A 111,513-nucleotide genomic window follows, 5' to 3' on the forward strand; every position below is an offset into this window, starting at 1 on the left:
CCTGGCTGCCCGACATCTACTCGCTGAAGAAGATCGGTGCCTTCGGCCTGACCGAGCCCTTGGGCGGCTCCGATGTCGCCGGCGGCACGCGCACCACGGCCCGGCGTGAGGGCGACGGCTGGGTCCTCAACGGCGCCAAGCGTTGGATCGGCAACGCCACTTTCTCCGACTGGGTTGTCATCTACGCCCGGGACCTTGCCGACAACCAGGTCAAGGGCTTCCTCGTGGACACCAAGACCGAGGGCTACACCGCGACCAAGATCGAGAACAAGATCTCGCTGCGCACCGTGCAGAACGCCGACATCACCCTTGAGAACGTCGTGGTGCCGGACTTCTTCAAGCTGGCCAACGCCAACAGCTTCCGGGATACCAACAAGGTCCTCAAGGTCACCCGCCTGGCCGTCGCCTGGCAGGCCGTCGGCCAGCAACTGGCCGCGTTCGACGTCGCCCGCCGCTATGCGGTCGAGCGCAGCCAGTTCGGCCGCCCGATCGCCTCCTTCCAGCTGGTCCAGCACCAGCTCGTGCAGATTCTCGGCAACGCCGTCAGCTCGATGGGCATGATGGTCCGCCTGTCCCAGCTCGAGGATGCCGGCGAGGCCAAGGACGAGCAGTCGGCCCTGGCCAAGGCATTCACCACGGCGCGGATGCGCGAAAGCGTCGCCATCGGCCGCAGCCTGCTGGGCGGCAACGGCATCGTCACGGACTACGAGATGGCCAAGGTCTTCTCCGACGCCGAGGCGATCTACTCCTACGAAGGCACCCACGAGATCAACACCCTCGTGACCGGCCGGGCCATCACCGGGATCTCGGCCATCGTCTAGCCGCTCCGCGGCGGGCCCTGCACACAGGGCCTGCCCGCGCAGCACCCTTGCGGCCCTTCATCCGGAGCCGCCCTGTCCCGAACCGGGATTCACGGGCGGAAGCAGGATGGAGGGCCGCAGGTCCATCACGAAGGCCAGCGGATTGAGGTACTCGTCGCCGCGCCGCACGCCCCAGTGGATGCACGGCGTTCCGCCGCAGTGGCCGGGCAGCGCCCGTCCCAGCACCGACCCCTCGCCGACGGCATCACCGGTCCGCAGGGTGCTCTGGACAGGCTCGAAACTGCTCCGCAGGCCGTTGCCGTGATCGATGGTGACGACCGGGCGGCCCACCACAAAGCCCACGAAACTGACCTTGCCAGCAGCCGGCGCCGTGACCGGCGCGCCGTCGTACGCAGCGCGGAGGTCCACGCCGCGGTGGCCGCTGAGCCAGGGCCGGTCCGGCGGGTCGAAAACACGCAGCACGGACGGCCTGGGGGAGAGCGGCCAGCTCCAGCTGCCGGCCGCCGCCGGAGCAGCCGCCGGCGCCGCCGAAAGCGGGACCAGGGTGATCAGTAGTGCCATCAACTGTGCGGCCGGCGCATCGGAAACCTTCATGCCACCAGCTTTGGCTGGCCGGCCTGACCGGGGAAGTCCCCGGGGCGGCTATGTGGATATCCGCCCCGGATTCCAGGCGGGGTTCCAGCCCGGCTTTCCGCCCGGGTTCCCCTCGGATTACGGTCAGGATGCCTGCCCGGGACAGGTCCATTCCTGCGGGTCCGCTGTAGTACACTTGGTGGAGCAGTTTGCTGTGCCCTCATGCCTCCTTTTATTGATTTGGAGAGGCAGCACGTCTCATTCAGGAGTGCGGGAGCAGTGGCTGACTACGCGTATCCAGCCCTCCCTATCCGAAGCCCGGCTTCCGGGTGCGGAGGACTGCGCCTCTTACGGTCCGGCCCCAGGGTCCGGATGAGGGGTGCGGTGGATGCCAGGAGGAACACCCGCCTGGGTGTTGCTAAATAACCGTCAACTATTGGCAGGGTAAGAGAGCCCAGGGCTCTCTCATGAATGACCTGCCGGAAGGAGCGTCGGCATGCCCGTCGTAACTATGCGCCAGCTGCTTGACAGCGGCGTCCACTTTGGACACCAGACCCGTCGTTGGAACCCGAAGATGAAGCGTTTCATCTTCACGGAGCGCAACGGCATCTACATCATCGACCTGCAGCAGTCGCTGTCCTACATCGACCGTGCCTACGAGTTCGTGAAGGCCACCGTTGCACACGGCGGCACCGTACTCTTCGTCGGCACCAAGAAGCAGGCACAGGAAGCCATTGCCGAGCAGGCCACCCGCGTTGGCCAGCCCTACGTCAACCAGCGTTGGCTCGGCGGCATGTTGACCAACTTCCAGACGGTTTCCAAGCGCATCCAGCGCATGAAGGAACTCGAAGAGATCGACTTCGACGACGTCGCCGGTTCCGCTTACACCAAGAAGGAACTGCTGCTCCTTCGCCGCGAGCTGACCAAGCTGGAGACCAACCTCGGGGGTATCCGCAACCTGACCAAGGCGCCTTCGCTCCTCTGGGTTGTCGACACCAAGAAGGAACACCTCGCCGTTGACGAGGCTAAGAAGCTGAACATTCCGGTTGTGGCCATCCTGGACACCAACTGCGATCCGGACGAAGTCGACTTCCCGATCCCGGGCAACGACGACGCCATCCGCTCCGTCAACCTGCTGACCCGCGTTGTTGCCGACGCCGTTGCTGAGGGCCTCATCGCCCGCAACCAGCGCGCCACCGGCACCACGGAAGCTCCGGAAGAGCCGCTGGCCGAGTGGGAGCGCGAGCTCCTCGAAGGCAGCAAGGCTGAAGAGGCTGCCGCTCCGGCCGCCGCCGAAGCTGCTGCTCCGGAAGCCGCAGAGGCCCCGGCCGCTGAAGCCGCCCCGGCCGCTGAAGCCGCCCCGGCCGCTGACGCTGCCGAAGCTGCTCCGGCCGCCGACGAAGCCAAGTAGTCAGACAAATAAATCTGGATCTCCCCGCGCGCAGTCCGCTGCGTAAGGGGTACTGACAGGATGGCCGCTCACCGCAGGTGAGCAGCCGTCCTGTCAGTCCGTACACCACACAAATTTCTAGACAGAGGGGTTCACATGGCGAACTACACTGCCGCTGATATCAAGGCTCTGCGCGAGCGCACCGGCGCCGGCATGATGGATGTCAAGAAGGCTCTTGACGAAGCCAACGGTGACGCCGAGAAGGCCATCGAAATCATCCGCATCAAGGGCCTCAAAGGCGCTACCAAGCGTGAAGGCCGCTCCACCGCGGAAGGCCTGGTTGCTGCCAAGGTCGACGGCGGCGTTGGCGTGATGATCGAGGTCAACTGCGAGACCGACTTCGTCGCCAAGGCTGACAAGTTCATCCAGCTCGCCGACAAGGTGCTGGCTGTTGCTGTTGAGTCCGGCGCGGCCGACCTCGACACCCTGCTGGCCACCGACGTCGACGGCAAGCCGCTCTCCGAGGTTGTCGTCGAAGAAGGCGCCATCCTGGGCGAAAAGGTCGTCGTCCGCCGCATTGCCCGCATCGAGGCCCCGACGGTCGACGCGTACCTGCACAAGACCTCCAAGGACCTCCCGGCCCAGGTCGGCGTGCTGTTCGCCGTTGACGGTGAAGGTGAAGCTGCTGCCACCGCCGCCCACGACGTCGCCGTGCACATCGCCGCGATGGCCCCGAACTACCTGACCCGCGAGGACGTTCCGTCCGAGCTGGTCGAGTCCGAGCGCCGCATCGCCGAGGAAACCGCCAAGGCCGAGGGCAAGCCCGAGGCAGCGATGACCAAGATTGTGGAAGGCCGCGTTACCGGCTTCTACAAGGGCGAGGTCCTCGTTGACCAGGCATTCGCCAAGGATGCCAAGAAGTCCGTGGCGCAGGTCCTCGAAGAGGCCGGCGTCAAGGCAACCGCTTTCACGCGTTTCCGCGTCGGTTCCTAAGTAAGTCACGCTGAGGGGGTGGTCACTGCGGTGGCCACCCCTTTTGCATGCACCCGCAGGACGCGGGCTCCGGGGCGGAATGCATCCTTTGGCCCCCGGCACGATACCCTTTTTCAGAGCTCACCAACGGGAAGGCACCATGGATACCGTCAACAATTCAGCCCAGCCAAAGAAGACCAGGCGCCGCGTACTCCTGAAACTTTCCGGCGAGGTCTTCGGCGGCGGCAAACTGGGCGTTGACCCGGACACCGTCCGCGGGGTAGCCAAGCAGATCGCGGCCGCCGTCCCCGACGTCGAGGTCGCCATCGTCGTTGGCGGCGGCAACTTCTTCCGCGGTGCTGAACTCTCGCAGAGCGGCATGGACCGTTCCCGCGCCGACTACATGGGCATGCTCGGCACCGTGATGAACTGCCTGGCCCTCCAGGACTTCCTGGAGCAGGCCGGCGTGGAGACCCGGGTCCAGAGCGCCATCACCATGGGCCAGGTCGCGGAAGCCTACATCCCGCGCCGCGCCATCCGCCACATGGAGAAGGGCCGCGTCGTGATCTTCGGCGCCGGCGCCGGACTCCCGTACTTCTCCACCGACACCGTCGCCGCGCAACGCGCCATGGAGGTGCACGCCGACGTCGTCCTGATGGCCAAGAGCGGGGTCGACGGCGTCTACACCGCCGACCCGAAGAAGGACCCCTCCGCCGAGAAGCTGCACCGGCTCAGCTACGACGAGGCCCTGCGCCGCGATATCCGCGTCATGGACCAGACGGCCATGACCATGTGCAAGGACAACAACCTCACCATGGTGGTGTTCGGCATGGAGGGCGAAGGCAACGTCACCCGGGCCATCCGCGGCGAGGACCTCGGCACCGTGGTCACCCCTTAGCTGCGGCTAGGATATTTTTTAGGACAGTTCCGCTCCCCGGGTCATGGGGCGCGCACCAATTTCTGAGGAGAAAACGTGATCGAAGAAACCTTGCTCGAAGCCGGAGACAAGATGGACAAGGCGGTTGAGGTAGCCAAGGAAGACTTCGCCTCGATCCGTACCGGACGCGCCACGCCGGGCCTGTACAACAAGGTCCTGGTGGACTACTACGGCTCGCCGACGCCGCTCCAGCAGCTTGCCTCCTTCGCTGTGCCGGACGCCCGCACCATCCTCGTCACCCCGTTCGACAAGACCGCCCTGCGGGATATCGAGCGGGCCCTGAGCGACTCCGAGGTGGGTGCGAACCCGTCCAACGACGGCAACGTCATCCGGATCACCATCCCGGAGCTGACGAAGGAACGCCGCAAGGAATACGTCAAGATCGTCAAGGCCAAGGGCGAGGACGCCAAGGTGTCCATCCGCAACATCCGCCGCAAGGCCAAGGAAACCCTGGACAAGCTGGTCAAGGACGGCGAAGCCGGCGAGGACGAGGGAACCCGCGGCGAAAAGGAACTGGACGCGCTCACCAAGGCCCACGTCGACGGTATCGACGAGCTGCTCAAGCGCAAGGAAGCCGAGCTGCTCGAGGTCTGATGGGGGACGAACAGCAGGCCCCCGGACCGCGTGTCCGGGTGCGGGGGAAAGAGCGGAAAAATCCGACGCCCAAAGCCGGCAGGAACCTTCCTGCCGCCACGGCGGTTGGCCTTGCCATGCTCTTCGCCGTGCTGGGCGGCCTGCTGTTCCTGCCCCTGGCCTTTGTACTGACCGTCACCGCCTTCGCCGTTTTCGGCGTCTGGGAGGTCTTCCGTGCGCTGGAGGCCTCGGGCACCCGGCTGCCGATCATCCCCGCGATGACGGGCACCGTGGCGATGCCGCTCGCGGCCTACTTCGGCGGGCCTGAGAGCCTGCTGTTCGCCCTGCTGCTGAGCAGCGTCGCGGTCCTGCTGTGGCGCTCCCTGGAAGGCGCGGCCGGATCCGCCCGCAGCATCTTCGCCGGCGTCTTCACCATGGCCTGGGTGCCGTTCCTGATCAGCTTCGCCGTGCTGCCGCTCCACGCCTCCGGCGGCGTCACCCCGATCGGCCCGTGGCCCGGCGGGGTCGTGCCGATCGGGGCCTGGCAGATCGGCACCCTGCTGCTGCTGGTGGTTTCCAATGACACCTTCGGCTACCTCGTGGGTGCCTCCCTGGGCAAACATCCGATGGCCCCGAAGATCAGCCCGAAGAAGTCCTGGGAAGGCTTCGGCGGGTCAATCGCGGGGGCCGTGCTGGTCGGGGTGCTCGCCAGCATCTACGTGCTGGGCGAACCCTGGTGGTTTGGCGCTGCCCTCGCCGTGGGCATGGTCGCCGCGGCCACCGCCGGCGACCTGGCCGAATCCATGGTCAAACGGGAACTTGGCATCAAGGACATGAGCAGCATCCTGCCCGGCCACGGGGGAGTGATGGACCGCCTGGACTCGATCGTGTTCGCGTCCCCGGTGGCCTTTATGATCTTCTCCGCCGGCGCTGCCGGCTAACCCAGCGCCCCGCCCCCTCGGTGCCTAGAATGGTGCCGGGCAACTACGCCTGAAGTCGGCGCAACCAGAGCCGAACGGCATCGAAGGAAACATAGTTACAGTGGACATTCAACGGCAGATTCCGGCCTCCTTTGACCGCGTAGAGCGGAACCAGTACGGCTACAACGCCAAGCAGGTGGATCAGTTCCTGCAGCGCGCGCGGGTGTCGTTCGAGTCGCCCGACGCCGCGGGACGGTCGGTCAAGAGCGCCGACGTCCGGGCCGTCTCCTTCGACCCGGTCAAGGGCGGCTACTCGGCCGCCGGCGTGGACGCCGCCCTGGACCGCCTCGAGGACGCCCTGGCCCGGCGGGAACGCGACGAACTGATCGGGGAGCGCGGCGAGGAAGCCTGGCTTCGGGAGATCGGCCGGCTCGCCGGCCTGCTGCGGGGCCGCCTGCACCGCCCCGACGGGGAGCGCTTCCGCCGCCCCGCCAAGGCAAAGGTGCGCAGCTACAACACCGCCGACGTCGACGACCTGTGCCACGAGCTGATCGGCTACCTCGAGGAGGACCAGCCGCTCAGCGTGGACAACATCCGCCGCGCCGTCTTCCGTCCCGCCGTCGGGCGCGACGGCTACGAGGAAAGCCAGGTCGACGCGTTCCTGGACCGCGTCGTCGAACTCATGGCCGCCATCGACTGACGCGCCACACGCCGGTGCCCGACGCCGACGGCGGCTGACGCCTTACCGTTCGGTCGCGAGCGGCCGCTCCGGGGTGTGCAGCCTGGTCATCAGCCGGGTGATCGTCCGGGGAACGCGTCCCTGGGTAGCCCGGGACACCAGCACCATCACCGTGAAGGCGGCCGGGACCGTCCACGCGGCCGGCTGCGCGAGCCACGGCGGCGTGCCGGCGGCGCCCAGCACCGCGCCGGCCATCATGGAACCGCCGCAAAACACCGCCCCGGTGAGCATCCCGGCGATCGCGCCGGCATCGGTCAGCCCGCGCCACCATATGCCCAGGAGCAGCACGGGGCAGATGGTCGAGGCCGTAAAGGCGAACACCAGACCCACGCTCCCGGCCAACGCCGTGGAGTCCGTCATGGTCGCAATCCCCAGCGGCACCACCGCCGAAATCACGGCGGCGAGCCGGAAGCCGCGAACGCTGCCGCCCAGGACGTCCTGGCTGATCACGCCCGCCAGCGACACCACCAGGCCGGAGGTGGTCGAGAGGAAGGCCGCGAAAGCCCCCGCCACCACCAGGGCGGAGAGCAGGTCCCCGGCCGTTCCGCCAACCATGCGCCCCGGCAGCAGCAGCACCAGGGCGTCGGCCTGGCCGCTCTTCGCCAGGCCGGGGGCGAACGTCCGCCCGATCAGGCCGTACGCCGTGGGGAACAGGTAGAACACCGAGAGCAGTCCCAGCACAATCAGCGTGGTCCGGCGCGCCGACTGCCCGTCCGGGTTGGTGTAGAAGCGCACCAGCACGTGCGGCAGCCCCAGCGTCCCGAACAGCAGCGCCACCAGCAGTGAGATGTTCTGGTACGGGCCCGCCGGTGCCAGTGCCGTCGGGTTCACGGCCGCTTCGGCGACGGCGGGGGATCCGGTGCCGGCCAGGACGAACAGGATGAACAGCGCGGGAACGGCCAGGGCGGTCAGTTTCAGCCAGTACTGGAAGGCCTGGACGAAGGTGATGGACCGCATCCCGCCGGACACCACGGTCACGCAGACGACGGCGACCACGGCCACCTGCCCCACCCAGGCCGGCAGGCCTGTGGTGATCCGGATCGCCAGCGCCGCGCCGTGCAGCTGCGGCACGATGTAGAGCCAGCCGACCACCACCACCACGAAGCTCGTGACCCGGCGCACCGCCCGGGAATCCAGCCGGGCTTCGGTGAAATCGGGAATCGTATAGGCGCCGGAACGCCGCAGCGGGGCGGCGACGAACAACAACAGCATCAAATACCCGGCCGTGTAGCCGACCGGGTACCACAGGGCGTCGGTGCCGGAGAGCAGGATCAGCCCGGCGACGCCCAGGAAACTGGCGGCCGAGAGGTACTCCCCGCCGATCGCCGAGGCGTTCCACCAGGGCCGCACCGTACGGGAGGCGACGTAGAAATCCCCGGTGGTGCGAGAAACCCGCAGCCCGTAGAAACCGATCACGGCGGTGGCCAGCGAGACGGCCGCGAAGGCCGCGACCCCCACCACCGGATTCACCCGCGCCTCACTTGTCCCCGGCCAGATCGCGGTAACGGGACTCGTTCCGTGCCGCCGTCCGGACGTACAGCCAGGCACTCAGGCCGATCACCGGGTAGATTCCGGCGCCCAGCAGCACCCAGTCGAAGGGCAGCCCGGCGATCCGCAGCTCGGCCAGGCCCGGCACCAACCCGAGCATGAGGGCGAAGGCGAGCAGGATCAGCAGAAACCCGGCGGCCACCACAATGCCGAGCCGCAGCTGGGACCGGATCAGCGAGCGGACGAACACCTGCCCGGCGTCGGACTCCTCGGCGGCCTCGCGGGTGTCCGCGGCGGAGCGTCCGGCGGCCGCGCTGCCGGCCCTGACGCTGCGCGGTGCGGTGACACGGACCCGGGTCATGCCTGCGGCCGGATCCGGGTCGCCTCGAGTTTCTCCCGGACCGGCGGCAGGTGCCGGCGGCTGATCGGCAGTTCGGCCCCGGCCACGGTCACGCTCGGACGGGCCGCGGCCAGTTTCAGGTGGCTGACGTGGTTTAGGGCGATCAGGTAGGAACGGTGGATGCGCAGGAAACCGGCGTCGGCCCACTGCTGCTCGAGGTCCGCCAGCGGCACCCGGATGAGGTAGCTCGCGTCCGCGGTGTGCAGCCGGGCGTAGTCACCCTGCGCCTGGACGTAGGTGACGTCCTCGCGCCGGATCATCTTGGTGGTCCCGCCCAGGTCCACCGTAATCATCTCCGGCGCCGGAGCGCCCTCGCGGATCAGCTCGCTGATCCGGCCGATCGACCGGGCCAGCCGCTCGGCGCGGACCGGCTTGAGCAGGTAGTCGACGGCGGCCAGCTCGAACGCTTCCAGCGCGCAGTCCTCGTCGGCGGTGACAAAGACGACGGCGGGGGGCTTGGCGCTGCGGGAGATGACCCGGGCGATGTCCAGCCCGGAGAGCGCCGGCATGTGGATGTCCAGGAAGACGGCGTCGACCTCCTCGGCCTCCAGGGCGCGCAGCGCCTCGGCGCCGGAGGACGCGCGGTGGATGGCCCCGATCCGTTCGTCCCGGCCGAGCAGGAAGGCCAACTCCTCGACAGCGGGCAGCTCGTCATCGGCGACGAGGACGTTAATCATGGTTCAAGGGTACTGCCGCGCCGCAGGCTTCATCCGCCGTGCCGGTCTCAGGCGTCATGCCGCGGCTGGGACTTGGGTACCCGCATGGTGATCAGCGTGCCCTCGCCGGGCGCCGTCTCGATGACCAGGCCGTTGTCCTCGCCGTATACCTGCCGCAGCCGCGCGTCGACGTTGTGCAGGCCGACGTGTTCGCCGTCGCTGCGCCCGGCCAGGACGGCGCGCAGTTTCTCCGGATCCATGCCGACGCCGTCGTCCTCGATGATCACCTCGGCGAAGGCGCCGGAATCGTTGGCCGTGATGCTGATGTGGCCCGGGCCTTCTTTGGCCTCCAGCCCGTGCCGGACCGCGTTCTCCACCAGTGGCTGCAGGCTCAGGAACGGGATGACGGTGCTGAGCACCTCCGGCGCGATCCGCAGGCTCACCTGCACCCGGTCGCCGAAGCGCGCCCGCTCCAGGAGCAGGTACCGGTCAATGCACCGCAGCTCCTCGGCCAGCGTGGTGAAGTCCCCGTGCCGGCGGAAGGAGTAGCGGGTGAAGTCGGCGAACTCCACCACCAGTTCCCGGGCCCGGACCGGGTCTGTGTTGATGAACGAGGCGATTGCGTTCAGCGAGTTGTAGATGAAGTGCGGGCTGATCTGGGCCCGGAGCGCGCGGACTTCGGCCTCCATCAGCAGCGTCCGGGACGCGTCCAGCTCGGCCAGTTCAACCTGGGTCGCCACCCAGTCGGCCACCTCACTGGTGGCGCGCACCAGCCCGGCGCCGGCTGCCGGGGCGAAGGCCGCCACCACGCCCACCACCCGGGTGCCGGCCTTGATCGGGGCGATCACCACGGCCCGTTCCACACCGGGGGCCAGCGGCGCGGAGGCGTTGCCGTTGGCGAGCAGTTGCAGTTCTCCGGCCGGGATTACGGCGGTGTGGCCGCCCTCCAGCACTTTGGCGGCAAGGCCCATGAGGGCCGGTTTCAACTCCTCCGCAGCACCGTCCCAGGCCAGCACACCGGTGGTGTCGGTGATCGCCAGGGCGTCGCAGCCCAACAGGCTGCGCAGCTGCCGGCTCGCCTTGGCCGCCCCGGCCGGGTTCAGGCCGGTGCGCAGGTACTGGCCGGCACGCGAGGCAGCGTGCAGCGTCTTGTGCGTGGCGCGTTCCACGTCGGTGCCCAGCTCGCGGAAGGAACGCAGAACCTTGAGGCCAACGGCCACGACGACGGCGATCGCCAGGGCGATCACGGCGATCGCCGCGGCGGTGAACAGGGGAGAGTCCGGCATGCTGCCAGCGTAGCGCGGCAGGCCGTCTGTCGGCCGGGCAGCCGCGGTGAACGGCCTCATGGTGCCGTTGGGCGCAGCGTTTCGACCGTTGAGCGACAGGAAACACGGCGGTGCTGGAATGTAATACGCATCACGATGCACAGTGATTGCAGTCACACGTGCCGTGCGCATGTTTACCGGAGCCCGGGTACTTGCCGGGAGCCCCGGGGTAACGGGCGGTGGCTCGCCAGTCTCAATGAGGAGGAACGATGGGTCACGAAGCCCAAGAAACGGACGCACCGGCGTTCGTGGACTTCAAGGAAGTCCAATCCACGGAGCAGTTCCAGGAACTGCGTAAACGTCACCGCAGCTTTGTCTTTCCGATGGCCATCGCATTCCTGCTGTGGTACTTCGCCTACGTCCTGCTGGCCGACTATGCGGTGGGCTTCATGTCCACAAAGGTCTGGGGCAACATCAACATCGGCCTGATCCTGGGCCTGCTGCAGTTCGTCTCCACGTTCGCCATCACCGGCTGGTACGTCAGCTACTCGAACCGGAAACTGGACCCGATTGCCGCCGAGATCCGTCACGGAATCGAAGGCCACGAGTTCGACAAGCACGGCAACCGAGTGAGCGGAGAAGCGAAATGACTTTTATGGTTCCCGCGGTCAACGTTGCGGATCTCAAGGACACCACCCTGCTGAACATGGGCATCTTCGCCCTTTTCGTCGCGATCACCATGGTGATCGTCATCAGGGCCAGCCGAAACAATAAGACCGCGGCGGACTACTACGCTGCCGGCCGGTCCTTCACGGGCCCGCAAAACGGCACCGCCATCGCCGGCGACTACCTTTCCGCGGCTTCCTTCCTCGGCATCACCGGCGCCATCGCCATCAACGGCTATGACGGCTTTATGTACTCCATCGGCTTCCTGGTGGCCTGGCTCGTCGCGCTGCTCCTGGTGGCTGAACTGCTCCGTAACACCGGCAAGTTCACCATGGCCGACGTCCTTTCGTTCCGGCTCAAGCAGCGACCTGTCCGCATCGCTGCGGCCATCTCGACCCTGGCCGTCTGCTTCTTCTACCTGCTGGCCCAGATGGCCGGAGCCGGCAGCCTGATCTCGCTGCTGCTGGGCATCAGCGACTGGGGCGGACAGGCGCTCGTGATCATCGTCGTCGGCGCCCTGATGATCATGTATGTGCTGATCGGCGGCATGAAGGGCACCACGTGGGTGCAGATCATCAAGGCCATGCTTCTCATTGCCGGCGCGGCCGTCATGACCTTCTGGGTCCTGGCGATCTACGGCTTCAACCTCTCCGATCTGCTCGGCGGCGCGGTTGAAACCTCGAAAAACCCGGCCGTGCTTAACCCGGGCCTGCAGTATGGCAAGACCGAGACCTCCAAACTTGACTTCATGTCCCTGGGCCTTGCCCTGGTGCTCGGCACCGCGGCCCTGCCGCACGTGCTGATGCGCTTCTATACGGTTCCGACCGCCAAGGAAGCCCGCAAATCCGTGGTGTGGTCGATCTGGCTGATCGGTATCTTCTACCTGTTCACCCTGGTCCTGGGCTACGGCGCCGCGGCGCTGGTTGGTGCCGACACGATCAAGGGAGCCCCGGGCGGGGTGAACTCGGCAGCACCGCTGCTGGCCTTCCACCTGGGCGGACCGCTGCTCCTCGGCTTCATTTCCGCAGTGGCGTTCGCCACGATCCTCGCCGTGGTAGCCGGTCTCACGATTACCGCGGCGGCGTCCTTCGCGCATGACATTTATGCCAGCGTCATTGCGAAGGGCAAGGCCGACGCCGATACCGAGGTTAAGGTTGCCCGCCGCACGGTTGTCGTGATCGGTCTGCTCGCCATCATCGGCGGTATCTTCGCCAACGGCCAGAACGTCGCCTTCCTCGTGGCCCTGGCCTTTGCCGTGGCGGCCTCGGCCAACCTTCCGACCATCATCTACTCGCTGTTCTGGCGGAAGTTCACCACCCAGGGCGCCATCTGGAGCATGTACGGCGGCCTCGGCTCCGCCATCATCCTGATCGCGCTCTCCCCGGTGGTCTCCGGCGCCAAGACGTCGATGATCCCGGGAGCCAACTTCGCGATCTTCCCGCTGAGCAACCCCGGCATCGTCTCCATCCCGCTCGCTTTCTTCCTGGGCTGGCTGGGCACGGTCCTGGACAAGAAGCTCGAAGACACCACGAAGCAGGCCGAGATGGAGGTCCGCTCCTTGACCGGGGTGGGCGCCGAAAAGGCCACCAACCACTAGCCGCATGCCGGCCGGGCAAGGGCCGGCAGGGAACGACAACCCTGCTGGCCCGGGCGGCCGCAACTAACGAAGAGGAACCCCTGTGCATCAGCACGGGGGTTCCTCTGTGTGTGGCGGGGGTTGCCGCGTCAGCTGCTCAGGACTCCGCGGCGCCGCGTTCCAGCAGCGGCTGGATCCGGAACGGGATCAGTTCGCCCATGGCCAGGGCGGTATCGGTGCGGTCCACGCCGTCGCAGGCGAGGATCTTGCCGTTGATCCGGAACAGGTCCTCGGCGTCGAGGGCGACCACCCGGAGCAGCAGGTCCGCCGAACCGGTGAGGCCGTAGCCCTCCAGGATCTCCGGGATGCCGGCCAGCTCCACCGCCAGCTGGCCCAGCTTCTGCTGCTGGACGTGGACGGAGATGAAGGCCATCAGGGGATAGCCCAGGGCGGCCGGGTTGATGCGGCGTTCAAAGGAGAGGAAGACGTGCTTTTTCTCCAGCTGGGCCATCCGGGCCTGCACGGTATTCCGGGACAAGCCCAGCTTCTGGGCCAGCGCCACCACGGTGCGGCGGGGATCCCGTGCCATGGCCGAAAGCAGGCGGGTGTCAGTGCCATCCAAAGCTTGCATAATGCGCAACGTTAGCACGGTCACAAGATCGCACACAGGGCAGAATGCTCAATTTTTTCAATGGTGGTTGTACCCAATGCCAGTTGTGAGTAGGGTCACAATTATCCGGGGCAACGGCGCCCGGGTGGCCGTCGCGCGTAGGGATCACGAGTTCCGCGGGCAGGGTCAGACGACGTCAGAAGGTTGCGGACAAACTGTGTTTACCGACGACGCGGGCAAGGGCGGCATTGCCGCCGGCGGCCCCGGGAACAGTGCAGAATCAAACAGGCGCTCGGGCGGCGATCTCGTCCAGCTCATCACCCCGGGGGGTGAACGCATAAGCCATCCGGAATTCGACGCCTGGGTCCAGGACGTCAGCGATGAACAGCTCGCCTCGCTCTACGAGGACATGGTCGCGATCCGCCGGATCGACGCCGAGGCCACCGCCCTGCAGCGCCAGGGCGAACTGGCACTCTGGCCCCCGCTGCTCGGCCAGGAAGCGTCGCAAATCGGCTCGGCGCGCGCGCTCCGCGACGACGACTTCGTCTTCCCCAGCTACCGGGACAACGGCGTCGCCTACTGCCGCGGGGTGCGGCCGGCGGACATCGTGAAGGCCTGGCGCGGCAACGCCCTGGCCGGCTGGGATCCCTACACGGTGAACGTGGCGACGCAGCAGATCATTATCGGCGCGCAGTCGCTGCACGCCACCGGGTACGCGATGGGAATCCAGAACGACGGCGCCGACTCGGTGGCCGTGGCCTACTTCGGCGACGGCGCCACCAGCGAGGGCGACGTCAACGAGGCCATGGTCTTCGCGGCGAGTTTCCAGGCCCCGGTGGTGTTCATCTGCCAGAACAACCACTGGGCCATCTCCGAACCGGTGATGCTGCAGTCCCACATCCAGATCGCGGACCGCGCCTCAGGCTTCGGCATTCCGAGCATGCGCGTGGACGGCAACGACGTGCTGGCGGTCATGGCCGCCACCCGGATCGCCATCGACCGGGCCCGCCACGGCGGCGGGCCCACCTTCATCGAGGCCGTCACCTACCGGATGGGCCCGCACACGACGGCGGACGACCCCACCCGCTACCGGGACGCCAACGAGCTCGAGGACTGGGCCGCCAAAGACCCGATCGCCCGGCTCAAGACCCTGCTCGACCGCAAGGGCCTGCTCACCGCAGAGCTGGAGGCCGCCGTCGCCGCCAAGGCCGACGCGGTCGCCAAGGAACTGCGCTCCGGCACCATCAACATGCCGGAACCCCAGCCGCTGGACATCTTCAAGCACGTCTACAGCACCCCCAACTCCTCGCTGGAACGCCAGCAGGACCACTACACCCGTTACCTGGCTTCCTTCGGCTATCCCGCAGAAGCCGCTTCCGAAGAAGGTGCACGCTGATGACGCAGATGACCTTTGCCCGAGCCATTAATTCGGGCCTGCGCAAGTCCCTCGAAAACGATCCCAAGGTGATCCTGATGGGCGAGGACATCGGCACCCTCGGCGGTGTCTTCCGCGTCACCGACGGTCTGCAAAAAGATTTCGGAAAGCACCGCGTGGTGGACACGCCGTTGGCCGAATCCGGCATCCTCGGCACCGCCGTCGGCCTCGCCTACCGCGGCTACCGCCCGGTGGTGGAGATCCAGTTCGACGGCTTCATCTACCCGGCGTTCGATCAGATCGTCAGCCAGGTCGCCAAGATGCACTACCGCACCCAGGGCGCCGTCAAGATGCCCATCACCATCCGCGTCCCCTTCGGCGGCGGCATCGGCTCACCGGAACACCACTCCGAATCGCCCGAGGCCTACTTCACCCACACCTCGGGCCTGCGTGTGGTCAGCGTGTCCAACCCGCAGGACGCCCACACCATGATCCAGCAGGCCATCGCCTCGGACGATCCGGTGCTCTACTTCGAACCCAAGCGCCGCTACCACGACAAGGGCGAGGTGGACGAGTCGCTTGACCTCTCCGCCGCCCTGTCCATGGAGAAGGCACGCGTGGTCACCGACGGCACTGACGTGACCCTGGTCGCCTACGGCCCGCTGGTCAAGACCGCCCGCGACGCCGCCCTCGCGGCCGCTGATGAGGGCGTCTCCATCGAGGTGATCGACCTGCGCTCGCTGGCCCCGCTGGACTTCGCGACCCTGGAAGCATCGGTCCGGAAGACCGGGCGGCTCGTCATCACGCACGAGGCCAGCCAGACGGGCGGCCTCGGCGCTGAAGTGGCCGCCAGCATCACGGAACGCTGCTTCTACCACCTCGAAGCCGCACCCGTACGGGTGACCGGATTCGACGTCCCGTACCCGTATTCAAAGCTTGAACTGCACCACCTGCCGGGCCTGGACAGGATCCTCGACGGCGTCGACCGGGCCCTGGGCCGCCCCAACTCCCTGAGCGGGCTGGAAGGATGACCGCCACCATGATCAAGGAATTCCGGCTTCCGGACCTCGGCGAAGGCCTGACGGAATCAGAAATCGTCGCGTGGAAAGTCGGCGTCGGGGACACCGTCACGCTCAACCAGATCATCGCCGAGGTGGAAACCGCCAAGGCCGTGGTGGAACTGCCCTCACCGTTCGCCGGCGTCGTCACGGCGCTGCATGAACAGCCGGGCACGGTCGTGGAGGTCGGCAAGCCTATCGTCTCCTTCGAGATCGAAGGAGACGACGGCGCCGCTGATTCCGGCGACGCCCCCGCCAAGCGTGAACCGAACCTGGTCGGCTACGGCGCCGTGCTGGAAGGCTCCGGCCGTCCGGCGCGCCGCGCCCGCAGCTTCGTCGCTACGGCGGCCCCGGCGCCGGCCGAAGCAGCGGCTGCCGCACCCGCCGTCGAGCGGGCCCAGGCCCTGGCCCCGGCGGTTGTCCCGGCCGAGACCCCGGCTGCACCGGAGCCCGCCGGCGCGCACCCGGCCGAGCGTCCGCGCTCCACGCCGCCGGTGCGCAAGCTGGCCAAGGACCTCGGCGTCGACCTCGCAGCCATCACCGGCACGGGGGAGCGCGGGCTCATCACCCGCGACGACGTACGGAACTTCGTCGGCGGCGGCGACCTTCCGGTCGCACCCCAGGAACTGGCCGGCGGCCAGACCGTTGCGCCCTCGCCCGCGCAGGGCGAGCGGGAAACCCGGACCCCGATCAAGGGCGTGCGGAAGTTCACCGCCGCGGCCATGGTGTCCAGCGCCTTCACGGCGCCGCACGTCACCGAGTTCCTGACCCTCGACGTCACGCCCACCATGGAACTGCTGGGCCGGCTGAAGGCCAGCCGCGCCTTCGCCGGGTACAAGCTGACACCGCTGACCCTGGTGTCCAAGGCCGTGCTGATCGCGCTGCGCAACCACCCGACGCTCAACGCCCGCTGGGACGAAGCCAACCAGGAGATCGTCCAGTTCAACTACGTCAACCTCGGCATCGCGGCCGCGACGCCCCGGGGACTGACCGTTCCGAACATCAAGGACGCGGACCGGATGTCCCTGCTGGAGCTTTCCACGGCGCTGACCGAACTGACCGAGACCGCGCGGGCCGGCAAGACGGCCCCGGCGGACCTTTCCGGCGGAACGATCTCCATCACGAACATCGGCGTCTTCGGCATCGACGCCGGCACGCCCATCCTCAACCCGGGCGAGGCCGCCATCCTGGCGCTCGGCGCGGTGCGGAAGATGCCGTGGGAGTACCAGGACGAGGTGGCACTGCGCCAGGTGATGACGCTGAGCCTCTCCTTCGACCACCGGCTGGTCGACGGCGAACAGGGTTCCCGCTTCCTGCAGGACCTGGGCGCCATCCTCGCCGATCCCGGCATGGCCCTGGCGATGGTCTAGCCGTTTCGGATAGAAGGCCCGGCATCCATCCTCGGGATGGGTGCCCGGCCTTTTGCCGTCCGGGGGCACTTTGAGGCCCGTATTCGACGGCGGGGCGCTGGATGTCGGCGTGTCCGTGCCAATGTTCCCCCGGAGCGCGGCCGGTGTGACCGCGGAGGGGAGCGCGGCGGGTTTGATCCGCGGAGGCGAATCGGGAGGGGGAGCCGTCAGCCGAGGGGCGGGGGAGCCGCCGGTGCCGTCAGGGCGGCCAGGGCCATGCTTTCCAGCAGCGGCCGGGCCCGCTTGAGCGCCATCCGGCGGCCGTGGTTCCGCACCGAGTGCGGTGTGGAGTTGATCAGGCCGAAGGTGGCGTGTGCCCGCATCCGCAGCTCGGCCGGATCGGTGTCGGGATGCACCCCGGCCAGGACGTCTACCCAGAGTTCAACGTAGCTGCGCTGCAGGGCGCGGACCTCGGCCTCGTCGCCGTCGTCGAGGTTGCTGAAGTCCTGGTCCTGGACCCGGATGACATCAGGGTTGCTGAGGGCGAAGTCGACATGGAACTCGACCAGGCCGGCGAGGGCCGCGGCGGCGCCGTCGGAGCCTTCGACCACGCTGCGCCCGCCTTCCAGCAGGTCCTGGCTGACGGTGAGTAGCAGGGCCCCCAGGACCGCCTGCTTGCCTGCGAAGTGGCGGTAGACGGCGGGTCCGCTGACCCCCGCCGCGGCGCCGAGGTCTTCCAGCGAGACGCGGTTGAAACCGTCGGCGGCGAAGAGGGCGGCGGCCGCAGTAAGGAGCGCCTTCCGGCGGTTCTCCTTGGCCTGGCTTCGCTGGGTGGTCTGGCTGGACTCGGTCACCGGCGCGTCCCTTCTTAACTGTCCTGTGTTGGACATCACAGTTAATAGAGACTAACCTAAATCTCAGTTATGCGTTACTAACCGAAATGGCCGGGATGCCCACTGGGGCCAACGCACCACGGCCGAGGACGGAAGCAGTCAATGGAGACCATCGCCAGCCAGGTGAACGCCGGAAGCGCCGGCTACGCCGCGAACCGCGAGGCACAGCTCGGCCTGGCCCGTGAGCTGAAGGAGCGCCTCGCCGCGGCCGCGCTGGGCGGCCCGGAAAAGTCCCGGGAACGCCACGTCGCGCGCGGCAAGCTCCTGCCGCGCGAGCGCATCGACCGGCTGCTCGACGACGGCAGCCCCTTCTTGGAAATCGCCCCGCTTGCGGCCAACGGCATGTATAACGATGAATCACCCGGTGCCGGCGTGATTGCCGGGATCGGTCTGGTCCACGGCCGCCAGGTCCTGGTCATCTCAAACGACGCCACGGTCAAGGGCGGCACCTATTACCCGATGACGGTGAAAAAGCACCTCCGGGCGCAGGAAATCGCGCTCGAGAACCGGCTGCCCTGCATCTACCTGGTGGACTCCGGCGGCGCGTTCCTGCCCAAGCAGGACGAGGTCTTCCCGGACAAGGAGCACTTCGGCCGGATCTTCTTCAACCAGGCGAAGATGTCCGCGGCGAAGATTCCGCAGATCGCCTCCGTAATGGGCTCCTGCACCGCCGGCGGCGCCTACGTCCCCGCAATGAGCGACGAGACCGTGATCGTGCGCAACCAGGGCACCATCTTCCTGGGCGGGCCGCCGCTGGTGAAGGCTGCGATCGGCGAGATCGTCACGGCCGAGGAACTCGGCGGCGGCGAGGTGCACTCCAAGATCTCCGGCGTTACCGACCACCTCGCCGAGAACGATGAACACGCACTGCAGATTGTCCGGGACATCGTTTCCACCCTGCCGAAGCCGGCGGCCCCCGCCTGGGACGTGGACACCGTCGTCGAACCGCTGGCCGACCCGGACGAGCTCTATGGCGCCGTCCCCACCGACGTCAACGCGCAGTACGACGTGCGCGAGGTCATCGCCCGGCTGGTGGACGGCAGCCGCTTCCACGAGTTCAAGAAGAACTACGGCACCACCCTGGTCACCGGCTTCGCGAAGTTGCACGGCCACCCGGTCGGGATCGTGGCGAACAACGGTGTGCTGTTCAGCGAATCCTCGCTCAAGGGAGCCCATTTCATCGAGCTCTGCGACCAGCGCGGCATTCCGCTGATCTTCCTGCAGAACCTCTCCGGCTTTATGGTCGGCAAGGACTACGAGCAGGGTGGCATCGCCAAGAACGGCGCCAAGATGGTCACCGCCGTCGCCACCGCCCGCGTGCCCAAACTGACCGTGGTAATCGGCGGGTCCTTCGGTGCCGGCAACTACTCGATGTGCGGCCGGGCCTACTCGCCGCGCTTCCTCTGGATGTGGCCGGCGTCGCGGATCTCCGTGATGGGCGGCAACCAGGCCTCCAGCGTGCTCGCGACCGTCAAGCGGGACCAGTACGAGGCCCGCGGCGAGGAATGGTCCGCCGCAGACGAGGAGGCCTTCAAGGCCCCGATCAAGGCCCAGTACGAGGACCAGGGCAGCCCCTACTACTCCACCGCCCGCCTCTGGGACGACGGCGTGATCGACCCGGCGGACACCCGCACCGTCCTGGGACTGGCGCTCGACGTCGTCTCCCGCACCCCGCTGCCGGAGACCTCCTTCGGCCTGTTCCGGATGTGAGCCCCGCTGTGACTGTTACCCCCACCCCAACCAAGCCGCTCTTCGGCACCGTCCTCGTCGCCAACCGCGGCGAGATCGCCTGCCGCGTGATCCGCACCCTCCGCACCCTCGGCATCCGGTCGGTCGCCGTCTATTCCGACGCCGACGCCGACGCCCGGCACGTGCGGGATGCCGACGTCGCCGTCCGGATCGGCCCTGCGGCCGCCACCGAGAGCTACCTCAAGATCGAGGCCATCATCCAGGCCTGCCGCGACACCGGCGCCGAGGCCGTGCACCCTGGCTACGGGTTCCTCAGCGAGAACGTGGAGTTCGCCCGCGCCCTGGAAGCCGCTGGGATCACGTTCATCGGCCCCGGCGTCGAATCCCTCAACGTCATGGGTGACAAGATCCGCTCCAAGAACCACGTCATCGGCTACGGCGTCCCGGTGGTGCCCGGCATCGCCGAACCCGGCATGAGCGACGCTCAGCTGATCGAAGCCGCCGCCGGCGTCGGGTTCCCGCTGCTGATCAAGCCCTCCGCCGGCGGCGGCGGTAAGGGTATGCACATCGTCGAACGCGCCGAGGACCTTGAAGCGACCCTGGCCACCGCACGCCGGGTCGCGGCCAGCGCCTTCGGCGACGACACTTTGTTCCTCGAACGGCTCGTCACCACCCCGCGGCACATCGAGGTCCAGGTTCTTGCGGACAACCACGGCAACGTCATCCACCTCGGGGAGCGCGAGTGCTCGCTGCAGCGCCGCCACCAGAAGGTTATCGAGGAAGCACCGTCCCCGCTGCTGGAGTCCCTGCCCGACGGCGCGGACGTCCGGGCTCGGATCGGTGAAGCCGCCTGCCAGGCCGCGCGCAGCGTCAACTACTCCGGCGCCGGGACGGTGGAGTTCCTGGTCTCGGACAACGCCCCGGACGAGTTCTTCTTTATGGAGATGAATACCCGGCTGCAGGTCGAACATCCCGTCACCGAGATGGTCACCGGCGTGGACCTGGTCGAATGGCAGGTCCGGATCGCTGCAGGCGAGGAACTCACGGTGACCCAGGACGACGTCGTCCTCACCGGCCACTCGGTGGAGGCCCGCGTCTACGCCGAGATACCGGAGAAGAACTTCCTGCCGTCTATCGGACGCGTCGTGCTGCTGGACGAAGGACTGGATGCCGCAGCGGGCCGCGTCCGTGTCGACTCCGCATTGCTGGAGGGCCTGCTGATCTCCTCAAACTACGATCCGATGATCTCCAAAGTCATCGCGTGGGGCGAGGACCGCAATGCCGCCTTGGCCACACTGGATGCGGCGCTCGCGGGCTATACCGCCCTGGGGATCGATACCAACGTCGAGTACCTCCGGCTGCTGATCAACGACGCCGATGTCTGTGCCGGACGGCTCGACACCGGCCTGATCGAACGCAAGATGCCCGAGTTCACGTTCCGGCATGCGGGCGACTTTGAGCTGGCAGCTGCCGGCGTCTTCGCCGCGGCGACGCGGGAACCCGGTCCAGACGACGCCGGGGAAGGCCCGTGGCATCGCCGTGACGGGTGGAGGCTCGGTGAAGCCGCCCCGCGCCGGGTCAGTCTCGGAACACCCGACGGCGGGGTCGCCACCGTTGAGGTGTCCGGCTCGGTAGGGCAGGGGACGGCGACCGTCAGCGTCAATGGCGGCCCGCAACGCACGGCATCGTTGGGTTTCGCCCGACGCAACCACGCAGAGGTGACCCTCGGCGGAGAAGCCCGGCGGTTCTCCCTCGCACAGGTTTCCACGGGACCCCACCACCCGGGGCCGGACAGCCCGGCGCCCACCGACATATTCCTCGGCAACGAGGGTTGGTCCTGCCGCCTCGAGGTCCTCACTCGCGAAACCAGGCTTGCCCGGGTGCTCGCCGCCGTCGAACGCGAGGAGGGTGCGGCGGACCCGGCGGTGCGCTCGCCGATGCCCGGCACCGTGGTGTCCGTCTCGGTCGGCAACGGCGACACCGTGGAAGCCGGACAGGTCCTGCTGGCGGTGGAGGCCATGAAGATGGAGCACCAGCTGGTGGCGCCCCTCGACGGGACCGTGCACATCAGTGTCAGCTCCGGCGACCTGGTCAAGGCGGACCAGGTCCTCGCCACGATCCACCCCGCCGCGCCGGTTCCGCCGGACAACGCGGCGGAGGACACCGTCGAGGAATCCGTCATCGCCATGGGCGCCGCGGACTAGCGCCCCACACTTTCAACACCACACCGCACCACAGCCACCCCAGACACAGGAGTCACCCCATGCCAGACTTTGAACTCAGCGAGGACTACCAGGACCTCAGCGAAACCGTCCGCGAATTCGCCGACCAGGTGGTGGCCCCGGTCTCCGCCAAGCACGACGAAGAGCACAGCTTTCCCTACGAGGTCGTCTCCCAGATGGCGGACATGGGCTTGTTCGGCCTGCCGTTCCCGGAAGAGTTCGGCGGCATGGGCGGGGACTACTTCGCCTTGGCCCTGGCCCTCGAACAGCTCGGCCGGGTGGACCAGTCGGTCGCCATCACCCTCGAGGCCGGCGTCTCGCTCGGCGCCATGCCGATCCACCGCTTCGGCAACGACGCGCAGAAACAGGAGTGGCTGCCGCTGCTGGCCTCTGGAAAGGCGCTCGCAGGCTTCGGCCTGACCGAGCCCGAGGCCGGCTCCGACGCCGGCGGCACCAAGACCACCGCGCGCCTCGAAGGCGGGGAGTGGGTCATCAACGGCAACAAGGAGTTCATCACCAACTCCGGTACCGACATCACCAAACTCGTCACCGTCACCGCTGTGACCGGCCAGGAGGAACGCCCGGACGGCAGCGTCAAGAAGGAAATCTCCACCATCCTGGTGCCCACCAGCACCCCCGGCTTCACGGCGGAGAAGGCCTACAACAAGGTCGGCTGGAACGCCTCGGACACCCACCCGCTGACTCTCGCAGACGTCCGCGTTCCGGAAGCGAACCTGCTCGGCACCCGTGGCCGCGGCTACGCGAACTTCCTCTCCATCCTCGACGAGGGCCGGATCGCGATCGCCGCGCTGGCGGTGGGCGCCGCCCAGGGCTGCGTGGACCAGGCCGTGAAATATGCCAAGGAGCGCAGCGCCTTCGGTCAGAACATCGGCAAGTACCAGGCCATCGCGTTCAAGATCGCCCGGATGGAAGCACGTGCCCACACGGCCCGGCTGGCGTACTACGACGCGGCCGCCCGGATGCTTGCCGGCAAGCCGTTCAAGACGCAGGCCGCCATCGCTAAGATGGTCGCAGGCGAGGCAGCCATGGACAACGCGCGGGACGCCACCCAGGTGTTCGGCGGCTATGGCTTCATCAACGAATTCACCGTGGCGCGCCACTACCGCGACTCCAAGATCCTTGAAGTCGGCGAGGGCACCACGGAGGTCCAGCTGATGCTGATCGCCCGCGAACTGGGACTGTAGCCGGCCGGAAGGATCCTGCGATGATCAACAAAGTTGTTGCCAGCGCCGCCGAGGCCGTCGCGGACATCCACGACGGCGCGTCGCTCGCCGTCGGCGGTTTCGGGCTGTGTGGCATCCCGGTGGCCCTGATCGACGCCCTGCACGAGGGCGGTGCGACCAACCTGGAGACCGTGAGCAACAACTGCGGCGTGGACGACTGCGGGCTCGGCATCCTGCTCAAGGACGGCCGGATCCGCCGCACCATCAGCTCCTACGTGGGGGAGAACAAGGAATTTGCCCGCCAGTATCTGGCCGGGGAACTCGAGGTAGTCCTCACCCCGCAGGGCACGCTGGCGGAGAAGCTGCGGGCCGGCGGGGCCGGCATCCCGGCGTTCTACACGCCCGCCGGTGTCGGGACCCAGGTCTCCGACGGCGGCCTGCCGCAGAAGTACGACGCCGACGGGAACGTCGCGATCGCCTCCGCGGCCAAGGAAGTCCGCAGCTTCCACGGCGCCGACTATGTGTTGGAGGAGGCACTGACCCCGGACTTCGGACTGGTGCACGCCTGGAAGGGCGACCGGCACGGCAACCTGGTGTTCCACGCCACCGCGATGAACTTCAATCCGCTCTGCGCCATGGCCGGCAGGGTCACCATTGCCGAGGTCGAGGAGCTGGTGGAGCCGGGCGAGCTGGACCCGGAGCACGTCCACGTCCCCGGGATCTTCGTCCAGCGGGTGGTCCTCGCGCCCCAGGCGGAAAAACGGATCGAAAAGCGCACCGTCGCGGTGCCCGCCGCCGGCACCGCGTCCCCCATCACTTCCACAACCACCCAGAAGCCAGGAGCCTAGCCGTGGAGACGAACAACTCGCAGGGAGCGCCGCCCCGGCCCGAAGCGGTCCGCCACGAATACCGGCGCCCAGCCGTCGAGCACGCCGGCGGCGACGGCGGGAAGGGCTGGACCCGCAACGAGCTGGCCGCCCGGGTGGCGCAGGAACTGCACAACGGCCAGTACGTCAACCTGGGCATCGGGATGCCCACGCTGATCCCCAACTACATCCCGGCCGGCGTCGAGGTGGTGCTGCACTCGGAGAACGGCATCCTCGGCGTCGGGCCGTACCCGGCCGAGGACCAGGTGGACCCGGACCTGATCAACGCCGGCAAGGAGACCGTCACGGTCAACAAGGGCGCCGCGTTCTTCGACTCCGCCGCCTCCTTCGGCATGATCCGCGGCGGCCACGTCGACGTGGCGGTGCTCGGCGCCATGGAAGTGGCGCAAAACGGGGATCTCGCCAACTGGATGATCCCCGGCAAGATGGTCAAGGGCATGGGCGGGGCGATGGACCTGGTCTTCGGCGCCAAGAAGGTGATCGTGATGATGGAGCACGTGGACCGCAACGGCAACCCGAAAATCGTGGAGCGGTGCACCCTGCCGCTCACCGGGAAGGCCTGCGTGGACCGGATCATCACCGACCTTGCCGTGATCGACGTCGTGACCGACGGCGGCAAGTCCCGGCTGGTGCTGCGCGAGCTGGCGCCCAACGTCACCGCGGAGGACGTGGCCGCGGCCACCGGCGCCGAACTCTTCGAGGAAGACCAGGAACTGACGGTATGACAACTGATTCCCAGCACGCGGCTGAACCCCGGGTCATCGAACCCCGTGTCATTGAACAGCGCGGACTCTACTTCGACGAGCTCGAGGAGGACGTGGTCTACGCGCACCGGCCCGGCCGGACGGTCACGGAGGCGGACAACGTCCTTTTCACCACCATGACCATGAACACGCAGGCGCTGCACCTTGATGCAGCGTGGAGCGCTGAGCAGCCCTTCGGCCAGCGCCTGATGAACTCCATGTTCACCCTGGCCACGGTGGTGGGACAGTCCGTCCCGCAGCTGACCCAGGGCACCATCATCGCGCAGCTGGGGCTCACGGACGTGTCCTTCCCGCACCCCATGTTTCACGGCGACACGCTGTACACGGAGACGGTGGTGACCGGAAAGCGGCTGTCCTCCTCCCGGCCCGGCCAGGGGATCGTGACTATGAAGCACACCGGCCGGAACCAGCACGGCAAGGTCGTGGCGCTCGCCACCCGCAGCTGCCTGATGTGGACACGGGACGCGCATTCCGAAGCCCGCCACGCGCACAAAAGTGCAGAATAGAACCATGAGTTTCCTGATGGGCCCCGCCCTGCTGTTTTGCCCCGCCGACCGCCCCGAGCGCTACCAGAAGGCGGCCGAGCGCTCCGACGCCGTGATCGTGGACCTCGAGGACGCCGTCGCACCCGCGGACAAGCAGCGCGCCCGCGGCGCCATCCTCGCCCAGCTGGGCTCCGCCGGGGACGTCCCCGAGCTGGACCCGAGCCGCACGATCATCCGGATTAACCCGGCCGGCACGGAAGAATTCGAAAAGGACCTGCACTGCCTGAAGCACACCCCGTACCGGCACGTCATGCTCGCCAAGGCAGAGAGCGCCGCCCAGCTCAAGGAGCTTGAGGGCTACAGCGTCATCGCTTTGTGCGAGACGGCCGCCGGCATCATCAACGCCGCCGCCATCGCCGCGGAGCCCAACGTGGTGGGCCTGATGTGGGGCGCCGAGGACCTGCTCGCCTCACTGGGGGGCACCTCCAGCCGGAACGACGACGGCGGCTACCGCGCCGTGGCGCTGCACGCGCGCTCCACCGTGCTGCTGGCCGCCCGGGCGTCCGGCAAGGACGCGATCGACTCCGTTTACGTCAACATCCCGGATCTGGACGGCCTCGCCGCCGAGGCCCGGGACGCCGTCGCCTCCGGGTTCGGCTCCAAGGCCTGCATCCACCCGAACCAGGTCGCCGTCGTCCGCGAAGCCTACGCCCCGTCCGAGGCGGAGGTGGCCGCGGCCAACGAGCTGCTCGACGCCGCCGCTGCCGCCGGCTCCGGGGTGTTCCAGCACCAGGGGAAGATGATCGACGGGCCCATCCTCAGGCACGCCGAGGCCACACTGCGCCGCGCGGGCCGCTCCTGACCTTGGCCTCCGCGAGATGGCAGGTCGCGGCAGTGTTTCACTCTGGCACTGCCGCGAAGTGTCATCTCGGGCTTAGCAGCGCCACAGCTACCAGTAAAAAACAAAAGCACGGGCCGGGAGTCTGAGGACTCCCGGCCCGTGCTTCATGTTTTGCGGCTTCTTATATGCCGACGGCGCCCGCAGGCTCCCGTCGATTAGGGCTGGGGGCCGGCCTTTACTGCCAGTACCGGGCACTCCGCCTCAAGCAATATCCGTTGGGACGTGCTGCCCAAGATCAGCTTGCCCACGGGGGTGCGGCGGCGCAGACCGATCACAATCAGGTCAGCATTATGCTCCTCTGCGGCATCCAGTACCTCCGCGGCCGCATCATGGCCACGGACCGGCTGCTTGATCACGTGGTCAATTCCCTGAGCAGCGAGCCGGTCTTCGATGCTTTGGATCTCTGGCTCCTGCGCGTACCGGTTATCCACCAGCGCATCACCCTTGGAGGAGTTGATGACCAGCAGCCTCTTGTTGCTTTTCCGCGCCTCGCCAATGGCCTGGGCCAGTGCTGCTTCGCCCTCGGGTGTCGGGACGTATCCCACCACGATCGTCATGGTAGCTCCTTGTTTCTGCTGAATGTGGGTAGATGGGTTCGGCGAAAGGCGCAGGGCGCCTACTCAGTCGCTGTAGTCGGCTGCGCCGGAATTGGCTGGAAGCAGTGAGCCGCGATCCGGGCGGTTGCGGCGGATCAGCTTGGAAGCGAACGGCCACAGCAGGATGATAGCCACGATGACGTAGACTCCGACGGCGATCGGCTCGCTCCACAGACCGGCCGGATCGCCGGCGGAGAGCTGGAGCGTCTTGCGCAACTGCCCCTCGAGGCGCGGCCCCAGGATTACGCCCAGGACCAACGGCAGGACGGGAAGCCCGAAGCGCCGCATCATGAACCCCAGCGCCCCAAGGACCAGCAGCATCACCAGGTCGAACGCCTGCAGGTTCACCGAATAGGCGCCCAGCGTGGCGAAGAACAGGATCCCGGCGTAGAGGTACGGGCGGGGGAGCTGCAGGAGCTTCGCCCAGACCGGTGCCAGCGGAAGGTTGATGATCAGGAGCAGCAGGTTGCCGATGAAGAGGCTGGCAATCAGCGCCCAGACCAGCGGCCCCTCGCTGGAGAACAGCTGCGGGCCGGGCTGGATGCCGTAGGACGTGAAGGCTGCCAGCATGACGGCGGCCGTGGCGTTCGTGGGCAGGCCCAGTGCCAGCATGGGCGTCAGCGTGCCCGCAGCTGCGGCATTGTTGGCGGCTTCCGGGCCGGCAACGCCTTCGATGGCGCCGTGGCCGAATTCCTCGGGGTGCTTGGAGAGCCTCTTCTCCGTCACGTAGGACAGGAAGGTTGGGATCTCCGCGCCGCCTGCCGGAAGGGCTCCGAACGGGAATCCGAAGGCAGTGCCGCGGAGCCAGGGCTTCCAGGACCGCTTCCAGTCCTGCTTGCCCATCCACGGACGGCCCACCGGGATGATGTGCAGGGGACTGCGGCGCAGGTGCGCGGCAACCCACAGTGCCTCGCCGACGGCGAAGATGGCCACCGCCACCACCACGATGTCCAGGCCGTCGGCCAACAGCGGCAGACCGAAGGTGAGGCGCTGCTGGCCGGTGACGGAATCTATGCCAACAAGTCCGATTGCCAGGCCCAGGCCCAGGGACGCGAATCCACGCAGCCGGGAGGAACCCAGCACGGCAGTGACAGCCAGCAGGGCGAGCACCATGATCGCGAAGTAACTGGGCGAGCCCAGGCTGACGGCGAACTGGACAACGATCGGCGCACACACGGCCAGCAGTGTTGTACCGATGGTTCCGGCTACGAATGAACCGATGGCTGCCGTGGCCAAAGCCTGCGCCGCCCTTCCGGCTTTTGCCATCTTGTTGCCCTCGATGGCCGTGACCACCGATGAGGACTCGCCGGGGGTGTTGAGCAGGATGGACGTCGTGGAGCCGCCGTACATGCCGCCGTAGTAGATGCCGGCGAACATGATGAACGCGCTCGTCGGTTCAAGGGCGTAGGTGACAGGGAGCAACAAGGCCACGGTCATCGCCGGGCCCAAGCCGGGCAGGACGCCCACGGCGGTGCCGAGGACGACGCCGATGACCGCGTACAGGAGGTTCATGGGGGTCAGGGCGGTGGCGAAGCCGTCCATGAGCGAGGAGAAGACATCCATCAGAGAACCCCCTCCAGCAAACCGGCAGGCAGGGCGATGCCGAGGCCCAGGTAGAAGCCATAGAAGGTCAGGACGGACAAGGCCAGGGAAATGAGGCCGTCACGGACGAAGTGCCGCCCGCCGAGGGCCCAGACGCTGCCCCAGAACAGAACTGTTCCCGAAATCACCCAACCGGCCCAGTCGATGAGCAGAATGTTGACCACGAAAGCGCCCACGAGGGGCAGCACGGTCTTCCAGTCCACGGGATGCGCCAGATCAATATCCTCGCCGCCTTCGGCCTCGCCCTTGCCGCCGCGCAATACGTCCACTGCCAACAGCAGGGCGCAGACGATGAGCAGGCCGGCCACGATGAAGGGGACCGTTTTCGGGCCCACCGGATCCGACTGCGAATACGGCGTCGCCAGGCCGTTGGCGTCGAGAAAGACCACCACGCCGGCCGCCCCGAGCAGGAGGGCGACCCCCAGCTCGGGGCGGCCGGTGAGCCGTGAGGCCGCCGTTGGTGCAGAACTCACGCCAAACCAAGCTTCGTGAGGACGTCCGCCACCCGCTTGTCCTGCTCCGTCAGGAACGTCTTGAACTCGTCACCGGTGACAAAAGCATCGGTCCAGCTGTGCGTCTTCAGCGCTTCTTTCCAGGCCGCGGTGCCGTGCATCTTCTCGAGGGCTGCGATCAGGCTTGCCTTGTCGGCGTCGCTGATCCCCGGAGGGGCGACGACGCCGCGCCAGTTCGTGAACACCAGGTCGATGTTGGATTCCTTGAGGGTGGGTGCGTCAACGCCGTCCAACCGCTCGGCGCCGCTGGTAGCCAGGACGCGGACCTCGCCCGATTCGATCTGCTTGAGGTACTCACCGGCGCCGGAGGCCGCGAAGCCGAGCTTGTTGCCCAGGATGGCCGGGAGGAGGTCGCCGCCGCCGTCGTAGGAGACAAAGTTGACCTTGGTGGCGTCGATTCCTACTGCTCCGGCGAGCTGCATGGGAAGCAGGTGGTCGGGGCCGCCCGGCGAGGACCCGCCGCCGACCGCGATGGAACCCGGGTTGGCCTTCCACGCCTTCACCAGGTCATCAATGGTCTTGAAGGGCGAATCCTTGCCAACCATGATGGCACCGGGCTCTTCAATCAGCCTGGCCAGCGGCGTGGTGTCCGTCAGCTTGGCCGTGGACTTGTTGGTGTAGCTGGCGCCGACGACGCCCAAGCCCATCAGCATGGCGAGGTCGCCGTTGCCCTTTTCGTTGACCACGCGGGCCAGGCCAACGGTTCCGCCGGCGCCGGCGAGGTTGAAGACCTCGGTGTTGGCGGCGATCTTCTCGTCGTCGAGAACCTTCGCTGCCGCCCGTGCGGTGGTGTCGTAGCCGCCCCCGGCCGTGTTGGGGACCAGGATCTGGAGCCCGGTGACGGGGCCGGCGGAAGCGCTGGAGCTGCCGCTCGGTGAGCTCTTTGCGGTGGCCCCGCAACCGGTGGCCATCAGGGCGATGCCGGCAGCGACGGCGGCAATTCGCAATGCGCGGACTTGGCGCATGGTGTTCCTCTTCTCAGTAAAGTTCTCGGTGAAACTGGTCAGCAAAACTGACTGGTGCTTTGATGCTAGGCGGCGAAGTGACGGGCATCACTCTTGTGTACGCAGAGAAAGTTAAGTTCATTTCGTTCACGTTTCCGACTCCCAACCATGCCTAAATTTGCGGCGGAAACGGTAGTCGGCGGTGGGGTATAGTTCACCCCACCGCCGGAGCTTGGGGCCTTCGGGGGGCGCGCCCGGTTCCTCCGCTTCGAGGAAGCCCGCGCAACCACAACAAAGAATTGGGAAAAACGGCTCGTGACTCGACGAAGAGGAATGTCCCTCGCCGGGCAATACCTGGTCCTGCAGCTGCTGATCGTCCTGGCGGTCCTGGTCGGCGTCGTGGCCATCTCCCTGGCCCAGTCGGCGGCCGCGTTTGAGCGGGTCGAGGGGCGGCGGGCCCTGTCCGCGGCGGAAGCGCTGGGCAACAATCCCACCGTGCGTGCGTTGCTGCCTTCGGCGGAGCCCCGGGGCAGCGCGGCGCTGTCCGCCGTCGCCGAGTCAGTGCGCACTGTCTCCGGGTCCGCGCGGGTGGCCCTTGCCCGGCTCGACCGCACCGTGGTGGCGTCGAGCGACCCCGGACTGCTGCGCCGGCCGTTGGAGCTTGGTGCGAGCCGGGTGATGGAAGGCCGGGCCTGGACGGGGGTGGTTGGTGGAACGGCCATCCCGGTGCTTTCGGCCCACGTCCCGGTCCTGGATGATTCGGGCACCATGATCGGTATTGCGTCGATCAGCCGGAACTATCCGTCCACGTGGGAGCGGTTGGGGGACGCGGTCCCGAACCTGTTGACCTACCTGGGAGTGGCCAGCGTCCTGGGGGTGGCAGGTTCCCTCCTGCTCTCCCGCAGGGTGAAGCGGCAGACCCTCGGCATGGAGCCGAGCGAGATCTCCGGCCTGGTTGAGAACCGCGAGGCGATGCTTTACGGGCTCAAAGAGGGGGTGGTGGCCCTGGACCTCCGCGGACGGATTACCGTGGCGAACGACAGTGCCCGGGCGCTGCTGGGCCTGCCGTCGGATTGCGTGGGAAAGGATCTGGCCGGCCTGCCGGTTGAACCGGCGCTCAAGGAAGTGATGACCGGCGAACAGCCCGGCCAGGACCAGCTGGTTCTGGTGGGGGAGCGCCTGGTGGTGATGAATCGGGTGCCTATCCGTTCCAAGGGCCGGGTTATGGGTTCCGTTGCTACCTTGCGGGACCGGACGGAGCTCTCGTCGCTTGAACGCGAACTGGGTGCAACGCGCACGGCCACCGACACCCTCAGGGCGCAGGCCCACGAGTTCGCCAACCAGCTGCATGTCATTTCGGGTCTGATCCAGATTGGCGAGTACGACTCCGTGGTGCAGTTCGTCAACGGCGTTACCGTCGACCGGACCCGGCTCAACGACGACGTGACCAGCCGCATCCAGGACCCGGCGCTCGCCGCTTTGCTCATTGCCAAATCGAGCCTCGCCGTGGAGCGGGGAGTGCTGTTGCAGCTGGACCCCGCTTCGTCCCTGTCGCGGGTGGAGGACGAACTTTCCCGGGACCTGACCACCGTAGTGGGCAACCTCGTGGACAACGCACTTGACGCCGTCACGGGCGCGGCGGAGGCTTCCGTCCGGGTCCTCGTCGAGGACCGCCGCGGGGAAGTCATTGTGACCGTCCGGGACACCGGCCCGGGCATTGACGGCGCGGCGGCCGAGGAAATTTTCCGCCAGGGGTTCAGTACCAAACAACCCGGCCCCGACGGCGGCCGGGGCTTCGGCCTGGCACTTTCGCGGGTGGTCTGCCAGCGCAGCGGCGGAGCCCTCGCAGTGGTTAACGACGGCGGGGCGGTCTTTACGGCCCGGCTGAAAAGGGCGCCGGCCAAGCGGGCGCCGGGGAAAGGAAAGGTGGGCCGGCTGTGATTAATGTTCTGATCGTCGACGACGACTTCATGGTGGCAAAAGTCCACTCCGGTTTTATCCAGCGCACGCCGGGCTTCGCCGTCGTCGGCCTCGCACATACGGGAGCCCAGGCGCTGGCGGAAACCGCCCGGCTGCAGCCCGACCTGGTCCTGCTGGACATTCACCTCCCCGACATCAACGGACTGGACCTGATGGCCAGGCTGCGGGAGACGGCGCCGGAGCTGGACGTACTGGTGATCAGCGCGGCCCGCGAGGTGGAGACCGTCCGCCGGGCCCTGCGCGGCGGAATCGTCCACTACCTGATTAAGCCGTTTTCGCAGTCGGACCTGCAGGAGCGGCTGGAGCACTATCGCAACGCTTACCAGGGCCTGGACCTGGCCAAGAATATAGCCGAACAAGCGGACGTGAACCGGGTCTTTGGACTGGAACGCACCGATCGCGCCGAACGGGCGGAAGTCCGCCTCCCCAAGGGCTGCAGCGCCGAAACCCTCCGACTGGTGGTGGACGTGCTCCAGACTGCCGAGGCGGATCTGTCAGCGGCGGAAGTCGCGGACCTGCTGGGCACGTCCCGCGTCAGCGCACGCCGTTACCTCGAATACCTTCACGATGAGGCGCGGGTCGAGGTCCGCCTCAAGTACGGCGCGGGCCGCCCCGAACGACGCTACGAGCTGAAGCCGGCGTAATGCCGCCGGTGTCCGTGTAATCGCCGAGGATACAGATCACGGCAGTGTTCTTCGGAAACACTGCCGTGATCTGCCACATCGCCCGGGAGGCCCGGGCGGAACCGGGCTACCGGACCGGTGCGGGATACTTGAATCATGCAGCCGCGCACAATCGTCCTTCTCGGATCCACCGGGTCCATCGGAACCCAGGCCATCGACGTCGTCGACGGCGCCCCGCACCTCTTCGAGATCATGGCCCTTAGCGCCGGCGGCGGCAACCTCGAACTCCTCGCCCGGCAGGCCGTGCACACCCGGGCCCGGGCCATCGGCGTCGCCAGCGGGAACGCCGCGGTCCTCCAAGCGTTGATCGACGACGCCGCCCGCGCGGCCGGCGTCTCCGGCTACCGTCCGGAAATCATCACCGGCCCGGACGCCTCCACCCGGATCGCGGAAATCCCCGCCGACGTCGTGCTCAACGGCATCACCGGCTCGATCGGACTCGCCCCCACCCTGGCCGCGCTGAAGTCCGGCGCCACGCTGGCCCTGGCAAACAAGGAGTCCCTGATCGTGGGCGGCGCCTTGGTCAAGGCGGCCGCCCGCGAAGGCCAGATCGTCCCGGTCGACTCCGAACATTCCGCCATCGCCCAGTGCCTGCGTTCCGGCTCCGCCGCCGAGGTGGACCGGCTGGTGCTGACCGCTTCCGGCGGCCCGTTCCGCGGCATGACGCGGGAAAAGCTGCGCGACGTCACGCCCCGCGATGCCCTGGCGCACCCCACCTGGGACATGGGCCTGATGGTCACCACCAACTCCGCGAGCCTGGTCAACAAGGGCCTGGAAGTCATCGAGGCCCACCTGCTCTTCGACATCCCGCTGGAGCGGATCGACGTGGTGGTCCACCCGCAGTCGGTGGTGCACTCCATGGTCCAGTTCGTGGACGGGTCCACCATTGCCCAGGCCTCGCCGCCGGACATGCGGCTGCCCATTGCCCTGGGCCTGGGCTGGCCGGACCGGGTGGCGGGGTCCGCGCGGCCCTGCGACTGGAGCCAGGCGACCAGCTGGACTTTCGAGCCGCTGGACACCCGGGCGTTCCCCGCCGTCGGCCTGGCCAAGGAAGCGGCCCGGCGGGGGAGCACCTTCCCGGCGGTCTTCAACGCCGCCAACGAGGAAGCTGTGACGGCGTTCCACGCCGGCCGGATCCGCTTCACCGATATTGTCGATACCATCGAAGCCGTCCTCAGCGAGCACTCAGGATCCTCCGGGTTGACGGTCGAATCCGTGCTGGATGCTGAACAGTGGGCACGCGCGCGGACTCTCGAGCGTTTGGCCGTGGGAAGTGCCTAAGAAGTAGCCGACCAATGCCCAGGAAGTAGCAAAACCCAGCATGAGCCCCGTTGTCCTCTTTATCCTCGGCGTCGTCTTCGTCGTAATCGGCATCGCCGTGTCCATCGCCCTGCACGAGGTGGGGCACCTGGTCCCGGCCAAGCTGTTCAAGGTGCGCGTCACCAAGTACATGATCGGCTTCGGCCCCACCCTGTGGTCCAAGCGCCGGGGCGAGACCGAGTACGGCCTGAAGGCGATCCCGCTGGGTGGCTTCGTGTCCATGATCGGCATGTACCCGCCGAACAAGACCGATGGCAGCGTCCGGCCCTCCAGCACCGGGATGTTCCAGTCGCTCGCGGCCGACGCCCGTTCCCTCGCGCATGAGGAAATCGGCCCCGGGGACGGGAACCGGGTCTTCTACCGGCTCCCGGTCTGGAAGAAGATCATCATCATGCTCGGCGGCCCCGCGATGAACCTGCTGATCGGCGTCGTCCTGACGGCAGTGCTGCTGATGGGGTTCGGAGTGTCCGCCTCCACCACCACCATCGCCGACGTCTCCAAGTGCCAGGTCAAGGCAGGCGAGACCGTGGATCCCAACTCGGCTGACTGCAAGCCCACCCCCGCCGCCGCCGCCGGGCTCAAGCCCAACGACCGCATTACCTCCTTCGACGGCAAGGCGGTCACCAGCTGGGAAGAACTTACCGGCTGGATCCGTGCCTCCGCGGGCCGGCAGGTCAGCATCACGGTAGAGCGCGACGGCTCCCCGGTCACCACCACGGTCACCCCGGTGCTGTCTGCTCGCCCGGTCGTCGGAGCAGACGGCCGGCAGGCCAAGGACGCCGACGGCAAGCTCCAGTACCAGGACGTCGGATTCCTCGGCATCGGCGCCCAGACTACCCTGGTGCAGCAGCCGGCGTCGGCCGTGCTGCCCATGGCCGGCGAGAACATCCAGCAGATCGCCGGCGTCGTCCTGAACCTCCCGGCCCGCGTGGCCGGCGTGGCGCAGGCCGCCTTCAGCGAGGAGCCTCGCGACCCCAACGGCCCCATCAGCGTCGTCGGGGTGGGCCGGGTGGCGGGTGAAGTCGCCGCCATGGAACAGGTTCCGCTGCAGAGCCGTCTCGCCGCCCTGGTCGGGCTGCTCGCCGGGCTCAACTTCGCACTGGCCGTATTCAACCTCGTCCCGCTGCTGCCGCTCGACGGCGGCCACGTGGCCGGGGCGCTCTACGAGGGCGCCCGCCGCCAAATTGCCCGGCTGCTCGGCCGCCCGGACCCCGGCGCGTTCGACATCGCCAAGCTGTTGCCCGTGACCTACGTGGTGGCCGCGCTGCTGATGGGGATGGGCGCGCTGCTGATCTACGCGGACATCGTCAAACCGGTCAACCTCTTCGGCTAGGCCTGCGCCGCCCGGGTCCGCAGTGGTCACGGACCACAACTGTGTCCGCGCCGGGCGGTGCGCGGGAGTTGCAGACGTTCCCGCCCAGTTCTACGCGGCAGGAGACCGGATCAGCTTCGTTGGGCCGCGGGATTCCGGGGGCGCCGGGCGTGCAGGCCCGCGACAACCGGGCGGGAGCGTCGCCCCGGGACAACGCCCGGCACGACGCCGGAAAAGGTCCGTTAACCGGCGCAGGCTGTTTATCGAAACTTAGCTTACTTCGGCTGATTTTTAATAATCAGTTGAAAATGGTTGATCCATCGGAATCAGCCGCCTAGGGTTGGGCTATGTACGTGATGACCATGGACCAGCGCGGCAGCACCGCCGACGTCGACCGCGTCCCGGCGCTGCTGGCCGAACTGGCGCAGCTGTGCCCCGGGGCGCGCTTCGAACGTTCCGTGGGCGACGAGGTCCAAGGCGTGCCGGCGCGCCCGAACGACGTCGTCGAGATCGCCCTGCATGTCCTCCGCAGCGGCCGCTGGTACGTGGGCATCGGCGTGGGCCCGGTGGACCTGCCGCTACCGGCCAGCCCGCGGGAAGGGTCGGGAGCGGCCTTCGTTGCGGCCCGCCTCGCGGTGGAAAGGGCCAAATCCGCCGCGCCGCACGTGCCGCTCGCGGTCGTCGTGGCTGACAGGCAGCGGCGCCCGGGTGCCGGCGCCCCGGCCGCCGCCGCTGATTCCACCCCGGCCGGCAGCCAGGCCGGGGGTCCCCCGGGAGCGCGGGAATGTTCCGCCGCCGAAGCGGTGCTGCGGTTGATCGGACGCCTGGTCCAGGACCGGACCGCTGCGCAGTGGAAGGTGGTCGATGCGCTGCGCGGCATCCAGCAAGGGCACGCCGCCGCCCACGGGACGCAGAAGATCGCCGCCCGGCAACTGGGAATCACCGAACAATCGGTGAGCCGTGCGCTGCTTCGCTCGGGCTGGCAGGAAGAATGGGCGGCGAGGCCCGCGGCGGAGATGCTGCTGGACCTGGCCCACGGCCTGGCCGTCGGGCCGGACAGCGCCGGGCCGGACAGCGCCGGGTCGGATAACGCCGCCCGGCACACACGTAACGAAGGAGACCGGTGAACGCCCTCTGGATCACGCTGGCCCTGCTGGCCGCCGGGTTCGCCGGCTGGCCGGTCACCGCCCTGGTGTTCCGGCTGGCCCGGACCATCGATGACCGCTCGGACACCCGCGACGCCGCCGGCGCCGCCGGTACCGCCGACGACCCCTCGGCCGACGACCCCGCGGCCGGCGGAGCGGCGGACGGTCCGGCGGACGGAACGGTCGACGGCGAAATCACCCGGCCGGCGGCGCCCGCTGAAGCCGGTGCCGGCGGGCCGGGGCAGGTTCCGGCCGCGCCGGCAGCCGGCACCCGCATCCTCCGCGGCGGCGCGATCATCGGGGTGCTCGAACGGCTGGCCGTCTGCCTCGCCATCCTGACCGGCCAGCCCGTGGCCATCGCCTATGTCGTCGCCATCAAAGGCCTCGGACGTTTCGCCGAACTGAAGGAAACTCCGGTGGCCGCGGAGCGGTTCATCATCGGCACCCTCACCTCGATGCTGTGGGCGGCCGGGGTGGCGGCCCTGGTCAAGGTGCTCCTGCTCGGCTGACGCGCCGGACAGGCGATAGGGTATCCGTATGACTGTTTTTGCTGTTGAGTACGTTTACGATGCCGAATCCGCCGAAACCCGTGACGCCGCCCGCCCGGCCCACCGTGAATGGACCGCGGGACTTGCGCAGGATGGCACGCTCCTTGCCAGCGGCCCCTACACGGACGGCGCAGGCGCCCTGCTCATCTTCAAGGCGGCCGACGAGCAGGCCCTGAACGACCTCCTCAAGCAGGACCCCTTCGCCGATGCCGGCGCCATTTCGGGCACCCGCACGATGGTGTGGGCGCCGCTGACCGGCCTGCTGGCCGGGCACTCGGCCTAGTCTGCACCGCCTGCCCGCCATCGATCGTTCGACTTAGAATTCGACACACAGAGGAGTCCACGTGACCTCGGTCAGCCTGGGAATGCCGTCGGCACCGCCCCCCGTTCTTGCCCCGCGCCGGAAGACCCGCCAGATCAAGGTCGGCTCGGTCGGGGTCGGCTCCGACTCGCCGATCAGCGTGCAGTCGATGACCACGACTCCGACCACGGACATCAACGCGACCCTGCAGCAGATCGCCGAACTGACGGCCTCCGGCTGCGACATTGTCCGGGTCGCCTGCCCCTCCGCCGACGACGCCGAGGCCCTGCCGATCATCGCCAGGAAGTCGCAGATACCGGTAATCGCGGACATCCACTTCCAGCCCAAGTACGTCTTCGCGGCCATCGAGGCCGGCTGCGCGGCCGTCCGCGTGAACCCGGGCAACATCCGCAAGTTCGACGACCAGGTCAAGGAAATTGCCCGCGCGGCCAAGGACCATGGCACCTCCATCCGGATCGGCGTCAACGCCGGGTCGCTGGAGCCGGGCATCCTGAAGAAGTACGGCAAGGCCACCCCGGAAGCCCTGGTGGAATCCGCCGTCTGGGAAGCCTCGCTGTTCGAAGAGCACGGCTTCCACGACTTCAAGATCTCGGTCAAGCACAATGACCCCGTGATCATGGTGGCCGCCTACGAGATGCTGGCCGAGAAGGGTGACTGGCCGCTGCACCTCGGCGTGACCGAGGCGGGTCCGGCGTTCCAAGGCACCATCAAGTCCGCCACCGCCTTCGGCGCGCTGCTTTCCCGCGGCATCGGCGACACCATCCGGGTCTCCCTCTCCGCCCCGCCGGTGGAGGAGATCAAGGTGGGCAACCAGATCCTGCAGTCGCTGAACCTGCGCCCGCGCAAGCTCGAGATTGTCTCCTGCCCGTCCTGCGGCCGCGCCCAGGTGGACGTCTACACGCTGGCCGAGCAGGTCACCGCGGGCCTTGAGGGCATGGAGGTCCCGCTGCGCGTGGCCGTGATGGGCTGCGTAGTGAACGGTCCCGGCGAGGCGCGGGAGGCGGACCTTGGCGTGGCCTCCGGCAACGGCAAGGGCCAGATCTTCGTCAAGGGCGAGGTCATCAAGACTGTCCCGGAAGACCAGATTGTTGAGACACTGATCGAAGAGGCCATGCGTCTCGCTGAAGAGATGGGGGAGTCCGATGGCGAAGATGCTGTCCAGGGTAGCCCCGTGGTTAGCGTCTCGTAGGGACGGCGCCGGCGCCGCGGCCGGCACTACCGTCCGGGTCCTCACGGGTTCGGACACCGGCGCCCTGCTGGCCTTGGCGCGGCAGGACGCCGTCGCCAATGTCTTTATCCTGTCCCACCTCGAGACCGCCGGCACGGCGTCGCCCACCGCGGGCGGCGCCAGCATTTTCGGAGTGTTCGACGGCGATGCGCTGCTGGGCGCGTGCTGGGCCGGCGCCAACCTGGTGCCTGTCCAACTGGATCCGGACCTGGCGTCCGTGGTGGCCGGCGCAGCGCACCGGACAGGGCGCCGCTACGCTTCGATCTTCGGTCCGGCCGGGACGGTCCTGGCGCTCCATGCAGCGCTGGAGCACCTGGGCCACTCAGCCCAGGAAATCCGCGGGGACCAGCCGCTCCTGAGTATCGAAGGCCCACCCGACATTGAGCCCAACCCGGCCCTCGGCTTCGGCCAGCTCGCGGACTTCGACCGGATCCTCCCCGCCTGCGCAGCCATGTTCGAGGAAGAAGTTGGCTACTCGCCGTACCTCGGCGGCCGCGACTACTACAGCCGCCGGGTTAAGGGACTGATCCGGGCCGGCCACTCGCTGGTCCATTTGGGCACGGACGGCGAGGTGGTGTTCAAGGCCGAGCTCGGGGCGGTGACCCCGGACGTGACCCAGGTACAGGGGGTCTGGATGAATCCCGCGTACCGTGGCCTGGGCCTGAGCGCCGGGTACATGGCCGCCGTCGTGGTCCATGCCCAGACCCTGGCGCCGGTGACAAGCCTGTACGTGAACGACTTCAATACCCGGGCCCGCGCCAGCTATGAGCGCGTCGGTTTCCACCAGGTGGGAACCTTCGCGACCGTTCTCTTCTAGACACGATCTTGACACGCGGTTTTGACAAAAATCTGGTTGCAAACTCTTGTTTTGGCGACGTACATCACATAGGTTCTAGCTAGCCGCGCCGAGCAGGCGCGAGCGGTCTCAGGGAAGAACCAACCAGTGGCTGCAGGTGCCGCCCGAAAGGGCAGGACCAGGTACACCAGCAGCCTTGGATTTAGCGGCACTGGGGTCGCAGGGGCCACGCCATCACAGGATGACCAGCCGGAAACGGCCAGGGGCTTCCGTGTCATGGCGTGGCTCTTCCCCTGCCGGCCGGGAATCCGGCGCGCGGCTTGGCGGTAGATTAGTGTCTGGACATTTTTCGTCAATGCCCAGTTCGCACCGCACTTCCTCAGAAATGGATACCTTCCAGTGGTCCTTCGTCTTTCCAAGCTGTTCCTGCGCACCCTGCGTGAAGACCCCGCCGACGCCGAGGTCGCCAGCCACCGGCTGCTGGTCCGGGCCGGCTACATCCGCCGCGCGGCTCCGGGCATCTACACCTGGCTGCCGCTGGGGCTGAGCGTGCTGCGCAGGGTGGAGCAGATCATCCGCGAGGAAATGACCGCGATCGGTGCCCAGGAGGTCCACTTCCCGGCGCTGCTGCCTAAGGAGCCCTACGAGGCGACCAACCGCTGGACCGAGTACGGCGAGGGCATCTTCCGGCTCAAGGACCGCAAGGGCAACGACTACCTGCTGGCCCCCACGCACGAGGAAATGTTCACCCTGCTGGTCAAGGACCTGTACTCCTCGTACAAGGACCTGCCGCTGAGCATCTACCAGATCCAGAACAAGTACCGCGACGAGGCCCGTCCCCGGGCCGGCCTGCTGCGCGGCCGCGAATTCATCATGAAGGACTCCTACTCCTTCGACGTGGACGACGCCGGCCTGGACGCCAGCTACGCCGCGCACCGCAGCGCGTACCTGAAGATTTTTGAGCGCCTCGGCCTCGAAGTCGTCCCGGTCACCGCCACCGCCGGCGCCATGGGCGGGTCCAAGAGCGAGGAATTCCTGCACCCGACCGAGATCGGCGAGGACACATTCGTGCGCTCGGCCGGCGGCTACGCGGCCAACGTCGAGGCCGTCACCACGGTGGTGCCCGCGGACATCGACTTTTCCAACGCTCCGGCCGCGGAGGTCCGCGATACCCCGGACACGCCCACGATCGAAACGCTCGTCGACGCCGCCAACGCCCTGGCCCCCCGCAGCGAGGCCGACGGCGGTGCCTGGACCGCCGCGGACACGCTCAAGAACGTGGTCCTCGCCGTCACCCTGCCCACCGGCGAACGCCAGCTCGTCGTCATCGGCGTGCCCGGCGACCGCGGTGTGGACCTCAAGCGCGTCGAAGCGAACATCGGCGCCTTCCTGCCCATCGGCGGTGAAATCACGCTTGAGGCCGCAAATGAGGAAGACCTCAAGAAGCAGGCCCTCCTGGTCAAGGGCTACATCGGCCCCGGCCTGTCCCTGGACGCGCCGCTGCTCGGTGCCGAGGCCGCCTCGAAGCTGCTCTACCTTGTTGATCCCCGTGTGGTCCGCGGCTCCGCCTGGGTCACCGGCGCGAACGAGGCCGGCAAGCACGTCTTTGGCCTGGTCGCCGGCCGCGACTTCGGCTGGGACGGCGTGATCGAGTGCACCGAGGTGCGCGCCGGCGACGAGGCCCCGGACGGTTCCGGCCCGCTGGAAACCGCCCGCGGCATCGAGATGGGACACATTTTCCAGCTGGGCCGCAAGTACGCCGAGGCACTGGATTTGAAGGTCCTGGACCAGAACGGCAAGCAGGTCGTCGTGACCATGGGCTCGTACGGCGTCGGCGTCACCCGCGCGGTGGCCGCCCTGGCCGAATCCAACCACGATGACAAGGGTCTGGTCTGGCCGCGCGCCGTCGCACCGGCGGACGTCCACGTCGTCGCGGTCGGCCGCGGCGAGGAGATCTTCGCCGCCGCCGAGCAGCTGTCCCTTGAGCTTGAGGCCGCCGGCCTCGAGGTCATCTACGACGACCGCCCCAAGGTGTCTCCGGGCGTCAAGTTCGGCGACGCCGAGCTCGTGGGCGTCCCCACCATCCTCGCCGTCGGGCGCGGACTGGTGGACGGCGTCGTGGAGATCAAGGACCGCCGCAGCGGCAATGCCGAGAACGTGGCCGTGGACAAGGCTGTTGAGTACGTGGTCAACGCCGTCCGCAACAACTGACCGCGACCGGCGTTGCAGGGAATGGTCTCCGGACTTGAATCGATCCAGCTCGCCACGCTGATCCTGGTGGTGGTGGCCGGTTTCGCCGCCGGCTGGGTGGACGCCGTGGTGGGCGGCGGCGGCCTGATCCAGCTGCCGGTCATGCTGCTGATCCCCGGGATCAGCCCGGTGCAGGCGCTGGCGACGAACAAGATGGGTTCCATCTTCGGCACCACAACCAGCGCCATCACCTTCTACCGCCGGGTCCGCCTGGACCTGCGCACCGCGGTGCCGATGGCGGTGATCGCGCTGGCCGGCAGCTTCGGCGGGGCGGTGCTGGCAGCATCCCTGCCGGCCAGTGTGTTCAAGCCCATCATCGTGGCGGCGCTGGTCGCCGTCGCGCTGTTCACCGCGTTCCGTCCCAACGTTGGGGAGCTGACCAAGCTCCGGCACGACGGGCACCGGCACTACGTTGTAGCCTGCTTGATCGGGGCTGTGATCGGGTTCTACGACGGCATGATCGGCCCGGGCACAGGCTCCTTCCTGATCATCGCGCTGGTGTCCGCAATGGGCTACGCCTTCCTGGAAGCCAGCGCCAAGGCCAAGATCGTCAACATGGCCACCAATGCCGGCGCCTTGCTGTTCTTCCTGCCGCACGGCTCGCTGCTGTGGGGTCTCGGCCTGGTCCTCGGCGCCGCGAACATGGCCGGAGGCTACCTCGGCGCCCGGACCGCCGTCAGCCAGGGCAGCAAGTTCATCCGGATCGTGTTCCTCGTGGTGGTAGGGGCGCTGATCATCAAGCTTGGCTCCGACGTCTTCCACGACGTCTTCGCCTAGCGCGACCGTCCGGCCGGCCCCCCGACCGTCCGGCCGGCCCCCCGGCCGGCCGGACGGAGTCCCGGTCCGGAAGGACTCCCCGTCCGCTGGCCACGAGCGTAGCATACAGCTATGTCAGCACCTTTTGAACGCTACGGCGATGCCCTGGCAGCCGCGTCCCGGCACGCAAGCCAGTGGCTGGAGAGCCAGCAAACACGCCAGGTCGGCCCCCGGCTGACCGCGGCCGACCTTGCCGCCGACTTCGGCGGCCCGCTGCCGGAGGCGGGGACGCCGGCCGCCGACGTGGTGGACTACTTGGCGGCCAAGGCCGAACCCGGGCTGATGGCCATGCCCTCCGGACGGTTCTTCGGCTGGGTGATCGGCGGCACCCTGCCGGCCGCGCTGGCCGCGGACTGGCTGGTCAGCGCCTGGGACCAGAACGCCGGGTTGCGGTTCGCCACGCCCGCCACGGCGGCCATCGAGGAAGCCGCCGGTAAATGGCTGCTCGACCTGCTGGGCCTCCCGAAAGACGCTGACGTCGGCTTCGCCACCGGCGCCACGATGGCCAACTTCACCGGTCTGGCCGCCGCGCGGTGGCGGCTGATGGCCGACGCCGGCTGGGACCTCGACGCGGAGGGGCTCGCCGGCGCACCCCGCATCCAGTGCTTTGTAGGCCAGGAGCGGCACGACACGATCGACCTCGGTCTGCGGTACCTGGGGCTGGGGCGGCCCACGGTGGTTCCGGCGGACCGGCAGGGCCGCATCGACCCGGCCGAGCTCGACCGCGCCCTGACCGGTGCCTCAGGCGGTCCCGAAGCACCCGTTCGCACCCCGATGCTGGTCTGCCTGCAGGCCGGGAATCTGCACTCCGGCGCGTTTGATCCCTTCACGGAGGCCATCGCCGTCGCAAAAGCCCACGGCGCCTGGGTCCATGTGGACGGCGCGTTCGGGCTCTGGGCCGCCGCGGTGCCGGAGCTTGCGGCCCTGACCGCCGGCGTGGCGGGCGCCGACTCCTGGGGCACCGACGCGCACAAGACCCTCAACGTGCCCTACGACTGCGGGATCGCGGTGGTCCGGGATACCCAGGCGCTGCGCTCGGCCATGGGCGTGCACACCAGCTACCTGATCCAGGACGCGGACGGCGCGGCCGACCCCTTCGAGTCCGTGCCGGAGCTGTCCCGCCGGGCCCGCGGCGTGCCGGTCTGGGCCGCGCTGAAGTCGCTCGGCCGCGAAGGGGTCGCCGGCCAGGTCCGGGGGCTGGTGCTGAACGCCAAGGAACTGGCGGAACGGCTGTCCACACTCGACGGCGTCGAGGTGCTCAACGACGTCGACTACACCCAGGTCTCGCTGGCCTTCGGCGACGACGCCACCACCCTGGCGGTGACGGCGCAGGTCATCGCCGACGGACGCGTCTGGATGTCCGGATCACGCTGGCAGGGCCGGGACATCCTGCGGATATCGGTGAGCAACTGGAGCACGGACGACGCCGACGTGGCGGCCGCCGTCGACGCCGTACGGGACGCAGTCGCAACAGTCCGGTCCCACGGCTAGGGCTAGCCTGCGGGGCTAACGGCCTGCCCGGGCGCGGGCAGCTCGTGCGGGGCCGGCAGCCTGGGAAGGGTGTTCCCGGCGAGGGTGCTGGCGACCCAGAGGGAGCGGGCGACGTCGCCGCCGTGGTTGCGTTTGGCCGCGTACCAGAGCGCGTTCTCCACCTCGCGGGCCACGGCCCACTGCCGGGCGATCTCGCCGTCGAGCCCGGCGGCGGCGCTGAAGTCGAAGCAGCGCTCCAGCAGGGCCTCGCCGGGGCTTGAGCGGGGGAGCTCGGCCAACCGGTTCCAGAGCAGCGGGGCCACCGCGAACTCGGCTTCGCCGACCATGGGCTGCGGGTCGATCGCCTTGAAGTCGCCTGCCGCGGCGCCTCGGGGACCGGACAGCGCCGGAGCGCCCTCACGGGCGAGAATGTTCAGGAAGTGCAAATCGGTGTGGACCAGCACGTCCGTGCCGGACCGCCGGCCGACGGCGCCGCGGGTCTGGCAGACCTCCAGGGCCGCCTCCAACAGCCAGCGCGGGAAGGGCCGGCCCAGCCGTTCCCAGCTCTCCGGCAGTTCGTCGCTCCACCGCTCGGCGCAGGCCGCGATGTGTTCGAACCCGCTCCACTCCGGCCGGCCGTCCGGCGGCAGGGACAGCCGGCGCACCACGCCGCCCCACACCGGCACCGCCACGTCCAGGGGCTCGTCCTGCAACGAGCGGCCGGCGTCCAGGCGCTCCAGCAGCAGCGACCCGGAGTCGGGGTGGTTTGCCAGCAGCCGGACCGCCCCGTTCCCGTTCCAGAGGGCAAGGGCCTGCGGTTCGACGAGCGCTTCGTCGTGCGGATAGGCAATTTTGAGGACGGCAGCCTCCCAGGGGCCGGAGCCGGTGGCATCCCCGGGGCCGGGACGGGCGGCCCGCCGGACCGGGATCACGATGGCGCCGTGGCCGCTCCAGGGCAGCGCGCCGGCAACGAGGTCAGGCTCGAGCTGCCAGTCGTCCAGGCGCTGCACCACCAGGCGGGGGAGTGACGCTAACCAGGCCCGGCCCTCGGCACTGCTGCCATAGCGGCGGGTGAGCGAGGGCGGAATCTGGACGGCTGCCGGGGTTCTCATCGGCTCCAGCGTAGTTGCCGAAGCTTAGGCGGTAATGCCGCTGGCGCCCAGCCAGCTGCCGATCAGGAACGTCGCGACGAGCGCCGCAGCGCCGCCAATGACCACCCGGATTGCGGCCTTGGTCTTCGAGCCGCCGCCGATCCAGGCGCCGATGGCTCCGGTCGCGGCCAGCGCCACGAGCACGGCGGCGAAGGTCAGCGGGACGCGGATATTTTCCGGCGGCAGCAGGATGGCCAGCATGGGCAGGATGGCACCGATCAGGAAAGCGATGGCGGAGGCGAAGGCGGCGTGCCAGGGGCTGACGATGTCCGTTTCGTCAATGTGCAGCTCGGCCGACAGGTGCGCGCCCAGGGCGTCATGGGCGGTCAGCTCGGTGGCCACCTGGTGGGCGGTATCCGCGCTGAGGCCCTTGCCCTGGTAGATGGCGGCGAGTTCGGCCAGTTCCTCTTCGGGCTGTTCGGCCAGTTCGCGGCGTTCTTTTTCGATCAGCGCCTGCTGGCTGTCCTTCTGGCTGCTGACCGAGACGTACTCGCCCAGGGCCATGGAGATGGCGCCGCCCACGACGCCGGCGGTGCCCGCGATGAGGATCGGCCCTGAATCCGTGGTGACGCCGGCGACGCCGACCACGATCGCGGCGACGGACACGATGCCGTCGTTCGCGCCCAGGACGCCGGCGCGGAGCCAGTTGAGGCGGTGCGCGATGTCGTTGCGATGGGGCTCGTTGTCGTGAAGGGCTGCTGCGCTGCTGGGTTCCATGCCTACAGCAAATCACTGGCGGCCCCGGGTGGCCAGTATTGGAAGGCTAAGCAAATTAAGCCGGGCCTTGCTTAGGCGGCCGCGGGGCGGCCGGGGAACGGCCGGTGTCAGGCCGGCGTCAGTCCGCGGGCAGGGTGGGGAACGACGCCGGATCGGCGGCCAGTCCGGGCACCGGCCCCGGTGTCGCGCCCCAGAGGACGGACCGGCGGGCGGCGCCGAGCAGCCCCGAGATGGCCCATCTCCGGGTCTCGCCGTCGCTGAGGGCGACGAGATCCCCGTAGGCGGGCAGCGAGGCGGCCTCCAGCGCGGCCAGTCCCGGCCCTGGGGCGCCGAGGAAGGAAGGGTTCAGGGCGTACCCCGGTTCCCGGGGCGGCATGGGGGCGCAGTGCGACCGGCTGAGGGCTTCGGCGCCTGCCACAAGGGCCTCGTGCCGCGCCAGCTGGGCGGCGGCGGATTTAGCCGCTGCGCCGTCCAGGCGGGTCAGCGCCACCTGGTAGCCGTAGACAGTCTCCAGCTCGGTGCGGACCAGGGCGGCCAGGGCGTCCGGAAGGTCGGCGCCCGGCAGGCCGGAGTCCGGCCGGCCAGCGTCCGCAGCGGGGGATGCACTGCTGCGGAAGGCTGCAGCCGACGGCGGCGCGGTCCCGGCGGGACAGGATCCGGCTGCGGGGGACTGGACGGCCGGGACCGGGCCAAGGGACGCCGGTGCCGGGTCCGGGGCCCCGGCAGCGGCGGCGAGGGAGGACGACTGTAGCAGCTGGGCGGTCCCGACGGCGGCCAGCAACCTGGCCATTCCGCCGTCGGCCGCGGCGGCATCGGAAAGCCGCTGCCGCCCGCTCGTTGCGAGGTCCGCAGCCAGCCCGGCGGCGGTGCCCGGGACGGCAGGGCGGGTCGGAGAACCCGTCGGCGACGGCGCGGCTGCCGGCGTCTGACCCGGGCGCAGCAGGGCCCGGGCCTGGGTTGTCAGCAAGCTCACAGTACGTGTCACGGCGGACCGGACGGCGGCTGTTGCGGCGGGGCCCGCGGTGCCGGAGGGGGCGGCGCCAAGCTGTTCGCTGGCGGTCCGCAACTGCAGGGCGGCGGCCAGGGCAGAGGCGCGGGCCTGCTCCGAAAAGGGCGGTTCCGGCGGTTTCAGCGGGGCTCCGGGCCTAAAAACGATGCCCAGGCTCACCACCACGAGGGCCACGCAGACGAGGAGGGCGAGCCGGGGGAGGTGCCCGGGCAGCCGGACCCACCGCCGTTCTTGCCCGCTGTCGTCTTTCACAACAGACCATGTTGTCATGGCTGGCCTGCCGGCCGGGAACTGAAGTGCACCACGGCGCCGGGAATATCGCTACGCTAGTACACACAACATCATCTAGCGGGAGGCGGGCGGCATCATGACCAACGCAGAAGCCACGACTTCGACAGACCGGACCGGGACGGGGAAGGCTGACGCCGCTCCCGCTCACAACCTGGAGGCCGAGCGCCTGCACGCGCTCCTTGAGCCTGCAGTCCTGGCGAACCGGCTGTACCTGGAGGACGTTTCCATCCACATTGCCGGCGCCAACCGGGTGGTCCACGTAGTGGTGGACCTGCCGCAGGAGGAGACTGGCGGCGTCAGCCTTGACGTCATTGCCGAGATTTCCAAGACCCTCTCGGACATCCTGGACAACGATCCGAGCACCGACTCGCGCCCCTACGACCTTGAGGTGTCCTCGCCCGGCGTCGGGCGGCCGCTCACCGAGGAGCGGCACTGGCACCGTGCCCGCGGTCGCCTCGTCACGGTCAACGTGATCCAGGGCGACAACATCACCGGCCGCATCCAGTCCGTGGACGACGGCGGCGTGACCCTGGTCCCGGAGCTGGCGGTCAAAAAGGGAATGAAGCCCAAGCAGGGCGACCCCGTGAAACTTCCTTTCGACAGGATCCGTAGTGGAAAAGTCGAGATAGAGTTCAGCCACCTCGCAGAGGCCGGTCTGGAGAACGACAATGGACCTTCCGAGGAGGCCTAATGGATATTGACATGAGCGCACTGAGACTCCTGGAGCGTGAGCGCGAAATCCCGCTGGATCTCCTGATTCCGACCATCGAGCAGGCACTGCTGGTGGCCTACCACAAGACGCCGGGGGCCTTCGAAAAGGCCCGCGCTGAGCTTGACCGCAAGAGCGGCCACGTGACCATCTGGGCCACCGAAATCGACGACGACGGCGCCCCGATCGGCGAGTTCGAGGACACCCCGGCCGGCTTCGGACGCATCGCGGCGAGCACCGCGCGGCAGATCATCCTGCAGCGCCTCCGCGACGCCGAGGATGACAACGTGCTGGGCCAGTTCAAGGGCCGGGAGGGCGAACTCGTCGCCGGCACCATCCAGCAGGGCAACAACCCGCACATGATCCAGGTCAACCTCGGAACGGTGGAGGCACTGCTGCCGCCGCCCGAGCAGGTTCCCGGCGAGAAGTACACCCATGGCAACCGGCTCCGCGCGTTCGTGATCGACGTGCACCGCGGCACCAAGGGCCCCTCCATCACGCTGTCCCGGTCCCACCCCGGGCTGGTCCGGAAGCTGTTCGAGCTGGAAGTCCCGGAGATTGCGGACCGCTCGGTCGAAATCGTCGCGCTGGCCCGCGAGGCCGGCCACCGCACCAAGATCGCGGTGAAGGCGAACACCCCCGGCATCAACGCCAAGGGTGCCTGCATTGGCGAAATGGGTTCGCGTGTCCGGGCCGTGATGACCGAACTGAACGACGAAAAGATCGACATCGTCGACTACAGCGACGATCCCGCCTCGTTCATCGCCAGCGCGCTCTCGCCGTCGCGAGTGAATTCGGTCACCATCACGGACGAGGCCACCCGGTCCGCCCGTGTGGTCGTGCCGGACTACCAGCTGTCCCTCGCCATCGGCAAGGAAGGCCAGAATGCACGCCTGGCCGCCAAGCTCACCGGCTGGCGGATCGACATCGTCTCCGACGCCGCGGAGAACCGCGACAAATAACGGTGGTTCGGGGCCGTCCCGCGGCACCCGCACCCGCGGCCCTTCCGGGGTTCCCGCTCAGCCCCCGTTTCGGGTGACGGGGCCCGGAGGGGCTAGAATAGACATGACCGCGCCTAACGGCCGGTGTCCGCGTGCCTTCGACGCGACCGGTTTTCCGACCGGAGCCGGGGGCCGGCAGATGCGTACTGGCAGGAAGATACTCGTAGTGGCAGAAGTGCAACACCTCGGGAATCAGCCGCAGCGCACCTGCATCGGATGCCGGAAGAAGGGTCTGCGGTCGGAGTTAATTCGGCTCGTCGCCGACGCCAGCGGTACATCCGCTGTCGTGGTGGATGAACGACGCCGGATGACTGGCCGGGGTGCATGGCTGCACCCCAGCGAAAAGTGCCTGGCACTGGCGGTTAAACGTCGAGCGTTCGGACGCGCCCTCAATGGCGCTGCCGGAACCGCCGACGTCGAACGCCGGATCATGGCAGGCACGCAAGCAGTGGACACCCCGGTGGCCGCAGCAACAACCGTCCAACCTGAAAGCGGGTCAGAAAACTGATGGAAACCCGATGAGTTCCCAGCGATGAGTGCGCAACGATGACAACTTTGTTGCGCTCTGCAATGGGCCTTTCAGCTGCAATCGCGGCGGAGGCCCGCAGTAAGAAGTAGACGGTTCGTGCCTGGCTCGGTGCGGACCGAGACAGGAGAAATGTGGCCAAGGTCCGCGTACATGAGCTTGCAAAAGAGCTCGGTATTACTTCCAAAGATGCAGTAACCAAACTGCAGGAACTGGGCGAATTCGTTCGCTCCGCCTCTTCCACCATTGAGGCCCCCGTTGTGCGGAAACTCCGCAACGCCTACCCCGACGCGCCTGCCGCTTCGAAGTCCGAAGCGCCCGCGTCCGCCCCCAAGGCCAGCCCCGCAGCGACACGACCGGCGCCCGCGCCGGCTCCGGCCGCGCCGAAGGCCGCCGAAACCAAGACTGAAGCTCCGGCTCCGTCGGCTCCTTCGGCTCCGGCCGAGGCGCCTGCAGCAGCGGCACCCGCCGCCGCTCCGGCTGCCGAGGCCCCGGCGGCTCCCTCCGCCGGCGCCAAGCCCGGCGCACGTCCGGCACCGAAGGCTGAAACCCCGGCTGCTCCGGCGCGCCAGGGCGGCTCGGCGCCGCGTCCGGGCGGACCTCGCCCCGGCAACAACCCGTTCGCCACGTCGCAGGGCATGCCCCGCGGCCGCGGCGGCGACAACGAACGCACCTCGCGTCCGGGCAACAACCCGTTCGCTCCCTCCCAGGGCATGCCGCGTCCGGGCGGAAGCCGCACCGAGGGCGAACGCCCCGGCGGCCCCCGTCCCGCAGCAGGCGCTGGTGGTCCCCGTCCGGGCGCACCCCGTCCGGCCGGCGCTGCCGGTGCACGTCCGGGCGCTCCGCGTCCGGCCGGCGCTCCCGGCGCACGTCCCGGAGCCGGCGGAAACCGTCCGACTCCCGGCATGATGCCCAACCGCACCGAACGCCCCGCACCCGCTGGTGCCGGCCGTCCCGGTGGCGGCGGGCGTGGCCCCGGCCGCCCGGGTGGCGCTCCCGGAACCGGTGCTCCCGGTGCCGGCGGCGGCGCTCCGGCCGGCGGTGGCTTCGGCAAGGGTGGCCGCGGTCGCGGTGGCACCCAGGGTGCCTTCGGCAAGGGCGGCGCAGGCCGCGGCAAGCAGCGCAAGTCCAAGCGTGCAAAGCGCCAGGAACTTGAGCAGATGAGTGCTCCGTCGCTGGGTGGCGTGAGCGTACCCCGCGGCGACGGCAACACCATTGTCCGGCTCCGGCGCGGCTCGTCCATCACGGACTTCGCCGACAAGATCGAGGCAAACCCCGCAGCACTGGTGACGGTCCTGTTCCACCTCGGCGAAATGGCCACGGCCACGCAGTCGCTGGACGAGGAAACCTTTGCCCTGCTGGGCGAGGAGCTTGGCTACAAGCTCCAGGTCGTCTCGCCGGAGGACGAGGAGCGCGAGCTCCTCTCCGGCTTCGACATTGACTTCGAAGCAGAGCTGGAAGCCGAAGGCGACGAAGAGCTCGAAGCGCGTCCTCCGGTAGTCACCGTCATGGGTCACGTTGACCACGGTAAGACCCGGCTGCTCGATGCCATCCGCAAGTCCGACGTTATGGCGGGCGAGCACGGCGGCATCACGCAGCACATCGGTGCTTACCAGGTCACGCACAACCACGAGGGCACCGATCGCAAGATCACCTTCATCGATACCCCGGGCCACGAGGCGTTCACCGCCATGCGTGCCCGTGGTGCGAAGGTCACCGACATCGCCATCCTCGTGGTCGCAGCGGACGACGGCGTGATGCCGCAGACCATTGAAGCCCTCAACCACGCCCAGGCGGCCAACGTGCCGATCGTCGTGGCCGTGAACAAGATCGACAAGGAAGGCGCCAACCCGGACAAGGTCCGCGGCCAGCTGACCGAGTACGGACTGGTTCCGGAAGAGTACGGTGGCGACACCATGTTCGTGGAGGTCTCTGCCCGCCAGAACCTCAACATCGACGAGCTGCTCGAGGCAGTCCTGCTCACCGCAGACGCTGCCCTGGACATGCGAGCCAACCCGAACAAGGACGCCCGCGGTATCGCGATTGAAGCCAACCTGGACAAGGGCCGCGGCGCGGTTGCCACCGTCCTGGTCCAGTCCGGTACGCTGCACGTCGGCGACACGATCGTGGCAGGCACGGCCCACGGCCGCGTCCGCGCCATGTTCGACGACGACGGCAGCGCGCTGACCGAGGCCGGCCCGTCCCGCCCCGTGCAGGTGCTGGGTCTGTCCAACGTCCCGCGTGCCGGTGACACCTTCTTCGTGACCGCTGACGAGCGTACCGCCCGCCAGATCGCCGAGAAGCGTGAAGCCGCAGACCGCAACGCCGCCCTGGCCAAGCGCCGCAAGCGCATCAGCCTGGAAGACTTCGACCAGGCCGTCGCCGAAGGCAAGATCGACACCCTCAACCTCATCCTCAAGGGTGACGTTTCCGGTGCCGTCGAAGCCCTCGAAGACGCGCTGCTGAAGATCGATGTCGGCGAAGGCGTCCAGCTCCGTGTTATCCACCGCGGTGTCGGTGCGATCACGCAGAACGACGTCAACCTGGCAACGGTCGACTCCGCCGTCATCATCGGCTTCAACGTCAAGCCCGCCGAGCGTGTTGCCGAACTGGCAGACCGCGAAGGCGTGGACATGCGCTTCTACTCCGTCATCTACGCAGCAATCGATGACATCGAAGCAGCCCTCAAGGGCATGCTCAAGCCGGAGTACGAAGAGGTCCAGCTTGGTACCGCAGAGGTCCGCGAAGTGTTCCGTTCTTCCAAGTTCGGCAACATTGCAGGCTCGATCGTCCGCTCCGGTGTTATCCGGCGCAACGCGAAGGCCCGCATCAGCCGCGACGGCAAGATCATCGGCGACAACCTCACCGTTGAGACGCTCAAGCGCTTCAAGGACGACGCCACCGAGGTCCGCACGGACTTCGAGTGTGGTATCGGTCTTGGCTCGTACAACGACATCAACGAAGGTGACATCATCGAGACCTTCGAGATGCGCGAAAAGCCGCGCGTCTAGTCGGTCCGCCTTTGGCGAATCAGTAGCAAGAGGTGCGGGGCCGTTGGATTTCTTCCGGCGGCCCCGCCCCTTCGCCGGACGGTTTTCGATCTTCGATCGCAAACCGTCCGGCTCCGTCAGCGGTGTCAGCCTTCCCAATGCTCGCAAGCTCGCATCGGGGCCCTCGGCTGCCACCTTAGATGCCACCCGCCAAAGGCCGCCGGAAAAAATCCAACGGGAGTCCGTCGTAGACTCGCCGTAGTGCGTGGCAGAAAACTGAAACGAGCGACCCCGCCTCACAGGCGCCGTCGTACATCCAAATTTTTTAGGAGTGGAAATGGCTGATCCCGCACGGGCTGCCAAGTTGGCGCAGCGGATTAAAGTTGTCGTTGCTGAGGCTTTGGGTCGGAGGGTCAAGGATCCCCGGTTGGAGGGCGTGACCGTGACCGACGCTCGCGTGACCAACGACCTGCAGCATGCCACGGTCTACTACACCGTCTTCGGCGACGAGGTAGCCCAGGCCGACGCGGCCAAGGGGCTGGAGAAAGCCAAGGGCGTGCTGCGCCAGGAAGTCGGCCGTAACATCACCGTCCGGCTGACGCCGACGCTGGAATTCGTCGCCGACCAGATCCCCGTGGTGGCTTCCAACCTTGAGGAGCTCCTGCGGGCCGCCAAGAAGCGCGACGCTGAAGTGGCAGCCCTTGCCGCCAGCGCCAAGCACGCCGGTGACGCCGATCCGTACAAGAGCGACATCCCCGAAGATGTCGAGCTCGACGAAGAGGACTTCGACGAAGACGACTTTGACGAGGAAAACAAGGACCTCAGCGCTGGCGCCGACATCGACGAAGACCGCAACAAATAAGCTTCCAGCAGCACTGGCCGGACCCGGAGAAGGGTCCGGCCAGTTTTGTATCTGGGCTCCGGGGACTTTGGACTCTATGCCCGCAAGGCTCTGGAGCGTCGTATGGAGGCATGACTGCGGGCGAGCGGAACGGCGGCGAAGGGCCGTGACCACTGCGCTGCTGAAGTGCCCGCAGTGCGGTACCACCAACCGGATTCCGGCTACGGCGGTCGGGCACCCGCGCTGCGGCAAATGCCGCCGGGATCTGCCGTGGATTGTTGAGGCCGGCGACGCCGACTTCGCCGCCGTCGCGGAGCAGTCCCCGGTTCCCGCGCTGGTCGACTTCTGGGCGGCGTGGTGCGGTCCGTGCCGGATGGTCAGCCCGGTGCTGGACAAACTGGCGCAGGAACGCGCGGGCCAGGTCAAGCTCGTCAAGGTGGACGTGGACAAGTCGCCGGCCCTGTCCCGGCGCTTCGATGTGCAGGCGATTCCCACGATGCTGGTGATCTCGAACGGCACAGTGGTGGCGCGGCAGGCAGGAGCCCCGCCGGCCGCAGCCCTGCGCAGCTGGCTGGACGGCGCGCTGGCAGCCCGGCCCGGAGGGGGCACGCCATGACTGAAATCCTGCGCTACGAGGTGGGGTCCGGAACGGTTCTGGTGGAGGTCGACGAGGGCAGCTTCGGCGTCGAACGTCCGGCGCGAAATGAGCTGGGAATCCTCGACGCGGGGCGACGGCTGGAGGACGCGCTTGCCGCCGTGCGGCCGGCCGCCAGGGCCGCCGCCGAGGTGATGCGGGAACTGGCTCCCGAACATTTGGAACTCCAGTTCGGCGTGAAGTTGGCCGGGGAAGCCGGTGCCATCATCGCGAGGAACTGTTCCGAAGGGCACTTTATCGTCAAGATGTCCTTCACCGCGCCGGCGTCGCAGCCGATGCCGCCGGACGACGAAATCCAGCTCTGAACCCTGTTTGCCAAACCACCCAGTCTGCCAAACCGGTCCGCCGGCCCGGGGCGCCGGCGGACTCAGGCCGCTGCGCCGAACCGCTGCCTTAGCGCCGCCGTCGGGCGCCCAGGCCACCCAGCAGCGGGGAACCCATCCCCAGCAGGAAGCCAAAGTCATACCAGTTGCCCGCGCGTCCCGTGTTGTAGAAAGGGAACTCCCGCCAGGCCCCGAAGACGTGCGCGATCAGGACAATCCAGGCCGTGAGCCCGTTCCAGATGCCCCACAACAAGTCCTGCCACCACATGAGGTCCTCCTCCCAGGCCGACCGCGCACCCGCCGTGAATCCGCCCGCACCCGCGTCCGGTCAGGCTACTGCCTGGTGCGTCCGGGCGGTAGGACTAAAGGTCCGCGGCGCGGGCGGGAAGCCGGCCCAGGCCTTCCACGAGTTCCGCTTGGCTGCCGCACAGGGCAATCCGGATCCAGCCTTCGCCGATCGAGCCGAAGGCGGTGCCCGGAGCGAAGGACACCCCGGAGTTGGCGAGGAAGCGCCGCACCCAGGCGCGGACGTCGCCTCCGCTGACGTGCGAAACGTCCGCCCAGAGGTAGAAGGCGCCCTGCGCGGTCAGGAAGGGGATGCCCTTGGATTCCAGGACGGCGGAGGCGGCGTCCCGGTTGGCGCGGTAGCGGGCGTGGGCATGGCTGACGTAGTCCTGCGGACCGGTCAGGGCTGCCAGGGCGGCGTACTGCGAGGGCGACGCGACACAGGAAACGATCGCCTCCATCACGTTGTTCATCTGCTGCTCGAGGCCGGGCGGGCAAATCAGCGCCCCGATCCGCAGCCCGGTAAGCCCGTAGGTCTTGGACAGGGTCAGCGAAGTGAACACCCGGGCCTCGCCGGGGACATCGCTGTCGAAGCGGGCCGGGCTGATGTGCGGGACGTCGTAGGTGAAGGCCTCGTAGCATTCGTCCGAGATGATCCACAGGTCGTGCCGCCGGGCCAGGTCCACGAGGCTGCGGGTGAGTTCCTCGCCGAGGACTGCGCCCAGCGGGTTGGACGGGGAGTTAAGCATCAGGACCTTGGTCCGCGGCGTGATCAGCGCTTCGATGTCCTCGATCCTCGGCTGGAAGTCGTGGTCCGGGTAGAGCGGGTACTCGACGGGCACGGCGTGCAGCAGGCGGCTGGTCATCGCAAACGTCGGGTAGCCGGGATTGGGGATCAGGATCTCGTCGCCGGGGGAGAGCAGCAACGTCATCGCGAAGTGCAATCCCTGTTGGGCGCCGTCGACGACGTACACGCGGTCTGCGCCCACCGGCGTCGCGTTGTGCTCCCGGAACCTGGCCGCGAAGGCCTCCCGCAGCGCCGGGATGCCGGCGTTGGGGGTGTAGTTGGTCTCGTCCCGGTCCAGGCACGCCATTCCCGCCTCGAGGATATGGCGGGGGAGCGCGAAGCCCGGCTCGCCAATGCTCAACACGATCGCGCCGGGGGTGTGCCAGGCAGCTTCGGTGATCTCCCGGATCTGGTTGACGGGAACGTTGCGGACGTGGGCGGCGAGCTCAGGCATGTCTGCCATCCTAGCCGCCGGCGGCATCCGGGCGCGGGCGTCCGCGCCGGGGCCAGTCGCGGCGCGGATATACTGGGAGGCGTGCTTTCTGGACTGGTGATAGTGGACAAGCCGCAAGGCTGGACCAGCCACGATGTGGTTGGACGGATGCGGCGGATCGCCGGTACCCGAAAGGTGGGCCACGCCGGCACCCTGGACCCCATGGCGACGGGGGTGCTGGTGCTCGGTATCAACAAGGCCACCCGCCTCTTGACCTATATTGTGGGGACCTCCAAGACCTACTCCGCTACCATCCGCCTTGGCGAGTCGACCGTCACGGACGACGCCGAGGGCGAGGTCACTGCCACCCGCAGTGCCGCCGCAGTCACCGAAGACGGCGTCCGGGCCGGCGTCGCCGCCCTGACCGGCGAGATCCAGCAGGTGCCCAGCAGCGTCAGCGCCATCAAGGTCAACGGCGAGCGTGCCTACGCCCGGGTCCGTTCCGGCGAGGACGTCAAACTTGCCGCACGGCCGGTGACGATCCACCGCTTCGATATCCACGAACTCCGCCGCGCGCAGGACGGCGAGGTCCTGGACCTGGACGTGACCGTGGAGTGCTCCTCCGGCACGTACATCCGGGCCCTTGCCCGCGACCTTGGCGACGCCCTGGGGGTGGGCGGCCACCTGACTGCGCTGCGCCGGACCCAGGTGGGGCCCTACACGCTGGACCAGGCCCGCACCCTGGAACAGCTGGCCGACGAACTGGAAGTCCTGGAGATGTCGCAGGCCGCCCGGGCGCTGATGCCCAACCGCGAGCTCACCGCGGAGGAAACCATAGAACTGTCCTTCGGCCGCCGGATCGCGGCCGGTCCCGCCGCCGGCACGCCGGATGCCGCGACGGCGGAGCAGCCTGCGGCAGCCTTCGCGCCGGACGGCTCGCTCGTGGCGCTGCTGGCCGACGCCGGAAGCTACGCCAAGCCGGTACTGGTCTTCGCGCCGGACAATGAAAAGCCCGCTGCGGGGAAGGCCGCCGCCGCAGCGCTTCCCGCGGCCCAGCCCGCTGTCGAGCCCGCCGTCGAGCCCGCCGTCGCAGAGCCGGAAGGCTAGCCGTGGACGCATATTTCTACATCATCCTGGTGGTGGGGCTGCTCTCAACCTTCCTTTGCGTTGGCGCCGGCGTCCTGAAAAAGGCGCCGAACGATGCCACCATCCTGTCGGTGGCCGCCGTCGAGCTGTCCCTGCTGGTCTACCTCGTCGGATCCATCGTCCGGGTCGCGTCGGGGGAGCAGATCGCTGGGGAGCCCTGGGAGTTTTGGGGCTATCTCGTCACGGCGCTGATGCTTCCGGTCGGCGCGGTGTACTGGGCCATCCTGGAACGCACCCGGTGGAGCAACTTCGTGCTGGCGGCCGTCGGCGTCACCGCCCTGGTGATGGCGGCTCGAATGAACCAGATCTGGTACTGACGTGGAAGAGGCAAAGAAGAACATGATGGCTTCACAGCAGGACACCGGGGACGCCGCAGGGACCGCAGGGGCCGACGGCGCAGGGACCGCAGGGCAGGGCGGGGTGGCGGCGAAGGACACCCGCAACACCGGCCCCGGCCGGCTGCTGATTGCCGTCTACGCGGTTTTCGCGCTCTCGGCAACCGCCCGGGCCGGCTACCAGATCCTGACCAAGTTCGCCGAGGCACCGCTCGCGTACCTGCTCTCCGCTTTCGCCGCCGTCGTGTACATCGTGGCGACCGTCTCCCTCGCGAAGGCCGGCCGCACCTGGTTCAAGGTGTCCGTGGCCGCCGTGCTGGTCGAGTTGATCGGTGTTTTGGTGGTCGGAGCGCTCAGCCTCTTCGACGCGGTGAACTTCCCGCACGAGACGGTCTGGTCCCTGTTTGGACGCGGCTATGGCTTCATCCCGCTGTTGCTGCCGATCCTTGGGCTCATCTGGCTTTACCGCCGCCGCCCGGCGCCGCAGCAGGCCTGACTGCGCCACTCGCTCAACCAGCCCGGTCTTCCTTCAAGCCCCCTAAGCCCCTGACGAGGGGTCCTTTGGCGTCCCGCCGCGGCGCCTGATAGTAAGCAAACTTGCCAAATGCATAGTAAGCATGCTTATTGTAGTGTCTGGTGCGGAAAGCCACAGCCTGTACCCACCGTTTGTCCACCGGAGCGAGGGAGGCAGCATGAGCAATGTGAACGCCGTTCCCCGAGCAACATGGGAACCTAAAACAGCAGGCGAGGGGCGCCGATGCGGGTGCCGCGAATGAGCACCGGCCCGGAAACGAAGAAGTGGCGGACTGATCAGCTTTTGTCCATGGCCGCGCGGGTGGTCGAGCGCCGCAAGGACCAGGCACTGGCGGCCCTGGGTCTGACACACGCCGCCGTGATCGCCCTGCAGGGGCTTGCCGCCGGGCCGCTGAACCAAGAGCAGCTGGCGCGCCGGATCGCGGTGCAGAGCCAATCCCTGGGGAAGGTCCTGGGCCGGCTCGAAGAGTCTGGACTCGTCACGCGAACCAAGGACCAGCGTGACCGGCGGCAGTTTTCCGTGGCCCTGACGGCTTCCGGCAGCGCGGCCTTAGCAACGGCGCACGAGATCGAACGCAACGCGCTGCCCGAGGACCTGGAAGGCTGGACCCACTTGCAACAGGACTTGGCCAGAATCCTGGCCGCTTTCGAGGTCCCCGGAAGCTCCTGACCGGGGGCCGTGACGGGGCCCGCCGGCGCGCGCCGCGACTCTTTGCTCAGCGGGCGGACGTTCGGCGGCTAGTTGCGCGGGCCGCACGAAGGCGGCAGCGGCGTGATCTCACGTGGTCGCCGTCGCCGGCGCTATTCAGCCCGGTCGCCGCCGTCGTCGGCGCTATTCAGCGCGGTCGCCGCCCTCGTAGCCGCTATTTGCCGTCGCCGTGCAGTTCCTCGGGCGCCTGAAGCCTGCGCCGGAGGGCAGGCCAGGCTGCCGCGAAGCCCGGATGCAATTCCTTGTCACTGACGCCCTCAAGGCTGACCCATTGCAGCTCGAGGCTTTCCGGATCACTGATGGCGGGTTCGAAGGGCTCCACGACTTTCGCGGCGACCGTTGTATAGGACCAATACCCGACGTCGAACACGGTGGTGAAGAGTACGCGGACGGATCCGGGCGGGACGGCGGCCTCTTCCTTGGCCTCCCGGAGCGCGCCGTTGACGGCGTCTTCGCCTTGATGCAGGGCGCCGCCGGGGAGTCCCCAGGTTCCGCCATGGTCGCTCCAAGTGGCGCGGTGCTGCAGCAGGACGCCCTTTTCCGCATCATGCACGAGCAGGCCCGCGGAACCGAAGCGTCCCCAGAAGCGGCCGTGCTCGCCCTCCACCCAGGCATCGCCGGGGTCCCGAGGCCCTAGCGGCCGTCGCGGATCGTGATAGGGGTTCCGAGGCGCTGCTTCCTGCTCTTCAGGCTTGGCGGCTGCGCTCGTCGGATCTTCGGCGGGGTTGTTTCGAGCGGGCTGCGGGGAGACTGAGCTGTCCATCTGGATAGTCTGTCATGCCGGCGACTGCGGGATCCTGGCGGGGGTCGGGCTGTTTCTAAAAGTGTCTTAGGCTCCTGGTTTGATGGATTTATGGGAATCAGTCCTGCTCTCGCCTTGTCTCCGGCCCATCGGCTCGGATATGGCGCACGCCGGGTGTCCGTGGCACGGGGTGTTTCGCTCCCGCACGACGATTTTGCCTGCTGTTCTGTTTCCGCAATTACTGTCGTAGGTCCCTGGTTGTATGGGTTCATGGGATCCAGCGCAGCTCTCACCTTTCCTCCGGCCACCCGGGCCGGTGGTGCTGCGCGGTGGGTGCCGGTGGTGCGGGGTGTGCTGCCCTGGCCCGGGGCGGGTGCCGGCTGTTCTGGTGCGTGCCCTGGTGCGGCTAATAGTGTCGTAGGTCAGCGGCAGGATTGATTCATGGGAACCAGCGCAGCTCTCACCGTTTCTCCGGCCACCCGGCCCGGTGATACTGCCCGCCCGGTCCCTGCACTGGGAAACATTCTGGGGCAGGTGCGGGAGCTGTGCGCGACGGCGGTTAGGGACGCGGCGCTGTTCGGGTTCGCGGAGGCCGCGGAGTACGCCGCCGGGGTCGAGGAACTCGCCCGGGGGCTGGAGTTCCTGCAGCTCGTTGGCGCGGCCGCGGTGGACCGGACCCGCAAGGAGGCCGCCGCCGCGGATTCCCCGGTCCTGGATGACGGTTACCGCAAGAGCGGGGACTTCCTCCGGGACCGGCTGCAGATCACCGGCACCGAAGCGCACCGGCGGCTGTCCCTGACCGCCGCGGTCCTGCCCCGCACCGGGATCACCGGCCAGATCCTCCCGCCCCTGCATGAGGAACTCGCCGCCGCCGTGGCCGCCGGGACCGTGCCGTCCCGGTCCGCGACCATCATCGCCCAGGCCCTGGACCGGGTCCGGCCCCTGTGCGACCCGGCCACGACCGCCCGGATGGAACACTCCCTCACCGCCACCGCGGCCGGGCACGATCCGGACTTCCTGGCCCGGGTCACCCGGCGCTGGCTGGACGCCATCGACCAGGACGGCGCCGAACCTTCCGAGGAGGTCCTGCGCCAGTTACAGGGCGCGTTCATCCGTAAACCCCGTCACGGCCTGCACCACCTGGAAATCTTCGCCACCACGGAACAATTCGAGACCCTCCTCACCGTGATGAACACCGCCACCAACCCCCGCACCACCGGCGCCGGGACAGCAAACGGCAGCCCGGCCGCTGCGGACAGTGGCGGGGCCAACGGCGGCGGGGAGGCCGGGGCGGACGGCGGCGGGGAGGCGGGGGCGGGCGTGACCGGGGAGGACGGGGCTGAGGGGTTCGTGCCGGGCGGGCTGGACTGGCGGTCCCGGCCGCAGAAATACCTCGACGGCCTGGTCGGCGGCTGCAAAATAGCCCTCGCGTCCGGCGCGCTGCCCGCCACCGGCGGACACCGGCCCCAGATCATGGTCACCATCGACTACCGCGACCTCCTCGAACGCCTCCAACACGCCACCAACACCAACGCTGACCCTGCCACCGACAGCCAGACAGGCCCGTTCGCCAGGGCCGTTGACGCCCGCGCCGGCGGACGCGGCACAGGTCCGTTCGGGTTCACCGGCACCGGGGCCGGTCCGTTCGGGTTCACCGGCACCGGGGCCGGTCCGTTCGGGTTCACCGGCACCGGGGACGCCGGCGGACGCGGCACACGCCCGATGGGGTTCACCGGTACCGGGACCCTGGCCTTCACCGGCCCCGTCACCGCAGCGACCATCCGCAAAATCGCCTGCGACGCCGACATCATCCCCATCCTGCTCGGCGGCCAGGGCCGCATCCTCGACATCGGCCGCACCACCCGGATCTTCCCGCCCCACATCCGCAAAGCCATCACCGCCCGCGACCAAGGCTGCGCCTTCCCCAACTGCACCATGCCCGCCACCTGGTGCGAAGCCCACCACATCATCTACTGGTCCCGCGGCGGCAACACCAGCACCGACAACGGCGTCCTCCTCTGCTCCCACCACCACCACCTGATCCACAAAGAACAATGGACCATCCAACTCCGCGCCGGAATCCCCTGGTTCATCCCGCCACCCCACCTCGACCCCCACCAAGCACCCCAAAGAAACCACTACTTCAGATGCTGAACCACACACCCCGCCGACCGGAATCCGAAAGGAAAGCCGTCAGGGGGAGTGGCCCAGGAGTGCCGCTGCCGGTCACGACCACGGTGCCGTCAGGATTGCTGGTTCCATCTGATGGCGCGGCTGGGCGGATTTGAGCTGGAGTCCAGGTGGGCGGACTGGGACGGCAGCGAATCCACCGGCGAATCCCGCAGCCACGTGTCGGCCTACCGGCTTACTGCACCCTGAAGCACCGATCACCCGGTCTTGAACGGAAGCGGTTTGCCAGCCGGGAACGGGACGACGCCCTGCTCCGGCGTCATCGTGAACCACTGGCCGTTCTGTTCCGTCACGAAGAAAAGCAACCTGTCGCCGGCGTCGAGCGGGTCGCCGTCGGGGTAAGCCTTGCCGCAAGTGACCGGCATGGATGCGATGCGGACGGTACCGTGTCCAGGACTGCCCTTGAGTACTCTCTCTACTTCCACCACGTGGACGTTGGCCTGATAACCGTAGATACGGACTTCGCCGTCCCGCTGCACCGGCTTGCCGACCAAAACGGCGCCGGCATGGTCAAACCGCTGTTGCATCGTCTCGAATCGGACCCAGTCAACGCAGACATCCGTGCGCGCAACCGGCACCAGCCAGCAACCGCAAAGCAGCATGGCCAGCGCTACTCCCAGCCAGGCTGCCCCCGCCATTCTGCGCATGCTCAGACCATAACCGCAGTCGGGGAACAAGGTCTACGGCAAGCGGCCACCGGGACGGCGCGTCAGCGGAACAGCGCGAAAACCCGCAGCGGGCCCGGGCGGAAATCCGCGCCCTCCGTGAAACCGAGGGCCTCGTAGAAGGCGCGCTGGCCCGGTTCGTCGTCGGTGAGCAAGACGGTCTGCCGAACGTGCCCGTACCGTTCCTGGACGGCTTCCAGCAGCTGCCGTCCGACCCCGTTTCCCTGGAACTCCGGAGCCACGAGGATGTCCTGCAGATAACAGATCGTCGCGTCGTCCGAGACGGCCCTGACAAGGCCAACGAGTTCCCCGCCGGCACGGCGTGCGGTGACCACGAACGATGAGTTACGGATGGCCCGCACCAGCAGTCCCGGGTCCCGCGTGTAGGCAGCCCACCCGACGGATTCGTACAGCGCCAGTGCCTCGACGTCGGACACATCCGCGCTGGCGGAGACAGAGAACTGAGGCATCGCACCAGTGTGGCATGCTGAGCTTCGTGCACCCCCGGAATCCAACCGCTGCCCCCTCGCGGGTCCTCTTTTACGGTGTCACCGGAAGCGGCAAGTCCTCCGCGGCCCGTGCCTATGCGGCGAGAACGGGGCTCCCGGAGTTCTGTGCCGACGACGATATCGGCTGGCTCCCGGGCTGGCGCCAGCCGGATACCGCCGAGCAGCGGGAGCTCGCGGCGCGCATCGCCGGCCAGGACAAGTGGGTCCTAGACAGTGCCTACGGAGTCTGGCGTGACCTAGTTGTCCCGCGCGCGGAACTGATCGTGGGCCTGGACTATCCGCGGTGGCTTTCACTGCTCCGGCTGATCCGCCGCTCACTTCGCCGGGTCATCGCCCGGGAAGAGGTCTGCAACGGAAACCGGGAAACGTTCGGCCGCCTCCTCGCGCCCGATTCGATCATCGGCTGGCATTTCCGCTCGTTCAGCCGCAAACGGCGGGTCATGCGCGAACTGGAGAGCTCTCCGGGCACCGCGGAGGTCCTCATCTTCCGCCACCCCCGCGAACTCGCGGCGTGGCTCCAGGGCCTCCCGGAAGGGGACCCGCAACCTGCCCGGTAGGGCCGGTGCGCACCTCCCGACGACGCCGGCCCTCACCCGCGGATTGGCTCACCGCGCCCGTCGACGGCGGACGGCCCCCGGCGTCGTCAATGGCCCGACGCCGGACCGCCCGGCCGCCGTTACGCGGCTGCTATTTCTTCCCGAACAGCCCGCCCAGCAGGCCGCCGAGGCCGCCGTCGTTCTTCCGGGTGTCGCTCTGCGTGTCCTGCGGAACGCCTTCCTGCTGTCCGGGGAGGTCGATGTCGATCAGCTCGCCCGGACGGGGTTCGTTGCCGGACGGCTGGCCCTGTGGGACAGCCTGCGGGACGGCCTGGGGCTGCAGCTCGGGCTCGACAGCATTGTCCGGGCCGCCGGCGTCGGAGGCTACCGCCTCATTGGCCGTGCGCTGCTGCCCGCCGCCCAGTATGCCCCCGAGGATGTCGCCCAGGCCGCCGGCGCCGCCCGCACCGCCCGCACCACCGAGAATTCCGCCGAGGATGCCGCCCACGTCGATGCCCCCGGCACCGGCCCCGGCATCCTGGCCGCCCCCGGTACCGCCCCCAAGGGCGCCGCCGCCCGCCTGGCCGCGTCCGCCCAGGACCTTGTTGGCGAGGTAGGACATAACGATCGGTGCGAGCAGGGGGAGGAGCTTGCGGACCAGGTCCCCGCCCACTCCGCCCAGCTGCGCGGTGCCCGCCAGCTGGTTCGCGACCTGGTCCTGCCGGCCGCCGAAGACATGGTTGACGATCTTTTCGCCGTCGGCAGTATCGACCTGCGCGGCATCCACACCGCCGTCGACCAGCCCGTCGTGGTGCTGGCTGAGGGCGGATTCCAGCGAGGCCGCGCCCTCCGGAGCCTGGGCGTTGCTGTGCAGCCCGGCGAGGAGTGTGGGCACGGCGGCCTCCACTGCGGTCTGGGCGGTTTGCCGGTCGGTCCCGAGCATGTCGGCGATCTGGTCTACCGGGATCTGCCCGAGGATGTCCTGAAGCTCAGTCATGGCGTTCTCCTTCAGCCGCGGGCCGCGCCGCGGACATTGATGGCGGCGGCGGCCGCCTGGCCGTCGCCGAACTGGTGCCCTTGCATCGTAGCCCGGGCCCGGGAGGGCGGAAAGGCGGCCGCCGACGCCGCAGGTGCCGTCCGGGAACCGGGGCGAATGCGGGTAATCTTAGAGAGTTCCGGAGCCGGCCCAACCCTCCGGAGGCGTTCATGGCAGGCAGCAAAAGGCGAGGTAGATGGTCCACATCTGGAACGATCCGTCCGAAGTCCCCGCGGACTTCGGCCCCTCCGTGGTCACGTTCGGCAACTTCGACGGCGTGCACCGCGGCCACCAGCAGGTTCTCTCGCAACTCATCCGCACCGCCCGCCTGAACCACGCCCGCGCCGTCGCCATCACCTTTGACCCCCACCCGGCGCAGGTACACCGCCCCGAATCCGCGCCCGAGCTCATCATGGGGCTGGAGGACAAGCTCGTCGCCCTCGGCGAGCTGGGCCTGGACGCCGTCCTGGTGATGAAGTATTCGCTGGAACTGGCTAGCCTCACACCCGAGGAATTTGTTTCCACCGTGCTCGTCGACGCGCTCAAGGCCAGCCATGTCGTGATCGGCCACGACGCCCGCTTCGGCCGCGGCAACTCCGGAGACCTGGACACCATGAAGGAGCTGGGCGAGAAGTTCGGCTTCGAGGTCCAGGTCATCAGCGAGTTTGGTTCAGAGGGCTATCCGTTGCACCGCACCGATGACACCGACGACGACGGCGCGGGGGACCGGCGCTGCTCCTCGACCTGGGTCCGCGAAGCCCTGCGGGAGGGCGACGTCGCCACCGCCGCCGCCGTCCTGGGCCGGCCGCACCGGATGCGCGGCGAAGTGGTCCACGGTGCCGCCCGCGGCCGCGATCTCGGCTTCCCCACGGCCAATCTCTCCTCCGCCGCCAGCGGTTACATCCCGGCGGACGGCATCTACGCCGGCTGGCTCGTAGACCAGGCCGGCACACGCTGGCCGGCAGCCATCTCCGTCGGCTCCAACCCGACCTTCGACGGCGTCAGCCGGCAGGTCGAAGCGCACGTGATCGACCGCCCGGAGGAAGCCGTCGAGGACTTCGATCTGTACGGCCAGACAGTCGTGGTCGAATTCGTGGCCCGGTTGCGCGGTATGGTCGCGTACCGTGGCCCTGAAGCGCTGGTTGAGCAGATGCGGCTGGACGTCATCCAGGCGCACGGCATCCTGTTCGCCGCTTAGGGCGCCCCGTTTGGCAAGGAAGGCCAGTAGTGACGATTGAGAAGAACACGCGGGAGCTGGACAAGGACATTGTCCGCGACTTCAGCTCCCGGATGAGCTACGCCTCGTACCTGCAATTGCCGACCCTGCTCAGCGCCCAGCAGCCGGTCAGCGAGCCGGAGCACCACGATGAGATGCTGTTCATCATCCAGCACCAGACCACGGAACTGTGGCTCAAGCTGGTGCTGCACGAACTCCGAAGCGCCGCGGCCTGGCTCCGCACCGACGACCTCGGCTCCGCGCTCAAGGCGATCGCCCGGGTCAAGCACATCCAGAAGACCCTGACCGAGCAGTGGTCCGTACTGGCCACCCTGACGCCCACCGAGTACTCCCAGTTCCGCGGCTTCCTCGGCAACTCCTCAGGCTTCCAGTCCAGCCAATACCGGGCGGTGGAATTCCTGCTCGGCAACAAGAACCGCAAGATGCTCCCGGTGTTCGAGTCGGACCCCGAAGCCCACGGGATGCTGTTGGAGCTGCTCGAATCCCCGAGCATCTACGACGACTTCCTCGCCTACCTCAAGCGCCAGGGTTTCGACGTGCCGGCCTCGGTCCTGGACCGCGACGTGAGCCAGGCCCACGAGTTCTGCCCGGAGCTGGTCCCGGTCTTCAAGTACATCTACGAAAACGCGGCCAGCAACTGGGGCGCCTATGAGGCCTGCGAGGAACTCGTGGACCTGGAGGACAACTTCCAGCTCTGGCGCTTCCGGCACCTGCGGACCGTGCAGCGCACCATCGGCATGAAGGCCGGCACCGGTGGCTCCAGCGGCGCCGCCTTCCTGCAAAAAGCGCTCGAACTGACCTTCTTCCCCGAACTGTTCGCCGTCCGCACGGAGATCGGCCAGTGAGCGCCGAACCGGCAGGGCAGGCCGCCGACGCCCTGTGGCAGCGTGCCCTCGACCTCGACGCTGCGGACCCGCTCGCCTCCTACCGCGGCCACTTCGTCGGCACCGACACGGACCTGTCCTACCTGGACGGCAACTCGCTGGGCCGGCCGCTGAAGCGCACCGTCACGGACATCAGCAGCTTCATCGAGGACAGCTGGGGCGGCCGCCTGATCCGCGGCTGGGACGAGGAATGGCTGGAGCTGCCGCAGGCCATCGGCGACCAGCTGGGCCGCGCCGTGCTTGGCGCCGCCGCAGGCCAGACCATCATCGCCGACTCCACCACTGTGGTGCTCTACAAGCTGATCCGCGCCGCGCTGGCCGCCGTCACGGACCCGGCCCGCACCGAGATCGTGCTCGATACGGACAACTTCCCGACCGACCGCTACCTTGTCGAGGGTATCGCCCGCGAAGAGGGTCTCACGCTGCGCTGGATCGAGGCGGACCCTGCCTCCGGTGTCACCGTGGAACAGGTGCGCTCCGCCACCGGCCCGGCCACCGCTGTGGTGGTTCTGAGCCAGATTGCCTACCGCTCCGGTTTCCTCGCGGACCTGCCCGCTATCACCGCCGCCGTCCACGACGCCGGCGCGCTGGTGGTGTGGGACCTGTGCCACTCCGCCGGTTCGGTGGAGATCGGCCTGGATACCGCGGACGTGGACTTCGCCGCCGGATGCACCTACAAATACCTGAACGGGGGACCGGGCTCGCCCGCGTTCGCCTACGTCAACGCCCGGCACCTGCCCGGCCTGCAGCAGCCGATCTGGGGCTGGATGGGGCGCAAGGACGCCTTCGAAATGGGGCCCGGCTATGAGGCTGCTGCCGGCATCCGGGGTTTCCTCAGCGGCACCCCGGCCGTCTTCGGCATGCTCGCCATGCGCGGCACGCTGGACCTGCTTGAGGAAGTCGGCATGGCCCCGGTGCGGGAGAAATCCCGGCTGCTGACCGCGTTCGCCGTCGAACTCCATGACGCCTGGCTGGAACCGGCCGGGGTGCGGCTGGCAACTCCGCGGGACCCGGAGCTGCGGGGCAGCCACATCACGGTGGATCACCCGGCCTTCCGCGAAATGACGGCGGCGCTGTGGGAGCAGGATGTGATCCCGGACTTCCGGGCGCCGCAGGGCATCCGGATCGGCCTGTCGCCGCTGAGCACCTCGTTCGCCGAGCTTTACCGGGGCGTCGCGGCGATCCGCGACCTGCTCCCCGACGCCGGGTAAGCGTCCGGCTCAGCGGCCGCCGCGCCGGGCGGTTTAGACAACTTCGGCGGCGTGCCAGTAAACTAAACGTTGGATCCGGCTGCAGTCCGTGGCGGCTGGCTCTTGTTGTGTAGGAATCCTGTACCACTGGGATAAGGATTCCGGCGCGGCACCCCCGGCAGTGAATTACTGTTTCGGGCCTCACGGCACATCTCTAGGAGTTAACGTGGCACTTGAAGCCGCTGTAAAGCAGTCCATCATGAAGGATTTCGCAACGTCCGAGGGCGATACCGGTTCGCCGGAGGTCCAGGTTGCAGTCCTGACCCAGCGGATCAAGGATCTGACTGAGCACATGAAGGAACACAAGCACGATTACCACACCCAGCGCGGTCTGCTGGCCATGGTCGGTCGTCGCAAGCGTATGCTCACCTACCTCAAGAACACTGACATCAACCGCTACCGTGCGCTCATCGAGCGCCTCGGCCTGCGCCGCTAGTCAGCTCTAAGGGGCGGCCCCTTCCATCGGGAAGGGGCCGCCTTCTTCAAAAAACTCAACAGGAGGATCAACCGCATCACGCATTCGCGGTCCTCGGTAGTGATCTCCGGGAACGGCCACAAGGAACTGTGGCCCTAGCCCGTGGATCTCGATCGATGGCCGGGTGCAGTGCAGGCCAGTAGACAGATGCTGGACTGGGTTGATGCGGCTGGACTCCGTAAATCAAGAAACGGAGGTGACTCTCTTGGAGGGTCCCGAAATCCAGTTCTCAGAAGCCGTCATTGACAATGGCCGCTTCGGCAAGCGGGTTATCCGCTTTGAAACCGGCCGTCTTGCCAAGCAGGCAGCTGGCGCAGCCATGGTCTACATCGATGAAGAGACCGCGCTGCTGTCCGCAACCACCGCCGGCAAGCACCCGCGCGAAGGTTTTGACTTCTTCCCGCTGACCGTCGACGTCGAAGAGCGCATGTACGCCGCGGGCCGCATCCCGGGCTCGTTCTTCCGCCGCGAAGGCCGCCCCTCGACGGAAGCCATCCTGGCCTGCCGCCTGATGGACCGCCCGCTGCGCCCCGCGTTCGTGAAGGGCCTCCGCAACGAGGTCCAGATCGTCGTCACCGTGCTGTCCATCAACCCGGACGAGCTGTACGACGTCGTCGCGATCAACGCGTCCTCGATGTCCACCCAGCTGTCCGGCCTGCCCTTCTCCGGCCCGATCGGCGGCGTCCGCGTTGCCCTCGTCGCCGACGAGAACGGCTCGCAGTGGGTCGCGTTCCCGAAGCACTCGCAGCTCGAGAACGCCGTCTTCAACATGGTTGTTGCCGGCCGCATCGCGGGCGACGACGTCGCCATCATGATGGTTGAAGCCGAAGCCACGGACAACTCCTGGAACCTGATCAAGGAACAGGGCGCCACCGCCCCGACCGAAGAGGTTGTTTCCGAGGGTCTCGAGGCCGCCAAGCCGTTCATCAAGGCCCTCTGCGAAGCACAGTCCGACCTGGCAGCCCGCGCCGCCAAGCCGACCGTCGAGTTCCCGGTCTTCCTGGATTACCAGGACGACGTGTACGCCGCTGTGGAGTCCGCTGCCGCCGAGAAGCTGGCCGCTGTCTTCCAGATCGCCGACAAGCAGGAGCGCGACACCGCCTCCGACGAGCTCAAGGATGAGGTCATCTCCTCCCTGGCCGGCCAGTTCGAAGGCCGCGAGAAGGAACTGTCCGCAGCCTTCCGCTCCGTCACCAAGCAGGTCGTGCGCCAGCGCATCCTCAAGGACCAGATCCGCATCGACGGCCGTGGCCTGACGGACATCCGCCAGCTCACCGCCGAGGTCGAGGTCCTGCCCCGCGTCCACGGCTCGGCCATCTTCGAACGTGGCGAGACCCAGATCATGGGTGTCACCACGCTGAACATGCTCAAGATGGAACAGCAGATCGACTCGCTGTCTCCCGTGACGCGCAAGCGCTACATGCACAACTACAACTTCCCGCCGTACTCCACCGGTGAGACCGGCCGCGTCGGTTCCCCGAAGCGCCGCGAAATTGGTCACGGCGCCCTCGCAGAGCGCGCCATCATGCCGGTGCTGCCGTCCCGTGAGGAATTCCCCTACGCGATCCGCCAGGTGTCTGAGGCTCTCAGCTCCAACGGTTCGACGTCGATGGGTTCCGTCTGCGCCTCCACGCTGTCCCTGCTGAACGCAGGCGTACCGCTGAAGGCCGCCGTCGCCGGTATCGCCATGGGCCTGGTCTCCGACCAGGTCGACGGCCAGACCCGCTACGCCGCACTCACCGACATCCTCGGCGCCGAAGATGCCTTCGGCGACATGGACTTCAAGGTTGCCGGTACCTCCGAGTTCGTCACGGCCATCCAGCTGGACACCAAGCTCGACGGTATCCCGGCGTCGGTCCTGGCCGCCGCCCTGAAGCAGGCCCGCGAAGCCCGCCTGCACATCCTGGACGTGCTGAACTCCGCGATCGACACCCCGGACGAGCTCTCCGAGTTCGCGCCGCGCGTCATCGCGGTCAAGATCCCGGTAGACAAGATCGGCGAGGTCATCGGCCCGAAGGGCAAGATGATCAACCAGATCCAGGAAGACACCGGAGCCGACATCTCGATCGAGGACGACGGAACCGTCTACATTGGCGCCACCAACGGCCCGTCTGCCGACGCAGCACGGTCCGCGATCAACGCCATTGCCAACCCGCAGGTGCCGGAAATCGGTGAGCGCTACCTGGGCACGGTCGTCAAGACCACGACCTTCGGCGCCTTCGTTTCCCTGACCCCGGGCAAGGACGGTCTGCTGCACATCTCCGAGCTGCGCAAGATCGCCGGCGGCAAGCGCGTGGACAACGTCGAGGACGTCGTTTCGGTCGGCCAGAAGATCCAGGTGGAAATCACCAAGATCGACGACCGCGGCAAGCTCTCCCTCTCGCCCGTCGTGGCCGACGAGGAAGGGTCTGCGGACGCTGCCAACACTGAGGTCGCCGAGGAGTCCGCAGAGTAGTCTTTCCTGACTCGCGCAGCGGGGCCGGTGGATTCGTCCACCGGCCCCGCTGCCGTTAAAGGCAGGTAGGATTGCAGGCAGATTTGGCACGTTTTTAGGAACGGTTTTATGGAAAGGCCTTAATGACTGTCGTCCCCCTGCCGCTTGAGCAGAACCAGCACGCTGACACCCTCATTCACGGCGCCGACGGCGGCTCGCAGGTGCGGCGCTCGGTGCTGCCCGGCGGTGTCAGGGTGCTGACCGAGGCGATGCCGGGGCAGCGTTCGGCAACGATCGGCTTCTGGGTTGGCGTCGGCTCGCGCGACGAGGCCCCGGGCCAGCACGGCTCCACCCACTTCCTGGAGCACCTGCTGTTCAAGGGCACCAAGCGGCGCACCGCCTTGGAAATCGCGTCGGCCTTCGATGAGGTGGGCGGGGAATCGAACGCCGCCACCGCCAAGGAAAGCACCTGCTACTTCGCCCGCGTGCTGGACACGGACCTGCCGATGGCGATCGACGTCATCGCGGACATGATCACCGGCGCCGTGCTGGACCCGCAGGAGATGGAGCAGGAGCGCGACGTCATCCTCGAGGAAATCGCCATGGACAGCGATGACCCCACCGACGTCGCGCACGAACACTTTGTTGCCGCCGTGCTGGGCACGCACCCGTTGGGCCGCCCGATCGGCGGCACGCCGGATGCCATCCGCGCCGTCGCCCGCGATTCGGTCTGGGACCACTACCGCCGCTACTACCGCCCGGACGAGCTCGTTATCACGGCCGCCGGGGGACTGGACCACGACGTCGTCTGCGAGCTGGTGGTGGGTGCCCTGCACTCCGCCGGCTGGGAACTGGAGCACGACGCCGCCCCGGTGCAGCGCCGCTCCACCGAGCGCGCCGCCATCACCGGCACCGCCGGGCTGCATGTGGTCAAGCGTCCGGTGGAACAGGCCAACATCATCATGGGCTGCCCCACGATCGTCGCCACGGACGACCGCCGCTTCGTCATGAGCGTGCTCAACGCCGTGCTCGGCGGCGGCATGTCCTCCCGGTTGTTCCAGGAGGTCCGCGAGAAGCGCGGCCTGGTGTACTCGACCTACTCCTTCGCCTCCTCCTACGCCGACGCCGGGTACTTCGGCATGTACGCCGGCTGCACGCCCTCGAAGGTCCGGCAGGTCCTGGAGCTCCTGAGCGCCGAGCTGGACAAACTGGCCGAAGGCGGCATCTCCGAAGAGGAACTGCGCAAGGCCGTGGGCCAGCTCAGCGGCGGCATTGTCCTGGCGCTCGAGGACACCGGTTCGCGGATGTCCCGGCTGGGCCGCGCCGAGCTGGTGTCCGGCGAATACCAGGACATCGATGAGACGCTGCGGCAGATCAAGGCCGTCACCGCGGCCGAGGTGCAGGAGCTGGCGCGCGAACTCGCGGCCGCCCCGCGGACCGTCACCGTGGTAGGTCCGTTCGAGGAATCCGAGACCTTCGGCCTCTGATCCGGACCCTCCCTCAGATCAGGTGGGAAAGCTGCCGATCCTCCCTCAGATCCGGTGTGGAAACTGCCGATCCTCCCTCAGATCAGGCGGCGACGGGCGCGGGCTCGGGGACGCGGCGGCACACGGTGGTCATAAAAGGGCTGAACTCGCTGGCGCTCCCCAGCCGCAGCCCGGCGGCGTGGGTTAGCTGGCCGTCCTCAACCCGCAGGGTGTGCCGGGCGGTGCCGCGGTCACTGCGCCGCTCGATGGTCAGCGTGCCGTCCTGCCAGCTGGCGCGGGCCGGGGCCTCCGGGGGCAGGCCCAGGCTGTTCACGTGGTACCAGAGCGTATCGGGACGGACAGGGTCCATGGTGAAGACGCCGACGCTCTCGGTTTTGGACCCGTCGGCCTCGATATGGCGGTAGCTCATGGTCACGGCCAAGCCCGCAGCGGCCCGGGCGAACACGACCTCGGCCGCAGCGGTACGGGCCGGACCCCAGGCGGTGGCTTCCCACTGGGTGGTCCCGCTCCATTGCCCCAGAAATGACTCAAGGGCCTCGTGTGCGCTGCCTGGCAGCGGTCGATCCATGCTTCCTCCGAGTGGGATTCCCTCCGGCTGGCCCCGCCACCATCATCACGCCGTGTCCCGCGGCTGTAAAGGATCGAACCCGGGCTGGATCTGATGGAGGGCCCGACCGTCCCGCTCCTTTTCTGCGGGAGGGTTGGGTGTTCCCGCCCCTGTTCTGAGGGAGGGTTGGGTGTTCCCGCCCCTGTTCTGAGGGAGGGTTGGGTGTTCCCGCCCCTGTTCTGAGGGAGGGTTGGGTGTTCCCGCTCCTTTTCTGCGGGAGGGTTGGGTGCTCCCGCCCCCCTTCTGAGGGAGGGCCGCAGCCATACGCCGTGCCGGAAAGTTGCCGGTTCGTTACCGGACGGGCGCAGAATCCCGTTGACACCGTGTGAGCTGGAACATAGATTTGCCGTAATCTGAATCACCTTTCAGGTTCAGCTGCAATCCCTTGTCAGACCTCCTGCCGGATCTCCTGCCCGGATTCCGCGGATTCTCAACGAAAGGCATCCCGTGAAGGATACAAAGAAGTTCCTGATGGCCGCCGTGATGGCCACCGGGCTCGCCCTCAGCGCCTGCGCCCCCACCGCCGGGTCGGCCGCGCCGGCGGGCTCCGGCGGTGCCGGCAAAGCCGCCGAGCCAGTCAATGTCGGCATCATCTATTCCAAGACCGGGCCCCTCGCGGCCTACGGCGCCACCTACTACGAGGGCCTCCAGGCCGGCATCGACTACGCCACCGGCGGCACCGGCGAAATCAACGGCGCCAAGATCAACCTGACGTACGCGGACGACGCCGGCGACCCGGACAAAGCCGTCACCGCCGCCAAGGACATGATCGGCAAGGGCTACAAGATTATTGGCGGCACGGCGTCGTCAGGTATCGCCGTGAAGCTCGCGGAGCAGGCGCAGCAGAACAAGGTGCTGTACATTTCCGGGGCAGCGGCCACCGACGCGATCCAGGGCGTTAACAAGTACACCTTCCGTTCCGGCCGCCAGAGCCTGCAGGACGTCGCCACCGCCGGCACCTTCATCGACACCAAGGGCAAGAAGGTCGTCGTCTTCGCACAGGACAACGCGTTCGGCCAGGGCAACGTCGCCGCCGTCAAGGCAGTCCTCGGAGCCAAGGGCGCCACTGTGGGCTCCGTCTTGGTCCCGGAAAACCAGGAACTGACCCCGTTTGCGCGTCAGCTCCTCGACACCAAGCCGGATATGGTTTTCGTGGCCTGGGCCGGGGCAACCACGGGCAGCATGTGGCAGGCGCTCAGCCAGCAGGGCGTGTTTGACGCCGCGCCCGTCGTGACGGGCCTGGGCGACGCATCCAGCTTCGGTGCCTACGGCCCGGCGAGCTCCAAGATCAGCTTCCTCAGTCACTACTTCCCGGGTGCCTCAAGCACCGAGGTGGAAAAGAAGATGATCTCCTCCGTCGAGAAGGCCGGCCACAAGGCCGACCTGTTCACCCCGGACGGCTTCGTCCTCGGCCAGCTGATCGCCCAGGCAATCAAGGAAGGCGGCGGGACGGACCCTGACGCAATGGTCAAGGCCCTTGAAGGCTTCACCTTCGATGGCCCCAAGGGCAAGCAAACCGTCCGCGCTTCGGATCACGCCCTGATCCAGGACATGTACCAGGCCAAGCTGGTCCAGAAGGGTGAGACCTGGGCTCCCGAGCTCGTCAAGGTCATTCCCGGCGACACCGTCGCCCCGCCGGAAAAGAAGTAGCCGCCAGGCGCTTCGGCGCCCGGCACGCTACCCGGACCAGCGAGCTAGAACAAAGGAACCGTATGACAACCCCAGCTCTGCCCGCCCTCGCGGTGGATGGCCTCGGTCTGCAGATTGGCGGTGCGCGCATCCTCCAGGATGTGAGCTTCGCCGTCGGCGCCGGCGAAATGATCGGCGTCATCGGCCCCAACGGGGCCGGCAAGACCACCTTGTTCAACCTGATCTCCGGCGTGATGCGGCCCACCGCGGGCAGCATCACCCTGAACGGCAGGGAGATCACGGCCGCGCCCATCCACCGCCGGGCGAAGGCAGGGCTGGGACGGACCTTCCAGACCTCCAACTTGTTTCCCCGGCTCAGCGTGCTGGAGAACGTCCGGCTCGCCGCCCAGGCGAAACTGGGCGGCAGCTTCAGCGTTCTGCGCTTTCCGTCTGCCTCGGACGAAGCCACCCGGACCGCACGGGGCACCATCGCGGAAGTAGGCCTCACCGGTAAACTCACGACGGCCGCGGGGGACCTCTCGCATGGCGAGAAGCGCAAGGTGGAGATCGCCGTGCTGCTGGCCACCGACCCCGCCATTGTCCTGCTCGACGAGCCGATGGCCGGGGTGGCGTCGGGGGACGTCCCGTCCCTCACCGCGATCATCCGGGGAATGCACCGGGACCGCGGCTGCACCGTGATGATGGTCGAGCACCACATGGACGTCGTGCTGGGCCTGGTGGACAGGGTGGCCGTGATGCACCACGGCAGCCTGCTGGCCCTGGACAGCCCGGCCGCCGTTATGGCCGATCCCACCGTGCAAAGCGCCTACCTCGGAGAACCCGTATGAGCACCGCAGCCGAACGCCGCGCCACCGAAGCCCCGCCCATCCTGCGGGTCGAGGGCCTCAACGCCAGGATAGCCGGGCAGCAGGTGGTGGAGGATGTGTCCTTCACCGTCCCCGCGACCGGAATCACCGCACTGCTTGGCCGCAACGGCGTCGGGAAGACCAGCACCATCAAGGCCATCATCGGCCTGATTGACCGCGCGGGCATTGTCGAACTGGCCGGCGAACGGATCGAGAAGGAAGCCACCTTCAAGATCATCCAGCGCGGTGTTGGTTACGTCCCGGAGGACCGTGAGGTCTTTTCCGGGCTGACTGTCGCGGAGAACCTCCGGCTTGCCGAACGCGATGCCGCCCCGCGCAGGCAGCTCGTTGAGGAGCTTTTCCCGGACCTGCTGGCGCGCTCCGGGCAGATGGCCGGAACGCTGTCCGGCGGCCAGCAGCAGATGGTCTCGCTGGCCCGGGCCCTGTTGAACACCAACAAGGTCCTGCTGGTCGACGAGCCCACCAAGGGCCTCGCGCCCAAGATCGTCGGTGAGGTGGCGGAAACCCTGGCCGAAGCGGCCAAAACCGTCCCCATTCTGCTGGTCGAGCAGAACCTGCACGTCGTCCGCCAGCTTGCGGAGGGCGCCGTCGTACTCTCCGGCGGGCGCGTGGTCCACACCGGCCGTGCCCTCGATTTCCTCGATGACGCCGGCCTGATCCAACGGCATTTGGGTGTCTCCAGCGACACCGCTTCCCACGGAGAGCCCGCCGCGGAACCAGCCCAGGAAGGCGCCGCCCTGTGAGCACCCTCGTCCTGCTGCTGTTCACCGGCCTCGGCCTGGGTGCACTGTACTTCCTCGTGGCCGCCGGGCTGTCCCTGATCTACGGGCTGATGGGGGTGCTGAACTTCGCGCACGGCGCCTTCCTGACCCTGGGTGCTTTCACCGGCTGGGAGATGGCCCGCCGCGCCGGCTCCGACAACTGGGGAGTCTTCCTGCTGTCACTCGTCATCGGGGCCGCTGCCGGCGCCGCCTTTGCCGCGTTCACGGAGTTCGTCCTGATCCGCCGGCTCTACCAGCGCCACATCGAACAGGTGCTCGTCACGCTGGGCCTTTCCCTCGCCGCCGTCGCGCTGTTCGACGGTACGTGGGGAACCGACCCGGTGTACATCCAGGGCCCGGCGTGGTTCAAGGACACTACCGATATCCTCGGTGCCCGGGTTCCCAACGACCGCTTCGTCTGCATCATCGCCGCCCTGCTGGTGCTGCTGGCGCTGGTGTTCTTCCTCAAGAAGACCCGCTACGGCATGATCATCCGCGCCGGCGTGGAAAACCGGTCCATGGTCACCGCCCTCGGCATCGACGTCCGCAAGGCCTTCACCCTCGTCTTCACCATCGGCGGGGCGGCGGCCGGCCTCGGGGGCGTTCTCGCCTCGCACTACTTCGGCTACGTCTCACCGATGCTCGGCGGCTCGCTGCTGATCTTCGCCTTCATCGTCACGGTGATCGGCGGGCTCGGCTCGCTGACCGGAGCGGCCATCGCCGCCGTCGCCGTCGCCGTCCTGCAGCAGTTCGCGAACTTCTACCTCGGCGGCACCGGCGATTTCGTCGTCGTGCTTGCGCTGGCGCTCGTGCTGCTGTTTCGTCCCACCGGCCTGCTTGGGAGAACCGCATGAGCACCGAAACCGACACCTCAAGCACCGACGGCACCAACACCGAGCAGCCGGCGGCCGACGGCGGCGCAGCCCGCCGGAGCCGGAAAGCCGGCGTAGGGGGAGGACCCGGCGCCGCTCCCGACGGAGCGCGCCCCGGCCCGGCAGCCCGAAGGCTCGCGGCGTGGGCCGCAGGCGCAGCCGGTGTGCTGCTTCTGGTCCTGCTTCCGCTGCTGAACATCTCGCTGCCGGGCGTGCTGCCTGGCCCCAGCTACACCCCGGGATCCCTGCAGCTGCTGGCCATGTCCATGCTGATGGCGGCCGCGGCCCTGACCTACCACCTGCTCCTCGGTGTTGCCGGGCTGCTGTCCTTCGGGCATGCGCTCTACTTCGGCGCCGGCGTCTACGGGCTCGCGATCATTCTGCAGAACTATGACATCCCGTTGCTGCCGGCGATGGGCCTGACCCTGCTGATCGTGGTCGTGCTGGCCCACGTGGTGGGCAGCATCAGCCTGCGCGTCAGCGGCATCCCCTTCGCCATGGTCACGCTCGCGTTCGCCCAGGCCGGGTCGGTGATCGTGGGCCGTAACCCCGACGGCAGGACCGGCGGCGACGAGGGTATGACGCTGCGCACCGACAACCTGCCCGATTTCCTGGTCGGCGTGGTCAACACCCGCAACCTGTACTGGCTGGCACTGGCCGTGCTGGTGGCCGTCTTCGTCATCGTCACCTGGGTGCAGTCCTCCCGGGCCGGGCATGCCGCGGCGGCCGTGCGCGAAAACGAACTGCGGGTCCGGGTCCTGGGCCTGCAGCCCTACCTCGTCAAGCTGCTGATTTTCGTTCTCTCCGCGATTCTGGTTTCCGTGATTGGCATGGTTTTCCTGCTGTTGCAGAGCGGAGCCGTGCCGCGGGCCATCTCCTCGGATCTCACTATCATGCTGCTGGTGATGGTGGTCCTGGGCGGGGTGGGCTCGCGCTGGGGCGCTGTGGTCGGCGGTGTGTTTTACACCATCCTCGACCAGCGGCTGACGACACTCGCCAACTCCGAGGCCGTGAAGTCCCTGCCGGACATCCTGCGGGTACCGTTGTCAGAACCGTTGTTCATCCTCGGCACGCTCTTCATCCTGGTGGTGCTCTTCCTGCCCGGCGGCCTCGCCGGGACCGCCGAGCGGCTGGCGCAGCGCCGCCGGGGCGCCCGTGCCGGCAGCGGCGGTACCGAGACTCCCCAAAACATCCTGGAGGACGCCGCATGAGCAACCCGACCGGTCCCAACCGCGCCGATGGCCTGCACACCCTGGGCCGCTGGACCACTGACCGCAGCCTGTCCACCCCGCACCGGGTCGCCATCGACGACCGCGGCTGCACCCTGCTCTACAGCGAACTGGAACGCCGCGCCTCCGCCCTGGCCGACGGGTTCCGTGCCGCGGGCTACGGGACCGGGGACCGGATCGCCAGCCTGACCGGCAACAGCTCGGACCACGTGGTGGCGTTCTTCGCCTGCGCCAAGGCCGGGCTGGTCCTGGTGCCGCTGTCCTGGCGGCTCTCGCCCAAGGAGCTCGCGGCCCAGCTGGAGCTCGCCGAGCCGCAGCTGCTGCTGGTGGAAGGCGACCTCGACGCCCTCGCCGCCGCGGCGTGCGCCCTGCTGCCGCACCGGCCGCGGACCGCTGCCCTGGGCCCCGGCGGCGTCGAAAAGTCGGTACCGCCGCCCTCACGCGTGCGCCCGGCGGCGCCCACCGACGCCGGCACACCCCGCCGCGAAGTGCGCGACGACGATGCCCTGCTGATGATTTTCACCTCGGGCACCGAGGGCGCCGGCAAAGCCGCCGTCCTGACCCACGCCAACTGCTTCTGGAACAACCTCTCGCTCTCGCGGACCCTGGACATGGGCAGCAACGACGTGGTGCTGGCCGTGCTGCCCCAGTTCCACGTGGGCGGCTGGAACATCCAGCCGCTGCTGGCCTGGTGGGTGGGGGCCACCGTGGTCCTGGAGCGCGGGTTCGATCCGGGCCGCGTCCTGCAGCTCATCGCCGAGCGCGGCGTGACCATGCTGATGGGCGTCCCCACCCAGTACCTGATGCTGGCCGAACACCCCGATTTTGCCCACGCCGAACTCGGCAGCCTGCGCCACGCCGTGGTCGGCGGGGCGCCGATGCCGGCGCCCCTGCTGCGGATCTGGCACCGCCGGGGAGTCGCGCTGAGCCAGGGGTACGGCCTGACCGAGGCCTCACCGAACGTGCTGTGCCTGCCGAACGAGGACGCCGAACGGATGGTGGGCTATTCCGGCAAGCCCTACCCGCACGTCGCCGTCGCGGTGGCGGACCCCGTCACCGGTGAAATCCTCGACGGCGCCGCCAGCGGCGAACTGCTGGTCGGCGGCCCGGGCGTGTTTGCCGGCTACTTCCGCGACCCGGCAGCCACGGCGGCCGTCCTCGCCGGCGGCTGGCTGCGCACCGGCGACCTCGTGGAGCGCGACGCCGAGGGGTACATCAAGGTGGTGGACCGGCTCAAGGACATTTACATCTCCGGCGGCGAGAACGTGGCACCGGCCGAGGTCGAGGCCGCGCTGCTGGCCCATCCGGCGGTGGCGCAGGCCGCCGTCGTCGGGGTGGAGGACGCTCGCTGGGGCGAAAGCGGACTGGCGTTCGTGGTGGTTCGTCCCGGCATGGCCACCGACGAACAGGAGCTGCTGGAGCACTGCGCCTCCCAGCTGGCCCGCTTCAAGGTCCCGGCCCGGGTCGAATTGGTCGCGGCGCTGCCCCGCACGGCACTGAACAAGGTGCTTCGCGCCAAGCTGCGCCAGGAACTGGCCGCGCGGCCGGCCCCGGCCAGCGCTCCCGCGGCAGGGGGCCGGGCATGAGCGCCGCACCGCGCACCGCCCGGGGAACACGCACCCGGGCCAAGCTGCTCGAGGCCGCGGAGTCGGTCTTCGCCTCGGTGGGCTACCACGAGGCCTCGATCGTCAAGATCACGGAGGCGGCCGGCGTCGGCCTCGGCACGTTCTACCTGTACTTCGACGGCAAACAGGCCATCTTCGACGAAGTGGTCGAGGACCTGAACCGGCGGGTCCGGCACGCCATGACCGACGCGGCCAAAAGCGCAGGAACCCGGCTCGAGGCGGAACGGGCCGGCTTCCGGGCCTTCTTCCGCTTCACCGCGCAGCACCCCGCCCTGTACCGGATCATTCGGCAGGCCGAGTTCGTCTCGCCCGGCGCCCTGCGGCTGCACTACACCCGGGTCGTCAACGGCTACATCGAAGGCCTGAAAGCGGCCCAGCTCAGCGGCGAGGTCCGGGAGATGGACCCCACCGTGGCCGCCTGGGCCCTGATGGGCATCGGCGAGCTGATCGGCATGCGCTGGGTCCTCTGGGACGAGGAAGGCGCCGAACCCGCCGCGGGAGCCCGGCCCGACGTGCCCGAAGAAGTCTTTGAGGAAATGATGCAGTTCATCGAACGGGCGCTTGCGCCCGCCCCCGGTTCCACCCCGGCAACCACCGCGAACCCCACCCCGCCCCAGGAAGGGACATCCCCATGACCCAGACAGCCAGCAAGGACACGTACCACACCGCCGAAGTGGAGGTTCGCGGCGGCACGCTGCACACCGCGATCTGGGGTCCGGACGACCCCGGCGCCCCGACCATCCTGGCCGTCCACGGGGTCACCGCCTCGCACAAGGCCTGGCCGTACCTGGCCGAGGCGCTGCCGGATGTCCGGATCATCGCCCCGGACCTGCGCGGACGCGGCCGCAGCAATGACTTGCCCGCCCCGTACGGGATGCCCTCGCATGCGGAGGACCTCGCCGCCGTACTGGCGGAGCTGGCCCCGGGGCCCGTCGTCGTGGTGGGACACTCCATGGGCGGCTTCGCCTCACTCGTCCTGGCGAACCTGTTCCCGGAGCGCGTCCGGTCGCTGGTGCTGGTGGACGGCGGACTGCCGCTCCAGGTCCCGGAGGGAATCTCCGACGAGCAGCTCATCTCCTCGGTGCTCGGCCCGGCCGCCGAGCGGCTCAACGCCACCTTCCCCAGCCGTGAGGTGTACCGCTCCTTCTGGCGGCAGCATCCGGCGTTCAGCGCTGACTGGGGACCGCTCGTGGAGGCCTACGTGGACTATGACCTGACCGGCGAGGAGCCTGAATTGCGGCCCGCCACGCGGTACCAGGCCATGGCCGAGGACACCGCCGAGCTGCACCGCGGTGCCTCGCTGCTGAAGGCGCTGGCGGAGCTCGCCGTGGACACCGTGGTCCTCCGGGCGCCGCGCGGGCTGCTCAACGAGCCGTCCGCCCTCTACGCGCCCGGCTACCTGGACGACTGGGCCGCGAAACTCCCGTCCCTGCGGGTCCGTGAGGTGCCGGACGTGAACCACTACACGATCGTGATGGGCGAGGCCGGTGCCGGCGCCGTGGCCGACAGTGTCCGGGAGGCCCTGGCAGGCAGTTGAGGGAGGGCCGCCGCGGGAAACCCCCCGCGTCGCAGGCGCCGGGCGGCACGGCGCCTCAGCCGGCGGACTCGAGGATCCGGGTTGTTGGAGCGCCCTGGAGGGCGGGGGCCGCGGAGGGCGAATTCCAGACTCGTTCCTGCAGCTTTGCCAGCAGGGCTTCCGCCTGGGCCCGCTGCCCGAAATCGAGCTCCACCACTACGTATTGCGGATCGTCCACCGGTCGGCTGATGCGGTGCGCGGTAACCCCCGACTCCGCACGGTTGACGGAGTCACGGTCGAACGCTGTCTTCCACAGGTCGAAATCCCTGATCCTGTGCTCAATTTGCAAGGTGTACATCACGAGCCCTCCTTACGTCTCTTCTGTGGCTGCGGGATGTTTTCACGGTAGGCGCGGCGGGGCGGCCCGCGGTATCCCAGATATCTGGGAGGGCGGCCGCGCCCGCGCCGGGGTCCGGAGCGCCCCTGAGCCGGTCGGTTCAGAAGGCAAGGCCCAAGGTACATACTGATGTCATGACCACCAGCTGGGCGCTGAGCCGGAGTCTGGAACGCATCGGGAACCTCTGCCGCGACGTGCTGGATGACCATGAGCTGCGCCGGGGATTACTGGCTGAACTCGGAAGGATGGTGCCATTCAGCGCCTATGCCTGGCCGTTGTCAGACCCGGAATCGGCAACCGGTATCTCGCCGATGGCCAGGATTCCCTGTCCGGAGGAGCTGCCTGAACTGATCCGGCTTAAGTACCTGACGGCGGACGCCCGCTGGACCTCCCTGATGGGTCAACGCCGGCCGGCGACGACCCTGCTGGTGGCCACCGGCGGGCAGCCGGCGCGCAGCCGGCTCTGGAACGGGCTGCTGAGCCGCTACGGCGTGACGGACGTGCTGTCCGTGGTCTTCGCCGATAAACACGGGTGCTGGGGCTGGCTCGACTTGTGGCGCGGCGGGGACGAGGGCACGTTTTCGGAGCCGGAGACCGATTTCCTGGCCACGGCGGCCCCGCTGGTGGCAGCCGGGCTGCGGCGGAGCCGGGCGGCACAATGGCGGCAGGGTGTCGGTGCCGCGGCCCGGGCGGGCGTCGGCAAGTCCTTGCCGCCGCAGGCCGTGCTGGTCCTGGACGAGCGGCTCGCCGTGACGGGCCAGACGGCGACGGCCGCGGACTGGCTGGGGCTGCTGCAGCGCGGGCCCCGGCCCTACGAGGGGATCCCTGCCGAGGTCTTGAATGTCGCCGCCCAGCTCCTGGCGGAGGAAGCCGGGGTGGACGCCCACCCGGCGATGTCCCGCGTGCCGGTGGGGCGCGGCGGCTGGGCTCTTTTGCGCTCCACCCGGATGGACCCCGGGACGGGGGCAACGACTTCGCTCGCGGTGACCATCCAGGACTGCCCGGCGGCGGACCGGCTGGAAGCGTTCGCGCGCTGCTTTGCGCTGACGCCGCAGCAGCACCGGCTGCTGGGGCTCGCCGCCGGCGGCCTCAGCACCTCGGAGCTGGCAGCTGCCCTGCAGATCCGCCCCTACACCGTGCAGGACTTGTTCAAGGCTCTCTTCGTGACCTGCGGTGTACGGAGCCGGGGCGCGCTGCTGGGCCTGGCCCTTGGAGCCGCGGCCGTGCCGCCTCCCGCCGCGGCAGCGTCTGACGGACAGTGAGGACCAGCCGGGCAGCCTAGCCGCCGGCGAACGGCGGCAGCACGTCGACGACGTCGTCCGGACCCAGCACCGGCGACGAGTTCCGCACCGCCACCTCGTTGAGCAGGAAGCTGGAGCGGGACAGGATGCGGGCCAGCGGCGGGGTGCCGGCCGGCGGCTCGGGGCGTTCGACGGCGAGAATCGCCTCCAGCAGCTCGGCGAGCCTGGCGCCGTCGGGCAGCTCGAACTTTTCCTCGTCCATACCGGCGGCAGCGCGCGCGGCAGCGAAGTAACGTACGTTCACGGGTGGTTCAGCCTCCGATGGCGCTCATGCTGCGGTCCGGCTGGACGAAGTCCGGGGCGTCCAGTCCGACGTGGTCCATGCCGTGCGCCTTGGGCTTGAGCCACATGGCGTCCTGCCAGCGCTCGGCGAGTTGTTCGTCGCTGGCGCCGCCGCGCAGCAGCCCCAGCAGGTCGGTCTCCTCGTGGGAGAACAGGCAGCTCATGATCTTGCCTTCCGCGGTGATCCGGGTCCGGCGGCAGTCCGCGCAGAACGGTTCGGTGACCGAGGCGATGATCCCCACCGTGCCCAGCACGGGGCCGGTAGCCTGGTCCGTGCCAGGCACCCGGGCGCGGACCTCGAAACGCTCGGCCGGGGCGCCGTCACGTTCCCGCGGATCGGCGCTGAGCACGTAGTCGACGGAGAGCAGGCCCCGGATCTCCGCGGCCGTGATCATGTTCCGGCGGGTCCAGCCATGGTCGGCGTCGAGCGGCATCTGTTCAATGAAGCGCAATTCGTAGCCGCGGTCCAGGGCCCAGGCCAGCAGCGAGGGGGACTCGGCGTCGTTGATGCCGCGCATCAGCACCGCGTTCAGCTTCACGGGCCCCAGCCCGGCGGCCCAGGCGGCGTCCACGCCGGCGAGGACGCGGTCCAGGAACGGGCGCCGGGTTAGCTTGGTGAAGGTTTCCTCGTGCAGCGAATCGAGCGAGACGTTGATCCGGGTGAGGCCGGCGGCCTTCAGGCCGGCCGCCTTCTTGTCCAGGCCGACGGCGTTGGTCGTCATCGAGATCGGCAGGTCCGGGTGGGCCTGGCGGAGGGCGGAGATGATGTCCAGCAGGTCGGCCCGCACCAGCGGTTCGCCACCGGTGAGCCGGAGCTCACGCACGCCCAGCTGTTCGACGCCGATCCGGACGATCCGTACGATTTCCTCCGCGGACATGACGGCCTGCTTGGCCAGCCACTCGAGGCCTTCGGCAGGCATGCAGTAGGTGCATCGCAGGTTGCACTTGTCGGTCAGGGAGAGCCGCATGTCGGTGGCCCGGCGGCCGTAGCGGTCCACCAATCCGGCAGGCATTCCGGCCGGGCGTCCGGCCGGCTGCGGCGCCGGGACGCCCGCGCCGGGGCCGCTTTCCGCGCGGGGCTGGGGCATGCCAAGCTGAACACTCATAATGTCAGGCTACGCCACTGCGGCCCGGGCATCACGCCCCGGCAAGAACGAACTGGCGCCAACGAACTTATGCTGGAGGCGTGAACACGTCTCCGGCCGCTCCGGCAGCGGCTACCGGCGGACCACCGCTGCCCGTTCCGCGGCGCCCGGTGCGGTGGGCTGCCGCGGCCGGCGTGGTGGCGGTGGGTGCCGGCGTCGCCGTCGGCGAACTGGCTGCCGGGCTGCTGAGTCCTTCGGTCTCGCCGGTGACGGCCGTCGGCGGCGCGGTGATCGACGCCGTCCCTCCGGGCGTCAAAGACTGGGCGATTTCGCTTTTCGGCACGGCGGACAAACTGGCCCTGCTCGGCGGGATGGCGCTGGTGATCGCGGCGCTGGCCGCACTGTCCGGAGTGCTCGAATGGCGCCGCCGCTTCGCCGGACTGGCCGTGATCGCCGTCTTCGGGCTGGTGGGAGTCGCGGCCGTGCTGACCCGGGCCGAGGCGGGTATCACCGCCGTCCCAGGGCCGCTGCTGGCCGCCGCCTTGGGCATGGTGCTGCTGCGCTGGCTGGTCCGCCGGCTCACCGAGTGGTCCGACGCCGGCCAGGCACCCGCCGGCCAGCCGGCCGCCGCGCCGGCACCCGCCGGCCAGGCACCCGCGGACAGGGACCCCGAGGGCCAACCCGCGCCCCGCCCCGCCCGCCGCGCCTTCCTGCAGGCCCTGGCGGTGACCACGGTCATCGCCGCCGCCGGCGGGGTCCTTGCGTCCATCCTGCGCGGCGCCGCCGCGGCCGTTACCGGGCTGCGCAACAAGCTCGCGTTGCCCGTGCCGGCCTCGCGCGCCCCGGCGATACCCGCCGGGGCCGAGCTGTCCCTGGCGGGCCTGGACCCCCTGGTCACCCCGAACAAGGACTTCTACCGGATCGACACCGCCCTGCGTGTCCCGCTGGTGGATCCCCGCGAATGGCGGCTCAAGGTCACCGGCCTGGTGGACCGCGAGCTCGAACTCGACTTCGACGCCCTGCTGGCCAAGCCCCTCACCGAGCGGTACATCACCATCGCCTGCGTCTCCAACGAGGTGGGCGGCGACCTGATCGGCAACGCCCGCTGGCTCGGCTGGCCGGTCCGCGAACTGCTGGCCCAGGCCGGCCCGCAACCGGGAGCGGACATGGTGCTCTCGCGCAGCGCCGACGGTTGGACCGCAGGGACACCGCTGGAGGTGCTCACGGACACCCGCGACGCCCTGCTGGCGGTGGGCATGAACGGGGAGCCGCTGCCGCTCGAGCATGGTTTTCCCGTCCGGCTCGTTGTGCCAGGGCTTTACGGCTACGTCTCGGCGACCAAATGGGTCACCGAACTGAAGGTCACCCGGTTCGCCGCCGACGTCGCCTACTGGACACCGCGGGGCTGGAGCGAGCGCGGACCGATCAAGACGTCGTCGCGGATCGACGTGCCGCGTGCCGGCCGGAGCGTGAACGCGTGGCCGGTGGCCTTCGGCGGCGTGGCCTGGGCCCAGCACCGCGGCATCGGCACGGTGGAAGTGCGCGTGAACCGCGGCGACTGGAAACAGGCCGAGCTGGCACCGGCGATCTCCACGGACACCTGGCGGCAATGGAGGATCACCCTGCCGCTGGACCCGGGACAGCACGAGGTGCAGGTCCGGGCTACCGATCTTGCCGGAGTCCCGCAAGTGGAGGACCGCGCCCCGGCGGCGCCCAGCGGGGCCACCGGCTACCACACGGTTACAGTGGACGTGAAGTCCTAGCCCGCCGAGCCGAAGGTCAAGAACCCATGCACCGCACCGCGAACAGGCCCGCCACCGTGGAAGCGCACCGGGACAAGGTCCGCGCCCTGCTGGCACCGCTTGCCGCCCGCATCGACACGGTGGCGCTCGGGGACGCCCTGGGCCGCGGACTGGCCGCCGACGTCGTGGCCCCGATGGACCTTCCGCCGTTTGCCAACTCGCAGATGGACGGCTTCGCGATCCGCAGCGCCGAGGTGCCCGACGGCGGCGCCGAACTCCGGGTCGCCGCGCCCGTTCCGGCCGGTGCCGAGCCCGCCGAACTGGCCCCCGGCACCGCCGCGCCCATCATGACCGGCGCCATGATCCCGGCCGGGGCCGACGCCGTCGTCCCCATTGAACAGGCCGTCCCCGATTCCTTCCCCGCCCCGGGGGCGCCGGCCACCGTCCGGCTGCCCGCCGCCCCGGCGGGGAACTACGTGCGGGAGGCCGGCAGCGACATTGCCGCCGGGGAAACCGCCCTGGCCGCCGGCACCTTCCTGGGCCCCGGCCAGCTGGGGCTGCTGGCCGGGCTGGGCCTGAGCCAGGTGCCGGTGCACGCCGTGCCGAGGGTCCTGTTGGTCACCACCGGGGACGAGGTGGTGGAACCCGGCAGCCCGCTGCAGCCCGGCAAGATCTACGACGCCAACGGCGCCCTGCTCGACTCCGCCCTGCGCCAGGCAGGCCTCCGCGTCACCCGCGCCGGCATCTCCGCCGACAACCCCGGAGAGCTGGAGGCGCTGCTGCGCCGCCACGCACCCGACGTGGACCTGATCGTCACCACCGGGGGAGTCAGCAAGGGCGCCTACGAGGTGGTCCGGCAGGCACTGGCGAACCACGACGTCGAGTTCGGCCCCGTGGCCATGCAGCCGGGCGGCCCGCAGGGCCTCGGCACCTTCGACGGCATCCCGGTCCTCGGCTTCCCCGGCAACCCGGTCAGCTGCCTCATCTCCTTCGAAATGTTCCTCAGGCCCGTGCTGGCGGACCTGTTCGGTTCGCCGGCGCCGCGCACCGTGATTCGCGCCCGGCTGGCCGAAGCCCTGGCCTCCCCGGAAGCCAAACACCAGGTCCGGCGCGGCACGCTCGGCCCGGACGGCACCGTCCGGCTGGAAGGCGGCGCCGGATCACACCTGATGCACGCCCTGGCGCACTCAAACGCCCTGGTGCACGTCCCGGTGGGAACGGCGGCGCTCGCCGGGGGCGACGAGGTGGAAGTATGGATCCTGTGAACGCAGCAGAGAACAACACACCAGAGCACCCGGACAAGCCCGTGCTGACCCATCTCCGGCAGGACGGCACTGCCCAGATGGTCGACGTGTCCAACAAGGCCGAGACCACGCGGGAAGCCACCGCCACCGCCACCGTGAACAGCACCGCCGAGGTCCTGGCCCTGCTCGGCGCCGGAGAACTGCCCAAGGGCGATGCGCTGGCCGTCGCGCGGGTCGCCGGGATCCTGGCCGCAAAGAAAACACCGGACCTCATTCCGCTCTGCCACCCGCTGCCGATCACCAAGGTCACCGTCGACTTCGAGCTCGACGCCGAGTCCGTGACCGTCTTCGCCACGGTCAAGACCCGCGGCGTGACCGGGGTGGAGATGGAGGCGCTCACCGCGGCTTCCGTCGCGGCCCTGAGTGTGTACGACATGATCAAGGCCGTGGACAAGCACGCGGTCCTGACCGACATCAAAGTGCTGGCCAAAAGCGGCGGCAAGAGCGGGGACTGGACACTGTGAGCACCCCCGAACCGCACCGCCACGGCGACGCCACCGGCCGGAAGGCCGGCATCGTGATCGCCTCCACCCGCGCCGCGGCCGGGGTCTATGAAGACCTCACCGGTCCCGTCATCGCCGACTGGCTGACCGAGCACGGTTTCGAGCCGTTCCCGGCCCTGGTGGTTCCCGACGGCGAGCCCGTCGGCGCCGCCCTGCGTGCGCTGCTGACCCAGCACCCCGCCGTCATCATCACCAGCGGCGGCACCGGCCTCAGCCCCACCGACGCCACCCCCGAGCAGACGCTGCCGCTGCTGGACCGCGAAATCCCCGGCATCATGGAAGGCCTGCGCAGCGCGGGCACGGCCAAGACCCCGACGGCGATGCTGAGCCGCGGCCACGCCGGCGCCGCCGGCAGCACCTTCATCGTCAACCTCCCTGGCTCCCCGAAAGGCGTCATGGACGGCCTGGGCGTGCTGGACCCGATCATCGGACACCTCTGCGACCAGCTGGAAGGCAGCCATGGACACTGAATCAGGCTTCGAAGTCGTGCACGCTGTCCTCAGCGCCGAGCCCATCTCGGTGGACCAGGCCATCGCCGCGGTCGAATCCGACACCGCCGGCGCCGTGGTGAGCTTCAGCGGCGTCGTCCGCAACCACGACGGCGGCAAACCGGTGCAACGGCTCAGCTACAGCGCGCATCCCACGGCGCACCAGGTGCTGGCCGACGTCGTCGCGCAGCTCGTCGCCGAGCACTCGGCGGCCGGGGCGGACGGGCCGGACCAGCCGGTACAGCCGGTGCGGATCTGGGCCGCGCACCGCACCGGGCCGCTGGAGATCGGCGATCCCGCCCTGGTCTGCGCGGTTTCGGCGGCGCACCGCGGGCAGGCCTTTTCGGTGTGCTCCGAGCTGGTGGACCGGATCAAGGAGCAGGTGCCGATCTGGAAGGAACAATTCTTCACCGACGGAACCGTCGAGTGGGTCGGCGCGGGGGAGTAGTCACTGCCCCGCGGGCAGGGTAACGCAAGGGTCCCGGTTCCAGCCGGGAAGCGCCCCGGCGGTAGGGTTGGTGCCATGACCGAACAACTCGCCGTCGCCGTCCTGGGCGCTAACGGGCGCATGGGCGCCGAGGCCGTCAAAGCCGTGGAAGCCGCCAAAGACCTGAAGCTCGTCGCGGCCCTGGGCCGGGGCGATTCCCTCGATACCCTGGTGGACTCCGGCGCCCGCATCGTCGTGGACCTGACGGTGCCCGAAAGCACCGAAGCGAACGTCCGCTTCGCCGTCGAACACGGCATGCACGCCGTCGTCGGCACCACCGGCTGGGACGCGGACCGGCTGGAACGGCTTGAGGCGCACCTCGCCGGCCAGCCCGGCGTCGGCGTCCTCATCGCCCCCAACTTCGCCCTCGGCTCGGTCCTGGCCTCCGCCTTTGCCGCGAAAGCGTCCCGCTACTTCGAATCGGTCGAAATCATCGAGCTGCACCACCCGGACAAGGTCGACGCTCCCTCCGGCACCGCCGTGCGGACCGCCCAGCTGATCGCCGCGGAACGGGCCGGCGCCGGCGTCGCGGCCAGCCCGGATGCCACCACCAGCGAGCGCCCCGGAGCGCGCGGCTGCGAGGTCGACGGCGTCCGCGTCCACAGCGTCCGGCTCCGCGGCCTCGTGGCGCACCAGGAGGTCCTGCTGGGCGGGCCGGGGGAGCAGCTGACCTTCCGCCACGATTCCTTCGACCGCGCCTCCTTTATGCCCGGCGTGCTGCTGGGCGTGCGCAACGTCGCGGCGCATCCCGGACTCACCGTGGGCCTGGACGGCTACCTGGACCTGGGCCTCTGATGGCCAGCGTCCTGGCTGCCTTCAAGGCCAACCGCACCAAGATCTGGGTGGGCGCGGTGACGCTGCTGCTGGTGTTCTACCTGGTGGTGTCCCTGCAGCGTTCGGTGCTGCTGCTCTCCGATCCCAACCCGGTGGCCAAAGCCCTTGGCCTGGCCTACCTGGTACTGCCGGTGGTGGGGGCCTGGGCGCTGGTGCGGGAACTGCTGTTCGGCGCCCGGACCGAGCAGCTGGCGAAGATCCTGGAAGCCGAAGGCGGGCTGCCCGAGGACACCCTGCCGCGCACGCCCGCCGGCCGGATCATCCGCGAGGCCGCCGATCTGGAATTCGAGAAATACCGGGCGGAAGCCGAGGCCGCCCCCGGGGACTGGCGCTCCTGGTTCCGGCTCAGCTGCGCGTACGACGCCGCCGGGGACCGCAAGCGCGCCCGCGCCTCCATGCGCGACGCCGTCCGCCTGTTCCGCGCCGGTTCGCCCGACGCCGGCGCCTAGCGGTTCGTCGTTTAGCGGTTCCTCGTTTAGCGGTTTCGGGACCGCCGGCCGCGGCCCAGCTGGTTGGCGCCGTGGCCTACCCACTCCAGCGGCCCGCGCCAGGACAGCGCCGCGAAGACGCCGCCAATGACCAGCGCGGCTATCGCCTGCGCCCAGTACACGCCTTCCACGCTCCAGCCGGCGGGGAGCGGGCGGCCGTACAGGGACGCCATCAGCCACACGTGCGCCGTGTACAGGCTCAGGGTCAGCGAACCGGCGCCGCGCAACGGGAGCAGTAGATCCAGCTGCACCCAGTCGGCGAGCCGCCCCAGCAGCAGGCAGAGGCCCACCACCGCGGCCGCGACCCCCGAGGTGTGCAACAGGTCCAGCGTAGTGCCCGAATGCGGGGCGCTTGAGGCCAGCCACCACGCGGAACCGGACTGGTCGATGCCCGCGAGGTTTACCTGCAGCAGGCTCGCCAGCGGGTACGCCGGGTCGCCCAGCTGCTCGTGCAGCGCTGCCCGGCCGCCCCAGTCCTCCATCAGCACCAGGCTCAGCCATTTGGCGAGCACCGCGGCACTGCTTCCGGCGGCCAGCAACAGCAACGGAACAGCCGCCGTGGACAGCGCCAGCCGGCCGATTGCCAGGCCGATGAGCAGGTAGGCGAGCCACTGCAGCACCGGGTAGTAACCGGTCAGGAACACGTCGCCGAGCAGCCGGGCCGGCGTGGTCAGGTCCTCCCAGCCGGGGTTGTGGCCGAGCCGGAGCGGCGGCTCCGCCGCCAGCAGCCACGGCCGCAGGAGGTAGGCGAGGACCGGGGTTGCCAGCAGCCACGCCGCCGCCAGTCCCCAGAGGCGTTTCGCGGGCAGACCCAGGAAGGGCAGTACACAAAGGAACAATATGGCGTAGTGGACCAGGATGACCGCGATGTTGACTTCCAGGCCGCCGAGGGTGAGGCCCACCGCGGCCACCACCAGTGCCCGGAGGGCGATGCCCCGGCGGGCCGCCCATAATTCCGGACCCTCCAGCGGCCGCTCCTTCCCGGTCGACAGCGCCAGGCCGATCCCCGCAAGCACGGCAAAGAGTGCGGCCGCGCGGCCGGAAAAGGCCAGCCCGACCCAGGTGGGGGTGAGCTGCGCGTCGGATCCAAATGTCGGGAGCACATGGGTTGCCATCATGCCCAGCAGCGCCAGCCCGCGGGCCGCGTCGACGCCGGTCAGCCGGGGCGCCGCCGCCTTGGCCCTGGCGGTCCTTGAAGTCGTTGCCATACCGCGCGAGGTCATTCTCCGATCGTCTCACGTCCGGCCGGACCCGGCCCGCCCCCGGGCTGGGTGCCGACCGGGGTGGCTGTGAGCTCCTCCCGGCGCCCGCCGCGGTGTCCCGTGTCGGGTCGCCGTTGTGTTGCCGGTCTGTCCCCGTCGTGTCCACAGCACCGGTCCAAAGCCTTGTGTTCGAATATATGTTCGAATAACATGGGCGGCATGAACAACGCATCGAAGCCGGCCCGAGCCGCTTCTTCCATCCCTGCCGGCAGGGCCGTCGGCCGGCAGGCCGGCACTGCTGCCGGCCCTGCAGCCGGCCCCACCGCGGGTAGGGCAGCCAGCCCCGCCGCCGGCCACGCGGCCGGCCACCCCGCCGGCCCGCCGACGGGAAGGGCAGTCGGCGGGGCGGCCGCCGCGCTCAACCCGGCCGGTGTCCTCAAGGCCATGAGCCCGGGTGTGGTTGACTTCCTCTTCCGACGGCTGGTCGCCGGAGAGTCGGCGGAGGACGTCCAATGGCACCAGGAGGGCACCTCACTGTCTGCGCAGGCGCCCGGCGCCGAGTTGGCCCGCAGGCTCGCGGAGACCGACCTCGAGGCGCTCACCCCCACCGAGCTGTTCCACTACGTACGGGCGGCGCAGCGGCTGTCCGCCTGGGCGGAGGGGTTGCGCGAGGACGCCCTGGGCCGCTACTGTGCCGGGCCGTCGGCCGCCCCCGGAGCGCCGGCCGACACCACGCGGGAGGGCCGAATTTGACGCGCGTCACTGCCTCGCCATTGTCCTAACAAGCCGGGGACAGGGTAACGTTTTTCCTATGGCTGACTCTGACATTCGCTCTTACACGTTTGGAACCCTTGTGACCGCCATGGTCACTCCGTTCACCAACGACGGTGAGGTCGACTATCAGCAGTCCGCAGAGCTGGCCAACAAGCTCGTCGACGACGGCAACGACGCCCTCGTTATCTCCGGCACCACCGGTGAAACGTCCACGCTGGAAGACGACGAAAAGGAAAAGCTTTTCCGTGTGATCGTCGAGGCCGTTGGGGACCGGGCCAAGGTCATCGCGGGGACCGGCACCAACCACACCTCGCACTCGATCGAGATGGCCAGGCGCGCCGCCAAGGCAGGCGCCCACGGCCAGCTGATCGTCACCCCGTACTACAACAAGCCGAGCCAGGCCGGGATCCAGGCCCACATCGAAGCCGTTGCCGACGCCGCGGACCTGCCCGTTATGGTCTACGACATCCCCGGCCGTGCCGGTGTCCCGATCCTGCCCGAAACCATGATCCGGCTCGCGGACCACCCCCGCGTGATCGCCCTCAAGGACGCCAAGGCAGACTTCGCCGCCGTCACCCGCGTCATGGCGAACACCGACCTGGATGTCTATTCCGGGGACGACGGACTGACCCTGCCGTGGATGGCGGCCGGGGCCGTCGGGCTGGTCAGCGTCTCGGCGCACGTGGCCAGCAAGCAATACCGTGCGATGATCGATGCCGCACTTGCAGGCGATTTTGCCACCGCCCGCACCATACATTTCGAACTGGACCCGGTGGTCCGTGCAGTGATGACCCATATCCAGGGTGCTGTTGCTGCAAAGCAAGTTCTTAAGTGGCAGGGCATCCTGTCCAACTCGGTTGTCCGTTTGCCTCTCGTGGAGCCGGGCGAAGCCGAGATCGAAACTATCCGCGAGGATTTGGCGGAAGCGGGGCTCGTCTTCTCCTGATCCGGCTGCATTGCCTGATCGAAAGACGCCCCTTCTGCTTCGCCTGGAAAGTAGTGAACTATGACCCAAACCGCCCTCCCCGGCCTTGTCACGCCGCCGAAACTGCCCAAGAACACCTTGCGGATCGTCCCGCTCGGCGGCCTCGGGGAGATCGGCCGCAACATGACGGTCTTCGAAATCGACGGCAAGCTGCTCATCGTTGACTGCGGCGTCCTCTTCCCGGAGGAAACCCAGCCCGGCGTCGACCTGATCCTGCCCGATTTCTCCTACATCGAAAACCGTATGGACGACATCGTCGCCGTCATCCTCACGCACGGCCACGAGGACCACATCGGTGCCGTCCCGTACCTGCTGCGTCTGCGCAACGACATCCCCATCGTCGGCTCCCAGCTGACGCTGGCACTGATCGAAGCGAAGCTCCAGGAACACCGGATCAAGCCGAACACCCAGATTGTGAGTGAGGGCCAGGTCCAGAAGCTCGGCCCCTTCGAATGCGAATTCGTGGCCGTCAACCACTCGATCCCGGACGCCCTCGCCGTGTTCCTGCGCACCTCCGGCGGGACCGTGCTGCACACCGGTGACTTCAAGATGGACCAGCTTCCCCTCGACGGGCGGATCACCGACCTTCGCCACTTCGCCAAGCTCGGCGAAGAGGGTGTGGATTTGTTCATGTCCGACTCCACGAACGCGGACGTCCCCGGCTTCACCACCGCGGAAAAGGAGATCGGCCCCACCCTGGACCGGCTCTTCGGCCAGGCGTCCAAGCGCATCATCGTGGCCTCGTTCTCCTCGCACGTGCACCGCGTCCAGCAGGTCCTCGACGCCGCCGCAAACCACAACCGTAAGGTGGCCTTCGTCGGCCGCTCGATGGTCCGGAACATGGCCATCGCTGAGAAGCTCGGCTACCTCGAGGTCCCGGCGGGCATCCTGGTTGACATCAAGAACATCGACAACCTGCCGGACAACCGCGTGGTCCTGATGTCCACCGGCTCCCAGGGCGAACCGATGGCTGCACTGTCCCGGATGGCAAACGGCGATCACCGCGTCGTCGTCGGCCAGGGAGACACCGTCATCCTTGCCTCCAGCCTGATCCCGGGCAACGAAAACGCCGTCTACCGCATTATCAACGGCCTTCTCAAGCTCGGCGCCGACGTCATCCACAAGGGCAACGCCAAGGTCCACGTCTCCGGCCACGCGGCCGCCGGCGAGCTCCTTTACTGCTACAACATCCTCGAGCCGCTCAACGCGATGCCGGTGCACGGCGAGACGCGCCACCTGATCGCCAACGGCAAGATCGCCCTCGAATCGGGCGTCCCCGAGGAGAGCATCCTGCTGGCGGACAACGGCACCGTCATCGACCTCCGCGATCACCAGGCCGACGTTGTGGGCCAGGTCGAGGTCGGGTTTGTCTATGTGGACGGCTCCAGCGTCGGCGAAGTCACCGAAGCCGACCTCAAGGACCGCCAGACCCTTGGCGACGAGGGTTTCATCTCGATCATCACGGTCATCCACCGCGCCACCGGCAAGGTGGTCTCCGGGCCGGAAATCCACGCCCGCGGCGTGGCCGAGGACGATTCGGTCTTCGACGAGATCATCCCCAAGATCAACGCCGCGCTCGAGGAAGCCGTGCAGAACCGGGACCACACCTCGCAGCAGCTCCAGCAGGTTGTCCGCCGCGTCGTCGGTACCTGGGTCAACCGCAAGCTGCGCCGCAAGCCCATGATCATCCCGGTGGTCCTGGAAGCCTAGGCCCAGCGCCAGGGCAGCACGCCCGGTCACGAACCAGCACCACAGCTGCACTGAAACGGCCTTCCGCGCCGGCACCGCCTCCAGGCGGCGGCCGGCGGGGGAGGCCGTTTCCGTTCCTGAAAAGACGCCCCCAAATAGCTCGAATGCGGCCGCCCACACCGTACGCGGGCGGCCTCCGCCGCCCAACATGATCCCCGCCCGGCCCGGAAATCCGCGGTTTTCGGCCCGGCGTCGGGTACCGTTGCGGGTATGGCGACACGCACCTCCTCCGCGCCTAGAGGCAACTCAAGCGGCAACTCCAAGGGCAACACCGGCAGCTCTTCAGGCAGGGGCTCCGGCGCAGCTGCGTCCAAGACCGGCCGTTCCCCGGGAACCGCGCGCACCCGCCAGTTGCCCGCCGTCGAACCCCGGCAGCCCTGGCTGGTGCGGGTGGTGGCCGGCGCGTGGCTGGGCATCGGCCATGTGGTGGGCGCCGGCGTCCGCCGGATCGGCCATGACGTCAGTGACCTCGACCCGGCGGACCGCCGCGACGGAGCTGCCCTGTTCAACCTCGCGCTCGGCGTCTTCATCGCCACCTTCGCCTGGTGGGGCTTCCAGGGCTGGTTCCCGGACATGGTCTTCGCAATCGTCAACGGCACCTTCGGCTGGATGTCCCTGCTGCTGCCGCTCATCCTGTTCGTCTGCGCCTTCCGGCTGTTCCGCCAGCCGTGGGACGGCCGCGGCAACAACCGCATCGGCATCGGTTTCCTGATCATGACTTTCGCCGGCTCCGGGCTGGCCCACATCATCGGCGGCCAGCCCACAGTCGCCGACGGATTCGACGGGCTCCGCCGCGCCGGCGGCATGCTCGGCTACCTCGCTGCCGCGCCGCTGGCCACCATCCACGCCGCCGTTCCGATCGCCCTCTACAGCCTCCTGGCCTTCACCTCGCTGCTCATCGTCACGGCCACCCCCTTCGGCGCGATCCCGTCCCGGCTGCGCGGCGCCTACGAGCACCTGATGGGCATCGACCTGCAGGACCATGAAACCCAGGCCGGCCACGACTCCCACGACCGCAGCTACCTGTACGAAAATGACACCCCCGCGCCCAAGAAGAAGCGAAAGCGCCTCTTCGGCAAGGACGACGACGCCGACGCCCGGCTCGAAGGCTACGTCGGCGACGAGGCCTTCGAGCACGCCGTCGTCGACGACGATGACGAAACAGCCGCCAGCGCTGCGAGCACCAGGGGGGCCGGCAAAGGTTCCAAGGCCGTGGCGCCCGGCGTACGGCGGCCCACACAGGCCGAAATCGCCGTCGAGAAGATCAAGGCCGCCCAAGGCCTGGGCAGCAGCACGGCCGGGGCCGCGGCGGAGAACGCCACCGAGGCGATCCCGCTCATCACCCCGGGCATGGTCGCCGCCGGGTCGCTGAACCCGTCCCCGGGTGCCGGCACCGGCGCGGCCGCCCCCAAGGTCCCCGCCAACCCAGTTGCGCCCGCACCGCTGCCCACGCCGATCCCGCAACGCACCGAACAGCTGTCTCTCGCCGGCGACGTCACCTACACGCTGCCGTCCTCGGACATGCTCACCCCCGGCTCCATCCCCAAGGAACGCACCGAGGCCAATGACGCGATCGTTGCCTCGCTGACCGAGACGCTGACCCAGTTCAACGTGGACGCGCAGGTCACCGGGTTCAGCCGCGGGCCCACCGTGACCCGCTACGAGATCGAGCTGTCGCCGGGGACCAAGGTGGAACGTGTCACCGCCCTGTCCAAGAACATCTCCTACGCCGTCGCGAGCTCCGATGTGCGCATCCTGAGCCCCATCCCGGGCAAGTCGGCCATCGGCATCGAGATCCCCAACACGGACCGCGAAACCGTCTCGCTGGGGGACGTGCTGCGCAGCCAGAACGCCCGCCGCACCGACCACCCCATGGTCATGGGCGTGGGCAAGGACGTCGAAGGCGGCTACGTCGTGGCCAACCTCGCCAAGATGCCGCACCTGCTCGTGGCCGGCGCCACCGGCGCCGGCAAGTCGTCCTTCGTGAACTCGATGATCACCTCGATCCTGATGCGCGCCACCCCGGACGAGGTCCGGATGGTCATGGTGGACCCCAAGCGGGTGGAGCTGACCGCCTACGAAGGCGTCCCGCACCTGATCACCCCGATCATCACCAACCCCAAAAAGGCCGCCGAGGCACTGCAGTGGGTGGTCCGCGAAATGGACGCCCGCTACGACGACCTCGCGAACTACGGTTTCAAGCACATTGACGACTTCAACAAGGCCGTCCGGGCCGGCAAGGTCCACCCGCCCGTCGATTCCAAGCGCGTCATCCGCCCGTACCCGTACCTGCTGGTGATCGTGGACGAACTCGCCGACCTCATGATGGTGGCCCCGCGCGACGTCGAAGACTCGATCGTCCGCATCACCCAGCTGGCCCGCGCGGCCGGTATCCACCTGGTGCTCGCCACGCAGCGGCCGTCCGTCGACGTCGTCACCGGCCTGATCAAGGCCAACGTCCCGTCCCGGATGGCGTTTGCGACGTCCTCGGTGACCGACTCCCGCGTGGTCCTCGACCAGCCGGGCGCCGAAAAGCTGATCGGCCAGGGCGACGCGCTCTTCCTGCCGATGGGCGCCTCCAAGGCGATGCGCGTCCAGGGCGCCTGGGTCACCGAGTCCGAGATCCACAAGGTCGTCGAACACGTCAAGGGCCAGCTCAAGGCCGTCTACCGGGACGACGTCGCGCCCGAGACGCAGAAGAAGCAGATCGACGACGACATTGGAGACGACCTCGAAGTCCTGCTGCAGGCCACCGAACTGGTGGTCACCACGCAGTTCGGCTCCACTTCGATGCTGCAGCGCAAACTGCGGGTCGGCTTTGCCAAGGCCGGCCGGCTGATGGACCTGCTCGAGTCCAGGGGAGTGGTGGGCCCGTCCGAAGGCTCCAAGGCCCGCGACGTGCTGGTCAAGCCGGACGACCTGGCCGCGGTGCTGGCGGCCATGAAGGGCCAGGACGGACCGGTCGCCGCCGATTCGCAGACGGCCGCGCTCAGCGACAACGCCAACGCCAACATCGCCCAGGGCGGCTATGCAGAGGACCTGGTGGCCGCCGACCTCGACAACCGCACCCAGTCCATCGAGTATCACGACGGTGCCGACGGCGGTTCGGACGACGAGGACGGCTCGGAGGACGCCTGGTCGCTGACCGGACGGTAGCCTGCGGCGAGACGGTAGCCTAGGAAGGTGACTAGCGCCGAAACCAACGCCGGGTCCGCCCCGCGGATCTGGAACCTGCCCAACATCCTCACGATGCTGCGGATCGCGCTGGTGCCCTTTTTCGTTTGGTGCCTCGTCGCGGACGCCCCGGGCCTGGACGCGCAGAACGGCCCCTGGCGCTGGGCCGCCGTCGTCGTCTTCGCGGTGGCGATCTATACGGACAAGCTCGACGGCGACATCGCCCGCAGCCGGGGCCTCATCACCGACTTCGGCAAAATCGCGGACCCGATCGCGGACAAGCTGCTGATCGGCTCCGCACTGGCCATGCTCTCGCTGCTCGGCGAACTGCCGTGGTGGGTCACCGTCCTGATCCTGGTCCGCGAGTGGGGCGTCACGGCGCTCCGCTTCTTCGTGATCCGCTACGGCGTCATCCCCGCGTCCCGCGGCGGCAAGCTCAAGACCGTGGTGCAGACCGCGGCGATCTTCCTCTACGTGATGCCGCTCGCCTCGATCGCCCCGTGGCTCGGGTTCCTGGCCTTTGCCGTCATGATGGCCGCCCTGGCGATCACGGTCTGGACCGGCGTCGAATATGTCATTGAAGCCCTCAAACTGCGCGCCAGCGGCATCCGGGCCGGGAAACAGCAGGTCCAGGAGGGAACGCCATGAGCAATCTCCAGCCCACCATCCACCCGGGGCTGCACCCGAACCTGCACCGCCTCGCCGAGCAGGCCGTGGGGCGCGCCATTGAGCACGGACTGACCGTGGCCACCGCGGAGTCGCTCACCGCCGGGATGGTGGCTGCCGTGCTGGCCGACACCCCCGGCGCCTCCGCCATGCTGCAGGGCGGTGTGGTCGCCTACGCGAACACGGTCAAGGCGGACATCCTGGGCGTGTCCCCGGACGTCCTCGACGCCGTGGGCTCGGTGGACGGACAGGTCGCCGCGGCCATGGCCTCCGGGGCGCGCGCGGCGTGCGGTGCCGCCGTCGGCGTCGCCACCACCGGGGTGGCCGGCCCGGAGCCGCATGACGGCAAGACCGTAGGCACGGTCTTCATCGGCCTCGCCACGGCGGAAGGGGCGACGTCGTTCGCCTACCACTTCGACGGGAGCCGCCAGGAGATCCGTGCGCTGGCCTGCGGTGCCGCCCTGGAACGCCTGCTCGAAGCCCTGTCCACGACAAGCTACCGCGGGTAAAGTTGCCGGGAACAAAAGTTGATTCCGAATAGTTGTTACATTGTGTCGCCCCGGAATAAGGGTGGCGCCTAGGATGAAATCATCACAACGTTCGCAGTCCACCGCGAACTAGACATACGAGGGAGCAAGGCGATACAGATGGTAAAGCAGCCCGTATCCGTAAACGGCGTTGTCCGCTGGAAGGATGTGGGCCTCGCCGATCAGGCAAAGAGCGAACAGAAGGAGCGCAAGATGGTTGTACTTCGTCACGAAATTGGTGATGTCCTGCGCGATGTCCGCCAACGCCAAGGCCGTACCCTCCGCGAAGTCTCGCACAGTGCCCGTGTATCCCTGGGCTACCTGAGTGAAGTGGAACGCGGCCAGAAGGAAGCCTCCTCGGAGCTGCTCTCCTCGATCTGCTCGGCCCTTGACGTCCCGTTGTCCAGCATGCTCCGTGAAGTCAGCGACCGCGTCGCCGTGGCCGAGGGGGTTGCGGTACCGGACACCGTCCCCCAGGAATTCGCCCAGCGCTACGGCCGTGACCTTGACCGTGAGCTCAACACCGACCTGAACGATGAGCTGGCCACCGGCCTGCTCTCCGGGGCGCGCTAGGCCCAAGGCACTTCAGATTAACGAATTGGTCCCCAGCAGCGCCGGGGACCTTTTCCGTGTCCGGGACGGGCCTAGAGGCCCTCGTCCCGGGGAAAACCGTCGCGTTCGTAGGTGGCGTTGAGCTTCGCCATGTAGCCGGCGAAGGCTTCCAGCTCTGCGGCCGGCCACTCCGCCAGCCGTTCGCGGAAGACCTCGCGCCGCGCATCCTGGACCAGGTGCATCTTCTCCTCGCCCTTGGCCGTCAGGCTGATGGCCTGCGCCCGGCCGTCCAGCGGGTCGGCTTCCTTTGCCACCAGACCCAGGCCTTCAAGGAACGCGATCTGGCGGCTCACCGAGGGCTTGCCGACGCCGATGCAGGAGGCCAGTTCGGTCAGCCGGATGGGCCCCTTGGCCCGGACCACGGACAGCAGCCCGTAGGCGGCAGGCTCCATCTCGGGATGCACCTGCCGGGACAGCTGCTGCGACATGGAGCGGGCCCGCCGCCAGAGCAGGCTCAGCTGGCGCTCGACGGCGGCCAGCGCCTCCTCAGCGGACGGGTCGCCGGTCCCGGAGACTGGCGCCGGATCCGGGGCGGCGTCGCGTGGGTTGCTCATAGCAACCATTCTAGGGGCCGTGCCCGTGAGAGACTTTATCGGTGAGAATCAGCGACTTTTGGCGGCTTATGGACGACGAGTTCGGCGCGGGATACTCCCGGGTGCTCAGCAGCTCCCTGGTGTTGGCCGGAGTGGGCGGCCGCACCGCGGACCAGGCCCTCTCCGCCGGAGTGCCGCCCAAACAGGTCTGGCTGGCCCTCTGCGATGTCCAGGATGTCCCCGCGGAACGGCGGCTCGGCCGCGACGTCAAACCCCGCTGACGGTGCGGCCACTGATAGCAGGCCGCAGGGATTCGGCCGCAGCCCGGCACCCGGCCGCAGGCATTGGGGGACTGACACGCCGTTCGATTGTTCGAATATCTGTTCGGGTCCGGCTATGCTTTTTTCAGAGCGTTTTCCACATACGCGACGGCGGCGGCAACATTGTCAGTGGTCGCCACTAGCGTCAGTGATGACATAACAACGGCCGCGACGGCCACTCTCCAGCGAGAAAGTATTAGAGGTGTGAATCATGGCCGCAGCCCCGGATCGCCAGAAGGCGCTCGACGCAGCGCTTGCCCAGATTGACAAGCAGTTCGGCAAAGGCTCCGTCATGCGCCTGGGCGACGAAGTCCGCGCGCCCATCGAAGTCATCCCGACCGGCTCCATCGCGCTGGACGTGGCCCTCGGCATTGGCGGCCTGCCCCGCGGCCGCGTGGTTGAGATTTACGGCCCTGAATCCTCCGGTAAAACCACGGTCGCACTCCACGCCGTCGCCAACGCCCAGCGCCAGGGCGGCATCGCCGCCTTCATCGACGCCGAGCACGCCCTCGACCCCGAGTACGCCGCCAAGCTCGGCGTTGACACCGACGCGCTCCTGGTTTCCCAGCCGGACACCGGCGAGCAGGCGCTCGAAATCATGGACATGCTGATCGGCTCCGGCTCGCTGGACGTCATCGTCATCGACTCCGTCGCCGCCCTGGTGCCCCGCGCCGAAATCGAAGGCGACATGGGCGACAGCCACGTCGGCCTGCAGGCCCGGCTGATGAGCCAGGCGCTGCGTAAGATCACCGGCCGGCTGAGCCAGACCAAGACCACCGCCATCTTCATCAACCAGCTGCGCGAAAAGATCGGCGTCTTCTTCGGTTCCCCGGAAACCACCACCGGTGGTAAGGCGCTGAAGTTCTACGCCTCGATCCGCATCGACGTCCGCCGTATCCAGACCCTCAAGGAGGGTGCTGACTCCGTCGGCAACCGGACCAAAGCGAAGATCGTCAAGAACAAGATGGCCCCGCCGTTCAAGATCGCCGAATTCGACATCATCTACGGCCAGGGCATCTCCCGCGAAGGCGGCATCATCGACATGGGTGTCGAGCACGGCCTGATCAAGAAGTCCGGCTCGTGGTTCACCTACGACGGCGACCAGCTGGGCCAGGGCATGGAGAATTCCCGCCGCTTCCTGCGCGACAACCCGGAACTCGCCGCCGAACTCGAGCGCCTGATCAAGGAAAAGCTCGGCGTCGGCGTCAAGGCAGCGGACCCGGAGGAATCACCGAAGCTGAAGGCCGTTGACGGCTTCTAACAACCGGGCCTCCGCCGCACGAGGCCGCAAGGGGTCAGGATTCCCGTCCCGGAATCCTGGCCCCGGCGTCGTTGACGGCCCCGGAGACCCCGGAGACCCCGCAGACCCCGGCTACCCCGGCCGGTCCGCGCGGTCAGCGCCGGAGCAGGACCCCGACGCTGATCCCGCCGCCGTCGCACGCGCCGTGGTGCTGCGGCAACTGACCAACTCGCCCAAAAGCCGGCTGCAGCTGTCCCGCAAACTGGCCGAGCGCAACATTCCGGACGACGTTGCCGGGGCGGTCCTGGACCGCTTCGAAGAGGTCCGCCTCATCGATGACGCCGAGTTCGCCCAGCTGTGGGTGCGGAGCCGGTCCCAAACCTGGAAACTGGCCAAGGGCGCCCTCCGCCGGGAACTCGCCGAGAAGGGCATCGACCAGGAAACCGCAGCCGTCGCCCTCGACCAGCTCAGCGACGAGGATGAGGAATCGGCCGCCCGGGAACTCGTGGACCGCAAGCTGCGGAACGTGCGCGGGCTCGAGGACCGCGCCGAGCGGGACAAGACCGTCCGCCGGCTCGCGTCCATGCTCGCCCGCAAGGGCTACCAGCCCTCGCAGGCCTTCCGCATCGTCGGCGAGGCCCTGGACGCAGCCCTCGACGAGCCGGACGGCGAGGCCTGACCCCGGCCCCGGCAACGCTGTGAACACGGCTGCGCCTAACCGGTACCCTTAACAGGTGAGTTTGACCATTCCTTCCCCCGCCGCCGGCGGAACCCCATTCCCGGACGAGAACGCCCCGGCCCGCACCTACCAGGTGCGGACCTTCGGCTGCCAGATGAACGTGCACGACTCCGAACGGATGTCCGGCATGCTCGAAGCCGCCGGCTACGTCCGCTCCGAAGGCGAACTGGCCGACGTCGTCGTCTTCAACACCTGCGCCGTCCGGGAAAACGCCGACAACAAGCTCTACGGCAACCTCGGCATCCTCCGACCGGTCAAGGAAGCCAACCCCGGCATGCAGATCGCCGTCGGGGGCTGCCTCGCGCAGAAGGACCGCGAGACCATCCTCAAGAAGGCACCCTGGGTCGACGCCGTGTTTGGTACCCACAATGTCGGCGCCCTGCCCGCGCTGCTGGACCGCGCACGCCACAACGACGAGGCGCAGCTGGAAATCCTGGAATCGCTCGACGTGTTCCCGTCGACGCTGCCCACCAAACGGGACTCCGTCTACTCCGGCTGGGTCTCCATCTCGGTCGGCTGCAACAACACCTGCACGTTCTGCATCGTTCCCGCACTGCGCGGCAAGGAAAAGGACCGGCGGCCCGGCGACATCCTCGCCGAAATCCAGGCCCTCGTCGACGACGGCGCCATCGAGGTCACCCTGCTGGGCCAGAACGTGAACTCCTACGGCGTCGAGTTCGGCGACCGGCAGGCCTTCTCCAAACTGCTGCGCGCCTGCGGCGACATCCCCGGCCTGGAGCGCGTCCGGTTCACCAGCCCGCACCCGGCAGCCTTCACCGATGACGTCATCGACGCCATGGCCGAGACGCCCAACGTGATGCCGCAGCTGCACATGCCGCTGCAGTCCGGCTCGGACAGGATCCTCCGGGAGATGAAACGGTCTTACCGGTCCACCAAGTTCCTCGGGATCCTGGACAAGGTCCGGGAGAAGATCCCGCACGCCGCCATCTCCACCGACATCATTGTCGGCTTCCCCGGCGAGACCGAGGAAGACTTCCAGGCCACGCTCGACGTCGTGGAAAGGTCCCGCTTCGCGACCGCCTTCACCTTCCAGTACTCCAAGCGGCCCGGCACCCCGGCCGCGGAGCTTGAGGAACAGCTGCCCAAGGCCGTGGTCCAGGAACGCTTCGAACGGCTCACCGCCCTGCAGGACCGTATTGCCGCGGAGGAGAACGCCCGCCAGCTCGGCCGCCGCGTCGAGGTCATGGTGACCGCCCAGCCGGGCCGGAAAGCCGGGGAAACCCACCGCCTCTCCGGCCGCGCCCAGGACCAGCGCCTGGTGCACTTCTCCGTGCCCGCGGGCGCCGAAACACCGCGCCCCGGAGACCTCGTCACCGTGACCGTCACCGAAGCCGCGGCGTTCCACCTCGTCGCCGACCCGGCGACCACAGACGATTACAGCCTGCGCCGCTCCCGCGCCGGCGACGCCTGGGACCGTTCCCAGGCCGAATCCTGCGGCGCCCCCACCCCGGCCCGGAACGGTGGCACGTCCGGTGTCTCGCTCGGCATGCCAACCCTTCCAGTCCGCGCCCGCTAGCCCGTGGCCGCCCCCGCTCAACCCGACGGCCCCGACAGCTCCGACAACGCCGGCGTATCCGACGGTTCCGCCGCGCCGGTGCGCTCCGACGCACCCGAATCCACCCCACCGGTCATCGCCGTCGTCGGGCCCACGGGATCCGGAAAGTCGGATCTGGCGGTCTCGCTGGCGCAGGCCCTCGACGGTGAGGTCGTCAACGCCGACGCCATGCAGTTCTACCGCGGCATGGACATCGGCACGGCCAAGATCACCAGGGACGAGCGTAGGGGAGTGCCCCACCACCTCCTGGACATCCTCGTCGTGACCGAGGAAGCCAGCGTCTCGGACTTCCAGCAGCAGGCACGAGCCGTGATCGCGGACATCCACGCCCGGGGCAAGCGGGCCATCCTCGCCGGCGGTTCCGGCCTGTACGTTCGGGCCGCCCTGGACGTGCTTGAATTCCCCGGCACCGACCCCGCCATCCGGCGCCGCCTCGAAGCCGAAGAGGAAGCGGCCGGCCTCGCGCCGCTGCGGGCACGGCTGGAACTCGTGGACCCGGTCTCCGCCGGGCGCCTGGGCGACGCGCGCCGCGTCATCCGCGCCCTGGAAGTCTTCGAACTCACCGGACGTCCCTTCAGCTCCTTTATGCCCACCCGCGAGTACTTCCAGCCGGCCGTGCAGATTGGCCTCGACGTGGACCGCGACCAGCTCCGGGAGCGGCTCGCCGCCCGTGTCCACACTATGGTGGACCGGGGACTGCTGGCGGAGGTACGGCGCCTCGACGGCCTGGGGCTTCGCCGCGGCAGGACCGCTTCCCGGGCCCTGGGCTACGCGCAGTTCCTCAGGGTCGTCGACGGGGAGTCGGACGTGGCGCAGGCCGCCGAAGAAACCATTGTCGCGACCCGGCAGTTCGCCCGCCGCCAGCTCACCTGGTTCCGCGCCGACCCCCGGATCAACTGGCTCGACTGGCAGGACCCCCGGCTGGCGGCCAAGGCCGCCGCGCTGTGCCGCTAAAGACCTGCCGCTAAAGATTTGCCGCTCATATCCGCCGCTCACGGCCTGCCGCCGCTGAAGCCCCGTTACATCCAGGCAGCGGGTTCCGTCCCGGCCCGGCCGGAACGGTAACCTTGGAGCATGGACGAAACCCTTGCCGCAGCCGTTGACCACCCCGCGTCTGACACCGGCGCCCTCGCCGGCCTGAAGTTCTCGAAGGGCCACGGAACCGGCAACGACTTTGTCCTGATCGCGGACCCCCACGGCGCGCTCTCCGTCACCCCGGAACAGGTCGCGTCCCTCTGCGACCGGCACCGCGGCATCGGCGGCGACGGACTCATCCGCGCCGTACCCTCGCGGCTGCTCCCGGAAGGCCGGGAACTGCTCGCCGCGCACCCCGCGGCCGAGTGGTTTATGGACTACCACAACGCGGACGGCTCGCTGTCGGAGATGTGCGGTAACGGCGTGCGCGTCTTTGTCCACTTCCTCATCACCGAGGGACTCGTGGACCTGCCGGCCGGCGAATCGCTGACCATCGGAACCCGCGGCGGCATGAAGACCGTCGTCCGCACCGCAGGCGGCTACGCCGTGGACATGGGGCCGTGGGAGTTCATCTTCCCGGGCGAGGCCACCGCACGCGCCATGGATTCACTGGTCAGCGCCGAAGGGCTGGAGGTGGCCAGGCCGGCACTGTCCGTCAGCATGGGCAACCCGCACACCGTCGTCGCCCTGGCCGAACTCGCGGAACTCGACGCCACGCAGCTGTTCAAGGCGCCCCGGGTCGACCCGACGCCGCCGCACGGCACCAACGTCGAGTTCGTCGTGCCGTCCGAGCCGCTCGTTCACGACGGCGTCGGAACCATCACCATGCGCGTGCACGAGCGGGGAGTGGGGGAGACGCTGTCCTGCGGGACCGGCGCCTGTGCCGCCGCCGTCGCGATCCGGCACTGGGCCGGCCAGGGCGCGCCGGACGCCTGGAACGTCACGGTACCCGGCGGCGTCGTAGGCGTGAAGTTCTTCCTGTCAGCGGACGGGCACGAGCACGTGGAGCTCAGCGGACCCGCTGTGATCGTCGCTAGCGGGACGCTTTCCTGACCTTCAGGATCCGGAACGACTTCGAGGTGCTCTCGCGTGTGACGGTAAAGCTGCCGTCCAGCTCCGCCGCAAGCCAGCGCTGAAGCGAATCCGAACCAAGGTTCTTCTGCACCACCAGCCAGGCCGACCCGCCCGGGGCGAGCCGGGGCAGCCAGAGCAGCAGCAGGGCGTGGAGTTCGTCCTTGCCGATCCGGATGGGCGGATTGGACCAGATCGTGTCGAAGCGCAGCTCCGGATCGACCTCGCCAGGTGTGCTGGCGGTGACATTCTCCAGCCCCAGCAGGGCCGCATTCTCGTTCGTCAGCGCCACGCAGCGCTCATTGACGTCGACGGCGAAGACCCGGGCGTGCGGCGCCCGCAGGGCCATGGTCAGCGCGATCGGCCCCCAGCCGCAACCGATGTCCAGCAGGTTGCCCTGCGGCGCCGGGGCAGGGACCTCGGCCAGCAGCACCGCGGTTCCCTTGTCGATCCCGTCCGGGCTGAAAATTCCGGAGGACGTCTGCAGCTGCCGGCGTTCGCCGGCAAGCTCCACGGTCAGTGGCTTGCGGGTGAACGGCCCGGCGGGCTGGGCGCTGAAATAGTGTGCAGACTCCATAACTGGCCAGATTAGTTGGCGGCCCGGCGCTATGGGAAACCGGCCGGGAAACCGGTCCCCGCCGCGCCCGGCACCGGTGCCGCCGGGCAGCGCAGGCGCACAGCGACGGTCTGCTAGTCTTAAAGACATGATCTTGAACTTCAAGTAGCCGGCACGGGCCTTCGCTTCCTTAGCGCAAGCCCCGTCCCCGCAGCGACGCAGGTTGTTACCTTCCGCTCAGTGCGCCCCTCCGTGATGCCGTGCATCACCTGTCGGCGCCAGATCCACTTGGAGTCAAGCCTGAAGCCGCAGGGCTTAAAACCACGCAGCGCCCGGCAGCAGTTTCCGGGGGAGCGCTGAACGGAACGTACCTCCCCGCCACCCGGCGTTATTACGCCGGATCCCTTCCGCATTTACCGCTCCGGCACGGAGCCCGTCCTGCCCGCGGCGCCGCAGTCGCCAGGCATCCCAGGAGGCACGGATGATCACTAGTCGTCAGCCCAGCGCGAATACCGCGCCACGAAACACCGATCAGCACTATTCTGAAGATGTAGACCCTTCAAAGGAGACCATGACCAGTCAGCCCAACACCGGACCCGATTCAGCCGCCCAGGACATGAGCCCTGCGGAAATCCAGGCTGTCATCGACCGGATCCTCTCCAAAGACGCCCCCGCCCCGAAGACCGGACGCAGTACCGGCACCGGGGCCGCCGGTGAGCCTAGGGCCGTGTTCGGCAAGGCCCAGGCGATTTCGCACCTGGATGAGGAACACAGCAGCTACGACGGCGACCAGCAGGACCTCGAGGAACGCCACGCCCTGCGCCGCACCGCCGGCCTGTCGACCGAACTCGAGGACGTCACCGAAGTCGAATACCGGCAGCTGCGCCTTGAGCGCGTGGTACTCGCTGGGCTCTGGACCGAAGGCACCCTGGCCGACGCCGAGAACTCCCTGCGCGAACTGGCAGCCCTGGCGGAAACCGCCGGATCCGAGGTGCTTGACGGGCTCGTCCAGCGCCGCGCCAAGCCGGACCCGGGCACCTTCCTGGGCTCCGGCAAGGCCCAGGAGCTCAAGGACATCGTGATGTCCACCGGCGCCGACACCGTGGTGGTGGACGCCGAGCTCGCCCCGTCCCAGCGGCGCGGCCTGGAAGACATCGTCAAGGTCAAAGTCATCGACCGCACGGCCCTGATCCTGGACATCTTCGCCCAGCACGCCAAGAGCCGCGAAGGCAAGGCCCAGGTGGAACTGGCGCAGCTCGAATACCTGCTCCCGCGCCTGCGCGGCTGGGGCGAATCGATGTCCCGGCAGGCCGGTGGCCAGGTGGGCGGCGCCGGAGCGGGCATGGGTTCGCGCGGCCCCGGTGAGACCAAGATCGAGCTGGACCGCCGCCGGATCCGCACCCGAATGGCCAAGCTGCGGCGTGAAATTGCCGCCATGAAGCCGGCCCGGGAAACCAAGCGCGCCAACCGCCGTCGTAATGCCGTGCCGTCGGTGGCGATCGCCGGCTACACCAACGCTGGTAAGTCCTCGCTGCTGAACCGCCTGACCGACGCCGGTGTGCTGGTGGAGAACGCCCTGTTCGCCACCCTGGACCCGACCGTCCGCAAGGCTGAAACCTCCGACGGGCTGGGCTACACCCTCGCCGACACCGTGGGTTTTGTCCGCTCGCTGCCGACCCAGCTGGTGGAGGCGTTCCGCTCCACCCTGGAGGAGGTCGCCGATTCGGACCTGATCCTGCACGTCGTCGACGTCTCGCACCCCGACCCGGAGGGCCAGATCGCGGCCGTCCGCACCGTGTTCAGCGAAGTCGACGCCCGCAAGGTGCCGGAGATCATCGTCCTGAATAAGGCCGACGCCGCCGACCCGTTCGTGATCGAACGGCTCAAGCAGCGCGAACCGCGCCACGTTGTGGTCTCGGCCCGCACCGGGGAAGGCATCCCGGAGCTGCTCAAAGCCATCAGCGAGGGTATTCCGCGGCCCAGCGTGAAGCTGGAACTGATGATTCCGTACAACCGCGGGGACCTGCTCAGCAAGCTGCACGAGACCGACGCCGAGATCATCAGCCTCGACCACGAGGAGACCGGCACCCGCGCCGTGGTGATGGTGCGCGAGGGGCTCGCGGCCGAACTGGATGCCTTCGTCAGCAATGACTGAACCAGCGGTGGCCGAGGGGGCGGCCGCGCCGTCGGACAGCGGCCCGGCCAAAAGCAGCCCGGCTAAGAGCAAGCCTCGAAACGGCCCGGCCGGCGAGCAGTTTGTGGTTGAACTGCTCGACCGGGCGGTCGCCGGCATGGGCGGTCAGAGCCGCGACGGCCAGCACGAAATGGCGCGGCAGGTGGCGCGCGCGATCGACACCGGCGACCACCTGCTGGTCCAGGCCGGCACCGGCACCGGCAAGTCGCTTGCCTACCTGATTCCGCTGATCGCGCATTCGCTGGTCAGCGACAAGCCCACCCTGGTCTCCACCGCAACCCTGGCCCTGCAGACCCAGATTGTCGGCAGGGACCTGCCCCGGCTGCTCAAGACCATCACCCCGGCCTTGGAGCGGCCGGTGAAGGTGGCGCTGGTCAAGGGCCGCTCCAACTATGTCTGCCGGCACAAACTCGAAGGCGGTTTCCCCTCCGAGGAACCGTCCGAGGGCCAGTTGTTCTCCCTCGGCGAAGACACCTCCGTGCCGCACTTCGCCGCCGCGGTGGGTGGTCCGTCCTCGCAGCTCGGCAAGGAGGTCGTCCGGCTTCGCGAGTGGGCCGAGGACACCCAGACCGGGGACCGCGACGAGCTGCTGCCCGGCGTGACCGACCGCGCCTGGCGGCAGGTCTCCGTCACCTCGATGGAGTGCCTGGGGGCGCAGAAGTGCCCGCTCGCCGCCGAATGCTTCAGCGAACTGGCCCGGCAAAACGCCGCCGACGCCGACGTGGTGGTCACCAACCACGCCATGCTGGCCGTCAGCGCCTTCGAGGGCCTCGCCGTGCTGCCCGAATACGACGTGGTGGTGGTCGACGAGGCGCACGAACTCCAGGACCGGGTCACGGGCGCCGTCTCCGGCCAGCTGTCCGTCGCCATGGTGCACGCCGCCGCCTCGGGCGCCCGCAAGCACACCGGGATCACCGTGGATGCGCTAAACAACGCCGCGTCCAACCTCGAGCTCGCCATTGAAGGCGTCCCCAGCGGGCTGATGCCCAACGGATTGAACAGCGAACAGCTCGACTGCGTAGACCAGCTCCGCGACGCCTGCCGCGCCGCGCTTTCGGACTCCAAGGGCGACAGCGCCAACACGGCCGACGGTGGCCGGCAGCTCGCGCGCTCCCGGCTGATGGTGATCCTGGAGCTCTGCGAACGGCTCCTGGCCGCCAAGGAGAACCGGGAAGTGGTCTGGTTCTCCCGCAATAGCAGCTTCGATCCGCAGCAGGGCTACTCGCAGCCTGACGACTCCGCGCCTGCCCTGATCAACGTTGCTCCGCTCAGCGTCGCCGGCCGGCTGCGCGAGGGACTGTTCGCCGACCACACCGTCGTCCTGACGTCGGCAACCCTGGCGATCGGTTCGGCCTTCGAGCCGGCGGCGGGAGGCCTCGGCCTGGTGGGTCCCGGCGCACCCAGCTGGACCGGCGTCGACGTCGGATCCCCCTTCGAATATCCCAAACAAGGCATCCTCTACGTTGCCAAGCACCTGCCCAAGCCGGGCCGGGGGACCTCGCCGGAAGCCCTCGACGAGCTCGAGAAGCTGATCCGCGCCTCCGGCGGCGGCGCCCTCTGCCTCTTCTCGTCGCGGCGCGCCGCCGAAGAGGCGGCCGAGGCGATGCGGCCCCGGCTGGGGATGAGCATTCTCTGCCAGGGTGAATCGACCATGACCGCGCTGGTGAAGCAGTTCGCCGACGAGCCGGACACCTGCCTCTTCGGCACCATGTCGCTCTGGCAGGGCGTCGACGTGCCAGGGAACTCCTGCCGCCTCGTCGTGATCGACCGGATCCCGTTCCCGCGGCCCGATGACCCGCTGATGACGGCCCGCTCCCGGGCGGTGGCCCAAGCCGGCGGCAACGGCTTTATGAGCGTCTCGGCGACGCACGCAGCGATCCGCCTCGCCCAGGGAGCCGGACGCCTGATCCGCTCGACGTCGGACAAGGGCGTGGTGGCGGTCCTCGATTCCCGGCTGTCCACCGAACGGTACGGCGCGTTCCTCCGGGCCGCGCTGCCGCCGTTCTGGCCCACCACCGACCCGTCGGTGGCGCTGGCAGCCCTCGAACGCCTCGGCAAAGAAACCCCGGCCAAGCAACAGGCCCAGCAACCCGCCAAGTAGGCGGGAAGGGCCGGCGGGGGTACCAATGGGCCGCGCTGGCGTTCCCGCCCGGTTCTTGTGAGCCCCGGGGCCGGCAGAGCCGGGTTTCCGCGGCTGCGGCGGCCCCGCACGCCGTCGTGCTGCCGACAACCGGGCGGGAACGCACGGAGGCCCCATCCGGAACCTCGGACGGGGCCTTTGGCGCTGCCGGTGGGGTGTGGCTGGCAGGGGTGGTGTGGCCGGGAAGCCGGCGGGGGAGGCTACAGGGAGCGCAGCACCGAGACGACCTTGCCCATAATGACGGCATGGTCGCCGAGGATCGGCTCGTACTGGGTGTTTTGCGGGAGCAGCCAGGTGTGGCCGTCGCGCTGGCGGAACGTCTTGACCGTGGCCTCGTCATCGAGCAATGCGGCAACGATGTCGCCGTTGACGGCATCGTTCTGACGCCGGACGACGACCCAGTCGCCGTCGCAGATGGCGGCGTCGATCATTGAATCACCGGCCACCCGGAGCATAAACAGTTCACCGTGGCCCACCAGCTGGCGCGGCAGAGGCATCACGTCCTCCACCACCTGGTCGGCCAGGATCGGGCCGCCGGCGGCGATGCGGCCGACGAACGGGACCATCGCGGTGTCCGTGGCGCTGGCGAGCTCGGCGACAGCCTGGCCGCCGACGGCGCGCAGGCCGCTGGACTTCTCC

General features: G+C 68.5%; 109 protein-coding genes (2 of these 109 cut by a window edge). 81 read left to right on the forward strand and 28 right to left on the reverse strand.

The features are described from left to right. A protein-coding gene (locus AC1MBE_RS15280; RefSeq protein WP_479779390.1) for an acyl-CoA dehydrogenase family protein crosses the window boundary here: on the forward strand, window positions 1–821 show its 3' portion. It extends 370 nt beyond the left edge of the window; 821 of the gene's 1,191 nt are visible here — the last part of the coding sequence; the start codon falls outside the window, past its left edge; the stop codon is at window positions 819–821. A 57-nt stretch (window positions 822–878) separates the two neighbouring features. Here the strand turns inward: AC1MBE_RS15280 and AC1MBE_RS15285 are convergent, their stop codons facing one another. Next, window positions 879–1,415 carry a murein hydrolase activator EnvC family protein gene (locus AC1MBE_RS15285; protein ID WP_479779392.1) on the reverse strand — a complete coding sequence of 179 codons (537 nt, stop codon included), beginning with the start codon at window positions 1,413–1,415 and terminating at the stop codon, window positions 879–881. Between the two features lie 475 nt (window positions 1,416–1,890). Here AC1MBE_RS15285 and rpsB point away from each other — a divergent pair, with 475 nt between their 5' ends. From rpsB to AC1MBE_RS15315, 6 genes are all read left to right on the forward strand, one after another. Beyond that, the gene (gene rpsB / locus AC1MBE_RS15290) at window positions 1,891–2,805 is read left to right on the forward strand and encodes a 30S ribosomal protein S2 (RefSeq protein WP_479779394.1); all 915 of its coding nucleotides are present in this window, start codon (window positions 1,891–1,893) and stop codon (window positions 2,803–2,805) included. A 135-nt stretch (window positions 2,806–2,940) separates the two neighbouring features. Further along, window positions 2,941–3,777, forward strand: a complete 837-nt coding sequence (gene tsf, locus AC1MBE_RS15295; RefSeq protein WP_441419319.1) for a translation elongation factor Ts — start codon at window positions 2,941–2,943, stop codon at window positions 3,775–3,777. A gap of 139 nt (window positions 3,778–3,916) precedes the next feature. After that, entirely contained in the window at window positions 3,917–4,654 is a 738-nt protein-coding gene (gene pyrH / locus AC1MBE_RS15300; RefSeq protein WP_146335261.1) for a UMP kinase, read from the forward strand. A 75-nt stretch (window positions 4,655–4,729) separates the two neighbouring features. Next, window positions 4,730–5,287: a ribosome recycling factor gene (gene frr / locus AC1MBE_RS15305; RefSeq protein WP_479779396.1), complete on the forward strand. Its 558-nt coding sequence runs from the start codon at window positions 4,730–4,732 to the stop codon at window positions 5,285–5,287. Continuing rightward, a complete protein-coding gene (locus tag AC1MBE_RS15310; RefSeq protein ID WP_479779398.1) occupies window positions 5,287–6,207 on the forward strand; it encodes a phosphatidate cytidylyltransferase in 921 nt (306 codons plus the stop codon). The genes frr and AC1MBE_RS15310 overlap by 1 nt, the downstream gene beginning before the upstream one ends. A gap of 100 nt (window positions 6,208–6,307) precedes the next feature. Then, window positions 6,308–6,886 (forward strand): DivIVA domain-containing protein, encoded by a 579-nt coding sequence (locus AC1MBE_RS15315; protein ID WP_346959262.1) that lies wholly within the window; start codon window positions 6,308–6,310, stop codon window positions 6,884–6,886. Window positions 6,887–6,928: 42 nt separating this feature from the next. Here AC1MBE_RS15315 and AC1MBE_RS15320 read toward each other — a convergent pair whose 3' ends face one another. The 4 genes from AC1MBE_RS15320 to AC1MBE_RS15335 are packed head-to-tail and all read right to left on the reverse strand — an operon-like array spanning window position 6,929 to window position 10,755. Beyond that, window positions 6,929–8,395 (reverse strand): sodium/solute symporter, encoded by a 1,467-nt coding sequence (locus tag AC1MBE_RS15320; RefSeq protein WP_479779400.1) that lies wholly within the window; start codon window positions 8,393–8,395, stop codon window positions 6,929–6,931. 7 nt (window positions 8,396–8,402) lie between these two features. Further along, window positions 8,403–8,774, reverse strand: a complete 372-nt coding sequence (locus AC1MBE_RS15325; RefSeq protein ID WP_346959264.1) for a hypothetical protein — start codon at window positions 8,772–8,774, stop codon at window positions 8,403–8,405. Next, the gene (locus AC1MBE_RS15330; protein ID WP_346959265.1) at window positions 8,771–9,490 is read right to left on the reverse strand and encodes a LytR/AlgR family response regulator transcription factor; all 720 of its coding nucleotides are present in this window, start codon (window positions 9,488–9,490) and stop codon (window positions 8,771–8,773) included. Before AC1MBE_RS15330 ends, AC1MBE_RS15325 begins: the two co-directional genes overlap by 4 nt. A gap of 47 nt (window positions 9,491–9,537) precedes the next feature. After that, window positions 9,538–10,755: a sensor histidine kinase gene (locus AC1MBE_RS15335; protein ID WP_479779402.1), complete on the reverse strand. Its 1,218-nt coding sequence runs from the start codon at window positions 10,753–10,755 to the stop codon at window positions 9,538–9,540. A gap of 248 nt (window positions 10,756–11,003) precedes the next feature. Here AC1MBE_RS15335 and AC1MBE_RS15340 point away from each other — a divergent pair, with 248 nt between their 5' ends. Both AC1MBE_RS15340 and AC1MBE_RS15345 read left to right on the forward strand, forming a co-directional pair. Continuing rightward, window positions 11,004–11,384, forward strand: a complete 381-nt coding sequence (locus AC1MBE_RS15340) for a DUF485 domain-containing protein (RefSeq protein ID WP_346959267.1) — start codon at window positions 11,004–11,006, stop codon at window positions 11,382–11,384. Beyond that, complete coding sequence (locus AC1MBE_RS15345) at window positions 11,381–12,997, forward strand: solute symporter family protein (protein WP_479779404.1); 1,617 nt, start codon at window positions 11,381–11,383, stop codon at window positions 12,995–12,997. Before AC1MBE_RS15340 ends, AC1MBE_RS15345 begins: the two co-directional genes overlap by 4 nt. A gap of 136 nt (window positions 12,998–13,133) precedes the next feature. On the opposite strand, the gene AC1MBE_RS15350 is transcribed toward AC1MBE_RS15345, so the two are convergent. After that, window positions 13,134–13,607: an Lrp/AsnC family transcriptional regulator gene (locus tag AC1MBE_RS15350; protein ID WP_346959269.1), complete on the reverse strand. Its 474-nt coding sequence runs from the start codon at window positions 13,605–13,607 to the stop codon at window positions 13,134–13,136. A gap of 196 nt (window positions 13,608–13,803) precedes the next feature. Between AC1MBE_RS15350 and pdhA the strand changes: the two genes are divergently transcribed. Genes pdhA through AC1MBE_RS15365 form a run of 3 tightly spaced genes read left to right on the forward strand, consistent with a single transcriptional unit; the run spans window position 13,804 to window position 17,389 of the window. Beyond that, window positions 13,804–14,982, forward strand: coding sequence for a pyruvate dehydrogenase (acetyl-transferring) E1 component subunit alpha (gene pdhA, locus AC1MBE_RS15355; RefSeq protein ID WP_479779405.1), 1,179 nt, complete (start codon window positions 13,804–13,806; stop codon window positions 14,980–14,982). After that, window positions 14,982–15,992: an alpha-ketoacid dehydrogenase subunit beta gene (locus AC1MBE_RS15360; RefSeq protein ID WP_479779407.1), complete on the forward strand. Its 1,011-nt coding sequence runs from the start codon at window positions 14,982–14,984 to the stop codon at window positions 15,990–15,992. The genes pdhA and AC1MBE_RS15360 overlap by 1 nt, the downstream gene beginning before the upstream one ends. Then, window positions 15,989–17,389 (forward strand): dihydrolipoamide acetyltransferase family protein, encoded by a 1,401-nt coding sequence (locus tag AC1MBE_RS15365; RefSeq protein WP_479779409.1) that lies wholly within the window; start codon window positions 15,989–15,991, stop codon window positions 17,387–17,389. Before AC1MBE_RS15360 ends, AC1MBE_RS15365 begins: the two co-directional genes overlap by 4 nt. A gap of 206 nt (window positions 17,390–17,595) precedes the next feature. Here the strand turns inward: AC1MBE_RS15365 and AC1MBE_RS15370 are convergent, their stop codons facing one another. Then, window positions 17,596–18,258: an SACE_7040 family transcriptional regulator gene (locus tag AC1MBE_RS15370; RefSeq protein ID WP_479779410.1), complete on the reverse strand. Its 663-nt coding sequence runs from the start codon at window positions 18,256–18,258 to the stop codon at window positions 17,596–17,598. Window positions 18,259–18,363: 105 nt separating this feature from the next. Here AC1MBE_RS15370 and AC1MBE_RS15375 point away from each other — a divergent pair, with 105 nt between their 5' ends. Genes AC1MBE_RS15375 through AC1MBE_RS15405 form a run of 7 tightly spaced genes read left to right on the forward strand, consistent with a single transcriptional unit; the run spans window position 18,364 to window position 26,354 of the window. Beyond that, window positions 18,364–19,971 (forward strand): carboxyl transferase domain-containing protein, encoded by a 1,608-nt coding sequence (locus AC1MBE_RS15375; RefSeq protein ID WP_479779412.1) that lies wholly within the window; start codon window positions 18,364–18,366, stop codon window positions 19,969–19,971. 8 nt (window positions 19,972–19,979) lie between these two features. Then, window positions 19,980–22,154: an acetyl/propionyl/methylcrotonyl-CoA carboxylase subunit alpha gene (locus AC1MBE_RS15380; RefSeq protein WP_479779413.1), complete on the forward strand. Its 2,175-nt coding sequence runs from the start codon at window positions 19,980–19,982 to the stop codon at window positions 22,152–22,154. Window positions 22,155–22,213: 59 nt separating this feature from the next. After that, entirely contained in the window at window positions 22,214–23,377 is a 1,164-nt protein-coding gene (locus tag AC1MBE_RS15385; RefSeq protein ID WP_479779415.1) for an acyl-CoA dehydrogenase family protein, read from the forward strand. A gap of 20 nt (window positions 23,378–23,397) precedes the next feature. Next, the gene (locus AC1MBE_RS15390; protein WP_479779417.1) at window positions 23,398–24,204 is read left to right on the forward strand and encodes a CoA transferase subunit A; all 807 of its coding nucleotides are present in this window, start codon (window positions 23,398–23,400) and stop codon (window positions 24,202–24,204) included. Window positions 24,205–24,206: 2 nt separating this feature from the next. Next, window positions 24,207–24,968, forward strand: coding sequence for a CoA transferase subunit B (locus tag AC1MBE_RS15395; RefSeq protein WP_479779418.1), 762 nt, complete (start codon window positions 24,207–24,209; stop codon window positions 24,966–24,968). Beyond that, on the forward strand, window positions 24,965–25,513 hold the full coding sequence (locus AC1MBE_RS15400) for a MaoC family dehydratase (RefSeq protein ID WP_479779420.1): 549 nt from the start codon (window positions 24,965–24,967) through the stop codon (window positions 25,511–25,513). The genes AC1MBE_RS15395 and AC1MBE_RS15400 overlap by 4 nt, the downstream gene beginning before the upstream one ends. 4 nt (window positions 25,514–25,517) lie before the next feature. Beyond that, window positions 25,518–26,354, forward strand: a complete 837-nt coding sequence (locus AC1MBE_RS15405; protein ID WP_479779422.1) for an HpcH/HpaI aldolase/citrate lyase family protein — start codon at window positions 25,518–25,520, stop codon at window positions 26,352–26,354. Between the two features lie 194 nt (window positions 26,355–26,548). Here the strand turns inward: AC1MBE_RS15405 and AC1MBE_RS15410 are convergent, their stop codons facing one another. The 4 genes from AC1MBE_RS15410 to AC1MBE_RS15425 all read right to left on the reverse strand — a co-directional run bounded on the left by AC1MBE_RS15410 (window position 26,549) and on the right by AC1MBE_RS15425 (window position 30,068). Then, complete coding sequence (locus AC1MBE_RS15410) at window positions 26,549–26,950, reverse strand: universal stress protein (RefSeq protein WP_479779424.1); 402 nt, start codon at window positions 26,948–26,950, stop codon at window positions 26,549–26,551. 63 nt (window positions 26,951–27,013) lie between these two features. Then, window positions 27,014–28,552 carry a tripartite tricarboxylate transporter permease gene (locus AC1MBE_RS15415; RefSeq protein WP_479779426.1) on the reverse strand — a complete coding sequence of 513 codons (1,539 nt, stop codon included), beginning with the start codon at window positions 28,550–28,552 and terminating at the stop codon, window positions 27,014–27,016. Further along, window positions 28,552–29,064 carry a tripartite tricarboxylate transporter TctB family protein gene (locus AC1MBE_RS15420; protein ID WP_479779427.1) on the reverse strand — a complete coding sequence of 171 codons (513 nt, stop codon included), beginning with the start codon at window positions 29,062–29,064 and terminating at the stop codon, window positions 28,552–28,554. The genes AC1MBE_RS15415 and AC1MBE_RS15420 overlap by 1 nt, the downstream gene beginning before the upstream one ends. Beyond that, on the reverse strand, window positions 29,061–30,068 hold the full coding sequence (locus AC1MBE_RS15425) for a Bug family tripartite tricarboxylate transporter substrate binding protein (RefSeq protein ID WP_346959284.1): 1,008 nt from the start codon (window positions 30,066–30,068) through the stop codon (window positions 29,061–29,063). The genes AC1MBE_RS15420 and AC1MBE_RS15425 overlap by 4 nt, the downstream gene beginning before the upstream one ends. 312 nt (window positions 30,069–30,380) lie before the next feature. On the opposite strand from AC1MBE_RS15425, the gene AC1MBE_RS15430 reads away from it, so the two are divergent. From AC1MBE_RS15430 to AC1MBE_RS15485, 12 genes are all read left to right on the forward strand, one after another. Beyond that, on the forward strand, window positions 30,381–31,988 hold the full coding sequence (locus AC1MBE_RS15430; protein WP_479782647.1) for a sensor histidine kinase: 1,608 nt from the start codon (window positions 30,381–30,383) through the stop codon (window positions 31,986–31,988). Continuing rightward, window positions 31,985–32,671 carry a response regulator gene (locus tag AC1MBE_RS15435; protein ID WP_479779429.1) on the forward strand — a complete coding sequence of 229 codons (687 nt, stop codon included), beginning with the start codon at window positions 31,985–31,987 and terminating at the stop codon, window positions 32,669–32,671. Before AC1MBE_RS15430 ends, AC1MBE_RS15435 begins: the two co-directional genes overlap by 4 nt. A gap of 135 nt (window positions 32,672–32,806) precedes the next feature. Next, on the forward strand, window positions 32,807–33,991 hold the full coding sequence (gene dxr / locus AC1MBE_RS15440) for a 1-deoxy-D-xylulose-5-phosphate reductoisomerase (RefSeq protein WP_479779431.1): 1,185 nt from the start codon (window positions 32,807–32,809) through the stop codon (window positions 33,989–33,991). A gap of 40 nt (window positions 33,992–34,031) precedes the next feature. Then, complete coding sequence (locus AC1MBE_RS15445) at window positions 34,032–35,363, forward strand: M50 family metallopeptidase (protein ID WP_479779432.1); 1,332 nt, start codon at window positions 34,032–34,034, stop codon at window positions 35,361–35,363. Between the two features lie 326 nt (window positions 35,364–35,689). Further along, window positions 35,690–36,469 carry a MarR family transcriptional regulator gene (locus AC1MBE_RS15450; RefSeq protein WP_479779433.1) on the forward strand — a complete coding sequence of 260 codons (780 nt, stop codon included), beginning with the start codon at window positions 35,690–35,692 and terminating at the stop codon, window positions 36,467–36,469. After that, a complete protein-coding gene (locus AC1MBE_RS15455; RefSeq protein ID WP_479779435.1) occupies window positions 36,466–36,996 on the forward strand; it encodes a hypothetical protein in 531 nt (176 codons plus the stop codon). Before AC1MBE_RS15450 ends, AC1MBE_RS15455 begins: the two co-directional genes overlap by 4 nt. Before the next feature lie 28 nt (window positions 36,997–37,024). Continuing rightward, window positions 37,025–37,318 carry a YciI family protein gene (locus tag AC1MBE_RS15460; protein ID WP_479779436.1) on the forward strand — a complete coding sequence of 98 codons (294 nt, stop codon included), beginning with the start codon at window positions 37,025–37,027 and terminating at the stop codon, window positions 37,316–37,318. A gap of 61 nt (window positions 37,319–37,379) precedes the next feature. Next, on the forward strand, window positions 37,380–38,546 hold the full coding sequence (ispG, locus tag AC1MBE_RS15465; RefSeq protein WP_138769799.1) for a flavodoxin-dependent (E)-4-hydroxy-3-methylbut-2-enyl-diphosphate synthase: 1,167 nt from the start codon (window positions 37,380–37,382) through the stop codon (window positions 38,544–38,546). Further along, on the forward strand, window positions 38,509–39,402 hold the full coding sequence (locus AC1MBE_RS15470; protein WP_479782649.1) for a GNAT family N-acetyltransferase: 894 nt from the start codon (window positions 38,509–38,511) through the stop codon (window positions 39,400–39,402). Before ispG ends, AC1MBE_RS15470 begins: the two co-directional genes overlap by 38 nt. 378 nt (window positions 39,403–39,780) lie before the next feature. Further along, on the forward strand, window positions 39,781–41,592 hold the full coding sequence (locus AC1MBE_RS15475) for a proline--tRNA ligase (RefSeq protein ID WP_479779439.1): 1,812 nt from the start codon (window positions 39,781–39,783) through the stop codon (window positions 41,590–41,592). Window positions 41,593–41,613: 21 nt separating this feature from the next. Continuing rightward, on the forward strand, window positions 41,614–42,408 hold the full coding sequence (locus AC1MBE_RS15480; protein ID WP_479779441.1) for a sulfite exporter TauE/SafE family protein: 795 nt from the start codon (window positions 41,614–41,616) through the stop codon (window positions 42,406–42,408). 111 nt (window positions 42,409–42,519) lie between these two features. Next, a complete protein-coding gene (locus AC1MBE_RS15485) occupies window positions 42,520–43,938 on the forward strand; it encodes a pyridoxal phosphate-dependent decarboxylase family protein (protein ID WP_479779443.1) in 1,419 nt (472 codons plus the stop codon). Between the two features lie 2 nt (window positions 43,939–43,940). Here the strand turns inward: AC1MBE_RS15485 and AC1MBE_RS15490 are convergent, their stop codons facing one another. The 3 genes from AC1MBE_RS15490 to AC1MBE_RS15500 all read right to left on the reverse strand — a co-directional run bounded on the left by AC1MBE_RS15490 (window position 43,941) and on the right by AC1MBE_RS15500 (window position 47,046). Then, window positions 43,941–45,029: an aminoglycoside phosphotransferase family protein gene (locus AC1MBE_RS15490; RefSeq protein WP_479779445.1), complete on the reverse strand. Its 1,089-nt coding sequence runs from the start codon at window positions 45,027–45,029 to the stop codon at window positions 43,941–43,943. Between the two features lie 24 nt (window positions 45,030–45,053). After that, window positions 45,054–45,785 (reverse strand): VIT1/CCC1 transporter family protein, encoded by a 732-nt coding sequence (locus AC1MBE_RS15495; RefSeq protein WP_479779447.1) that lies wholly within the window; start codon window positions 45,783–45,785, stop codon window positions 45,054–45,056. A 118-nt stretch (window positions 45,786–45,903) separates the two neighbouring features. Beyond that, window positions 45,904–47,046 (reverse strand): DUF4439 domain-containing protein, encoded by a 1,143-nt coding sequence (locus tag AC1MBE_RS15500; RefSeq protein WP_479779448.1) that lies wholly within the window; start codon window positions 47,044–47,046, stop codon window positions 45,904–45,906. A gap of 115 nt (window positions 47,047–47,161) precedes the next feature. Between AC1MBE_RS15500 and AC1MBE_RS15505 the strand changes: the two genes are divergently transcribed. The 7 genes from AC1MBE_RS15505 to AC1MBE_RS15535 all read left to right on the forward strand — a co-directional run bounded on the left by AC1MBE_RS15505 (window position 47,162) and on the right by AC1MBE_RS15535 (window position 54,112). Continuing rightward, window positions 47,162–47,776 (forward strand): ribosome maturation factor RimP, encoded by a 615-nt coding sequence (locus AC1MBE_RS15505; RefSeq protein ID WP_479779450.1) that lies wholly within the window; start codon window positions 47,162–47,164, stop codon window positions 47,774–47,776. After that, on the forward strand, window positions 47,776–48,756 hold the full coding sequence (gene nusA / locus AC1MBE_RS15510) for a transcription termination factor NusA (RefSeq protein WP_175323181.1): 981 nt from the start codon (window positions 47,776–47,778) through the stop codon (window positions 48,754–48,756). Before AC1MBE_RS15505 ends, nusA begins: the two co-directional genes overlap by 1 nt. Before the next feature lie 205 nt (window positions 48,757–48,961). After that, the gene (locus AC1MBE_RS15515; protein WP_479779452.1) at window positions 48,962–49,303 is read left to right on the forward strand and encodes a YlxR family protein; all 342 of its coding nucleotides are present in this window, start codon (window positions 48,962–48,964) and stop codon (window positions 49,301–49,303) included. Between the two features lie 152 nt (window positions 49,304–49,455). After that, the gene (infB, locus tag AC1MBE_RS15520; RefSeq protein ID WP_479779454.1) at window positions 49,456–52,332 is read left to right on the forward strand and encodes a translation initiation factor IF-2; all 2,877 of its coding nucleotides are present in this window, start codon (window positions 49,456–49,458) and stop codon (window positions 52,330–52,332) included. Between the two features lie 316 nt (window positions 52,333–52,648). Further along, window positions 52,649–53,173, forward strand: coding sequence for a 30S ribosome-binding factor RbfA (gene rbfA, locus AC1MBE_RS15525; RefSeq protein ID WP_479779456.1), 525 nt, complete (start codon window positions 52,649–52,651; stop codon window positions 53,171–53,173). A gap of 145 nt (window positions 53,174–53,318) precedes the next feature. Next, on the forward strand, window positions 53,319–53,768 hold the full coding sequence (trxA, locus tag AC1MBE_RS15530; protein WP_479779458.1) for a thioredoxin: 450 nt from the start codon (window positions 53,319–53,321) through the stop codon (window positions 53,766–53,768). After that, window positions 53,765–54,112, forward strand: a complete 348-nt coding sequence (locus tag AC1MBE_RS15535) for a CU044_2847 family protein (protein WP_479779460.1) — start codon at window positions 53,765–53,767, stop codon at window positions 54,110–54,112. The genes trxA and AC1MBE_RS15535 overlap by 4 nt, the downstream gene beginning before the upstream one ends. 88 nt (window positions 54,113–54,200) lie before the next feature. On the opposite strand, the gene AC1MBE_RS15540 is transcribed toward AC1MBE_RS15535, so the two are convergent. Together AC1MBE_RS15540 and AC1MBE_RS15545 are read right to left on the reverse strand one after the other, a co-directional pair. Continuing rightward, window positions 54,201–54,398 (reverse strand): hypothetical protein, encoded by a 198-nt coding sequence (locus AC1MBE_RS15540; RefSeq protein WP_346959306.1) that lies wholly within the window; start codon window positions 54,396–54,398, stop codon window positions 54,201–54,203. A 94-nt stretch (window positions 54,399–54,492) separates the two neighbouring features. Further along, window positions 54,493–55,656, reverse strand: a complete 1,164-nt coding sequence (locus tag AC1MBE_RS15545) for a pyridoxal phosphate-dependent aminotransferase (RefSeq protein WP_479779462.1) — start codon at window positions 55,654–55,656, stop codon at window positions 54,493–54,495. Between the two features lie 81 nt (window positions 55,657–55,737). On the opposite strand from AC1MBE_RS15545, the gene truB reads away from it, so the two are divergent. The 4 genes from truB (at window position 55,738) to AC1MBE_RS15565 (ending at window position 58,320) form a co-directional block, all read left to right on the forward strand. Continuing rightward, on the forward strand, window positions 55,738–56,742 hold the full coding sequence (truB, locus tag AC1MBE_RS15550) for a tRNA pseudouridine(55) synthase TruB (RefSeq protein ID WP_479779464.1): 1,005 nt from the start codon (window positions 55,738–55,740) through the stop codon (window positions 56,740–56,742). 2 nt (window positions 56,743–56,744) lie between these two features. After that, complete coding sequence (locus AC1MBE_RS15555; RefSeq protein ID WP_479779466.1) at window positions 56,745–57,098, forward strand: hypothetical protein; 354 nt, start codon at window positions 56,745–56,747, stop codon at window positions 57,096–57,098. 22 nt (window positions 57,099–57,120) lie between these two features. Then, on the forward strand, window positions 57,121–57,612 hold the full coding sequence (locus AC1MBE_RS15560) for a hypothetical protein (protein WP_479782651.1): 492 nt from the start codon (window positions 57,121–57,123) through the stop codon (window positions 57,610–57,612). Window positions 57,613–57,888: 276 nt separating this feature from the next. Continuing rightward, the gene (locus AC1MBE_RS15565) at window positions 57,889–58,320 is read left to right on the forward strand and encodes a MarR family winged helix-turn-helix transcriptional regulator (RefSeq protein WP_479779467.1); all 432 of its coding nucleotides are present in this window, start codon (window positions 57,889–57,891) and stop codon (window positions 58,318–58,320) included. Window positions 58,321–58,513: 193 nt separating this feature from the next. On the opposite strand, the gene AC1MBE_RS15570 is transcribed toward AC1MBE_RS15565, so the two are convergent. Next, window positions 58,514–59,122 (reverse strand): NUDIX domain-containing protein, encoded by a 609-nt coding sequence (locus AC1MBE_RS15570; RefSeq protein WP_479779469.1) that lies wholly within the window; start codon window positions 59,120–59,122, stop codon window positions 58,514–58,516. 420 nt (window positions 59,123–59,542) lie between these two features. On the opposite strand from AC1MBE_RS15570, the gene AC1MBE_RS15575 reads away from it, so the two are divergent. Further along, window positions 59,543–61,255, forward strand: a complete 1,713-nt coding sequence (locus tag AC1MBE_RS15575; RefSeq protein WP_479779471.1) for an HNH endonuclease signature motif containing protein — start codon at window positions 59,543–59,545, stop codon at window positions 61,253–61,255. Between the two features lie 233 nt (window positions 61,256–61,488). On the opposite strand, the gene AC1MBE_RS15580 is transcribed toward AC1MBE_RS15575, so the two are convergent. Together AC1MBE_RS15580 and AC1MBE_RS15585 are read right to left on the reverse strand one after the other, a co-directional pair. Then, complete coding sequence (locus AC1MBE_RS15580; RefSeq protein WP_479779472.1) at window positions 61,489–61,938, reverse strand: hypothetical protein; 450 nt, start codon at window positions 61,936–61,938, stop codon at window positions 61,489–61,491. 62 nt (window positions 61,939–62,000) lie between these two features. Next, a complete protein-coding gene (locus tag AC1MBE_RS15585; RefSeq protein WP_479779474.1) occupies window positions 62,001–62,426 on the reverse strand; it encodes a GNAT family N-acetyltransferase in 426 nt (141 codons plus the stop codon). 14 nt (window positions 62,427–62,440) lie between these two features. Here AC1MBE_RS15585 and AC1MBE_RS15590 point away from each other — a divergent pair, with 14 nt between their 5' ends. After that, window positions 62,441–63,022: a P-loop NTPase family protein gene (locus AC1MBE_RS15590; RefSeq protein ID WP_479779476.1), complete on the forward strand. Its 582-nt coding sequence runs from the start codon at window positions 62,441–62,443 to the stop codon at window positions 63,020–63,022. A 130-nt stretch (window positions 63,023–63,152) separates the two neighbouring features. Here AC1MBE_RS15590 and AC1MBE_RS15595 read toward each other — a convergent pair whose 3' ends face one another. Continuing rightward, on the reverse strand, window positions 63,153–63,998 hold the full coding sequence (locus AC1MBE_RS15595; RefSeq protein WP_479779478.1) for a DUF937 domain-containing protein: 846 nt from the start codon (window positions 63,996–63,998) through the stop codon (window positions 63,153–63,155). A gap of 235 nt (window positions 63,999–64,233) precedes the next feature. On the opposite strand from AC1MBE_RS15595, the gene AC1MBE_RS15600 reads away from it, so the two are divergent. The 6 genes from AC1MBE_RS15600 (at window position 64,234) to AC1MBE_RS15625 (ending at window position 71,804) form a co-directional block, all read left to right on the forward strand. After that, on the forward strand, window positions 64,234–65,235 hold the full coding sequence (locus AC1MBE_RS15600) for a bifunctional riboflavin kinase/FAD synthetase (RefSeq protein ID WP_479779480.1): 1,002 nt from the start codon (window positions 64,234–64,236) through the stop codon (window positions 65,233–65,235). Between the two features lie 29 nt (window positions 65,236–65,264). Then, a complete protein-coding gene (gene kynA / locus AC1MBE_RS15605) occupies window positions 65,265–66,119 on the forward strand; it encodes a tryptophan 2,3-dioxygenase (RefSeq protein ID WP_479779482.1) in 855 nt (284 codons plus the stop codon). Then, on the forward strand, window positions 66,116–67,369 hold the full coding sequence (locus tag AC1MBE_RS15610; protein ID WP_479779483.1) for a kynureninase: 1,254 nt from the start codon (window positions 66,116–66,118) through the stop codon (window positions 67,367–67,369). Before kynA ends, AC1MBE_RS15610 begins: the two co-directional genes overlap by 4 nt. Before the next feature lie 205 nt (window positions 67,370–67,574). Then, entirely contained in the window at window positions 67,575–67,844 is a 270-nt protein-coding gene (gene rpsO, locus AC1MBE_RS15615; RefSeq protein ID WP_138769772.1) for a 30S ribosomal protein S15, read from the forward strand. Between the two features lie 244 nt (window positions 67,845–68,088). Then, window positions 68,089–70,338, forward strand: coding sequence for a polyribonucleotide nucleotidyltransferase (locus AC1MBE_RS15620; RefSeq protein WP_479782652.1), 2,250 nt, complete (start codon window positions 68,089–68,091; stop codon window positions 70,336–70,338). 122 nt (window positions 70,339–70,460) lie between these two features. After that, entirely contained in the window at window positions 70,461–71,804 is a 1,344-nt protein-coding gene (locus AC1MBE_RS15625) for a M16 family metallopeptidase (RefSeq protein ID WP_479779485.1), read from the forward strand. Window positions 71,805–71,886: 82 nt separating this feature from the next. Here the strand turns inward: AC1MBE_RS15625 and AC1MBE_RS15630 are convergent, their stop codons facing one another. Continuing rightward, window positions 71,887–72,372, reverse strand: a complete 486-nt coding sequence (locus tag AC1MBE_RS15630) for a DUF1579 domain-containing protein (RefSeq protein WP_479779487.1) — start codon at window positions 72,370–72,372, stop codon at window positions 71,887–71,889. Between the two features lie 486 nt (window positions 72,373–72,858). Between AC1MBE_RS15630 and AC1MBE_RS15635 the strand changes: the two genes are divergently transcribed. From AC1MBE_RS15635 to AC1MBE_RS15670, 8 genes are all read left to right on the forward strand, one after another. Next, window positions 72,859–74,061 (forward strand): substrate-binding domain-containing protein, encoded by a 1,203-nt coding sequence (locus AC1MBE_RS15635; RefSeq protein WP_479779489.1) that lies wholly within the window; start codon window positions 72,859–72,861, stop codon window positions 74,059–74,061. A 62-nt stretch (window positions 74,062–74,123) separates the two neighbouring features. Further along, window positions 74,124–74,888: an ABC transporter ATP-binding protein gene (locus AC1MBE_RS15640; protein ID WP_479779490.1), complete on the forward strand. Its 765-nt coding sequence runs from the start codon at window positions 74,124–74,126 to the stop codon at window positions 74,886–74,888. Then, window positions 74,885–75,670 carry an ABC transporter ATP-binding protein gene (locus tag AC1MBE_RS15645; RefSeq protein WP_479779492.1) on the forward strand — a complete coding sequence of 262 codons (786 nt, stop codon included), beginning with the start codon at window positions 74,885–74,887 and terminating at the stop codon, window positions 75,668–75,670. Before AC1MBE_RS15640 ends, AC1MBE_RS15645 begins: the two co-directional genes overlap by 4 nt. After that, window positions 75,667–76,542, forward strand: coding sequence for a branched-chain amino acid ABC transporter permease (locus tag AC1MBE_RS15650; RefSeq protein WP_479779493.1), 876 nt, complete (start codon window positions 75,667–75,669; stop codon window positions 76,540–76,542). Before AC1MBE_RS15645 ends, AC1MBE_RS15650 begins: the two co-directional genes overlap by 4 nt. Then, window positions 76,539–77,771: a branched-chain amino acid ABC transporter permease gene (locus AC1MBE_RS15655; RefSeq protein WP_479779495.1), complete on the forward strand. Its 1,233-nt coding sequence runs from the start codon at window positions 76,539–76,541 to the stop codon at window positions 77,769–77,771. The genes AC1MBE_RS15650 and AC1MBE_RS15655 overlap by 4 nt, the downstream gene beginning before the upstream one ends. Then, the gene (locus tag AC1MBE_RS15660) at window positions 77,768–79,375 is read left to right on the forward strand and encodes a class I adenylate-forming enzyme family protein (RefSeq protein WP_479779496.1); all 1,608 of its coding nucleotides are present in this window, start codon (window positions 77,768–77,770) and stop codon (window positions 79,373–79,375) included. The genes AC1MBE_RS15655 and AC1MBE_RS15660 overlap by 4 nt, the downstream gene beginning before the upstream one ends. Then, entirely contained in the window at window positions 79,372–80,049 is a 678-nt protein-coding gene (locus AC1MBE_RS15665) for a TetR/AcrR family transcriptional regulator (RefSeq protein WP_479779498.1), read from the forward strand. The genes AC1MBE_RS15660 and AC1MBE_RS15665 overlap by 4 nt, the downstream gene beginning before the upstream one ends. After that, window positions 80,046–80,951: an alpha/beta hydrolase gene (locus tag AC1MBE_RS15670; protein WP_479779500.1), complete on the forward strand. Its 906-nt coding sequence runs from the start codon at window positions 80,046–80,048 to the stop codon at window positions 80,949–80,951. Before AC1MBE_RS15665 ends, AC1MBE_RS15670 begins: the two co-directional genes overlap by 4 nt. A 55-nt stretch (window positions 80,952–81,006) precedes the next feature. Here the strand turns inward: AC1MBE_RS15670 and AC1MBE_RS15675 are convergent, their stop codons facing one another. Further along, the gene (locus AC1MBE_RS15675; protein WP_479779502.1) at window positions 81,007–81,288 is read right to left on the reverse strand and encodes a hypothetical protein; all 282 of its coding nucleotides are present in this window, start codon (window positions 81,286–81,288) and stop codon (window positions 81,007–81,009) included. Between the two features lie 173 nt (window positions 81,289–81,461). Here AC1MBE_RS15675 and AC1MBE_RS15680 point away from each other — a divergent pair, with 173 nt between their 5' ends. Continuing rightward, the gene (locus tag AC1MBE_RS15680) at window positions 81,462–82,589 is read left to right on the forward strand and encodes a helix-turn-helix transcriptional regulator (RefSeq protein ID WP_479779504.1); all 1,128 of its coding nucleotides are present in this window, start codon (window positions 81,462–81,464) and stop codon (window positions 82,587–82,589) included. 16 nt (window positions 82,590–82,605) lie between these two features. Here the strand turns inward: AC1MBE_RS15680 and AC1MBE_RS15685 are convergent, their stop codons facing one another. Both AC1MBE_RS15685 and moaA read right to left on the reverse strand, forming a co-directional pair. Then, window positions 82,606–82,872, reverse strand: coding sequence for a MoaD/ThiS family protein (locus AC1MBE_RS15685; protein ID WP_479779506.1), 267 nt, complete (start codon window positions 82,870–82,872; stop codon window positions 82,606–82,608). A gap of 7 nt (window positions 82,873–82,879) precedes the next feature. Beyond that, window positions 82,880–84,016 carry a GTP 3',8-cyclase MoaA gene (moaA, locus tag AC1MBE_RS15690; RefSeq protein ID WP_479779508.1) on the reverse strand — a complete coding sequence of 379 codons (1,137 nt, stop codon included), beginning with the start codon at window positions 84,014–84,016 and terminating at the stop codon, window positions 82,880–82,882. A 149-nt stretch (window positions 84,017–84,165) separates the two neighbouring features. Here moaA and AC1MBE_RS15695 point away from each other — a divergent pair, with 149 nt between their 5' ends. From AC1MBE_RS15695 to AC1MBE_RS15725, 7 genes are all read left to right on the forward strand, one after another. Continuing rightward, on the forward strand, window positions 84,166–85,758 hold the full coding sequence (locus AC1MBE_RS15695) for a molybdopterin-dependent oxidoreductase (protein WP_479782654.1): 1,593 nt from the start codon (window positions 84,166–84,168) through the stop codon (window positions 85,756–85,758). A gap of 26 nt (window positions 85,759–85,784) precedes the next feature. Then, window positions 85,785–87,002: a molybdopterin molybdotransferase MoeA gene (locus AC1MBE_RS15700; protein ID WP_479779510.1), complete on the forward strand. Its 1,218-nt coding sequence runs from the start codon at window positions 85,785–85,787 to the stop codon at window positions 87,000–87,002. Then, complete coding sequence (moaC, locus tag AC1MBE_RS15705; protein WP_479779512.1) at window positions 86,990–87,505, forward strand: cyclic pyranopterin monophosphate synthase MoaC; 516 nt, start codon at window positions 86,990–86,992, stop codon at window positions 87,503–87,505. Before AC1MBE_RS15700 ends, moaC begins: the two co-directional genes overlap by 13 nt. After that, window positions 87,502–88,014: a MogA/MoaB family molybdenum cofactor biosynthesis protein gene (locus AC1MBE_RS15710; protein ID WP_479779514.1), complete on the forward strand. Its 513-nt coding sequence runs from the start codon at window positions 87,502–87,504 to the stop codon at window positions 88,012–88,014. Before moaC ends, AC1MBE_RS15710 begins: the two co-directional genes overlap by 4 nt. Further along, window positions 88,004–88,480, forward strand: a complete 477-nt coding sequence (locus AC1MBE_RS15715) for a molybdenum cofactor biosynthesis protein MoaE (protein ID WP_479779515.1) — start codon at window positions 88,004–88,006, stop codon at window positions 88,478–88,480. Before AC1MBE_RS15710 ends, AC1MBE_RS15715 begins: the two co-directional genes overlap by 11 nt. Window positions 88,481–88,555: 75 nt before the next feature. After that, window positions 88,556–89,314: a 4-hydroxy-tetrahydrodipicolinate reductase gene (gene dapB / locus AC1MBE_RS15720; RefSeq protein WP_479779517.1), complete on the forward strand. Its 759-nt coding sequence runs from the start codon at window positions 88,556–88,558 to the stop codon at window positions 89,312–89,314. Continuing rightward, entirely contained in the window at window positions 89,314–89,802 is a 489-nt protein-coding gene (locus AC1MBE_RS15725) for a hypothetical protein (RefSeq protein WP_479779519.1), read from the forward strand. Before dapB ends, AC1MBE_RS15725 begins: the two co-directional genes overlap by 1 nt. Before the next feature lie 26 nt (window positions 89,803–89,828). Here AC1MBE_RS15725 and AC1MBE_RS15730 read toward each other — a convergent pair whose 3' ends face one another. Continuing rightward, on the reverse strand, window positions 89,829–91,064 hold the full coding sequence (locus tag AC1MBE_RS15730) for a heparan-alpha-glucosaminide N-acetyltransferase domain-containing protein (protein ID WP_479779520.1): 1,236 nt from the start codon (window positions 91,062–91,064) through the stop codon (window positions 89,829–89,831). 198 nt (window positions 91,065–91,262) lie between these two features. Here AC1MBE_RS15730 and AC1MBE_RS15735 point away from each other — a divergent pair, with 198 nt between their 5' ends. The 7 genes from AC1MBE_RS15735 to AC1MBE_RS15765 all read left to right on the forward strand — a co-directional run bounded on the left by AC1MBE_RS15735 (window position 91,263) and on the right by AC1MBE_RS15765 (window position 99,491). Beyond that, window positions 91,263–91,796, forward strand: a complete 534-nt coding sequence (locus AC1MBE_RS15735; RefSeq protein ID WP_479779521.1) for a hypothetical protein — start codon at window positions 91,263–91,265, stop codon at window positions 91,794–91,796. 58 nt (window positions 91,797–91,854) lie between these two features. After that, complete coding sequence (dapA, locus tag AC1MBE_RS15740) at window positions 91,855–92,763, forward strand: 4-hydroxy-tetrahydrodipicolinate synthase (RefSeq protein WP_479779522.1); 909 nt, start codon at window positions 91,855–91,857, stop codon at window positions 92,761–92,763. A gap of 60 nt (window positions 92,764–92,823) precedes the next feature. Further along, complete coding sequence (locus AC1MBE_RS15745) at window positions 92,824–94,512, forward strand: ribonuclease J (protein WP_479779524.1); 1,689 nt, start codon at window positions 92,824–92,826, stop codon at window positions 94,510–94,512. 249 nt (window positions 94,513–94,761) lie between these two features. Further along, complete coding sequence (locus AC1MBE_RS15750) at window positions 94,762–97,707, forward strand: FtsK/SpoIIIE family DNA translocase (protein WP_479779526.1); 2,946 nt, start codon at window positions 94,762–94,764, stop codon at window positions 97,705–97,707. A 27-nt stretch (window positions 97,708–97,734) separates the two neighbouring features. Then, entirely contained in the window at window positions 97,735–98,373 is a 639-nt protein-coding gene (pgsA, locus tag AC1MBE_RS15755; RefSeq protein ID WP_479779527.1) for a CDP-diacylglycerol--glycerol-3-phosphate 3-phosphatidyltransferase, read from the forward strand. Beyond that, window positions 98,370–98,900 carry a CinA family protein gene (locus AC1MBE_RS15760; RefSeq protein WP_479779529.1) on the forward strand — a complete coding sequence of 177 codons (531 nt, stop codon included), beginning with the start codon at window positions 98,370–98,372 and terminating at the stop codon, window positions 98,898–98,900. Before pgsA ends, AC1MBE_RS15760 begins: the two co-directional genes overlap by 4 nt. A 138-nt stretch (window positions 98,901–99,038) precedes the next feature. Then, window positions 99,039–99,491: a helix-turn-helix domain-containing protein gene (locus tag AC1MBE_RS15765; protein WP_479779530.1), complete on the forward strand. Its 453-nt coding sequence runs from the start codon at window positions 99,039–99,041 to the stop codon at window positions 99,489–99,491. Window positions 99,492–99,562: 71 nt separating this feature from the next. Here AC1MBE_RS15765 and AC1MBE_RS15770 read toward each other — a convergent pair whose 3' ends face one another. Beyond that, window positions 99,563–100,084 (reverse strand): MarR family winged helix-turn-helix transcriptional regulator, encoded by a 522-nt coding sequence (locus tag AC1MBE_RS15770; protein WP_346959777.1) that lies wholly within the window; start codon window positions 100,082–100,084, stop codon window positions 99,563–99,565. Window positions 100,085–100,125: 41 nt separating this feature from the next. On the opposite strand from AC1MBE_RS15770, the gene AC1MBE_RS15775 reads away from it, so the two are divergent. The 6 genes from AC1MBE_RS15775 (at window position 100,126) to dapF (ending at window position 105,966) form a co-directional block, all read left to right on the forward strand. After that, complete coding sequence (locus AC1MBE_RS15775) at window positions 100,126–100,344, forward strand: DUF3046 domain-containing protein (RefSeq protein ID WP_056740635.1); 219 nt, start codon at window positions 100,126–100,128, stop codon at window positions 100,342–100,344. Window positions 100,345–100,594: 250 nt separating this feature from the next. Next, window positions 100,595–101,644 (forward strand): recombinase RecA, encoded by a 1,050-nt coding sequence (recA, locus tag AC1MBE_RS15780; RefSeq protein ID WP_138769744.1) that lies wholly within the window; start codon window positions 100,595–100,597, stop codon window positions 101,642–101,644. A gap of 184 nt (window positions 101,645–101,828) precedes the next feature. After that, complete coding sequence (locus AC1MBE_RS15785; protein ID WP_479782656.1) at window positions 101,829–102,302, forward strand: regulatory protein RecX; 474 nt, start codon at window positions 101,829–101,831, stop codon at window positions 102,300–102,302. 55 nt (window positions 102,303–102,357) lie between these two features. Beyond that, entirely contained in the window at window positions 102,358–103,899 is a 1,542-nt protein-coding gene (miaB, locus tag AC1MBE_RS15790; protein WP_479779533.1) for a tRNA (N6-isopentenyl adenosine(37)-C2)-methylthiotransferase MiaB, read from the forward strand. Window positions 103,900–103,977: 78 nt separating this feature from the next. Next, the gene (miaA, locus tag AC1MBE_RS15795; protein ID WP_479782658.1) at window positions 103,978–104,892 is read left to right on the forward strand and encodes a tRNA (adenosine(37)-N6)-dimethylallyltransferase MiaA; all 915 of its coding nucleotides are present in this window, start codon (window positions 103,978–103,980) and stop codon (window positions 104,890–104,892) included. Window positions 104,893–105,012: 120 nt separating this feature from the next. After that, window positions 105,013–105,966, forward strand: a complete 954-nt coding sequence (gene dapF / locus AC1MBE_RS15800; protein ID WP_479779535.1) for a diaminopimelate epimerase — start codon at window positions 105,013–105,015, stop codon at window positions 105,964–105,966. On the opposite strand, the gene AC1MBE_RS15805 is transcribed toward dapF, so the two are convergent. Next, entirely contained in the window at window positions 105,947–106,561 is a 615-nt protein-coding gene (locus tag AC1MBE_RS15805; RefSeq protein ID WP_479779537.1) for a class I SAM-dependent methyltransferase, read from the reverse strand. The two genes, dapF and AC1MBE_RS15805, sit on opposite strands and share 20 nt — an antisense overlap. 550 nt (window positions 106,562–107,111) lie before the next feature. Between AC1MBE_RS15805 and hflX the strand changes: the two genes are divergently transcribed. Together hflX and AC1MBE_RS15815 are read left to right on the forward strand one after the other, a co-directional pair. Continuing rightward, on the forward strand, window positions 107,112–108,695 hold the full coding sequence (gene hflX, locus AC1MBE_RS15810; protein WP_479779539.1) for a GTPase HflX: 1,584 nt from the start codon (window positions 107,112–107,114) through the stop codon (window positions 108,693–108,695). Further along, window positions 108,688–110,835 (forward strand): ATP-dependent DNA helicase, encoded by a 2,148-nt coding sequence (locus tag AC1MBE_RS15815; RefSeq protein ID WP_479779541.1) that lies wholly within the window; start codon window positions 108,688–108,690, stop codon window positions 110,833–110,835. Before hflX ends, AC1MBE_RS15815 begins: the two co-directional genes overlap by 8 nt. Window positions 110,836–111,074: 239 nt before the next feature. On the opposite strand, the gene lexA is transcribed toward AC1MBE_RS15815, so the two are convergent. Next, window positions 111,075–111,513, reverse strand: partial view of a transcriptional repressor LexA gene (lexA, locus tag AC1MBE_RS15820; protein ID WP_346959772.1) — the 3' portion only. The gene runs 311 nt beyond the window's last position; 439 of the gene's 750 nt are visible here — the last part of the coding sequence; its start codon lies off the right edge, out of view — the gene reads right to left on this strand; it ends in the stop codon at window positions 111,075–111,077.

It is taken from the genome of Arthrobacter sp. BG5, assembly GCF_056680155.1.

Excerpts from the sequence above, each read along its gene's own strand:
- AC1MBE_RS15590 (WP_479779476.1), top strand. The coding sequence starts at position 62,441 with ATGCTGAGCTTCGTGCACCCCCGGAATCCAACCGCTGCCCCCTCGCGG.
- AC1MBE_RS15660 (WP_479779496.1), top strand. The coding sequence starts at position 77,768 with ATGAGCAACCCGACCGGTCCCAACCGCGCCGATGGCCTGCACACCCTG.
- AC1MBE_RS15645 (WP_479779492.1), top strand. The coding sequence starts at position 74,885 with ATGAGCACCGCAGCCGAACGCCGCGCCACCGAAGCCCCGCCCATCCTG.
- AC1MBE_RS15480 (WP_479779441.1), top strand. The coding sequence starts at position 41,614 with ATGGTCTCCGGACTTGAATCGATCCAGCTCGCCACGCTGATCCTGGTG.
- AC1MBE_RS15580 (WP_479779472.1), bottom strand. The coding sequence starts at position 61,938 with ATGCGCAGAATGGCGGGGGCAGCCTGGCTGGGAGTAGCGCTGGCCATG.
- AC1MBE_RS15335 (WP_479779402.1), bottom strand. The coding sequence starts at position 10,755 with ATGCCGGACTCTCCCCTGTTCACCGCCGCGGCGATCGCCGTGATCGCC.
- AC1MBE_RS15665 (WP_479779498.1), top strand. The coding sequence starts at position 79,372 with ATGAGCGCCGCACCGCGCACCGCCCGGGGAACACGCACCCGGGCCAAG.
- AC1MBE_RS15540 (WP_346959306.1), bottom strand. The coding sequence starts at position 54,398 with ATGTGGTGGCAGGACTTGTTGTGGGGCATCTGGAACGGGCTCACGGCC.
- recA (WP_138769744.1), top strand. The coding sequence starts at position 100,595 with ATGGCCGCAGCCCCGGATCGCCAGAAGGCGCTCGACGCAGCGCTTGCC.
- AC1MBE_RS15815 (WP_479779541.1), top strand. The coding sequence starts at position 108,688 with ATGACTGAACCAGCGGTGGCCGAGGGGGCGGCCGCGCCGTCGGACAGC.
- AC1MBE_RS15365 (WP_479779409.1), top strand. The coding sequence starts at position 15,989 with ATGACCGCCACCATGATCAAGGAATTCCGGCTTCCGGACCTCGGCGAA.
- AC1MBE_RS15470 (WP_479782649.1), top strand. The coding sequence starts at position 38,509 with ATGCTGTCCAGGGTAGCCCCGTGGTTAGCGTCTCGTAGGGACGGCGCC.
- AC1MBE_RS15765 (WP_479779530.1), top strand. The coding sequence starts at position 99,039 with ATGGTAAAGCAGCCCGTATCCGTAAACGGCGTTGTCCGCTGGAAGGAT.
- AC1MBE_RS15350 (WP_346959269.1), bottom strand. The coding sequence starts at position 13,607 with ATGCAAGCTTTGGATGGCACTGACACCCGCCTGCTTTCGGCCATGGCA.
- AC1MBE_RS15680 (WP_479779504.1), top strand. The coding sequence starts at position 81,462 with ATGACCACCAGCTGGGCGCTGAGCCGGAGTCTGGAACGCATCGGGAAC.
- AC1MBE_RS15630 (WP_479779487.1), bottom strand. The coding sequence starts at position 72,372 with ATGGATCGACCGCTGCCAGGCAGCGCACACGAGGCCCTTGAGTCATTT.
- AC1MBE_RS15595 (WP_479779478.1), bottom strand. The coding sequence starts at position 63,998 with ATGACTGAGCTTCAGGACATCCTCGGGCAGATCCCGGTAGACCAGATC.
- AC1MBE_RS15310 (WP_479779398.1), top strand. The coding sequence starts at position 5,287 with ATGGGGGACGAACAGCAGGCCCCCGGACCGCGTGTCCGGGTGCGGGGG.
- AC1MBE_RS15760 (WP_479779529.1), top strand. The coding sequence starts at position 98,370 with ATGAGCAATCTCCAGCCCACCATCCACCCGGGGCTGCACCCGAACCTG.
- AC1MBE_RS15655 (WP_479779495.1), top strand. The coding sequence starts at position 76,539 with ATGAGCACCGAAACCGACACCTCAAGCACCGACGGCACCAACACCGAG.
- nusA (WP_175323181.1), top strand. The coding sequence starts at position 47,776 with ATGGATATTGACATGAGCGCACTGAGACTCCTGGAGCGTGAGCGCGAA.
- AC1MBE_RS15285 (WP_479779392.1), bottom strand. The coding sequence starts at position 1,415 with ATGAAGGTTTCCGATGCGCCGGCCGCACAGTTGATGGCACTACTGATC.
- dapF (WP_479779535.1), top strand. The coding sequence starts at position 105,013 with ATGGACGAAACCCTTGCCGCAGCCGTTGACCACCCCGCGTCTGACACC.
- AC1MBE_RS15575 (WP_479779471.1), top strand. The coding sequence starts at position 59,543 with ATGGGAACCAGCGCAGCTCTCACCGTTTCTCCGGCCACCCGGCCCGGT.
- AC1MBE_RS15735 (WP_479779521.1), top strand. The coding sequence starts at position 91,263 with ATGAACAACGCATCGAAGCCGGCCCGAGCCGCTTCTTCCATCCCTGCC.
- pyrH (WP_146335261.1), top strand. The coding sequence starts at position 3,917 with ATGGATACCGTCAACAATTCAGCCCAGCCAAAGAAGACCAGGCGCCGC.
- AC1MBE_RS15345 (WP_479779404.1), top strand. The coding sequence starts at position 11,381 with ATGACTTTTATGGTTCCCGCGGTCAACGTTGCGGATCTCAAGGACACC.
- AC1MBE_RS15700 (WP_479779510.1), top strand. The coding sequence starts at position 85,785 with ATGCACCGCACCGCGAACAGGCCCGCCACCGTGGAAGCGCACCGGGAC.
- AC1MBE_RS15450 (WP_479779433.1), top strand. The coding sequence starts at position 35,690 with ATGTACGTGATGACCATGGACCAGCGCGGCAGCACCGCCGACGTCGAC.
- AC1MBE_RS15805 (WP_479779537.1), bottom strand. The coding sequence starts at position 106,561 with ATGGAGTCTGCACACTATTTCAGCGCCCAGCCCGCCGGGCCGTTCACC.
- AC1MBE_RS15545 (WP_479779462.1), bottom strand. The coding sequence starts at position 55,656 with ATGCCTGAGCTCGCCGCCCACGTCCGCAACGTTCCCGTCAACCAGATC.
- AC1MBE_RS15570 (WP_479779469.1), bottom strand. The coding sequence starts at position 59,122 with ATGGACAGCTCAGTCTCCCCGCAGCCCGCTCGAAACAACCCCGCCGAA.
- AC1MBE_RS15585 (WP_479779474.1), bottom strand. The coding sequence starts at position 62,426 with ATGCCTCAGTTCTCTGTCTCCGCCAGCGCGGATGTGTCCGACGTCGAG.
- AC1MBE_RS15715 (WP_479779515.1), top strand. The coding sequence starts at position 88,004 with ATGGACACTGAATCAGGCTTCGAAGTCGTGCACGCTGTCCTCAGCGCC.
- AC1MBE_RS15340 (WP_346959267.1), top strand. The coding sequence starts at position 11,004 with ATGGGTCACGAAGCCCAAGAAACGGACGCACCGGCGTTCGTGGACTTC.
- AC1MBE_RS15410 (WP_479779424.1), bottom strand. The coding sequence starts at position 26,950 with ATGACGATCGTGGTGGGATACGTCCCGACACCCGAGGGCGAAGCAGCA.
- AC1MBE_RS15770 (WP_346959777.1), bottom strand. The coding sequence starts at position 100,084 with ATGAGCAACCCACGCGACGCCGCCCCGGATCCGGCGCCAGTCTCCGGG.
- AC1MBE_RS15330 (WP_346959265.1), bottom strand. The coding sequence starts at position 9,490 with ATGATTAACGTCCTCGTCGCCGATGACGAGCTGCCCGCTGTCGAGGAG.
- AC1MBE_RS15625 (WP_479779485.1), top strand. The coding sequence starts at position 70,461 with ATGACTGTCGTCCCCCTGCCGCTTGAGCAGAACCAGCACGCTGACACC.
- AC1MBE_RS15725 (WP_479779519.1), top strand. The coding sequence starts at position 89,314 with ATGGCCAGCGTCCTGGCTGCCTTCAAGGCCAACCGCACCAAGATCTGG.
- dapA (WP_479779522.1), top strand. The coding sequence starts at position 91,855 with ATGGCTGACTCTGACATTCGCTCTTACACGTTTGGAACCCTTGTGACC.
- AC1MBE_RS15640 (WP_479779490.1), top strand. The coding sequence starts at position 74,124 with ATGACAACCCCAGCTCTGCCCGCCCTCGCGGTGGATGGCCTCGGTCTG.
- AC1MBE_RS15360 (WP_479779407.1), top strand. The coding sequence starts at position 14,982 with ATGACGCAGATGACCTTTGCCCGAGCCATTAATTCGGGCCTGCGCAAG.
- AC1MBE_RS15535 (WP_479779460.1), top strand. The coding sequence starts at position 53,765 with ATGACTGAAATCCTGCGCTACGAGGTGGGGTCCGGAACGGTTCTGGTG.
- AC1MBE_RS15675 (WP_479779502.1), bottom strand. The coding sequence starts at position 81,288 with ATGTACACCTTGCAAATTGAGCACAGGATCAGGGATTTCGACCTGTGG.
- AC1MBE_RS15560 (WP_479782651.1), top strand. The coding sequence starts at position 57,121 with ATGATGGCTTCACAGCAGGACACCGGGGACGCCGCAGGGACCGCAGGG.
- AC1MBE_RS15745 (WP_479779524.1), top strand. The coding sequence starts at position 92,824 with ATGACCCAAACCGCCCTCCCCGGCCTTGTCACGCCGCCGAAACTGCCC.
- AC1MBE_RS15425 (WP_346959284.1), bottom strand. The coding sequence starts at position 30,068 with ATGCGCCAAGTCCGCGCATTGCGAATTGCCGCCGTCGCTGCCGGCATC.
- AC1MBE_RS15730 (WP_479779520.1), bottom strand. The coding sequence starts at position 91,064 with ATGACCTCGCGCGGTATGGCAACGACTTCAAGGACCGCCAGGGCCAAG.
- AC1MBE_RS15495 (WP_479779447.1), bottom strand. The coding sequence starts at position 45,785 with ATGGAACCCAGCAGCGCAGCAGCCCTTCACGACAACGAGCCCCATCGC.
- dapB (WP_479779517.1), top strand. The coding sequence starts at position 88,556 with ATGACCGAACAACTCGCCGTCGCCGTCCTGGGCGCTAACGGGCGCATG.
- moaC (WP_479779512.1), top strand. The coding sequence starts at position 86,990 with ATGGATCCTGTGAACGCAGCAGAGAACAACACACCAGAGCACCCGGAC.
- AC1MBE_RS15390 (WP_479779417.1), top strand. The coding sequence starts at position 23,398 with ATGATCAACAAAGTTGTTGCCAGCGCCGCCGAGGCCGTCGCGGACATC.
- AC1MBE_RS15600 (WP_479779480.1), top strand. The coding sequence starts at position 64,234 with ATGGTCCACATCTGGAACGATCCGTCCGAAGTCCCCGCGGACTTCGGC.
- AC1MBE_RS15375 (WP_479779412.1), top strand. The coding sequence starts at position 18,364 with ATGGAGACCATCGCCAGCCAGGTGAACGCCGGAAGCGCCGGCTACGCC.
- AC1MBE_RS15485 (WP_479779443.1), top strand. The coding sequence starts at position 42,520 with ATGTCAGCACCTTTTGAACGCTACGGCGATGCCCTGGCAGCCGCGTCC.
- AC1MBE_RS15415 (WP_479779426.1), bottom strand. The coding sequence starts at position 28,552 with ATGGATGTCTTCTCCTCGCTCATGGACGGCTTCGCCACCGCCCTGACC.
- AC1MBE_RS15505 (WP_479779450.1), top strand. The coding sequence starts at position 47,162 with ATGACCAACGCAGAAGCCACGACTTCGACAGACCGGACCGGGACGGGG.
- AC1MBE_RS15445 (WP_479779432.1), top strand. The coding sequence starts at position 34,032 with ATGAGCCCCGTTGTCCTCTTTATCCTCGGCGTCGTCTTCGTCGTAATC.
- AC1MBE_RS15750 (WP_479779526.1), top strand. The coding sequence starts at position 94,762 with ATGGCGACACGCACCTCCTCCGCGCCTAGAGGCAACTCAAGCGGCAAC.
- AC1MBE_RS15325 (WP_346959264.1), bottom strand. The coding sequence starts at position 8,774 with ATGACCCGGGTCCGTGTCACCGCACCGCGCAGCGTCAGGGCCGGCAGC.
- AC1MBE_RS15385 (WP_479779415.1), top strand. The coding sequence starts at position 22,214 with ATGCCAGACTTTGAACTCAGCGAGGACTACCAGGACCTCAGCGAAACC.
- rpsB (WP_479779394.1), top strand. The coding sequence starts at position 1,891 with ATGCCCGTCGTAACTATGCGCCAGCTGCTTGACAGCGGCGTCCACTTT.
- tsf (WP_441419319.1), top strand. The coding sequence starts at position 2,941 with ATGGCGAACTACACTGCCGCTGATATCAAGGCTCTGCGCGAGCGCACC.
- hflX (WP_479779539.1), top strand. The coding sequence starts at position 107,112 with ATGACCAGTCAGCCCAACACCGGACCCGATTCAGCCGCCCAGGACATG.
- AC1MBE_RS15670 (WP_479779500.1), top strand. The coding sequence starts at position 80,046 with ATGACCCAGACAGCCAGCAAGGACACGTACCACACCGCCGAAGTGGAG.
- AC1MBE_RS15430 (WP_479782647.1), top strand. The coding sequence starts at position 30,381 with ATGTCCCTCGCCGGGCAATACCTGGTCCTGCAGCTGCTGATCGTCCTG.
- AC1MBE_RS15370 (WP_479779410.1), bottom strand. The coding sequence starts at position 18,258 with ATGTCCAACACAGGACAGTTAAGAAGGGACGCGCCGGTGACCGAGTCC.
- AC1MBE_RS15400 (WP_479779420.1), top strand. The coding sequence starts at position 24,965 with ATGACAACTGATTCCCAGCACGCGGCTGAACCCCGGGTCATCGAACCC.
- rbfA (WP_479779456.1), top strand. The coding sequence starts at position 52,649 with ATGGCTGATCCCGCACGGGCTGCCAAGTTGGCGCAGCGGATTAAAGTT.
- dxr (WP_479779431.1), top strand. The coding sequence starts at position 32,807 with ATGCAGCCGCGCACAATCGTCCTTCTCGGATCCACCGGGTCCATCGGA.
- moaA (WP_479779508.1), bottom strand. The coding sequence starts at position 84,016 with ATGAGTGTTCAGCTTGGCATGCCCCAGCCCCGCGCGGAAAGCGGCCCC.
- AC1MBE_RS15490 (WP_479779445.1), bottom strand. The coding sequence starts at position 45,029 with ATGAGAACCCCGGCAGCCGTCCAGATTCCGCCCTCGCTCACCCGCCGC.
- AC1MBE_RS15405 (WP_479779422.1), top strand. The coding sequence starts at position 25,518 with ATGAGTTTCCTGATGGGCCCCGCCCTGCTGTTTTGCCCCGCCGACCGC.
- AC1MBE_RS15565 (WP_479779467.1), top strand. The coding sequence starts at position 57,889 with ATGAGCACCGGCCCGGAAACGAAGAAGTGGCGGACTGATCAGCTTTTG.
- AC1MBE_RS15460 (WP_479779436.1), top strand. The coding sequence starts at position 37,025 with ATGACTGTTTTTGCTGTTGAGTACGTTTACGATGCCGAATCCGCCGAA.